The organism is Salinimicrobium sp. TH3 (assembly GCF_026676115.1).
In the GTDB taxonomy this organism is placed as follows: domain Bacteria; phylum Bacteroidota; class Bacteroidia; order Flavobacteriales; family Flavobacteriaceae; genus Salinimicrobium.
Map to the genome: position 1 here is coordinate 402,486 of NZ_JAPONB010000002.1, position 115,343 is coordinate 517,828.

Here is a 115,343-nt window from a genome sequence, read left to right on the forward strand (position 1 = left end):
CAATAACAATTCCCGAAACAATGAGAATAATTATCCCCGGGATATTTAAACGCCTTAAAACAATAGGCGAGATAAGAATGATAAGCAGAATAAGAGAGAATACCAGGACCGGATTCGATAATGGCAATTCAAACTCATGCTTCAACAACTCGAGAAACTCATTCATATATTTATTATTAAAGGCTTAAAAATAGCAGATATCCTTACTATAAAAATGTAAATGTTTGTAAAAATGCTATTTTTAAGTGATTTTTGGATAAAATGAATATCATTTTCTTTTTCATGGCTCCGCTTTTGTGTCTGTTTCCGGAGATTGAAAATTCATGAACCTGCTCTTAAAACCTTATTATGGAAGAATTCAACATTTTCAATTTGCTAATAATCCTGATTGGAGCATGGGTGGGTGGCGCTGCTGCAAAAAGAATGGGTTATCCTGCCATTTTAGGAGAATTGGTAATTGGTATTATCCTTGGCCCGGCCGTTCTGGGAATGCTGGAAACTTCAGAAATGATAAGTGTTCTTGCAGAAGTTGGGATCATCCTCCTCATGGTATATATTGGGATGGAAATAAACTTTAGGGATCTTGGTAAGGCTTCCTGGCCGGGTTTGCTGGCTGCTATTGGTGGCTTTATTGTGCCTTTTGCCTTGGGTTATTACACGATCATTTACTTCGGTGGAACACAGATGGCCGCTATCTTTGTCGCTATTGCGGTTGGGGTGACTTCTTTAGCCACCAAGAGCAGGATCCTCGTAGACCTTAAGCTGCTCAACACGAGAATTGCTTATGTACTTATGGCGGGAGCGCTTATAAGTGATACCCTGGCGCTTATAATTTTCGCAGGGATGATGAGTTTTGTTGATGCGGGGAATATAGATACCCTTGGGATCGTATGGGTGGCAGGAAAAGCCGTTCTCTTCTTCATCTTAACGGCACTCGCAGGTATATATCTGCTTCCCTTACTGGGAAAGGTATTGAGCAGTGCGAAAATTAAAGATCGTACCCTGCATTTTACTCTTATTCTTATTATTGTTTTCGGCTTCGCCGAACTCGCCGAACTGGCGGGACTCCATAGTATCCTGGGAGCTTTTATGGCAGGTCTTTTCATAAGGGATGGAGTTTTCAACAGGCAGATTTCCAAAGAGATCAACGATATTTTTCATGATGTTTCCATAGGATTTCTCGCTCCTATTTTCTTCGTGTCTGCAGGATTCAACGTGACCCTGGATATCTTCCAGACAGATCTTTGGATGCTTATTGCCGTCACCCTGGTTGCCATGATAGGTAAGATTGGTGGGACCGCTTTATTTTATCTTCCCAGTGGCTTTGGCTGGCGTGAAGGGATAACTGTGGGAACCGGAATGAATGGGAGAGGTGCCGTAGAGATCATTATTGCCGGAATAGGATTGGAAATGGGAATCATTTCCGCCGAAATTTTTTCTATCCTGGTCTTTATGGCCATTTTTACTACCCTTACAGTACCATTGTTCCTTACCTGGACCACAAGATGGCTCAAAAACAGGGGAGAGCTCATTCACCAGGAATCAAGAAAAGGCTTTCTCATTTTAGGGGCAAATCCCTTGGGAATACACATAGCTAAACATTTGCAGGAGGAAAATGATGTAACCCTGGTCGACTCCAACCGGGAAATGGTAGAACTGGCCAAAGAAGAAGGTCTGGATGCTGTTTTTGGCAATATTTTAAAGGAAGAAACCATGGAGCAGGCAAAAGCTATAGATAAAGGTACTTTCATTGCAATCACAGCAAACAGCGAGATCAATCTACTGGCAGCTCAACTGGCAAATGATTCATTTTATATCCCAAAGAAGATCGTGCTTATGGATCCCAAAGAATCTGGTGCGGGAGTAGACTTGCTGGACAGGATCGATGCCTCTTCAATGTTTGCAACTAAAACACTGCTGGACCCCTGGACTTACAAGTTAACCACAGGCAATGCCCGGGAACAGGAAATTTTGATAGAGGAAGAAATGTCGACCCGGCAATGGGTAAAGGAGCAAAAGAAAAAGGAAAAAGATTTCCTTCCCATTTTAATTGTTAATCCTGAAGGGCATAAAAGGCCATTTCACTTTCACGATACTATTAGCCCCGGTGAAAAAATAATATATTTACAGTGAATTTATTCAGGAATCTTAAAAACACCTAAAAATTCATGAAAATATATACAATTGAGGCCGGTAATTTCAAACTGGATGGGGGCGCTATGTTTGGCGTGGTTCCAAAGTCTATCTGGAACAAAACAAACCCGGCCGATTCGAATAATATGATCGATATTGCAGCCACCTGCCTGCTTATCGAAGATGGAGACCGGCTAATACTCATAGATACAGGAATGGGAGATAAGCAAAGTGAAAAGTTCTTTGGCTATTATTATCTCTGGGGAGATGACAATCTGGACAAATCTTTAAAGAAACACGGCTTTTCAAGAGATGATATCACCGATGTGTTCATGACGCACCTGCATTTTGACCATTGCGGCGGAAGCGTACAGTGGAATAAAGATCGCACCGGTTATGAACCTGCATTTAAAAATGCAACCTTTTGGAGCAATGAAGAGCACTGGAACTGGGCCACAAATCCCAATGCCAGGGAAAAAGCGTCTTTCCTGAAGGAAAACATTCTTCCCATGCAGGAGAGCGGGCAGCTAAAGTTTATCAAAAGACATGGCGGAGCCTACCAGGATTCCTCCGAACTTGATTTTGGAATTCTTTTTGTAGATGGTCATACAGATAAGCAAATGATCCCTCACATAAAGTATAAAGGGAAAACCCTGGTTTTTATGGCCGATCTTTTGCCCACCGCGGGCCATATCCCGCTGCCTTTTGTAATGGGATATGACACCAGGCCTTTACTTACATTACCCGAAAAGCAGACGTTCCTGGAAAAAGCTGCAAAAGAAGATTTTTATCTTTTCCTGGAGCACGATGCACATAACAAGGTGATACAGGTAAAAGAAACCGAAAAAGGAGTGAGATTGAACGAAGTTTATAAATTTAATGAAATATTTAATTAAAGAATTATGAAGATCCCTATTTACAAGCCCATGCTGGTAGCCGGAATGGCTGCTGTATTGGCATCCTGCGGAAGTTCGGCTCCCGCGATTGTCTCTACCCCAATTAAAAATATTGATGAGGCACCCCTCAAAGTAAGTGAACTTACCGAAGTACAGCTAAAAGGCTGGGGAGGCGCCGACCTTGTTTCAGATACAATTCCTGGAATGAGCGTTCAAAAAGCTTACAACCAGATCATCAAAAATAATAAAGGAAAAAAAGTTATCGTAGCCGTTATTGACAGTGGTGTTGATATTGAGCACGAAGATCTTGATGGCGTGATCTGGACCAACAGGGATGAAAAGCCCAATAACAACCGTGATGATGACAACAACGGCTATGTTGATGACATGCACGGCTGGAATTTTTTAGGGGATGCAGTTGAAGAAAATCTTGAATATACCAGGATCTACAAAAAACTGAAACCAAAATACAGCAGCATACCTGCCGGTGCTGTAAAATCTGAAAACCTTGAGGAGTTTGAACTTTATCAACGTGCAAAGGCCGAGTACGAAAAAGAGTATAACGAGACTCTTGGTATGAAAAATCAATATGAAGGTATTGTACAGCAGTTAAATGTTGCTCATAATGCTGTTTCCACAGAACTTGGTAAGGAAGATTATACCTTGGACGAACTACAGGATATGCCTGCCAACACAGAGGAAATGCAGCAGTATAAAGGTTTCCTTAGCCAGGTGATGACCAATGTTGAAGGCACGATTCCAGAGGCTATGGTAAAATTGCAGGAAGCAATAGAATACTTCGACGGACGCCTTTCCTCACATTTCAACCTTGACCTTAATGGCAGGGCAGTAGTGGGCGATGATGTGGATGATATTACCGATACCGACTATGGAAATGCGAATGTTATGGGTCCAACTCCAGATAAGGAAGACATTAAACATGGTACCCACGTTGCAGGTATTATTGCGGCCGAAAGAGGAAACAATACTGGCATTGACGGAGTTGCAAACAATGTTGAGATCATGGTGCTTAGAGCAGTGCCCGATGGTGATGAGTACGACAAGGATATCGCACTTGCCATTCGTTATGCAGTAGATAATGGCGCCAGCATTATCAATACCAGTTTTGGTAAATATTTCTCCACTCACCCAGAATGGGTAAGAGATGCAATAAAATACGCAGATAAAAATGACGTTTTGATCGTAAACGCAGCGGGTAACGAAGGTCTTAATCTCGATAACACTGCTGTTTATCCAAATGATCAGGATCCTGTGAACACAGGTGAGATCTCAGATAACTTCCTAACGGTTGGAGCTCTTAATTATAAATATGGTTCCGGGTTGGTAGCAGGTTTCTCCAACTATGGAAAAACAAATGTTGATGTTTTTGCACCGGGAACAAAGATCTGGTCTACTACTCCCAACAACGAATATGAATACCTGCAAGGTACATCTATGGCAGCACCGGCTGTTTCAGGAGTTGCAGCTATGATACGTTCGTACTTCCCTAATCTTTCAGATGACCAGGTGAAACAGGTGATCATGAATAGTGGACTTACCAGCAGTGCAACTGTTATTATTGGAGGGGATCCTTCAAATACAAGAAAATTCAGTGAATTATCAACTTCAGGAAAAATGGTAAACCTATACAACGCTATGATCCTGGCCGATAAAATGTCTAAATAAAAAAATATGAAGAAAGGAATAATAGCACTGGCATTTTTTACATGCCTGGCAGTAACTGCCCAGAACAATACCTCGTATTGGCAACAGGAAGCCAATTACAAAATGAATGTTGACATGAATGTTGAAAATTTCCAGTATACGGGAGACCAGGAACTGGAATATACCAACAATTCCCCCGACACTTTAAAAAGGGTTTTTTATCATCTTTTTTATAACGCTTTCCAACCGGGAAGTGAAATGGATGTTAGATCCCGCACAATTGCCGATGCAGATCCAAGAGTAGGGGATAGAATTTCTAAACTTACCCCTGCACAACAGGGTTACCTGCGGGTAAACACCCTCACAAAAAATGGAAAACCTCTTGAATTTGAAGAAGTGGGAACTGTGCTTGAAGTTGAGCTGGATGAACCCATCCTGCCGGGAGAAACTGTTAATTTCTCGATGAAGTTTGCCGGCCAGGTGCCAGAACAAATACGTCGTGCAGGAAGGAACAGCAGTGAAGGGGTAGCCCTATCAATGACTCAATGGTTTCCAAAGATGGCCGAATATGATTTTGAAGGATGGCATGCCGATCCTTATATTGGCCGGGAATGGCACGGCGTATGGGGTGATTATGATGTAAAACTTACCATAGATAAGGATTACATTTTAGGAGCATCAGGGTTACTTCAAAATGCCAATGAAATTGGTTATGGTTATGAAGACGAAGGCGTTAAAGTAAACAGAAAGAAAGGGAAAAAGCTCACCTGGCATTTCATTGCTGAAGACGTGCACGACTTCGCCTGGGCTGCAGATCCCGAATACATTCACGACAAAAGAACTGCGCCTGACGGGACAGTGCTTCACTTTCTTTACAAGAACAACCCGGAAATAAAAGAAAACTGGAAAAACCTTCAGCCTAAGACCGAAGATTTACTCCTGTACTTCAATGAACATATTGGTCCTTATCCATGGCCACAATATTCTGTGATCCAGGGTGGTGATGGAGGTATGGAATACGCTATGCTCACCCTAATTACCGGCGAGAGAAACTTTGGAAGCCTTGTAGGAGTAACTGCACATGAATTGGCTCACGCCTGGTTCCAGCACTTAATGGCTACAAATGAGAGCAAGCACGAGTGGATGGATGAAGGTTTTACCAGCTACATTTCAGATCTTGCCATGAATGAAGTAATGGATCTGGGTCAGGAAAACCCATTTACAGGTTCTTACAGAAGCTATGACAGGCTCGCAAAGTCTGGTGTTGAACAGCCTCAGTCCACCCATGCCGACAGGTATACATATAATGCAGCCTATGGTGCTTCTGCTTATTCTAAAGGCTCTGTATTCCTTTCTCAGCTGGGATACATCATTGGGGAAGAAAACCTTCAGGAAACGCTTAAGAGATACTATGACACTTGGAAGTTCAGGCATCCTACACCAAATGATTTCATTAGAGTAGCCGAAAAAGTATCGGGAGCAGAACTTGACTGGTATTTGACCGATTGGACTCAGACCACCAATACGATAGATTACGGAATCCAAACTGTGGAAGATACAGAAGATGGCACCCGGGTAATCCTTAAAAGATATGGAGTTATGCCAATGCCGTTAGAACTGAAGGTTACTTATGAGGATGGAACTTCAGAAGAAGTTTACATTCCTTTGCAGATGATGCGTTGGGAAAAACCTGGTTTCGAAGAGGACCAAATTAAAGAAGATTGGGCATGGGCTTATCCTACCTATTCTTTTACTCTTAATAAACTAAAATCCCAGGTTTCTTCTATTGAGATAGACCCAAGTAAAATGATGGCCGATATAAACATGGATAACAATGTTTATCCCCAAGAACCACAGGAATAGGTTCTAAAAACGACATTTTTGAGCCCCTTCTTTTGGAGGGGCTTTTTTATTTGCTTTAGATTTAATCCACTTGCAGTAAATAATTACCAATCCTTATTTATAAATGATAATTTTACCGCATGGATGAAAGCTTCGGAAAGAAAGAAAAGCTCAAGAGTAAGATCGTTATCGACAGCTTATTTGCTGAAGGTAATTCTGTTAAGAAATATCCTTTACGGCTCGTTTACCTTCCCCTGGAAAATTCTTCAGAAAATGTGAATAAAGTAGCGGTTTCAGTTCCTAAGAGAAGCTTTAAGCGTGCTGTGGACAGGATCAAATTAAAACGGCTCATGCGGGAGGCGTATAGAAAAAATAAGTATCTTGTTACCAGTAATTTATACAAAAATTATGCGTTGATGTTCATTTATACCGGAAGGGATATCTGGAATTATGCAGAACTTTTGCGCAGCAGCGAAGAACTTCTTAAAAGATTTGTGGAGCAAGAAAAAATGAAGGACCATGAAAAAGACATTCTCTAAAATAGCAATTTTTGCAGCCATTCCCGTGCTGTTCTTTACTACGGTTAGTTACAAAGCAGATTTCTTTGAGATTGCCAAGCAGCTGGAGATATTCACAACACTTTTTAAGGAACTCAACATGAATTATGTTGATGAAACCAATCCTGCCGGGCTCATGGACACAGCTATTAATGCCATGCTCGAAGATCTAGATCCATATACTCATTACTGGAATGAACAGGAGGTGCAGGCGGCAAGGATAGATAATGCAGGAGAGTACACAGGCATAGGTGCAACCGTTGGAATAATGGCCGATAAAATTGTCATTTTAGAGCCCTACAAAGATTATCCTGCAGACAAAGCCGGTTTAAAGGCCGGGGATGAAATAATAAAGATCGGTAACATTGCTGTGGCCGATTTTACCGAAGGTGCCGGAGAATTGCTGAAAGGTGCTCCAAATACCAATGTTGAACTTGTTTTTAAAAGACGTGGTGAGATAAAGACCACAACCCTTACCCGTGGTGCCGTGGAGATCAAAGCAGTGCCTTATTTCAAACTGCTCGAAGACAAAACAGGATATATTGTGCTCTCCCAGTTTAACCGAAATGCATCGGCCGAAACTGTAAAAGCCTTAAAAGAACTGAAAGAACAAGGAGCTGAAAAGATCATTCTCGACCTCCGCGGAAATCCCGGCGGATTACTTTCTGAAGCTATAAATGTCACAAATATTTTTGTGCCTGAAGGAGAATTGATCACCAGCACAAAATCTGCAGTGGAAAAGTATAATCAGAAGTTTTTAACAACAAGAAAGCCCATAGACACTGAGATTCCATTAACGGTGTTAATAAATGGCCGAAGTGCATCGGCAAGTGAAATTGTTGCAGGATCCCTTCAGGATCTCGACAGGGCAGTTGTTATTGGGGCCCGTAGCTTTGGAAAAGGTCTTGTACAAAGGCCTAAGGACCTCACTTATGGTACCCAGTTGAAAGTTACCATTTCCAGGTATTACACTCCCAGTGGACGCTGCATACAGGCATTGGATTACCGTCACCGGGACGAAGAAGGTAACGCTGTGCGGTTTAGCTCAAAGGACTATAATGAATTTAAAACCCGTAACGGCCGAAAAGTCTATGATGGCGGCGGGATCGAGCCAGATGTTAAGCTGGAAACTTCAGAATTTAGTGATATTACAAATGCATTACTTCAGGAAAATGCCATTTTTGACTATGCTACCAATTATTACTACACTCATACCTTAAATTCCCCCGAAGAATTCAGCTTTACCGAAGAAAATTATTCAGATTTTAGGAAATACCTGGAAACAACAGATTTTGAATTTAAAACAGCCACCGAAGCAGAACTGGAGGATGTAATTGCAGCGGCCGAAAAAGAAGGTTATCAACAGGATCTCTCCAAAGATTTTAACGAGATACAACAGGTAATTTCAAGCTCAAAAGACAAAGCTCTTACCACTAAAAAAGCCGAAATTAAGAGCCTTCTTTCTGAAGAAATCATTAAAAGATATTTCTACAAAGAAGGACTTTACGATTATTACGTAAAGAATAATCCTGAAATAATTGAGGCTAAGCAAATTCTGGAAGATCGGTCGCGATACCGGAACATCCTGAAAGGTTAATCTTTCACCATACCAATATGAGGAATGCCATCTTCAAGGTATCCTTCTCCAACTTGTTTGAAGCCATGGCTTTCGTAAAATTTGATGAGATAAGTCTGTGCAGATAATTTGATCTTTTTTGTCCCAAATTTATCTTCTACAGCTCTAATAGAAGCCTTTAAAATTTCGTGACCGTAGCTTTTCTTTCTGTGCCCCTCCTTAACCACAACCCGGCCAATAGCTGCTTGGCTAAAATAGATTCCGGGTGGAAAAATGCGGGTATAAGCCACTAGTTCCTCATCTTCAAAACCCAGAATGTGCAGGGCTTTTTCGTCCTTTCCATCAATGTCCTGGTAAACACAATCCTGTTCTACCACAAAGACTTCAGCGCGAAGCTGCAAAACTTTGTATAATTCATGAAGACTTAATTCTTCAAAAGTGAGGATTTTTATCTCCATTATTTACAGGAGATCTTTTCTACACGGCGATTGTGACGGCCACCGGCAAATTGGGTGTCAAGAAAAACCTCTACCATTTCTACAGCTTGTTCCTTAGAAGTGAAGCGTGCTGGAATACTAAGCACATTAGCATCGTTGTGCTCTCTTGCCAGGGAAGCAATCTCTTTGGTCCAGCAAAGTGCAGAACGTATAGCCTGATGTTTATTTGCAGTCATGTTAGCACCATTACCGCTACCGCAAATAATTATTCCAAGATCGGCTTTTTTGTCTTCCACATCCTTTGCAACGGGATGAACAAAATCTGGATAATCCACACTTTCTTCACTGTCGGTTCCATGATTGACAACTTCAATATTCCGGGATTTAAGATAATCGACAACCGCAAATTTATATGAGGTTCCTGCGTGATCATTTCCAATAGATATTTTCATGAGATAGGGTTTAATGGGCTACAAAGGTAGAAATTTAGGTTATCAACTTCTATTTTGGCGTTTGTTAATTAAATGTTACAATACCTTTAAAATAAAGGCTTTATAAAAGTTCATAATTTGTTAATAATTGAAAGTGAAAAAAGTAAAAGGAAATTTGGTAATGTGCCGAGAAAACCCAATATGAAAGAATAGACGACAATAAGAAATTTTGAACACACAAATTACCTGTAAGTTTTCAGCACTAATTTTTCAGTTCTACACATTAAAAAATCATTAAGTTATTAAAACCCGCTATTCACATTTCATTATGAACAGTTGTTAAGAAAAACCAAACTTACAATAGAAATCAGGAGCTTAGGATCATCTGCTGCTGTTCATAAGTTGTTACCTAATACTTCTAACCAGTTTTCCAAAAAAGTTTCAGAAAAGTTATTGTACATATCAACAGACTATAATACACCAACATTTTAATTTTTTAAAAAAGAAAGAAAAAGGAATATATAATATAACTGTTGACAACTAAACGATCTTTAAGGGAGCTGAGTTGTCATTAAAACTGTCGAGGATTTCCTGTGCCTTACTTAGATCCAGGTGGTGGACCTTTAGATGGATTCCGCCAAGAGCATTAGAATAAAAAGGAAAGACCCCTACCATAGTTTCATTCTGGAAAAAACATTGAATTCCCTCCCGTTGCAGGATGAGCTTTAAGACCTGGTATTCATGAGGATAAGTAAAAACAGCAAGGGTTATAAATTTTTCCATAGCAAAAGAATTGCTACTAAATATACGACATTCTAATCTTGAAAAGAAGATGTATCGGCCGGGAGTAAGGTAGAATGGGAATGGTTAAGAGAGTAATTGATAGAGGCTACAAAACTTAGAACCCCAATGACAAAAATTAGTATATAAAAGATTATTATAATATATGGTTTTCTCATTTCAAGAAGGTTATATAAAAACGTACGGAGACAGTCAAATTTAATACTTTTTTAAGAATTCGGCTCTTTTATGTTAATTTTTCATATTAAATAAAGATCATCTTTTATTTAAGAGGAGGTAAAAACCGGAAATTCCTGTAATTTCAGGTAGATGTGAATTATAAGACTTAATTTTATAGCTTAAATTTAGAAATGAGTAAAAAGAATAAACAGAACAAATCAACTAATCCCGAAAGTTTTTCACAGAATATCCTTGGTATTATGCGCAAGGAATCGGGAAAGGATTTTAATTATAAACAAATTGCTGCAAAAATGGGAGTGGATGATCCCGGTAGTAGAAATAAGATCATTCGAACTTTATCCCAACTTGCTGCCAAAAAGAAGATTGAAGAGGTTGAGAGAGGCAGGTTTCGACTCAATGCCGGAGCAGATTATTACCAGGGAATTTTAGATATGACCGCTAAGGGTAGTGGTTATGTGGTAGTAGAAGAACTAAATGAAGATGTTTTTATTCCTTCCAATAATATCAACAAGGCCTTTGACGGGGATGAAGTTGAAGTATATGTTTACAAACGTCGTCGCAACAAAAAATCTGAAGGTGAGATAACCAAAATCCTTAACCGAAAGAAAACTCAGTTTGTTGGTGTTTTGCAGCTTAAGGACAACTTTGGTTTTGTTGCCATCCAGGATGGAAAAATGTACACCGATATTTTTGTACAGAAGAATAAGATCGGGGAAGCTAAAGATGGCGATAAGGTCATAGTTGAAATGGAAGAATGGCCCGAAAAGGCAGACTCACCTTTTGGCCGCATTATTCAGGTTCTTGGGAAACCCGGAGAACATGATACCGAGATCCATTCAATTTTAGCCCAATATGGGTTACCGCATGAATTTCCACAGGAAGTAGAGGATTTTGCCCAGGGAATTGATACCAGCATTCAGGAGGAAGAAATCAAGAACAGGAGGGATATGCGTGATATATTGACTTTCACGATTGATCCTAAGGATGCCAAGGATTTTGATGATGCTTTAAGTTTTAGGGAACTGGAAAATGGGAATTTTGAAATTGGAATTCATATTGCAGATGTCTCACATTATGTGAAGCCGGGAACAATTCTCGACGAGGAAGCTTTCAACCGCGCAACTTCGGTTTATCTCGTCGATCGGGTTGTACCAATGTTGCCTGAAATTCTCTCTAACAACGCGTGCTCCCTGCGTCCCAACGAAGAAAAATACACTTTTTCTGCAGTTTTTGAAATGACTTCACAGGGAATTGTTAAAGATCAATGGTTTGGGAGAACGGTCACCTATTCCGATGCACGTTTTGCTTATGAAGAAGCACAATACATCATTGAAACTACAGGTGGTGATATTCCTGAAGATATTTCAATTACGGGCGAAAGTTACAGAACAGATGATGCAATTGTCACAGCCATTCTCAAGATGAACCAGATCGCTGAAGTAATGCGGAAAAAGAGAATGAAGGAAGGAGCAATTTCCTTTGACAAGGTAGAGGTGAAGTTTGAGCTTGATGAGAAAAATGAACCAATTGGTGTTTTCTTTAAAACCTCGAAGGAAGCCAACAAACTTATTGAAGAATTCATGTTACTGGCTAATAAAAAAGTAGCCGAATTCATTGGAAAACAAAAACCTAAAAAAACATTTGTTTACCGTTGCCACGATGAGCCCGATACCGAGAAGCTGAATGCTCTACAGTCCCTGGTTAGCAAATTTGGACATAAGTTGAACCTTAAAGATCAAAAGCAAATCTCTCAATCCCTCAATAATTTATTGAGCGATGTTCAGGGAAAAAAGGAACAGAATCTTATTGATACTCTTACCATAAGAACCATGAGTAAGGCCTATTACAGCACAGAAAATATTGGGCACTACGGGCTGGCCTTTAATTACTATTCACATTTTACCTCTCCAATTAGAAGGTATCCCGATGTTATGGTGCACAGGTTACTTCAACACTATCTCGATCAGGGGAAATCTGCACAGGAAGAAGAATATGAATCTAAATGTCAGCATAGCAGTAACATGGAAGGCCTGGCAACCAGTGCCGAGCGGGATTCCATCAAGTACATGCAAATTAAATTTATGCAGGAGCATAATGATGAACAATTCCTTGGCGTTATTTCAGGCGTTACCGAATGGGGGATCTATGTCGAGATCATTGAAAATAAGTGTGAAGGCATGGTGAGATTGCGTGATATAAGAGAAGATCATTTTGATTTTGACCCAGATCAATACGCGATCATTGGCCGTAAGACCAAAAAGGTCTACCAGTTAGGGGACGAAGTTTATGTCAAAGTTAAAAACGCAGATCTTGTAAAAAGACATTTGGACTTTAAATTAATTGGAAGCAAAGATGAAGTTGAAAATCAAAATTAGTACAGCTATTTTATCATGTTTATTGCTATTTTTTGCCATTTCTGCCACTGCGCAGGATGTAAAAGAAAATCTTGGAAGTTTTTCTGAAGTTAAAACTTTTAATGCTGTTGAAGTTGAAATAATTCCTTCTGAAGAAAACCGGATTGTTATCACTGGGCACAGTAAAAATGATGTCAAATATGAGATTGTTGAAGACCGCCTTGAAGTAAGGCTTTCTCTGGACAATATTTGGTCAAAGAACAATACCCGCATTACTCTTTATACCAGTGATCTTAGAACGATTGATGCTAATGAAGGTTCATTAGTTGAGATTTCAGATGAATTAAGAGGGGAAGAATTGACTTTTAGGGCTCAGGAAGGTGCAGTGATAGAAGGTAAGATAAAAGGCCGTAAAATCAATTCTAAATCAATTTCTGGCGGAAGGATTACCCTCAAAGGTGAAGCTGAAGAGCAAGAGGTAGAATCCAATACGGGTGGTCAATACCTGGGAAAAAATCTTCGTACGAAAAGAACCGATGTTACTGCCGGTACCGCAGGTAGGGCAGAGATCTATGCAAAGGATTATGTAAAGGCCACCGCCAAACTTGGTGGGATCGTAGAGATCTTTGGAAGACCGGGAGAAGTAGATAAAAAAACCACCCTGGGCGGAAAAATCATATAAGTAAAGTAAAATCCTATATTTGTGAAACTAAATGAGCTGAATGTTTCAGGATATACTGGCTGCAATACCTTTAGGATTTTTTCTGGCATTTTTACTGGGACCGGTATTCTTCGTGCTCCTGGAAACTGCTGCTATAAAAGGGTTTAGAGCTGCAATGTCATTCGATATCGGCGTCATTTTCGCCGACATTATTTTCCTGCTAATTGCTTATTTAAGTACCACAAAATTATTGAACCGGATCAAGGATGATCCGGCTCTTTTTGTTTTTGGAGGAGGCATTCTTATTACCTATGGAATCATACAGTTTGTTCAAAATCGAAAAGTTCTGGAACACGAAGAAGTACCAGAAATACAAAAATTGAATAAAAGGGATTATCTGGGCCTTGCTGCAAAAGGTTTTATACTTAACTTTATCAATATAGGTGTTTTAGGTTTTTGGTTAGGTCTCATTATAATTTTTGGACCAAAAATGGAAATGGAAACCAACCGTATGACTGTTTTTTTTGGTACCATCCTGGGAACGTATTTACTAGTCGATATTTTTAAGATCCTTGCCGCAAAAAAACTCAATCGAAAACTCACTCCCACCCGAATCTACAATGTCAAAAAGATCATTAGTATTATTCTGGTAATATTTGGAGTCTTTTTAGTCGCCCAGGGCCTTGTTCCCCAGGAATTGAACCAGATCCAGGACCAGATCGATAATATTTCTCCCGAAACATCCGCATATCTTAAATAAAACCATCTGAAAAAGAAGTGTCAAAAAACCCTTTTTTGACAGGTAATTAAAAGTAAGGTATCAATTTCCTTATAAGATTAGCCTTTTTTAGACTTCAAGTTGCTTCCTGAATCTGTATTGCTGGAAAGTATATTTGACCACATTTATAAGAGATTCTATGGGGAAGGTTCTAAAACCTTTTGAAAATAGTTCAACCTCTGCATTTTGGCGGGCTACGCAATCTTCAAACTTATTTTCATTATGAAAAACAAAAAAGCCCCTTAAAAAAGGAGCTTTTTTGGAGGCATCGAGCGGATTCGAACCGCTGTACGAGCTTTTGCAGAGCTCTGCCTAGCCACTCGGCCACGATGCCGTTTCATTAACGGAAGGCAAATGTAATAAAATTTCTTTTTTTGAAGCCTATGCTTTTTACCTGCTTTGACAAAAAAAGCAAAATTACCTGCTTTTGCTTCTTTTTACAGTTACCATAGCCACATTTCCGCCTATTGGCGGATTAATTTTGGATACATATACTGTTACTTTTTGAACAATGAGCAGTTCCTCAAGAACGCGGTTTAGGATTCTTTCGGCAACAGTTTCCAGTAATTTGGACCGAATAGCCATTTCTTCTTTGACGATTTTATTCAAATGCACGTAATCAATAGTATCCTTCAATGCATCGGTCTTTGCAGAAAGTGAAAGATCTCCTTTTACTTTTAGGTCTACCTTATAATCACTGCCAATCTGGCCTTCTTCCTCAAGACATCCGTGATAGGCAAAAACTTTAATATTCCTGAGTTTAATACTTCCCAAAATCTTATTTTTTGCGAAGATATAAACAATTCAGAAGACAATCATGGAGCGGCGGAATTGATGTTTATTTTCTTTAATTTTGCTCCCTCAAAAAGAATTCAGAAACTATGGCCGAAGAAAAAAGATCCCTCAATTTTATTGAGCAAATAATCGAAGAAGACCTAAAAAACGATTATAAAAAAGAGGACCTGCAATTTAGGTTTCCACCTGAACCAAACGGATATCTTCATATTGGCCACGCTTCTTCTATTTGTTTGAATTTTGGTCTGGGGGAGAAATATAATGCCCCGGTGAACCTTAGGTTTGATGATACCAATCCCATTAAAGAAGAACAGGAGTATGTTGATGCTATTAAGCGCGATGTGGAATGGCTTGGTTTTAAGTGGGCTAAGGAATGTTATGCTTCAGATTATTTTCAGCAGTTGTATGACTGGGCGGTGATGATGATAAAATCTGGAGATGCTTATGTTGACAGTCAGGCTTCCGAAGTTATTGCTGAACAAAAGGGAACTCCCACCCAGGCAGGGAAGAACAGTCCATACCGCGATCGGTCGGTGGAGGAGAACCTTGAGCTTTTCAGAAAGATGAAAGACGGGGAGACAAAGGAAGGGGAGCATGTGTTAAGGGCAAAAATTGATATGGCCGCCAAGAATATGTTGATGCGTGACCCTGTAATGTACCGTACGCTGCATCGTAAACACCACCGTACCGGCAATGACTGGATGATCTATCCACTATACGACTGGGCCCATGGACAAAGTGATTATATAGAATCTGTTTCTCATTCTTTTTGTACGCTCGAATTCCTGCCTCACAGAGAACTTTATAACTGGTTCCTGGAAAAGGTGAGTTCTGCCGAAGATTTCCGACCAAAACAACGGGAATTTGCACGACGTAATCTTAGCCACACTGTAGTAAGTAAAAGAAAACTATTGCATCTTGTGGAAAAAGGAATCGTAAAATCCTGGGATGATCCAAGAATGCCTACCATTTCGGGCCTTAGGAGAAGAGGTTTTACTCCTGATTCTATTCGAAAGTTTGCTGATACAATTGGAATCGCTAAAAGAGAAAATATCATTGATGTTTCCCTGTTGGAATTTTGCATTAGGGAAGATCTAAATAAAACTGCTCCAAGGGTAATGGCTGTTCTTGATCCCGTAAAACTGGTGATCACAAACTATCCTGAAGACGGGGAGGAGTGGCTGGAAGCCGAAAATAATCCTGAAGATGAATCTGCAGGTTCAAGGAGAGTACCTTTTTCCCGCGAACTATATATTGAGCAGGAGGATTTTAAGGAAGAAGCCAACCGAAAGTTTTTTAGGCTTACCCTTGGAAAGGAAGTAAGACTAAAGAACGCTTATATTATTAAGGGCGAGAAAGTAGTAAAAAATGACGCAGGGGATATTGTGGAAATCCACTGTACCTATGATCCAAAAAGCCAGAGTGGTAGCGGTACCGAAGAATCTATGCGTAAGGTAAAGGGAACCCTGCACTGGGTTTCGGCCAAGCACGCAATAGAGGCGGAGGTAAGGCTTTACGACAGGTTGTTTAGTGTAGAGTCACCCGATGCCGACAAGGAGAAGGATTTTCTTGACTTTTTAAATCCTGAATCTCTCAAGGTAATCACTGCATATCTTGAACCAAGCCTTCAAAATGTAGAGCCTTTGGAAAAATTTCAATTTCAAAGATTAGGATATTTTAACGTTGATAAGGATAGTAAAAAAGATCATTTAGTCTTTAACCGCACGGTGACACTGCGGGATTCGTGGGGAGGCAAGAATTAATACCAGGCTGGGTGCAATCTCAATTAAGAATAATTTAGCATAGCATTTTAGATATTAACCGGTTATTAACAGCAACGCAGGACTCATTGAAGTATATTTGGATGTAATATTAATCTAAATAACCAACAATATCATGGCAAAATCAGGAAGTACATTTTTAGCATTGCTAACCGGGGCAGCAATTGGAGCCGGCCTTGGAATGTTATATGCCCCTGAAAGTGGAGAGAACACCAGGAAAAAACTGGGAGAAAATGCGAAAAGAACTCAGGACGACTTAAATAAACGATACCGGGAAACTTCATCAAATCTCAGTCAGAAGGCTAAGAAAGCTAAATCCGATTTTGAGCAGAGACTGGAAGAAACTTTGTCTTCAGCAAGTTTTAAAGCAGATGAGATTCTTAGCAGCCTTGAATTAAAACTTGAGGAGCTTAAAAAGCAGAATTCAAAATTTCAGAAGGATCGCAAAAGCGAATCAGGTGATAAGGCAAACGTTGATGAGAGCGTAGCATCCAAAGGAAATAAGAATACAGGTAGTGCTGCAGTATAAGCGTTTATGGCGTTCGAAAGAATATCTGACAACCTACAGCAGTTAAACGAGAACATTAAAGACTTTGCACAAAGCAGTGCAGAGTACTATAAACTTGATCTCTTTAGCAAAAGCATGAAAGGAACTACTGCTGCCATAAAAGGAGCGGCAATAGCTTTTTTCATGCTTTTCGCTTTGTTGTTTCTTTCCATAGCTATTGCAATAGCTCTTAGTAACTGGATCGATTCCCCAAGTTCAGGATTTTTCATAGTAGCTGGTCTTTACCTTTTATTAGGTCTTTTCTTTGTCTTCTTTGGTAGTAAAATACTTATGAAGGCAATCTTACCGGGAGCTTCAAAAAAGTTCTTTCAGGAGCCCGAAAAGAAGCCGAAAGTTGAACATCCCGAATTTACAGAACAGGTGGATTATGAGACAGACGAGATCATTATAAAGAATAACGATAATGAGAGAGTATAAGAATTTCAAAGAAATAGACCGGGATCTTAAACTTCTCAAACTTCAAAAGGAGATAGATAAGGAAAGAGTACTCTTAAGTTACAATCAAACAAAAGAAAGTCTTTCTCCCAAACGCATTATTAAAAGTGCTGCGGGGAGTATATTTAAAAATGCCCTGGTACTTAAAGGTGCGACCTCTGTACTTGGATTTATAGGAGAAAAGTTCGGTAAATAACTACTTAAGATAAGTATTACTGCGGGCTTTCATAATCTCCCTCTTCCTGTTCTCCGGGAAGTTGTGGTGGCAGTTGATCTCTTTTCTTGCGTTCCTCTTTTTCTTTTCGTTTTTTCTCTCTTGCCGCATTTTCCTTTTTCATAGCTTCTCCAATTTGATTGGAGGCAGTGAAGGATGCGATCATGTTATTAAGCATATCACTTCCTGTTTGAGGTGAATTAGGTAACAGGATCAGGTTACTTTGGGTTTCCTCACCTAGAGACTGGAGGGTATCATAATGCTGGGTAACTACAATTAGGGCAGAAGCTTCCTGGGAATTAATTCCCACATTGTTTAAAACATCAACACTTTCTTCAAGTCCACGGGCGATCTCACGGCGCTGATCGGCAATACCCTGACCTTGTAGACGTTTGCTTTCGGCTTCGGCACGGGCCTTAGCTACAATTTTGATCCTTTCGGCTTCAGCTTCATATTCTGCTGCTACTTTTTCCCTTTCCGAAGCGTTTATACGGTTCATTGCCGCCTTTACCTGTACATCGGGATCAATATCGGTTACCAGGGTTTTTATGATATCATAGCCATATTCTTCCATGGCTTCGTTTAACTCACGCTTTACTGCAATTGCAATATCATCTTTACGTTCAAATACATCATCCAGCTTCATTTTTGGAACTTCGGCACGTACCACATCAAATACATATGATGTTATCTGGTCGTGAGAATTCTCCAGTTTATAGAAGGCATCGTAGATCCTTGTGCTAATGACCTGGAACTGTACAGAGATCTTCAGCTTCACAAAAACATCATCTTTGGTCTTGGTTTCTACCAGTACATCAAGTTGTTGTACTTTCAGGTTGATCCTGCCGGAGATCTGGTCAAAGACCGGAACTTTAAAATGCAAACCGCTGTTACTTATTCGCTGGAATTTTCCGAAGCGCTCAAGTACCGCTGCCGTTTGTTGTTTTACCGTAAATATTCCTGAAAAAAGGACAATGAACGCAAAGACTACGAAGATTGCTGTTAAGATTGTGGAGATCATGGTTGTAAGTTAATTTTAAGGAAAGATATAAAATAATCAACTACATTAGCCCATCATTTTTAAAACCCAGTTATGGATCCTAAAAAAGTCCTTCTTTTTGCAGGAATTTTGATGTTTTCTTTTAGTTCCCAGGCACAACGTAGGTTATGGGATGGAGAGTATAATAGATTGGGGTTACAGGGAGGTGTAAATCACTTCGATATTATAACAAATGATCTCCAAGTGACTCCCAAGGTGAGCTGGACCGCTGGTTTTACCACGCGTGCTTCTTTCTACAATGATTTTCAATTGGTTTACGGTATCAACTTCTACGACTTAAAAGTAGATATTGACGGTCGTAAAAAACTGGAAGAAACATCTGCAAATTCCCTTATTGAGTATAGTATGATTGGCGTACAGGGAAATTTCTTTGCCAGTTATAAATTAATTGATCATTACCTGAGTGTAGAAGCCGGACCTGTGGTGCAGGTTAACGGGAAAATGGAGGCAAGGCAGGACAAGGAACTTTACTATGTTGGAAGTTATGACATCAACGCCATCGATCTTGAAAAAGTTTCTGCTTTTAATCTAAATCTTGCTGTAGGTATTAGTGGGGGAGGGGAAACACTCAAAATTTGGGCACAGTACCAGTATGGTATCAACAATTTTTTCAAGGGGCTCCATGATGAAGGCCTGCAGGAAAAGGATGCTTCTGTTCCATCCCTTAAAGGTAATATAAGTATGATCGCCGGTGGTGTCACTTTTTATTTGTAGAATAACAAACAATAAAAAAAGCCATTTTTGATACTTTTCAAAAATGGCTTTTTTTATTGAATTTTTTTCAGGCTATAGTTTTTCCTGAGCTCTTTTTAGCCTGTTAATAGTTTCATCCTTTCCAATTGCAGCAGCAATCTCGAAAACATCTGGACCCTGCATGGCACCTACCAGCGAAAGTCTGAAGGGTTGCATGACCTTTCCAAAACCAATTCCTTCGGAAGTTATCCATGATTTTACTTTTTCCTGAAGGTTTTGCGCAGTGAAATCTTCGGTCTCTTTCAGAAGTTGGATCACAGCATCCATTAGTTCTGAAGTATCCTCTTTCCAGGCCTTTTTTGCAGCTTTCTCATCGTAGTTTTCGGGTGCAGTGAAGAAGTAGCTCCCCATGTCCCAAAAGTCGCTTAAAAACGTCGCTCTTTCTTTTAAAAGAGCAACTACTTTAACGGCATATTCCTGGGAAGAAGAAATTCCTTTTTCCTCCAGGAGACGAACAAGATCTTTTGCCAGTTCTTCATCTTTGGCTTCCTGCATATAATGATGCTGGAACCATTTCGTTTTATCGGGATCAAACTTGGATCCACCTTTAGAAACATGCTCCAGGGTAAAAGCATGGGTAAGTTCTTCCAGGGTGTAGATTTCTTTTTCTGTGCCACCGCCGGCATTCCAGCCAAGGAGGGCAAGCATATTAACCACTGCTTCGGGGAAGTATCCTTCCTCGCGGTATCCCGATGAAGCATCTCCTGACTTAGGATCTTTCCATTCTAGAGGAAAAACAGGAAAGCCCATTTTGTCTCCGTCCCGTTTGCTCAATTTTCCTTTTCCCTGTGGTTTAAGGATAAGAGGCAGATGGGCGAATTTTGGAGCTGTCCAGTCAAAGGCTCTGTATAAAAGAACGTGCAGGGCGAGAGAGGGCAACCATTCTTCCCCTCGTATGACATGAGTGATCTTCATTAAATGATCATCCACAATATTTGCCAGGTGATAAGTTGGCATACCGTCGCTTTTAAAAAGCACTTTATCATCCAGGATCTTGGTTTCAATGGTCATTTCCCCCCTAATTTCATCTTTTAGAGACAAACTTTCATCTTCGGGGGTTTTAAAACGCACCACATAAGGTTCGCCAGCTTCTATTTTCTGCTTTACTTCAGCTTCCGGTAAGGAGAGAGAATTTTTTAGCTTTTGGCGGTTATGCCAGTTATAGATAAAGGTTTTTCCTTCGGCCTCGTGGTTTGCACGGTGTTGGTCAAGTTCTTGGGAGGTATCAAAGGCATAATAGGCATTTCCGGAGGCGAGCAACTTTTCGGCATATTCCCGGTAAAGACTTTTACGCTCGCTCTGGCGGTAAGGACCTGCATCTTTTTCTTTCCCCGGGCCTTCATCAAACGGAATATTACACCAGTTTAAGCATTCTATAATATACGCTTCGGCGCCTTTGACGTAGCGAGCCTGGTCTGTATCTTCAATACGCAGAATAAAATCTCCGCCGTGTTTTTTAGCAAACAGGTAATTAAAAAGAGCGGTTCTAACTCCTCCTATATGTAATGGCCCGGTGGGGCTTGGTGCAAAACGCACCCTTACTTTTTCTGTAGACATAAGCTGGTTATTTTGGGCAAAGATAAAGGATTCTTTAGGTTCTCGAAATGGTGCTGAAAATGTGATGGTTGAAATGGAATCTCAAATAAAATTGTAATTTTAGGAGATTAAAAAGGGGGAGGGAAAAATGGATAATTTTGAGATCTTACGAAAGAAGCTGGAGGCGTTTATAAGGAAGTTTTATCTCAACGAGCTTCTTAAAGGATTTATATTTTTTGTTGCCATTGGGCTGCTGTACTTTATACTTACCCTTTTTGTGGAGCATTTGCTTTGGTTGAATTCTACCGGCCGCAGCATTCTTTTTTGGGGTTTTGTAACCGTGGAGGTCTTTCTCTTCGGAAGGTTCATTGTCTATCCATTGCTTAAGTTGTTTCGCATCTCGCGTGGAATTGACTACACCGAAGCTTCCCGTATTATAGGTCGTCATTTTCCTGAAGTCAATGACAAACTCCTTAATGTACTCCAACTTAAGAAGAATGATCGAAAGACAGATTTGCTGCTCGCATCAATTGATCAAAAGGCTGAAGAATTACGACCTGTACCATTTTCTATGGCAGTAGATCTTCGGAAGAATCTTCCATATCTTAAATATGCTGCAATTCCTGTAATCATTATACTACTTATTGCCCTTACTGGAAGAACCGAAGTTTTTTCCGGAAGTTATGAGCGGGTAGTTAATTACAAAACCGCTTATGAACCGCCCGCGCCTTTTTCCTTTCAGCTTCGTAACGAGAATTTACAGATAAGAGAAAATGAGCCGCTCACAATTCAGGTTAACACTAGTGGAAGGATTGTGCCGGAGGATGCGTCGGTACATTATAACGACCAGAGTTATTTTATGAAACGGGTTTCCCCCGGAACCTTTGAATATACTTTTGAACCTACCCAAAAATCTTTTGATTTCAGTCTGTCTGCGAATAAAGTACGATCGCCTAATTATGAGGTGGAAGTTGTAGAGGTGCCAAAAATGCGGAATTTGAAAATGATTCTTGACTATCCTGTCCACACCGGGTTAGGGGAGGAGATAATCGAAGGTACCGGGAGTGCTACCGTGCCGGAGGGAACTCGAATTACTTGGGAACTGGAAACTTCTTCCACCAAATCGGTCGAAATGCAGCTGCCCGATACCCTTCAGAAATTTGAAAAACAAGGGGATCTTTTTAGGTTTCAGAAAAGGATTAATTCAAGCGTTGATTACGGGATAAGCACTTCAAATGACAAGGTAAAGAACTTTGAAAACCTTAATTATCAGATAAGGTCCGTTAAAGATGAACACCCCGAACTTGTCCTGGAACATCAAATCGATTCCCTTGATGCCGATGCGCAGTATTTCTTCGGAAAAGTATCTGATGACTACGGGATTTCGGCCGTTAACCTGGTGGTTCAGACGATGGAATCTCCTGAAAATGAAAAAGTAGTGCGTCTTCCCTTCGGAAAAGGCAATATTGGGGAGTTCGTTAGTAGTTTTCCTGACAACCTTAGTCTTGAAAAGGGCAAAAACTACCAGTTTTATTTCGAAGTCATTGATAATGACATGATTAACGGGTATAAAAGGGTGAAAAGCAAACTTTTCACATACCGGGAAAAGACAGTTTCAGAAGAAAAGCAACAAAGACTTCAGGAACAACAACAGGTTATAGAAGGAATGGATGGCTCCCTCGAAAAGATGAAACTTTCAGAAAAAGAATTGGAGGAATTGTCAAGACTCCAGAAGGAAAAAAAGGAACTGAGTTATAATGATCGGAAGAGGCTTGAAAATTTTCTTGAACGCCAAAAGCAGCAGAACAGGCTGATGGAAAATTTCACAGAAAAGCTCAAACGGAATCTTGAAGAGGAATCTTCCCCTCAAAATACAGACCTTAAAAAAGATCTTGAAGAACGACTTTCAAATCGTGAAAAGGAGCTCGAAGAAAATGAAAAGCTTCTTGAGGAACTCGAAAAATATTCTGAAAAGATCCAGGAAGAAGGACTACAGGAAAAATTGGAACAGCTTTCCAAAAACTCCCGAAACCAGGAAAGGAGTCTCGAACAACTTCTTGAACTAACCAAAAAATATTACGTGCAGGAGAAGACTGCCAGAGTAGCTGAAAATCTTGAGGAACTGGGAGAGAAGCAGCAAGATCTTGCAGAAAAGGAAAAAGAGAATACTAAGGCTGCCCAGGATTCTCTTTCCAAAGAAACTGAAGAAGCCTTTGAAGAACTTGAGGAGCTACAAAAGGAAAATCAGGGGCTTAAGAAGCCTCTGGAAATTCCGGATAGCAGGGAGGAACAGGAGGATGTAAAAGAACAGCAGGAAAAGGCCGGGGAGGAGCTTAGGAGGGAAAACAAAGAGGGGGCTAAAAAAGAACAGAAAAAAGCAGGTGAGAAACTACGGGAAATGGGTCAAAAGATGAAGCAACAAATGCAACAGGGAGGTATGCAACAAATGCAGGAAGATGTAACTATGCTAAGGCAAATCCTCGATAACCTGGTTACGTTCTCTTTTGGCCAGGAAGATTTAATGGAGGACTTTAAAAAGGCCGGGAGCGATAATGCTTCCTTGCCTGGAAAACTTAGACGGCAGGATCTTTTAAGGGAGCATTTTCGACACATTGATGACAGTCTTTACGCCCTTGCTTTGCGTAATGAAATGATTAGCGAACCTATTACCAAAAAGCTGATCGATGTTGATTACAGCCTTGATCAAACCCTGGAACGACTTTCCCAAACCGATATCAGGTTGGGAGTAAGTAGTCAGCAATATGTGGTTACAGGAGCTAACGATCTGGCCTATTTATTGAGTGATATTCTGGGCAACATGGAAGATATGCTTAATCCTTCGTCTTCCCAAGGGGAGGGGCAGGACCAGCAACTTCAGGATATCATTCAGAAACAGGGGGAATTGAATGAGGAGATGGAGGAACAAATGAAAAAAGGCCAACAAAAACAGCAGGGGGGAGAATCGGGGGAAGAAGAAAACGGTGAATTGTTCAGGATCTTCCAGGAGCAACAAATGTTAAGGCGGGCACTGGAGGAAAAGCTGAAGGAAGAAGGACAGAAAGGCGCGGGGAAAGATGTCGAAAAGGAAATGGAACAAATCGAGAAACAACTTTTGGAAAAAGGATTTGATCCCGGCGTACTTCAAAGAATGCAAAAATTGGAACACAGATTGCTGGAGTTGGAAGAGGCAAAATTAAAGCAGGGAAATAAACCTGAACGAGAATCAAGTACAGGCAAGGATGAGTTCTCTAATGAGACTGGTACGGCAAGAGAACGGGCTAAAGAATATTTCAACACTAATGAAATTTTAAATAGACAAAGCTTACCTTTGCGCCCCATTTATAAGCTTAAAGTTAAAGAGTATTTTGAACGAAGAGATAATTAATTTTTATTCTGAAAATGACTTTGAACTGGAGAAGGTTTCTTCTTTCAAAAGTTGGGTGAAAAATGTAATTTCATCGGAAGGTAAAAAGACCGGGGAAATTAGTTTCATCTTTTGCGATGATGAATACCTGCTGGAGATAAATCAAAAGTATCTCGATCATGACACCTATACAGATATTATAAGTTTTGATGCTTCTGTTGGAAACATCTTAAATGGAGATATATTCATAAGCACTGAAAGAGTCTCAGAAAATGCCGACTCTTATGAGGTAGAATTTCCGGAAGAGCTTAAGCGGGTGATCATCCACGGCGTCCTTCATTTGTGTGGATATAAAGATAAAACTCCCGAAGAAGAAAAAATAATGAGGGAGAAGGAAGAGGAAAAAATGAAAATGTTCCACGTGGAACAATAGAAAGAATTTTATGTTTCAAAACGAATATGATGTTATAGTTGTAGGAGCCGGGCACGCCGGAAGTGAGGCCGCAGCGGCAGCAGCCAATATGGGTTGCAGTACACTTTTGGTGACCATGAACCTGCAGAACATTGCTCAAATGAGCTGTAATCCTGCCATGGGTGGTATTGCAAAAGGGCAAATTGTACGGGAGATAGATGCTCTTGGAGGATACAGTGGGCTCGTGAGTGATACTAGTGCCATTCAATTTAAGATGCTCAACAAATCTAAAGGACCTGCAATGTGGAGCCCAAGAGTGCAGAGTGATCGAATGATGTTTGCAGAGCATTGGCGTCTACGTCTGGAAGCCACACCAAATCTTGATTTCTATCAGGAAATGGTTTCGGGTCTAATCATAGAAGGAGAGAAGGTAGTTGGAGTAAAAACTTCCCTGGGAATTGAGATCAAAGCCAAGAGCGTGATCCTTACCAACGGAACATTTTTAAATGGTTTGATCCATATTGGGGATAAACAATTTGGAGGCGGCAGGGCAGGAGAAAGAGCTGCAACCGGAATTACCGAGGAACTTGTGCAATTAGGTTTTGAAGCCGGAAGGATGAAAACCGGCACGCCTCCCAGGGTAGATGGAAGGTCGTTGGATTATTCCAAAATGATTGAACAACCCGGAGATGATGTGCCTTCCAAATTTTCATATCTGGACGAAACAAGACCTCTCACTAAACAGAGATCTTGTTATATGTCTTATACTTCACCCGAGGTACATGAATTATTGAAAGAAGGTTTTGACAGGTCCCCAATGTTTAACGGCAGAATTAAAAGTGTTGGGCCGCGTTACTGTCCTTCTATTGAAGATAAGATCAATCGTTTTGCAGATAAGGACAGGCACCAGCTTTTTATCGAACCCGAAGGGTGGAATACTGTGGAGATGTATATCAATGGATTTTCAACTTCGTTGCCCGAGGAAGTACAGTTTAAAGCCTTGAGTTCGGTAGCGGGATTTGAAAAAGTGAAATTCTTTAGACCCGGTTACGCGATTGAATATGATTATTTCCCACCAACACAATTAAAACATACGCTTGAAACCAAACTGGTAGAAGGACTTTATTTCGCCGGACAGATCAATGGAACCACAGGTTATGAAGAAGCAGGTTCGCAAGGCTTAATGGCAGGTATAAATGCGGCCTTAAAAGTGCAGGAGAAGGAAGAGTTTGTGCTGCAAAGAAGTGAGGCTTATATTGGAGTTCTAATTGATGATCTAATTACAAAGGGAACAGAAGAGCCTTACCGAATGTTTACTTCGAGGGCCGAATATAGAACTCTTTTGAGGCAGGATAATGCAGATTTCAGACTTACCGAAAAGTCTTTTAAAATTGGATTAGCTTCAGGAAAAAGAATGCAAAAGATGGAAGAGAAGAAATTCAAATCTTTCGCTTTTGTGGAATTTCTGAAAGATAGAAGTGTTGCCCCCGATGAGGCTAATGTTGTTTTGGAAGCAAATGATTCTGCTCCAATGAAACAAAGCAATAAAATATTTAAGGTGTTTTCCAGGCCTAATATTGACATGCAGGACATCAGGACTTTTAGTGGGGTGGAAGAATATATCCAGGAGAATCAACTGGGAGAGGAAGTACTTGAGCAAACCGAAATTCAGGTTAAATATTCGGGATATATTGAAAAGGAAAAGAACAACGCCGATAAGCTTCACAGGCTGGAAGGAATTAAAATTCCGGGGGATTTTGATTATTCCAGGATCAAATCCATGTCTTACGAAGCGCGTGAAAAACTCAAAAAAGTTCAGCCAACATCTATTTCGCAGGCCTCCCGAATTAGCGGGGTAAGTCCAAACGATATTTCTGTTTTATTGGTGTACATGGGAAGATAAAATGTAATCGTTCCACGTGGAACAACGGTAAAAAAATTATATGTTTCCATTAGAATTTTCTGAAAAACCTGTTCTTAAATGTAAAGATCATACAGTAAGTGGAGAGTATTTCGAATTGAGAAAAGCAAAGGATCTTGATCTCTTAGCAACTTTTCCGAGACCTGATCTTGAGCAGTTACCGTCTTACTATAAGAGCGAAAATTACATTTCCCATACCGACTCAAAAAGGGGTTTTTTTGATAAGGTTTATCAGCAGGTAAAAAACCTGATGCTTAAAAATAAGCTTAACTGGATTGAAAAGGAAAAAACACCGGGAGTAAAAATTTTGGATATCGGAGCGGGAACGGGAGATTTTTTGCGTGCGGCAAAAAACCGGAACTGGGAAGTTTTTGGGGTCGAACCAAATCCCGATGCCCGAAAACTTGCTTCAGAAAAAGGGGTGGAGTTGGAAAAAACAACATCTTCTTTTTTCGACCATAGTTTTGATGTGATCACCATGTGGCATGTTTTAGAACACGTGCCCGATCTTGAAGAGCAAATAAAAGAACTTGACCGGCTTTTAAAACCAAATGGTCTTCTTGTTATTGCGGTGCCGAATTTTAAAAGTGATGACGCAAAGAAGTATGAAGAAAATTGGGCAGCTTATGATGTGCCCAGGCATCTTTATCATTTCTCTCCTTCAGCTATTAAAGATATTTTTAATTCCACAGGTTTTTTACTTACCTCTCAAAAAGGGCTTTTTTTTGATTCCTTTTATGTGAGCCTTCTTTCTGAAAAATATTCTTCCGCTTCAGGAAATCTTCTTCGGGCAGGGTATAATGGCATAATTTCTAATTTCAAGGCAAGATCCTCCGGAAACTACTCTTCTCTCGCTTACTTTCTAAAGAAAAGCAGGTAAAACGAATTTTAAGCGTTTTAAGAGGTTTTTAGCTTCTTGATGATATCTAGGATATCTATTTTCATTTATGATGCTTATATGAGCCAAAAATTCAGTCGTCTTTCATAGAATATTTAAATAATGTTGTTTTTTTTCATATCAAAACCTTATAGCTGCATAATAAGGTCTTTTTTAGGAGGGAATGGAAATGCTTTCTTACTTTTGCTGCAAATCGAAAAAAATTAAAAATGAGAAAATTATTTATGGTCCTGTCTTTAGGGGCTATCCTTACTGCTTGTAACAATGATAAAACTGCCTATGTCGACACTACTGTTCTAATTCAGGAGTATTCTGAAATGAAAGAAGTCGAAGCAGATTTCAATGTAAGATCTGAAAATTTGAAAAGGGAACTCGATTCTGCTGCGCAGGGATTTCAGCAGGAAGTAATGGAATTTAGAGATAATGCCGCCACAATGTCTGAAGCTGAAAGACAGGCTGCCCAGGAAAATTTGATGCAGAAGCAACAAATGCTTCAGCAACAACAACAAATGAGAAGTGGTCAATTGAGACAGGAAGGTGACCAGGTGATAGATTCTATAATTACTAAAGTGAAAGATTTTGTGAAGGTCTACGGAGAGGAAAATGATTACACCTATATATTTGGATCTAATGAATCTGCAAACATTATGTATGCAAAGGAAGGACTGGATATAACTCAGGAGATACTTGCAGAGCTAAATGAAAGCAGGGGAGTTGCCAAAGAAGATGCTGTGGTAACAGAATAATTACTTACACTCTTAAAATTTAAAGGGTTCCACATGGAACCCTTTTTTTATGCGGTAACTAAAAAGACCCCAAAGATTATAACGATGAAATATCCCACAATCGTGAAGGCTCCCGCATAATCATTTGCCACCCGTTGTCCAAAAAGCAACATTAGCAGAGTAACCGCGGCTAGAACAAGTGACCAAAGAGCCAGGGCAGGATCATCATTTAAGTAAAGGGTGAAGATGGCTGCTAAAGCAATTAGCCCAGTAATTATTTCCAGTACAAGAATAGTTCCCAGGAGCAGGGATACCATTCCGCCCATAAAGGTGCCTTTAAAGTGCCCCGTGAGCCATTCGTAATTTCCTTTCCAGTTCATCATCTTATCAAGACCCGATTGGAGAAAGGTAATTATGGTAAAAACTAAAATGAGGTAAACAGGAATATTAGAAATAAAATTGTCCATGATGAACTAGTTTTTATGAATGAGTCTGGTTAGTTTAATTGAAAGGTCTGTGAGGATGATCTTGGCGTTTCCATTTCTTTCAATATGGTAAACCGCATCTTCCAGTTCTTTTGTGATGCCTGTAATATTATTACCAGTGATGAAAGGAGCAAATTTTTCCAATTTAAATCCTTTTGTCTGCGGTTGCATAAAGACAAGGTTCTTTGCTTTATAATTGTACATAAGAGCCTGCCGGAAAAAATCCATGCAATACAGCAGGAACTTCTTTTGCGGTTCCCTTCCTGTGCCCGCGATCATTTCACTCCATGCAATTAATTCGGCCAGAGCAGTCTTATCTCCTTTAGCTTTAAAAGCTGTTCTTACCCAGGAAATGAACCACTCCTCAAATTGTTCGTCACCAGAATTGTGTCTAAAGATGTGCAGGGCATTATTGAAATTGCCGTTGGCGCGGTGTGCAATAGTAAGCGCTTTGGGACGATCACAATTTTCTTTTTGTTCCAGGGCCTCGGCAATTACTGCCTCATTCAATGGGGGAAAGTGCAGGGTTTGGCACCTGGATCTTATAGTTTGAATGATGTTTTCCTCTTCTTCGGTAATTAAAAGGAAAAGGGTCTTTTGTGGGGGTTCTTCAATAAGCTTCAGCAATTTGTTGGCGCAGCTGTCGTTCATCTTTTCGGCCATCCAAATGATCATTACCTTATAGCCTCCTTCGTAAGATTTCAGGGAAAGGGCTTTGACAATATCCTGTGCCTCATCGACCCCTATTTTTCCCTGCTTATTTTCAATTCCCAGTTTTTGGTACCAGTCAAAAAGGCTTCCGTAGGGCTCCTGTTCCACAAACTGCCGCCATTCCTCGCTAAAATGAGAAGAAATGGCATTCTTCTTTACTTTGTCGTTGTTAGCAACAGGATATGCAAAATGCAGGTCTGGATGAGCGAGTTTGTTCATCTTCAGGTTACAGGCTTCCCTTCCTGTATTGTTCTCTGCACTTGTATTACCACAGAGTACATATTGCGCATAAGCAATTGCCATAGGAAGCGTTCCACTACCCGATGATCCTACAAATAATTGGGCATGAGGGATCCGGTTATTATCCACCGTGGTGGTGAGGTGATTCTTTATATGTGGAAGGCCTAATACTTCAGAAAATAGCATAAGCAAAGATAAAATTTCTTCACACTTTATTATCTTAGGGGAAAATTTAATTTAGGCTAAAAACAGCTATATGAAAACTATTAATGACTATAATTTTAAAGATAAAAAGGCCCTGATAAGGGTGGATTTTAATGTTCCGCTTAATGAACAACAAGAGGTTGGGGATACCAGCCGAATTGAAGGTGCTAAACCTACAGTGGATAAGATCCTTAAAGATGGGGGTAGCGCTATCCTTATGTCACACCTTGGTCGCCCAAAGGGAGTAGATAAAAAGAACTCGCTGCAGCACATTGTAGCTAAAGTTTCAGAAATTCTTGGGGTCGGGGTGAAATTTGTAGACGAATGTGTTGGGGAAAAGGCGCAACAAGCTGCCCGTGATCTAAAACCGGGAGAGGTACTTTTACTTGAGAACCTGCGTTTCCATGCAGAAGAAGAGAAAGGGGATGAAGAATTCGCTAAAAAACTGGCTTCATTGGGAGACATTTACGTGAATGATGCCTTTGGTACTGCGCACCGTGCCCATGCTTCCACGACCATTGTTGCACAATACTTTGATAAAAAATGTGTTGGCGCTTTACTTCATAAGGAAATAGACAGTTTGGAGAAAGTGCTTGGAAGTTCAGAAAAACCAGTAACTGCTGTTTTGGGTGGAGCCAAGGTTTCAACTAAGATCACCGTAATTGAAAATATTCTTGATAAGATCGATCACCTCATAATAGGTGGCGGAATGACTTACACTTTTACAAAAGCGAAAGGCGGGAAAATCGGCAATTCTTTAGTGGAAGACGACAAATTAGAACTGGCACTTGAAATTCTTAGAAAAGCTGAAGAAAAAGGAGTGAAGATCCATCTTCCGGTTGATGCCGTGATAGCCGATTCTTTTTCTGAAGAAGCCAGCACAAAAGTAATTCCTGTGAATGAGATCCCCGACGGATGGATGGGGCTAGATATTGGACCTGAGACCATCAAGAAATATGGTGACGTTCTTGAAAGTTCTAAAACTATCTTGTGGAACGGACCAATGGGAGTTTTTGAAATGCAACCTTTTGCAAAAGGAACTATTGCTGTGGGAGAACATATTGCTGCGGCCACTAAGAAAGGTGCTTTTTCTCTGGTAGGAGGAGGAGATTCTGTTGCTGCCGTAAAACAATTTGGACTTGAAGATAAAGTGAGCTATGTTTCCACAGGGGGAGGAGCAATGCTTGAAATGCTCGAAGGAAAAAGTTTACCGGGCATTGAAGCCTTAAAAAAATAAAGAGGTATGATAATTGAAGGAAAAAATGTACTGCTTTTTGAGAAATGATGTTATGATGAAACAAATTTTGCCTTTTTTGATGCTGCTCATGTCTGTAGCTGCATTTGCCCAGGACAAAAAAACTGAGGCAAAGAATGTAAAGGGACAGGAGACTGGAGAAACGGGCGATACCATAAAACTTCCAGAACAGGATTTTTTCCTTTTGCTTGATAGTGATGATGTAGATCTGGCCAATAATGTGCCGGTACATAAGATTCTCAAAGACTCCCTTGTTTTTGCCCTTTTGGACGATCCTGGTGCAGCAACGATAGATTCGCTGTGGCAGCAGGAACTTTTTGAATCCAGTCTTTATATGGATTTAAAGGACTCCCTGCTTAACCAGGAATATAATGAGGTAGTCTTTGATGATCTTCCCACAGATACTTTAAAACTAAGGCTTCAAAAACTAAATGCCAAAACTCCTTTTAATATAGAATACAATCCTCTTCTTGAGAATGTGATCAAATCCTATCTCAAGAGAAATAAGAAGGGGATGGAGCGCTTAATGGCCCTAAGCACCTACTATTTTCCTCTTTTTGAGCAAAAGCTTGACGTGTATAACATTCCGCTGGAGATAAAATATCTTGCCATAGTGGAATCGGCTCTTAATCCTCGTGCAAGGTCACGCGTTGGGGCTACCGGTTTATGGCAGTTTATGTTTGCAACGGGGAAAATGCATGGTTTGGATGTGAGTTCATATGTAGATGAGCGTATGGATCCTGTTATGGCTACCGAAGCCGCAGCTCAATACCTTTCTACCCTTTACAGGGTTTTTGAGGATTGGGATCTGGTTTTGGCTTCTTATAATTCCGGTCCGGGGAATGTTTCTAAAGCAATTAGGCGTAGCGGAGGTTCCACAAATTACTGGAACCTAAGGCCATATCTTCCACGTGAAACAGCAGGGTATGTGCCTGCTTTCCTGGCGACAATGTATATTTTTGAATACGCCGAAGAGCATGGTTTTCAACCCCCTCATCCTCGAACAACTTATTTCGAGACAGATACCATCCACCCAAAGAAGATGCTAACTTTTGAGCAAATTTCTCAAGTGACAGGAGTGGAAAAAGAAATGTTGCAGTTCCTTAATCCCAGCTATAAACTTGATGTTATTCCTTATGTAGAAGATGAGAGCTATAGCCTAAGGTTGCCGCGTAACAGGACCGGTCTTTTTGTAAATAATGAAGAAGCCATTTATGGATATACACAGGCTTTGGAAGAAAAGAAGGAGGAAACCTTACCTAAGCTGGTACAGCCCGAGTCAACTGTGAGATATCGCGTAAGACGTGGTGATTACCTGGGAAAAATAGCTGAAAGGTATGGAGTAGGGGTAAGCCAGATAAAGAGATGGAACAACATGAGGAGCAATAATCTCAGGGTAGGCCAAAGACTTATTATATATCCCCAGAAAAACTCTGCTACAGCCGAAAGTTCTTCCTCACCAAGGTTTTATACCGTTAAACATGGAGATTCTCTGTGGAGCATATCTAAAAAATTTCCGGGTGTAACTGTACAGGAGATCAAAAATTTAAATAAAATGAACAGTACCCGGCTCAAACCCGGGATGAAACTTAAACTTTCCGACGGGTAGTCTTCCCACTTCAAACTTTATCTATGAAAAAACTATTAGCTTTCTTTTCAGTTCTTTTAATTTTAACCGGGTGTGGTGATGGCAAGGATGATCCCGTTGTAGTATCCAATTCCTCAGGGAAGATCAATAGCGTAACGGTAGTGATGGAAAACGAGCTGTGGACCGGTGAAGTTGGGGAGGCTGTAAGACGTCATTTCGCTGCCCCGGTCGATGGGCTACCACAAGAGGAGCCGTTATTCTCTCTTAGCCAAATGCCGCCGGAAGCATTTTCCGGTTTTGCCAGGAAAAACAGGATCTTTCTTAGGGTACAAAAAGGAGAAGAGACTGGAGTTAAACTCGCCGACGATGCTTATGCCCGCCCTCAAAAAGGAGTTTTGATTACCGGGGAGACTAATGAGGAGATCATTTCTCTTATTGACGAAAATGCAGAAAAAATTATATCCACCTTCAAAAAAACGGAACTAACCGAGCAACAGCGTCGAATTAAGAAATCTCTTAAGAACGATGAAAAGCTGGAAGAACAACTTGGCGTATCTTTGAAATTCCCTACGGCTTACAGGTATGCGAAAGAAAGCGATGACTTCTTCTGGATACGCAAAGATATACCTACAGGGAGTATGGAAATACTTGTTTATGAAGTGCCAAGGAGCGTTATTGAAAAAGACACCAATATTGTTGGAAACATCATTGAAATGCGTGACTCTATTGGTAAGACCCATATTCCCGGAAGAATTGACGGGAGCTATATGGTAACTGAATCTGCTTATGCACCTTATCTTTTTGAATCTGAAATTGATGGTAATTTTGCCTGGGAGTCCAAAGGAATATGGGAAGTAAAAGGAGATTTTATGGGTGGTCCTTTTTTAAATTATGCGGTGCTCGATGAGGAGAACGATCGTTATGTAATACTGGAAGGATTTGCCTTTTCCCCCTCGGCAAGGAAAAGGGAGAATATGATGGAACTCGAGGCCATTCTCAAATCGGCAAAAATTAATTAGCTATAAAAAAACCCAACGAAAGTTGGGTTTTTGCTTAGTATAAAAAGATCTTTTACAATCTTTTTTTGTCTTCTTCGGTATTATTGGCAGGAGCATCATCTTTGGAAGCGTCTTTAAATTCTTTAATTCCGCTACCCAATCCTCTCATTAGCTCAGGGATTTTTCTTCCTCCGAACAACAACAACACAATGACCACGATTAATATAATTTGTGGTGCTCCAATCTGTAATGGTATAAAAACTGCACTCATAATGATCAATTTAATGTTGCAAAGTTAGTAATAAAACTTTAATCCGTTTGTTTATGAGAGGATAAAACCTCTCTAAAATATCTTTATTATATCTTTGCCTAAGGCCGTAAATATGACCAAGAACACCAAACATAAAAGAAATTTCAGGCAAAAGCTCCTGCATAAATACAGGCTGGTAATTCTTAATGAAGACACTTTTGAAGAAAAAGTGTCCTTTAAACTAACTCGTCTCAATGTTTTTGTGGTGGTAACACTCTCTGCAATTTTATTGATAGCCGGCACCACAGTACTCATAGCCTTTACAGGATTGAGAGAGTACATCCCCGGATATTCTTCTACCGAGCTGCAGCAAAGAGCTTTGCAGCTGGCTTATAAAACAGATTCCCTGCAAACTGTGGTGGAACTAAACAACCAGTATCTTGGTTCCATTAAACGGGTGCTGTCTGGTGATGTAAAACCGGCAGAATTTAACCGGGATTCCCTTATGGAATCTCATAGGTTAAGTGCAGATGAAATAGACCTGAAACCTTCCAAAGAAGATAGTTTACTTAGGGAAACCGTGGTACAGGAGGATAAATATAATTTTCTTGAAACCGCTACTTCCCGCGCCAATTACGCTCTTTTCCCCCCTCTAAAAGGTCCTTTTTCTGAAGGTTATAACATCAAAGACAAGCATTTTGGGGTTGATATTGTCGCTTCTCATAACGCCCCAATAAAATCTGTGTCCGATGGGACAGTGATATTCTCGGGATGGACGGCAGAAACCGGAAACGTTATTATCTTAGAACACAGTTACGGGCTTATCTCTATCTATAAACACAATTCATCTCTCACTAAAGAACAGGGGGACAGGGTGCAAAGAGGAGAAGTTATTGCAACGGCAGGGTCTACAGGAGAATACTCGACTGGGCCACACCTGCATTTTGAATTGTGGAGTGAAGGCCGGCCCGTAAACCCAACAGATTTTATAGATTTTGAATAGTAAGTATGTCAGTTAAATCATTTGCAGCTAAAATATTCGCATCCTACGTTAGACACCAGATTGATTCCTGGGCAAACGAGCCGGTTAAGACCCAAAAAAGGGTTTTTGAACAGCTCTTAAAAAAAGCAGCTAACACTGAGTTTGGAAGAGACCATGGATTTCAAAACATCTCCGGATACAGGGAATATGCAGCCCGGGTTCCGGTGAGGGACTATGAGGAACTTAAACCGTATGTTGAAAAAGTAGTAGCGGGTGAGAAAGATATCCTGTGGCCCGGGAAACCGCTTTATTTTGCCAAGACATCTGGAACCACCAGTGGTGCCAAATATATTCCGCTTACAAAGGAGTCTATGCCTACTCATATTGATGCTGCACGAAATGCCATTTTATGCTATATCAATGACACAGGAAAAGCAGATTTTGTAGATGGAAAAATGATCTTCCTGCAAGGTAGTCCCGAACTTGATGAGAAAAACGGGATTAAACTTGGTAGACTCTCGGGAATAGCTGCACATTACGTACCGGGCTACCTGCAACGCAACCGCATGCCATCGTGGGAGACCAATACCATTGAAGATTGGGAAACGAAGGTAGAAGCTGTAGTTGATGAGACCATTAAGGAAGATATGACCGTAATAAGCGGTATCCCTTCCTGGGTACAGATGTATTTTGAAAGACTGCAGGCAAGGGCCGGAAAGAAAGTTGGAGACATCTTTCCTAATTTTAATCTTTTCATTTACGGCGGAGTTAATTTTGAACCTTACCGTGCAAAATTTGAAAGCCTTATTGGCCGGAAAGTGGATAGTATCGAACTCTTTCCAGCTTCTGAAGGGTTTTTCGCCTTCCAGGACAGGCAGGATGAAAAGGGAATGCTTTTACAGCTAGACTCCGGAATTTTTTATGAGTTCATTAAAGCTGAGGAGTTTTATTCTGAAAACTCACGGCGATATACAATAGGAGAGGTAGAGCTTGATGTAAACTATGTAATGATCATTTCCACTACGGCAGGTCTATGGGCTTATAATCTTGGAGATACAGTACAGTTTACCTCGCTGGCTCCTTACAGGGTTATTGTTTCGGGAAGGATCAAGCATTTTATTTCGGCTTTTGGAGAGCATGTGATCGCCAAGGAAGTAGAGCAGGCGATGCAGGAAGCAACTTTGGGCACAGGGATACAAATCTCCGAATTCACAGTTGCGCCACAAATAACTCCGGAAGGCGATCAACTGCCTTACCACGAATGGTTCATCGAATTTGAGGAAGAACCCGAAGATTTAAATACTTTTGCTTCAGCTTTAGATAAATCCCTTCAGCAGCAAAACTCTTACTACCTGGACCTGATAGAAGGAAAGATCCTTCAGCCATTAAAAATAAGCAGGGTTCCTGCCAACGGTTTTCAGCAGTACATGAAGTCTATTGGAAAACTGGGTGGACAAAACAAATTACCAAGACTATCAAATGATCGTAAGATCGCCGATGCCTTGGAAAATATACAAAACAGAAAATAATTTATGGGTAATTTAAAATTACAGGGTCGCACAAGAGCACAGGAAAGTTCAAACGCCATTGAACGTATGTACATCACAATGCGACATCTTTTCAACCGTGGGTTCTATAAACCTATGGGGGTATCGGGGGAAACTCTTAGGGAAGCCTTATTAATCCTTCGTCCGGAGATCTATGGGTCTGTAGCCGAAGAAAAGGTAGAACTCAACGGGCTTCTCTACGTGATGGACAGGCTCCCTCTGGGACTGGAGGAGTGCCGTTTTATCAACCTTACCAGTGATGAAGGCTACGGTAATTCTCACTTTAAACCTATAGTTCCTCCCAAAAGGCGCAGGAACTGTTACAGGATCGATGAGGAGCAAATGAACATCGAGATCACCCGCGGGCGGTCAGAGATTTATGATATTCTTACTCACCTCACCTTCCTGTTCATCGAATCTCATAAAATAATGAGACGGGTTCTTATTGACGAGGAAGGAGAAGTATCCCGGGACTGGCAAAAGCTGGAGCTGGCGGTTTTGCAAAAGGAGCCACTTGACCAGGCACAACGGGAAGTAGCCCTTACCCATACGGCAAATATCTTAGGTCGCACTTTTAGAGAAGTGACTACGATCTATCCTCTTTTTAGTACCCCGTCAAGTCCCGAAAGGTTCCTCCACATCATCTATTACCTTGGAAAACTGGCTCTTGATGAAATGCTCAATAACAACAAACGTGTTGTGACCTTTAGCCCTGTACTAAGGGAGAGGCTTGGTCACCATATTCACGGGGAGATATGGGCAAATAAGGTGAAAGAAGTGCTACTACAAAAGAACCTTATGAACCGCCCTTTACACATTATAAGCGCAAACATGCACAGTGTGATGAATACTCTTTATGCTTCGGAAGCTTTAAAGCCAGAGCTAAAGAAGAAATCACTTTTTGGCATTTACGAAGATCTTAGCAATGGGGCCAATGGCCAGCTAAGAATGAAGGTTATGAAAAATGCTGTTTCTGAAGGGATGGTGTTTATTGAAGATACCAGTGGTGCTAACATTGATGTACAGGTTTTTGATACTGCAAAAATGTCCATGGTAAATCCAAAATTCAAACAGAGCAGCAAGAAGAAAGAAGAAGATAAGCCGGTGATCATGGTGATGGATTACGCTTTTGGAGAACAAGCCTACGAAACCATGGATGAAATGCTGAAACCTTACCAGTCTGAGCATGGAAATATCCATTTGAATGTGGCCTCAATTTCTATCATGGGAAAGGCGGGAATTCTCGCAGGCGGTAAAGGGGATATTATGATCCCTACAGCTCACCTGTTTGAAGGTACGGCAGATAACTATCCACTTCACAATGAACTTTCAAAAGAAGATCTTGACGGCCATGGAATACATGTTTGTGACGGCTCCATGATTACTGTGCTGGGAACTTCTCTTCAAAACAAAGATATTTTGAAGTTTTTTCACGAGTCCACCTGGAATGTTGTGGGACTGGAAATGGAAGGAGCACATTATCAAAAAGCCGTACAGGCTGCAGCCAGGTTAAGAAAAAATATTAGTGAAGATGTCAAGGTGAGATATGCTTATTATGCTTCAGATAATCCTCTGGAAACAGGAAGCACGCTTGCATCAGGTGGATTGGGAACTACAGGTGTAAAACCTACATATCTTATCACCGAAAAGATTCTGGAGCAAATCTTTGAAATTCCAAAGGAGTCGGAGAAAAATAAAAAATCAGGAAAAAAGGAAACCGTAGATGGAGAATAAAAAATATACGCTGGTTACCGGCGGCGCAGGCTTTATTGGATCAAATTATATCAATATTTTCATAGAAGATAAGGATACTCATATTGTAAACCTGGATTTGCTCACCTATGCCGGGGATCTTGCAAACCTTGAAGTTAATGGACATGAGAATTACACTTTTGTAAAAGGTGATATTCGAGATAAGGAGTTGGTGAAAGATCTCTTCGAAAAATACCATTTTTCGAGGGTAATAAATTTTGCAGCCGAATCTCACGTGGATAATTCTATTCTTAATCCTGCTGCTTTTGTGGAAACAAACATTAATGGTACTTTCAACCTGCTGCAAACTGCTTACACGCTGTGGATGAATGGACCTTTTGAGCTGAAGGAAGAGTTTAGCGACGCCAAATTTCTGCATGTTTCGACAGATGAGGTGTATGGTACTTTAGGCGCAGAAGGATTATTTACCGAAGAAACTCCATATGCGCCCAACAGTCCGTACTCGGCTTCAAAAGCGGCTTCAGATTTTCTCGTGCGCAGTTATTTCCACACTTATGGGCTTCCGGTTGTGACCACCAATTGTTCTAATAATTATGGTCCGCACCAGCATGATGAAAAACTTATTCCTACTATAATCCGTACTGCATTAAAAAAGGAACCAATCCCTATTTACGGCGACGGAAAAAATGTACGTGACTGGCTATACGTAACAGATCATTGTAAGGGAATAAAACTGGTTCTCGAAAAAGGTAAATTTGGCGAGACCTACAATATTGGAGGCCGAAATGAGCGGGAGAATATTTATATTGCTCAAAAGATCTCAGAAATTCTAGACAAATTAGTTCCACGTGAAGACGGTAAGAGCTATAAGGATCTTATTACTTTTGTGAAGGACCGTCCCGGTCACGACCAGAGATACGCTATTGATGCTACAAAACTGGAGTCACAGCTGGGTTGGAAAGCCGATGAGAATTTCGAGTCGGGTATAGAAAAGACGGTACAATGGTATCTTGAAAAATATAAGGCATGAAAGGCATCATCCTGGCAGGTGGATCGGGCACCAGGTTGCACCCATTAACCCTTGCGGTAAGCAAGCAGTTAATGCCGGTGTATGATAAGCCTATGATCTATTATCCTTTATCAACGTTAATGATGGCCGGGATAAGGGAGATCCTCATAATCTCTACCCCAAAAGATCTCCCTTTATTCAGGGAGTTACTCGGCGACGGGAGCCGGTATGGTTGTGAATTTCAATTCGCGGTACAGGATAAACCCCGCGGCCTGGCGGAAGCTTTTATCATTGGAGCAGATTTTATTGGGAATGACAAAGTAGCACTTATCTTGGGGGACAACATTTTTTATGGATCGGGACTGGACAAGCTCCTTCAAAATAATAGTGATCCCAACGGCGGAATGATCTTCGCATATCACGTTCATGACCCAAAACGCTATGGCGTGGTAGATTTTGACAAGACTGGGAAAGTGATCTCGATTGAAGAAAAACCTGTTACACCAAAGTCAAATTTTGCGGTTCCGGGAATATACTTTTACGACAATGAGGTCATTGATATTGCTCGTGATATAAAACCTTCGCACAGGCAGGAACTGGAGATCACAGATGTGAATAACGCTTACCTTCAAAAGGGAAAGTTACAGGTGAGTATCCTTGATAAAGGTACTGCCTGGCTGGATACCGGTACTTTTGATTCTCTTATGAAGGCTGCACAATTTGTGCAGGTGATAGAAGAACGGCAGGGTTTGAAAATAGGGGCAATAGAAGAAACAGCCTATAAAATGGATTATATAGATAAAACTCAGCTTCACAGGCTGGCCCTACCGCTGCTAAAAAGCGGGTATGGCGAATACCTTTTACAACTGGATTAGCATGTTAGAACTGGAAAAGACACCATTAAAAGATTGTTTTTTATTGAAGCCTTCGGTGTTTCGGGATCACCGTGGCACCTTTCTGGAAAGCTTCAGCCAAAGAAGATTTGAAGAGGTCACGGGCCTGCAAATGGATTTTGTGCAGGACAACCAATCATCTTCCAAAAAAGGGGTGTTGAGAGGGCTTCACTTTCAGAAAGGAAAATTTGCCCAATCAAAACTGGTAAGAACGGTGGTGGGAAGCGTTTTAGATGTTGTGGTAGACCTTCGTCCCGATTCTCCTACGTTCAGGAAATCATTTAAGGTTGTTTTAAGCGACGAAAACCATCATCAGCTCTTTGTGCCTGCCGGTTTTGCGCACGGCTTTCTTACGCTCTCAGAAATATCTGTTTTCGCATACAAATGTGACCAGTACTTCCATAAAGAAGCCGATGCCGGAGTTTATTTTAATGATCCGGTATTTAATATTGACTGGGAATACCCACAGGATGAATTCATCCTTTCTGAAAAAGATAAAAATCTTCCCACTTTTGAAGAGTTAGACTTATGAAAATATTGATCACCGGCGCAGGAGGACAGTTGGGAAAATGCTTTAAGCAGGCTTCTCTTAACTATCCCGGTCATGATTTTAATTTCACAACTTCAGATGACCTGGACCTTTCCCAGTTTGCTGTGGTGGGAGCCTTCATGCGGAGAGAAAAATTTGACATCTGCATCAACTGTGCTGCATATACTAACGTGGAAAAGGCAGAAAAGGAACAGGAAATGGCCTATCTCATCAATTCCGAAAGTGTGAGGAACCTGGCAAGGGATTGCGACGAAACCGGCTGTACGCTTATTCACATTTCTACAGATTACGTATTCAACGGAAAGAAAGATTCTCCTTATACCGAAGAAGATGCCACAGATCCATTGAATGTTTATGGAGCGTCAAAGTTGCTTGGGGAAGAATATATACAGGAAGCCACCAAAAAATATCTCATTTTTAGAACCTCATGGTTGTATTCTAATATTGGTAAAAATTTTTTTACAACCATAAAAGCCAAAGCTGAAGCGGGAGAAACTCTCAATATCACCACTTCCCAAAAAGGAACGCCCACTAATGCCCACGATCTGGCTGCTTTCGTTCTCGAAATTATTGCAGAGAATAAACTGGAATACGGTTTATACCATTACAGCAACCTGGGGGAAGCTACCTGGTATGATTTTGCCAAAGAGATCCTCACCTTAATGAATTCAGGTACAGAGCTTAATGAAAACAACGATTATCAAACCCTGGCGGTAAGACCGGCATATAGTGTGCTGAGTAAACAGAAAGTGCAGGATGTTTTTAAATTACCCATTCCACATTGGAAGGAGAGTTTAAAAGAGCTTTATCAAAAGTTATAATCCCTTTCAATAAACCATTTAAAATTCCTTACATCCTCCTCAACCATATCCTCGAAAACAGGATTGAGAAGACGGGCAGCACTTTCACCTGCGATTCCTCCGGGAGCGTGATAAGAAATAACCACATGCAACTCGGTTCCTTCACCGGCATCCCGAAACTCCACTTTTCCGGCATTTTCAATGGAGGAACCGGGCAAAGACTGCCAACCCAGTAATTCATTAGGCCGTTCCTTTACGATCTCGCTTTTCCAACGCAGCGTACCTACATGTCCCGGCAAATTCGCCTCCCAAACAGATATGCTGTCATTCAAACTTTCTACACTTTCCAAATGTTCCATAAATAGCGGAAGGTTCTCCAGATTTCGCCAGAAGGAATAAACTTCCTCCCGCGGTTTATCAACTATCATTTTAAGCTGAATATTAACGTTGCGACTGCGGTTATCGGGTTTGGTTTTACCAATGGCATTATAGAGAAGACAATTGCCCGATATCCCACGGTAAAGAAGATATCCTGCAAGAACTGCTTCAATGCTGCTTTTCTTTTCCTTTCCCAGTGCATCATAAAGAAAATATGCTCCTGCAAGTAAAGAGGCGCCTCTTTCGGCGGGACTTACATTGGTATAAAGGTGATGTAAAAGATTCCTCATAGGTATTTCATTTTCTGTTATTCAGCCTAAATTAATCATATTGCTACCAAAGCTTAGTTGCAGTTTGCTTAAATAGGGTTAAATTATTCTTAAATGCAGTAGAAACCCCTGGAACCATTATTTTAGGTAGTGCCTGTGAATGTTAATTTTGTTATTTTCGGAAGTAAAACCACCCAATGAAGAAACGTATACTCATCACCGGGGCGGCCGGTTTTCTAGGGTCCCACCTCTGTGATAAATTCATCAAGGAAGGATACCACGTGATTGGAATGGACAACCTTATCACGGGAGACAAAAGAAATATTGAACATCTTTTTAAGCTTGAGCATTTTGAATTCTACCATCATGATGTCACCACTTTTGTGCATGTGCCGGGAAAACTTGATTACATCCTGCATTTTGCCTCTCCTGCCAGTCCTATTGATTACCTAAAGATCCCTATTCAAACTTTAAAAGTAGGCTCATTGGGGACTCACAACCTTCTTGGTCTTGCAATGGAGAAGAAAGCGAGGATCCTTATAGCCTCAACTTCCGAGATTTATGGTGATCCACAGGTACATCCTCAAACCGAAGATTACTTTGGGAATGTCAACACCATTGGTCCCCGGGGAGTTTATGATGAAGCTAAGCGTTTTCAGGAATCAATTACTATGGCTTATCACCGTTTCCATGGTTTGGAAACCCGTATCGTTAGGATCTTCAATACCTACGGGCCGCGAATGAGATTGAACGATGGTCGTGTTATACCTGCCTTTATTGGTCAGGCTTTGAGGGGAGAGGATCTTACTGTCTTTGGTGACGGTTCTCAAACAAGATCTTTTTGCTATGTTGACGATGAAGTGGAAGGAATATATAGATTACTCTTAAGTGATTATTCATATCCTGTCAATATTGGGAATCCAAATGAGATCACTATTAAGGATTTTGCCGAAGAAATCATTAAATTGACAGGGACAGATCAAAAGATCATCTACAAACCTTTACCCGAAGATGATCCTATGCAGCGGCAGCCGGATATTACCCGTGCAAAGGAATTACTGGGCTGGGAACCTAAAGTCACCCGAAGTGAGGGTATGAAAAAGACCTATGATTACTTTAAAAATTTGGGGGAAGAAGAACTTTACCGCAGCGAGCATAAAGATTTTTCAAAGCACAACAGGAAATAATATTCTATCAAGACGGTATGCAGGTTTGAGCCTTTATAATTTTGGTCTTTCCAAAGGATTTTTTATAATACCTGAATGAAGCAAAAACCTTTGGTATCTGTCATTATGCCGGCATATAATGCTGCCGCTTTTATTGCTGAAAGTATAAGGTCTGTTCAGCAGCAATCTCATTTAGAATGGGAGCTGCTTGTGATTGATGATGCTTCCAATGATGGTACTTCTAAAGTGGTGGAAGCCTTAAAGGAAAAGGATGACCGCATCAAACTTCATATCCTGCCCACCAACCAGGGAGCAGGATTTGCAAGGAATATCGGAATTAAAGCTGCTACGGGGGATTTTATATCATTTCTGGATGCCGATGATCTCTGGAAATCTTTTAAGCTGGAAAAACAGCTAAAAGTAATGCAGGAGGAGAACATGCAGGTATGCTTCAGCAGTTATGAGCTTATGAACGAAGACGGGCAAAGCCTGAAAAAGCAGATAAAAGCCCTGAAAACACTTTCTTTTGATAAGCTTAAAAAAGCCAATTACATTGGTAATCTTACCGGGATTTATAGTGCACGGGCACTGGGAAAGATCTATTGTCCGCTTATAAGGAAGAGGCAGGACTGGGGGCTTTGGCTCTTAGCTGTTCAAAAAGCCGGTGGTGCAAAAGGAATACAGGAGCCGCTGGCGATCTACAGGGAACGCAAGGGATCTATTTCTCAAAACAAAATGGAAATGCTGCAGTATAACTACAGGGTTTATAGAAAGGTGCTAAAATATTCTGCTCCAAAAAGTCTTTTTTGGATGGTACTATTCCTGTGGGAGCAACTTTTTGTGAAACAGAAGCAGAAAGTCGCCCTATAAAAGGGATTCAAATTGTTTAAGCTTTCCTCTTTTGCTGCGGTTAAGCATGGTTTTATGTTCAAAACTTAGATTAAGACCTGTTTCAAGATAAACCTCCATAGCTTCTTCGATCTTTTTCTTTTGCTCCTGTCTTAGCTCTACTTCAGACACATAAATAACGGTAAATGATCCTGGTTCTGTTTGTTGAACAATGAACTCCTTTATCTGCCCGTCGTTTTCTATGATACTTTTAGTTACATAATAGAATGTAAGGCCGGGAACCACTTTTCCGCTGGGAAGCACGGCCACATCATTTGTTCTTCCTAAAAGTCTCTTCAAAACAGGCTTTTTGAAGCTACTGTTTGCAGCAAGAGATCCGGTGTCGCCGATATCGTACCTAATAAATGGATGAGCTTTGTTATAAAGAGATGTGATCACTATTCTTCCTTCTTCTCCTGCAGGAACCGCTTTTCCCTTTTTATCCAGTACTTCCACAAACATGGTTTCGCTGTTGAGGATCCATTCATCCCCTGGATTTTGAAATGCCAGGAGTCCAAGTTCGCTTGCACCATATTCATTGACAACAGGAACCCCAAAAGTCTCTTCCAAAAGCACTTTGTCTTCATCAAAGAACATCTCACTGGTTACGATACAAAGTCGCAGGTTGGGAGAAACATCTTTAAGAACACGGTTCTTTTTTTTCAGAAATTTAGCGAACAGTACAATGGAACTTGTGTAGCCGTTGATATAATCAAAACTTTTCTTTTCAAATTCATGAAGGAATTCTTCCATTTTTTCGTCGCTGAGATCAAAGATGGGAAACCTGTATCTAAAGCCAACGCGATCTTTAATACGTTCCTTATAGTATCCAAATCGATCTAGAGGAATTCCATAGAAGCGGGCCTGGATAGATTTATCAAGGTCAATTCCATACCACTGGTAGCGATCATTGAATTCGGCCCAGGATAAGGCATGGCAAAACCGGTCTTTGGCGAATATAAAAGGATGTCCGCTGGAGCCCGAAGTTTTACCTATATAACAGTTCTTGGAGTTGTAATCTTTGCTAAAGCGATCTTCCAGTGGCCGTTGCAGGTCCTTCTTCTGCATTACCGGCACCTCCTCCCAGCTGCTAAATTCACGACTTTTAAAGAAATCCCTGTAGAAGGAATTGTTTTCTAAATGGTATTGAACAATCTCCTGCCTTTTGTTTTCCACATAAGCCGCGTACTCCCCTTCAGGAATATTCTTGATCATTTCAAGAGCGTTTTTCGCCTTTTTAATGGGGAAACGATTAAGTTGTAATGAGAGGCTAAACCAGTTCAAGAGTTAAATTAAAATTGTTTTTTACGCCAATTAGTTGGTGCTTCAATTTACAAACAATTATTTTTGAGGCAAGAAAGAAAACACACACCTTATGAATATTCTTATCCTTGGCTCTGGCGGCCGCGAGCACACATTTGCACACATGATATCAAAAAGTTCTCACTGCGACAATCTTTTTGTGGCTCCCGGGAATGCCGGTACAGCAAAAATAGCAACAAATGTCTCCATAAGCGTTACCGATTTTGAAGCTGTAAAGGAGCTGGTGATAAAAGAAAAAATAGAGATGATGGTGGTTGGTCCCGAGGATCCACTCGTAAACGGGATCGTAGATTTCTTTAATCAGGATGAGCAGTTAAAGCAGGTAGCGGTGATTGGGCCGTCGAAACGCGGTGCCCTGCTGGAAGGAAGTAAAGAGAGAGCCAAGGAGTTTATGGCACTGTACAATATTCCTACTGCGGCATATGAAAGCTTTACTAAAGAAAGCCTGGCTGCCGGAAAGGAATTTCTTACCACTCTAAAACCGCCATACGTATTAAAAGCCGATGGTCTTGCTGCCGGAAAAGGTGTTTTGATCTTAAACTCCCTGGAAGAAGCACAGAAGGAGCTGGAAAACATGTTGAGCAACAATAAATTTGGTAGCGCCGGAAATACTGTCGTAATAGAAGAATTTCTCGACGGAATTGAATTGAGTGTTTTTGTACTTACCGATGGTGAAAATTACAAGATCCTCCCCACAGCAAAAGACTATAAAAGGATTGGAGAAGGAGATACAGGTTTGAATACAGGCGGAATGGGTGCAATTTCACCTGTACCGTTTGCCGATGAGGTTTTCATGGAAAAGGTGGAAGAAAGAATCGTTAAGCCAACCATTAATGGCCTTAAAACCGAAGATATCGACTATAAAGGCTTTGTTTTTATTGGACTTATCAAGGTGGGAGAGGAGCCATACGTAATCGAATACAATGTGAGGATGGGAGATCCTGAAACTGAAGTTGTGTTGCCGCGAATAGAATCTGATCTTGTTGAGGTGTTCCAAAAGGTTGCCGCAGGAAACCTAAGTGAGGTAGAACTAAAGGTGAAAAAAGAGGCGGCTGCTACTTTGATGCTGGTTTCGGGCGGTTATCCTGAAGCCTATGAAAAAGGAAAGGAAATTACAGGACTTAATGAGGTCGAGGATTCAATAGTGTTCCATGCTGGAACTGCTGAAAAAGATGGGAAAGTGGTGACCAGCGGAGGTCGCGTCCTTGCTATTACCTCCTTTGGAAAAGATTTCCCTGAGGCCATAAAAAAATCTTATCAAAATGCCGGAAAACTTCATTTTGATAAGATGTATTTTAGGAAGGATATAGGTTTTGATCTCTAATCCAGGAAGGAATGTGCGCTGGTTTCGCGCTTTTCCTCGTTGCGGTCATTGAATTTTTTTAACTGTAACATCCAGTAAATAAAAGCTGCCGCCGCAATGAGCATAAAGATCCAGTTTACAGCATTGGCCAACCACCAGCTGTCCAATTCCATATCGGCAAGGCTGTTAAATGGTGCAAACAGGTAATCTTCAAAAATGGTCTGTATCCCTTCAAAAAAATCCTTCATAGTAGTTATATTTAACTTCACAAAAATATAAAAAACCCTAATGCTAACAAGCTTTTTTAGCAATTCCCGGCCCATTAACTTTATTATAGTGGCCGTTTATATCCTCATTTTTTACCTTTTTGCAAATCTTAGCATCCTGTTTACGGCACCTTTATGGGTGATTATTCAGGAGCTGGGAATGCTCCTGGTGCTGGTCTTAAGCGTTTTTATGCTTAATTTCATTTCGGGAAGAAATGAGTTAACAGGGCGCAACGCCTATAAGAGCATTTTGTTCGCTGGTTTTCTTTGCATGTTCCCGGCTGCCCTGCAAAATAATGATGTTATCCTGGCCAATTTGTTCCTGTTGCTTTCCCTACGGCGCATACTATCCTTAAGGTCTCAACGGGAGACGATAAAAAAGATCTTCGACGCTACCTTTTGGGTCGGCGTGGCTTCACTCTTTTATTTTTGGAGTATCCTTTTTCTGTTTGTAGTTTTCTTTGGAGTGCTGGTGTATGTGGGACATAGATTTAAGAACTGGCTTGTACCATTCATAGCGCTGCTTGCCCTGCTTTCAATTGTTACCAGCGCCTCTCTCCTTATTACCAATAGCTTTTATACCCTCACAGACTGGATGCAGGAGGGGTACTTTGATTTTAGGAATTACCAGAACCCCGATCTTCTCATTCCAGCCGCATTTTTATTCGCTCTCACAGTATGGGCTTCTTTCTTCTATATGTTGATCATTCAAAAGGCCAGTGCCAATGCGAAGTCTTCGTTGTTCCTTATTCTACTTTGCGCGGGAGTAGCCTTAACGGTCGCAGTTTTAGGACCAACCAAAAATGGCAGCGAATTAATGTTTTTCTTTGCCCCGCTGGCCATTGTGGTGACCAATTACTTTCAAAATATGGATGATAAGTGGTTCAAGGAAATCCTCCTCATTACGATCGTCCTCCTTCCGGTACTGCTTCTGCTGCTGTTCTAAAGCTTCAGAAGTTAAAGAATCATCCCTAAAAAAAGCTAAAAATCCGGTACCTTTGCCAAAGTTGTAAATCGACGGGTTTTCTTCAGAAGAACCTGTTAAAATTCAGAAGTATGTTTTCAGATAAAGCCAATAAGATCTTTCAGGAAGTAATAGAAAAATATCACGAGATCAATACTGTGGGCCAGGAGTTTCACAATCCTTATAATGAAAAAGAACAGTTATTGGAGCACCTGTTGTTCCGTAAATGCTGGATAGATACCGTACAGTGGCATTATGAGGACATTATTCGTGATCCTAACATTGATCCCGGTGCAGCTCTTAAGCTAAAAAGACAGATTGATGCGTCCAACCAGGATCGTACAGATATGGTGGAGTATATTGACAGCTATTTCCTTGACAAATACAAGAATGTAGAGCCAAAAGAGGATGCTACCATCAATTCCGAAAGTCCAGCCTGGGCTATTGACAGGTTGTCTATTTTGGCCCTTAAGATTTATCACATGAATGAAGAGGCAAACCGTGTGGATGCCGGGCAGGAGCATATGATCAAGTGCCAGGCGAAGCTGGATGTGCTTTTGGAGCAGCGTGTTGATCTTTCCACCGCGATTAACCAGCTACTGGAGGATATCGCAAATGGTGATAAATATATGAAGGTGTACAGGCAAATGAAGATGTACAATGATGATGAGCTGAATCCTGTATTAAGAGGGGCTAAAAAATAACATTTTTGAATGGAGAGACCGCGCCACATTCTAATCATACGCCTCTCGGCCATGGGAGATGTGGCGATGATGGTCCCTGTTTTGAAAGCTTTTACTGAAAAGTATCCCGGGGTTAAACTCACTTTGCTCACCCGCAGATTTTTCGCGCCGCTTTTTAAAGATATCCCCAATGTCTGGGTTTTCGAAGCTGAAGTTAAAGGCAAACACAAAGGCATCTTCGGACTTAAAAGACTTTCTTTTGAACTTCTCGATCTTAAAATTGACGCCGTAGCCGATCTTCATAATGTGCTCCGCTCAAATATTCTGAAGATTTTCTTTAAGCTGAAGGGCTTGCCGGTGCGACAGATAAATAAAGGACGCAAGGAGAAAAAGGCGCTCACCCAGAAGAATAACAAGATCTTTAAGCAATTAAAGTCCACTCATCAGCGCTATGCCGGCGTATTTGAGAAGTTAGGTTATCCGATAAACTTGGATTCAGTTGAAGTACTTCCTAAGCAGGATCTTACTGCCAAGGTAAAGGAGCTCGTGGGGGAACATTCGGGGAAGTGGCTTGGAATAGCCCCTTTTGCTCAACATTCTGCCAAAGCATATCCCGAAGATCTCGTGAAGGAGGTTTTGCAGGAGCTTCAAAAAGAGCAAAATCTCAAGATATTTTTATTCGGTGGCGGTGCAGTGGAAACCGGAAAACTGGCAGCCTGGGAAAAGGAATTTCCTAACACTGTCTCTGTAGCGGGAAAATTATCCTTTGAGGAAGAACTTACCTTGATCTCCAACCTTGAGCTTATGCTTTCAATGGACAGTGGTAACGGGCATGTTGCAGCCAGTTTTGGAGTTCCGGTGATAACGCTTTGGGGCCTCACGCACCCCTACACCGGATTCGCACCTTTTCGCCAACCAGAATCAAATTTCCTGCTGCCCGATCTTCAGAGATATCCGGCTATTCCCACTTCTATTTATGGAAAAGACATTCCAAAGGGTTATGAGGATGTGATGAGGAGCATTCCACCGCAGAGGGTGGTTCAAAGAATAAAAGGAGTTCTGGAGCAGAATTGAGATGTTTAAATTCAAGCACCAAGCACCAAATTCCAATAATTTAAAATTTAAAGAGGCTTCAAAAATGTCCCTTTTGAAGGTTTTATCATCCTTTTCTGACGCTTAAGTCGTTTTTACTCCAAAGTTTTCTTCAATGGAACAGGAAGCTGAAATTTGCAGTTATTAATATTAAAAGAACTTTGGCTGGTCTTGATGTGTTGAATTCCTTGGGCAGAACAGCAAAAAAGGGCTTTAAAAATGTCATTTTTGAAGCCCTTTTTCTATATGTGAGAAGTCTCACGTCTAAAATCTAATATCTCAAATCTATTTACACATCGTCATAATCCACCTTGAGACTATCTGAAGTTGGATGTGCCTGGCATGTAAGAATAAGTCCTTCTTCGATCTCGCTGTCTACAAGAATGGAGTTTTTCTCCATTTCGGCGGTTCCTTCGGTGATGCGTGCGACACAGCTACTGCAAATTCCGCCCTGGCAGGAGTAGGGAACATCGATGTCATTGTCAAGAGCCATTTGTAAAACGGTCTTATTTTTTGGCATACTTAAAGTCACCACTTCATCATCAACTTTAATTGTCAGCTGGGTTTCTCCCTCAAGATTTGATGTTACTTCGCCTTCTACTTCGGTATTAAAAAGTTCGAAAAGAACCTGCTCTTTTTTGATGTTGTTCTTCAGGAGAACTTCAGAAACATTATTGATCATATCTTCTGGTCCACAGAGGTAGAATCGGGTAAAAGTAGTATCCTTGAACCTGTTTTTCAGCACATAATTAACTGTGCTTTCCTCGATCCTTCCGTAGTGGCAGTTTTCCTCATTGCATCGGCTGTAAACAAATTCAATAAATAACCTGTCGGGATGCTCTGCCTGTAGTTTAAGAAGTTCCTTGAAAAATATAGTTTCATCTGGAGTGCGGTTCCCATAGACAAGAACGAAGCGACTATGCTTTTCTTCCTTAAGAACGGTCTTGAGTATAGAAAGCACGGGAGTGATCCCGCTACCGGCAGCAAAGGCAGCATAAGTGTGTGGATGACCATCCTGCACCGGTTCAAAGATAAATTTTCCTTCGGGAGGATGTACCTCGAGTACATCGCCCGCTTTTAATTTATTGTTGGCCACAACCGAGAAAGTTCCGCCCTTGACCTCCTTGACAGTCACCTTAAAAGTTTCATCTGCCGGAGGGGTACAAAGGGAGTAGGCTCGGCGCACTTCCTTACCTTCTATTGTTGTTCTTAATGTAACGTATTGTCCTGCTTTAAAGGAGAATTCACTCTTTAAATTCTGAGGTATTTCAAATTCGAGACTTACTGCCTCTTCTGTTTCCCTAATAACATTTTTAATCTTTAGCGGAAAGAATTTGCTCATTTTTTGGGTATTTACCCGCAAAAATACAAAGTAACAATGGCAATTTTTATAACAATTATTTAAAATAATACCTATGACTCAAAGGTATATTTTTTATATTTGAAAATACTTTGTTGTAAATGTCTAATTCTAACCTGTTTAAAGGGAGTTTATCTACAATAGTTCTCAAGCTGTTGAAGGAGGAAGGGCGCATGTACGGCTATGAAATCACTCAGAAAGTTAAAGACGCCACAAAAGGAAAATTTAAAATTACAGAAGGTGCATTATACCCAACGCTCCACAAGCTGGAAGCCGACGGGATCCTGGAAGTAGAGGTGGAAAGGGTGGATAATCGTTTAAGAAAATACTACAGACTTACCGAAAAAGGAACTACAGAAACAGCTAAGAAAATCTCTGAACTTGAAGAATATATAAAGACGCTTCAGGAAGTCATTTTCTTAAAACCAAAAATGGGCTAAGATGAAAAATTTGACTCCTGAACAGATAAAATTTATCGATACCTATTTGAAAAAATCCGGAGTGGAATTTCTTGACGTTCGAGTAGAAATGGTTGATCATGTAGCCAGTGCACTTGAAGAAAAACTTGAGGAGTACAGTGCCTGTAACTTCTATGAAGCCTTTAAATCATACATGATCAAAAATAAGAAGAGTCTTCTAAAAAGTGCCAACAGCGTGAAATGGTCTGTAGATCGTAAGGTACTTTTAAGTATAAGAAAGGAACTTTTTAAAATTCCTGTGCTCCTTGTCGGTGGTGGAATTATGACCACTCTGGTTAATGTAGACATTGCTCACCTTGAAAAAAATCTTTGGTTCCAGATAAGTTGTGCAGCAGGAATCTTTACTGCTTATTTAATACCGGTAGTTCTGTACATCAAACAAAAAATATCCTTTCTTAACAGGTTATCTATGTATGCGTATTTGATCAATTACCTGTTCTTTCTATTATTAAGTAATGTAGAAATACCTGCTGATTGGTTAGAGGTTATCTATGGTCTTTTAGTGTGGGCAAATCTGGGAATTTTATTAACTGCTTTTAAAATGTCTGCTTATTACAAAAAACAGTTCGCTCGATTATGAAAAAAGTTTCTAATAGTGAGATAGAAAGATTATACAGGTTTACCCGGGAGCATTTTGTGGTGTACTACGATGTTCAAACAGAACTGGTAGACCATCTTGCCAATGGGATCGAATGTCAGTGGCAGGATGATCCCGGAATTTCCTTTGAGCAGGCTCTGCAAAAGGAGTTCAAAAAGTTTGGAGTTTATGGATTTAGCGATGTTGTGGAGAAACGGGAGCGGGCAATGGGAAAGAAATATCACAAGCTTATTTTGAAGGAGATCATAACCATTCTTAAACGGCCTAAAGTATCTGTTAGCATGCTATTAATCTTTTGGCTATCCAATTTTTTTCTCAACCTGGAAAACGGTCAAAATGCCTACCTAACTTTCCTTTTTATTGTTTTATTTATCCTCCTGATTTTTGTCGGCCGAAGATCTGTAAGGAGGAGAAAAGCCAAAGAAGGAAAAAAGGTTTTTCTTTTTGAAACTATGATCGAGAATGCCGGAGGATATTTTTCCCTGGTGTGGGTTCCATTTCAGTTACTAAATTTTATGGATGCTGCGGAAGCCGGTTATATAAACTGGTTGATGTCCTTCCTCATTGCTTTTTATGCGCTCACCAGCTATGTCTGCTTCTTTCGCCTTCCAAAAAATAAAGAGGAGATCCTGAAAAAAGTTTATCCCAAAATGAAATATTCCTAAGGGATTTGTAACAAAAACAATATTTTTCCACTAATACTGCTAAAGTCATTACCGCATGTTTAAACATTTCATTTCTCTACAGTGGAAAGCCTTTTTCCGGTCGGCCTCTTTTGGCAAGAGCCTTGGGTTGAAGATTTTTATGGCTTTTATTGCCATTTATTTTGCTTTGGTCTTCTTAATTCTTGGAATTGGTCTTTACCCCTTACTAAAAGAAGCATTCCCGGAAGAAGATCCGTTACAGATCGTCAATAGGTTTTTGCTGGTATATCTTGTTCTGGAATTGGTGATGCGATCTGCGTTACAATCCCTTCCGGTCATGACAGTCAAGCCACTATTGGCTCTACCTGTTTCTAAAGGAAAAGTGGTGAATTACGTGCTGTTGAGGTCGCTACTTTCATTTTTCAATTTTTTACCACTATTGCTCTTTGTGCCTTTTGCCGTATTCACCTGGCATGAAACCGGGCTTCCGGCCCTTTCCATGTTTGCATGGACCGTTGCGGTTATTGGGTTGATATTGAGTGTCAACTACATCAACTTTTTATTGAAAAAGAAGTTTGCAGATGATATAAAGACCATATTGCCTTATACGTTAATTGCGCTTATTTTTTATGGGCTGGAAAGATTTGAAATATTTAGTATTACAGAATTTTTTGGCGCCGGATTAAATTACGTACTCGAAATGCCATTTTTGGCACTTCTGCCTTTACTTCTTGCTTTCGCTCTCTTCAAGTGGAATCAAGCCATGTTAAAGAGCAGGTTCTATTTAGACGAATCTCTCAAAGGAAAAGTTACCGAAGCTAAATCCCAGGATTTTGAATGGCTGCGAAGATTTGGAGGGATAGCACCATTTCTTCAGCTCGATCTTAAATTAATATGGCGTAACAAGCGTCCCAAGACCCTTATTTTTATTTCCCTGTTAATTATGGGCTATGGCCTCATTTTTTATCCCAATGACTCCTATCAGAACATGCCTGCAATTTTCGTCTTTGTCGGGATCTTTATGACGGGCATCTTTATGATCAATTTTGGGCAATTCATTCCTGCCTGGGATTCTTCCTACTACTCGATGATGATGGCGCAGAATATTCCGTTGAAGCAGTACCTTAATTCCAAAGCAGCTTTGGTAACATTTAGCATAGTTATTATCACTATCCTTACTACGCCTTATGTATATTTTGGTTACGATATTCTGCTCATCAATATTGTGTGTGCCTTATACAACATAGGGATCAATGTGCCGGTACTTTTATTTTCAGGTTCATTTAACAGAAAACGAATAGAATTGGAAAAGAGTCCTGTCATGAATTACCAGGGCACGGGAGCAGCACAATGGCTGGTGGGGCTTCCCCTTTTGATTCTTCCAATTTTGATCTTCTGGCTGCTCAACAAGTTTTTTTCCTTTGAAGTTGCGGTGACCACCCTTGCTGCTTTAGGTTTCCTGGGAATAATTTTTAGAAACCTGATTTTTGACGCAATAGTCCAGTCCTATAAAAAGAATAAATACGCCATGATCAATGGCTTTAAACAAACAGGAGAATAAGATGATAACAGTTACTAACCTTTCGAAAGTTTATAATGGTACTTCGGTACTAAATATTGAACATCTTGAAATCCCCCGCGGGCAGAGTTTTGGTCTTGTGGGAAATAACGGTGCAGGAAAAACGACATTTTTCAGTCTTCTGCTGGACCTCATTCAGCCTACTACCGGCAATGTTTTCAATAATGAAATTACGGTAAGCCAAAGCGAAAATTGGAAACCTTTTACTTCTTCCTTTATTGATGAAAGTTTCCTGATTGGATACCTAACCCCCGAAGAATATTTCAATTTTGTAGGGGAACTTCGGAACCGAAACAAGGCCGATGTTTCTACTTTCCTTCAGAATTTTGATGAGTTTTTTAACGGCGAGATCCTTGGGAGAAAAAAGTATTTGCGGGACCTTTCAAAAGGAAACCAGAAGAAGGTAGGGATTGTAGCTGCTTTAATAGGTGATCCTGAAGTGGTGATCCTTGATGAGCCGTTTGCTAACCTTGATCCCAGCACACAAATAAGGCTTAAAGCTTTAATTAAGGAGCTTACGTCAAATTCAGACATGACTGTTTTGATCTCCAGTCATGATCTTATACATGTGACTGAAGTTTGCGAAAGAATTGTGGTGCTTGATAAAGGACATGTTGTGAATGATATTAAAACTTCTGAAGCTACACTTAAAGAACTGGAGCAGTATTTTGCCGGAGCAGCGGTAAAAGTTAAGGAGGAGCAGGAAAAGGATTCTATAGAAACTCAGGCCTAATCCAGTAATTTTGAACAATACCGAATTTAAGATCTATGGTTGGGCGCGTATACTTTTATTTATTTTGCCTTACCTGTTTATAAGAGGAATGTTGGAGCTCACCGGCTATGTCATTGCCGGAATTTCTTTTGAAGATCAAAATTTTGTAAGATCACCGGGGCAACAACTAACCGTTTTATTCTTTGGTTTATTAGGCACTTTCCTCGTGCTCTGGATCTTTATGAAATATGTTGACCGGGAAAAATTTATCGACCTGGGTTTTCAATTAAAAAACAGGTCTGTGGATTTCATAGTGGGAACTGCTGTGGGGTTGATCACTATGGTCTTTGGATATATTTTGTTGATAGGAATAGATGAGATCAATTACTCCGAATTCAATTTTAATCCTGAGGATTTACTTATTTCTGTTTTGTTGTTTCTCATTGTTGCATTGGTGGAAGAGGCTTTGTTCAGGGGATACGTCCTAAAGAATTTAATGCTTTCCTGTAATAAATATTTCGCATTGATTATTTCATCTGCTCTATTCTCATTGATGCACGGATTTAATCCAAACATGAGCCTGTTTAGTTTTTTTGGTCTTTTTTGTGCAGGTATTATCCTGGGGATCACCTACGTCTACACAAAAAATTTGTGGTACCCCATAGGGCTACATTTTGGCTGGAACTTTTTCCAGACGCACCTGGGTTTTAATGTGAGCGGGCAGGATTTTTATTCTTTGATAGAATTTAATTATACTACCGGGAATTTGTTCAATGGTGGGGAATTTGGGTTTGAAGGTTCCGTATTTTCAGTAATAGCACAACTATTTATTTTCTTAGGTGCTCTATACTACTACAAAAGACCTGTAAAAAACATTTTGACAGGCTGATTCTAAGGGTAAAACAATAATCATTTAAAACGTTCAGAAGATACTTTTCATTCGGCCTCACCCGGGAGAAAGGAAACTTTACCGAAGATTAAGATCTTTCTTTAGTGAAGAACGAAACGAAAAAGAATTACATGATAGTTAGAATTTGGCACGGGTATACAACTAAAGAGAACGCAGATGCTTATGCGCAATTAGTTACGTCAAAGATCTTTAGGGAGATTGAAATAAAAAGTGGTGATGGCTTCCACGGTGCCCAACTATTAAAAAGAGAAATGGCCGAAGAAGTGGAATTCACTACCATCATCTGGTTTAGGAACCTGGAGGCGATTAAAGAATTAACAGGGGAAGATTATGAGACCGCATACATCCCTAAGGAAACCCGTAACTTTTTGTCCCAGTTTGATTCAAAGGTCACACATTCCCATCTTCTCTATTCCTCGGTAGAATAGCTAAATCTACAATACCTTTTCACGCATAGTTCCCCCGAAAAAATTCGCTATTTTTACCCACTCACAATAATATTTACGGCACATTTAAGTTATTGCTAATAAGAAGGATCTGTTGATTTGAAACTATCTATAAAGGTTATTGCTATTTTGTTCCTGTTGATCTCTATCACAGGTTGCTCGAGGAAAAAGAACACCTTTCTCAACCGCAACTGGCATGCCGTTACAGCGGAATATAACACACTCTACAACGGGAATTTAGCTCTTGATCTGGGGATTAAAGCTCTTAATGAAAGCTACCTTGACAATTATTGGGGAATACTTCCGGTGGAACGTATGGCGATCAAAGAGGAGGTATTGGCTCCCGGTGAGAACATCAACCCCAATTTTCTTGTAGCCGAAGAAAAAGCGGTAAAGGCAATTCAGCGGCACTCCATGTTGATTGAAGGATCCGAAACGAATCCGCAGATTGATGAGGCCTATTTATTGTTGGGAAAGGCGAGATATTATGATCAGCGCTTTGTGCCGGCTCTGGAAGCTTTTAATTACATACTTCACAAATATCCTCTTAGCAATACAATTAATGAGGCCAGGATTTGGCGGGAAAAGACAAATATGCGTCTAGAATTTGACCAACTGGCTATCAAAAATTTGAAAAAGATCCTGGAAAGTGAGCGACTGGACGAGGATGACAGGGCAGAGGCTTCGGCAATACTGGCTCAGGCTTACCTGAATATTAATGCTCCCGATACTGCTGTGGCACACATCAAACGTGCGGCCGAATTAACAGGTGAAAAAAATAAAGAAGGGCGTTACTGGTATATCACCGGCCAACTTTATGATGTTTTGGGAAAACGAGATAGTGCTTCTTATGCTTTTGACCGGGTGATCGATCTTAATAGAAAGATCCCACGCATTTACCTGGTTAATGCAATGATTAGGCAAATAGAATATTTGAATGTCACTGCAAAAGAAAAAGCTCTTGTTCTCGAACAACTAAATGCTCTTGCAGAAGACAGGGAAAACAGGCCATACCTTGATAAAATATACTTTCAGCTTGCCGAATTTCATTATCAGCAGGATTCCTCAGAACTCGCTATAGATTACTACAATCGTTCACTTCGAACACCTTCTAATAATACTTACCTGCAGTCCCTGGATTATCAAACTCTGGGAAATATTAATTTTGATGCTGCCCGTTACGAAGTAGCCGGGGCATACTTTGACAGCACTCTTTCGAAATTGTCTGAAAATTCACGGGAATACCGGCTCATAAAGAGAAAGCGGGATAACCTGGATGATGTGATCTACTACGAAAAAATGGCCCAAAAAGCCGATAGTATTCTCTATCTCGCATCTTTGTCTGAAGAGGGGCAACTGGAATTCTTTAATGAATACACTACCAAACTAAGGGAGCAGGCTAAAAGCGAAGCCGAACGTCCTGCACAGCAGCAGGAAGCGCAGAATTTCTTTGAGAATAAACGTCCTGCTATGCCCGGGATACCAAATCCCGGTTCCTCATTCTATTTTTATAATCCCACGGCTGTGGCCTATGGAAAGCAGGAGTTTTTCAGGTTGTGGGGTGACAGGGAACTTGCCGATAACTGGCGTACACGCCGCATTAGTGGCGGCGGCGAAGACCTGGTTACCGAAGGAGTGAATGAACTTATTGATAACGATCCAAAATTTGATCCTCAGTCATATATAAAAACTATTCCTACTGATGTAGCTGTGCTGGACAGTATAAAAGGGGATCTTAATTTTGCGAGTTATCAACTTGGATTGATCTACAGGGAAAAGTTTAACGAAAACGAACTGGCGGCTGAAAGGTTGGAGTTTGTAATAGGTAATAAGCCTGAAGAGAGATTATTGCTGCCTGCGAAATACAATCTTTATAAAATTTATTCAGATCTCGGAATGACTGCCCGGGCACAATCTCTCAAAAATGACATTTTAGTCACCTATCCCGATTCCCGATATGCTGCTATTCTTTCAAACCCCGAGAGCTTATTAAGGGATGAGAACAATCCAACGGCTATCTATGAACAGTTGTATAGCAGTTATGAAAATCAGGAATATGAAAATGTTATTGCAGAGGTAGATCAATTAACCGGTCAATTTGCAGGAGATGAGATAGTTCCAAAACTGGAACTTTTAAAAGCCATGGCAGAAGGAAGGTTGTACGGGTTTGAGGCCTATAAAGCGAGCCTTAATTATGTTGCGCTTAATTACCCGCAGTCTATTGAAGGTAAAAAAGCCCAGGAAATTATTAATCAGGCCTTGCCTGCTATAGCGGGATCACAATTTGTTCCGGATACTTCCGGCACTTCCTTTAAGTTGATCTTTCCTTTTGGAAAAGAAGAACAGGAGGGAGCCATTGAGTTACAGGAGACACTTTTGAGTGCCATGCAGGAGTTTGGTTATTCCGGTAAAGTTTCGCGGGATGTTTACAATAAGGAACAGGATTTTGTTGTAGTTCATGGTTTTAATTCCGCTGCAGAGGCAAATACTTTTGCCCAAAGATTGAAGGGGGACGATAAATACCCGATTGATAAAAAATCTTTTTATATTTCCACCCCAAACTACAGGATCGTGCAGATCCATAAAAACATTGAAACCTACTTAGATTCATTAAACACCCCCACACAGTAATGTTTAAACAGGATAAGGCAAAATCGATAACAGAGAACAGCAAAGAGCAAAATAAAATATCCCCCGGCACAAAGATCAAGGGAAACATTGAAGCCAAAGGCGGCTTTAGGATAGACGGTTGTGTAGAAGGAACCGTAAAAACCCCCGGGAAAGTAGTAATAGGAAAAGATGGTTGTGTGAATGGAGAGCTGGAATGCGAAAATGCCGACATTGAAGGAAAATTTTCTGGTAATCTCAAGATCCAGGGGACACTGAGTCTTCGAAGCACAGCAGTAATTGAAGGGGAAGCCATAGTTTCTAAACTGGCGGTAGAGCCTGGAGCAACTTTTAACGCCACCTGCACAATGCGGGACGGGGTGAAAGCAATTCGCAATGAAAGAGGAGAAAAACAACGACAAGAAAAGTCAGCTTAAGAATTGGGCTGTATTTACCGGGATTGCTTTTCAAATGGGCGCCACGATCTTCATTTGCGCCTGGATTGGAAAAAAACTGGATGAAAGATATCCAATGGAAAAGAACTGGTTTACAATTGGTTTTGTTCTTTTTGGTTTAGTCGCTTCAGTCTACGTTGTTCTAAAACAACTCAAACGCTACAATAATTGAATCCTGAAATTTTCAAAGACCTGTTGAGGTTTACTTTTTTGCTTTTTCTAGTGGCCGGGATAAGTTATGGATTCCATTATGGATTTTTAACTTATTTTCAGAATGACCGCCCCATGGACCTGGTGAACTTTGCCTATAAATTCAATGTGGGCATTACGCTGCTGTTCACCTCCACGATTATTTTGGCCAGTGAACATCTTAAAGAACAGTTAGGTTTTATCTTTTTAATTAGCGGGATGGTAAAGCTGGGTATCTTCTTTTACCTCATAAAAACATCAGAGTTTGATTTGGACAAATCTGTCTTTTTGCATTTTTTTGTTCCTTACGCACTGTGCATCGTGGTGGAAATTGTCTTCATCGCAAAAATTCTTAACCGCACTAACTTCTCGAATGACAAGTAATTAGGCTTCTTTCGGTAGAAAAAAACTAATAGTGTACATAGGCTGCTTTTTTTTATATAATTATGTACATTTGCAGCCGAATTAAAGGACTGTAATTTACCTGAAAATGCAAAAGGAAAACGTTGCGAAGTTTTTATTAGCCTGTCTTTTAATGTTTGTGAGTTTCAACTCACAGGCATTTAGTGTTAAAGAACCTCAGGAAGGGGAGGACGCAAAAGTTAACACCGAAGAAGAAATCGAGGCATACATTGATCATCACCTTGCCGACTCTTATTACGTGAATTTCTTTTCGGATGCGGAGACCGGGGCTCACTATGGCTTTCCACTTCCGGTAATCCTTTGGGATGACGGATTGAAAGTTTTTTCCTCTGGTAAATTTCATCATGGTGAAGATATCGTTGAGGTTGACGGGCAGCATTACCGTTTGTATCACTCTCATATTTATAAAACTAATGCCGAGGGAACCATTACCTATGATGAAGATGGTTTTCCGGCAAATGAAAGGCCATGGGATTTTTCAATCACTAAGAATGTGCTTACAATGATGCTTGTGAGTCTTTTAATGCTCATTCTTTTCACAAGTCTTGCAAATACATATAAAAAGAGAGCAATACCAAAGAAATTTGGACGTGTTCTTGAACCGCTTGTTCTTTACGTACGTGATGAAATAGCTAAGCCAAACATCGGGAAGAACTATCGAAAATATACTGGATTCCTGTTAACAGTTTTCTTTTTTATCTGGATCCTTAACCTTTTAGGTATGACACCACTTGGTGTGAACGTGACAGGAAATATTGCGGTAACCTTCGCACTGGCCCTGGTAACATTCATTATTGTTCAGTTCTCGGGGAATAAAGATTACTGGAAGCACATTTTTTGGATGCCTGGTGTTCCTGTTCCTATGAAGATCATTCTTGCCCCGATCGAAGTTTTGGGAATGTTCACCAAGCCATTCGCACTTATGATTCGACTTTTTGCCAACATGACGGCTGGTCACGTGATCGTGATGACATTGCTTGGATTGATCGTAATATTCCAAAACTGGATCGCAGGACCTGCGTTCTTTGGATTTACAATTTTTATTTCAATTATCGAATTACTGGTAGCTTTTCTACAGGCATATATCTTCACCCTGCTTAGTGCCCTTTACATAGGGATGGCGGTTGAAGAGCATGATCATGATCATCCTGCCGATAACGAAGACATTCCCGTATTATAGTATAAACGTTTTTAAGAGTAAGTTTAATTTTTAATAAATAAGTATGGAAGCCTTAAATTTAGATTTGATTGGAGCTGGTTTAATTATTATTGGAGCCGGTTTTGGTCTTGGTAAGATTGGTAGCGCTGCAATGGAAGGAATTGCACGTCAGCCAGAAGCTGCCGGTAAAATCCAAACTGCAATGATTATCATCGCTGCACTTTTGGAAGGTGTTGCTTTTGCTGCTCTTTTCGCAGTATAATCAATCAGAAAAAACTTCAGGCTTTGCAGCGGTTGGCTGCAAGGCTTGATTTATTAAAAATTAAACAATAGAAGAAATAAATAGAATATGGAAAAGTTAGTCAACGATTTTTCTTTTGGATTGTTTTTCTGGCAGATCATTATCCTGGTCGTGCTTATCGCGTTACTTCGCAAATTTGCATGGAAACCCATTTTAGATGCCTTGAATTCAAGGGAGCAGGGAATCCAGGATGCACTTGATTCGGCTGAAAAAGCTCGTAAAGAGATGCAAAACCTGCAGGCAGATAATGAGAAATTGTTACAGGAAGCTCGTTTGGAGCGTGACAACATGATCAAGGAAGCCAGACAGATCAAGGATAAAATGATTTCTGAAGCAAAAGAAGATGCACAGAAAGAAGGAGAGAAAATGATCCAGCAGGCAAAAGCTACTATCCAAACTGAAAAGAATGCCGCTCTTGCCGATATTAAAAATCAGGTAGCAACTTTGTCTGTTCAAATAGCCGAAAAAGTGGTAAGAGAAGAGCTTTCAACCAAAGCAAAGCAGGAAAGACTGGTTGAAGATATGCTTGATGATGTTACCTTAAATTAAGAAGATGCAGGGAAGCAGAGCCGCCGCAAGATATGCCAAAGCACTTTTGAGCCTGGCAAAAGATAAGAACGTCGCTAATGAGGTTAATGATGACATGACCACCATTAGTGAAACCATTGCGAATAGCAGTGATCTCAGGAATTTTCTCAAGAATCCTGTGATTAAAAATAACATGAAGAAAAGTGCCCTTTTAGAGATCTTTAGATCTGTAAATGGAGTTACTTCAGGATTGTTCACAATTTTGATCGAGAATAACCGTCTTGATATTCTTCCACTGGTAGCAAAGAATTACAACCGTCTTTTTAATGAGATGAACGGGGTTCAGGTAGCCAGGGTAACAACGGCTATTCCTCTTACTCCTGCGTTGGAAGCTAAGATTCAGCAAAAAGTTAAGGAGTTGACAGGGAATGAGGCTAAAATCGAAAATATTATCGATGAGAGTATCATTGGCGGATTCATTTTAAGAGTTGGGGACATACAGTATAACGGAAGTGTTAGCGCCCAGCTCACCAATTTGAAAAGAGAATTACTGAACAATACATACGTTACAAAAATTTAATGAAAACCGTTGCGCCATGGCGCAGCATTTTATTCTAAATAATTATGGCAGAAATTAATCCGGCTGAAGTATCAGCGATTTTAAAGAAACAGCTTTCCGGGTTTGAGGCTAAGGCTTCACTTGACGAAGTAGGTACTGTACTCAATATTGGGGATGGTATCGCTAACGTTTACGGACTGGCGAATGCGCAATACGGCGAGTTGGTGGAGTTTGAAGGTGGACTTGAAGGAATCGTACTTAACCTTGAAGAAGATAATGTTGGGGTTGTACTTTTAGGCCCTTACAAGCAGGTAAAAGAAGGAGCTACTGTTAAAAGGACCCAGAGAATTGCTTCTATCAATGTAGGTGAAGGAATCGTAGGACGTGTTGTTGATACTCTTGGAGCGCCAATTGATGGAAAAGGTCCAATTGAAGGAGAAACTTTCCAGATGCCACTTGAGCGTAAAGCACCGGGTGTAATTTACCGCCAACCGGTAACCGAGCCTCTTCAAACGGGGATTAAGTCTATCGATGCCATGGTTCCAATTGGACGTGGACAGAGAGAGCTTGTTATTGGTGACCGTCAAACCGGTAAGACTGCCGTGGTTATTGATACCATCCTTAACCAGAAAGAATTTTATGATGCAGGGGAACCTGTTTATTGTATATATGTAGCTATCGGGCAAAAAGCCTCTACAGTTGCTGGTATTGCTAAGACTCTTGAGGACAAGGGAGCTCTTGCCTATACTACTATTGTTGCTGCAAACGCATCTGACCCTGCTCCAATGCAGGTTTATGCGCCATTTGCAGGCGCTGCGATAGGTGAGTACTTTAGAGATACCGGTCGTCCTGCATTGATCGTTTATGATGATCTTTCAAAACAGGCTGTTGCTTACCGTGAGGTATCTTTGCTTCTAAGACGTCCACCGGGACGTGAAGCATATCCTGGAGACGTTTTCTTCCTTCACTCAAGACTTCTTGAGCGTGCTGCAAAGATCATTAATGATGATGACATTGCTGCAAGTATGAACGATCTTCCAGACGTTCTTAAAGATAAAGTTAAAGGGGGAGGATCGCTTACAGCACTTCCGCTTATTGAGACTCAGGCGGGTGACGTTTCGGCTTATATCCCTACCAACGTGATCTCGATCACCGATGGACAGATTTTCCTTACTTCAGATTTATTTAACTCGGGTGTGCGTCCTGCAATTAACGTAGGTATCTCGGTATCCCGTGTTGGTGGTGCAGCTCAGATTAAATCCATGAAGAAAGTAGCGGGTACCCTTAAACTTGACCAGGCGCAGTATCGCGAACTTGAAGCTTTTGCGAAGTTTGGATCAGATCTTGACCCTGCAACTCTTAATATCATTGAAAAAGGTAAGCGTAACGTGGAGATCCTTAAGCAGGCAGAGAACAATCCTTACCCTGTGGAGAACCAAATCGCCATCATCTATGCAGGTGCAAAGAACCTTTTGAGAAACGTTCCTGTAGACAGGATTAGAGAGTTCGAAAAGGAATACCTGGAATATCTTGATGCCAAGCACAGAGATGTACTTGATCAATTAAAAGCCGGTAAGCTTACAGATGAGATTACAGATACGCTTACACAGGTAGTAAAAGAGCTTTCAGCTAAATATAAAAAGTAGTATTGAGTATGGAGAAGTGAGTATTGAGAAGCTCACTTCCTGTTTTCAAATTTGAATTAAAGTATTGAGATATTTGATCTCACATCTAATATCTCAATACTCAATACTTAACAATAATGGCCAATTTAAAAGAATTACGAAGCAGGATCACCTCGGTTTCTTCAACCATGCAGATCACCAGTGCCATGAAAATGGTATCGGCTGCAAAGTTGAGCAAAGCCCAGGATGCCATTACTGCAATGAGACCTTATTCTGAAAAGCTTTCTGAATTGCTACAGTCGCTTAGCGCCACTCTTGATAGTGACCAAAGCAGCAAGTATTCTGAACAGCGGGAGGTGAATAATGTCCTTATAGTATCAATTTCTTCCAATCGTGGATTGGCAGGTGCGTTTAACTCAAACATTGTTAAGGCATCAAAGTATGTTGTGAATCGTGATTACGAAAACAAAAATGTTGAATTCTTTACCATTGGTAAGAAAGCGAATGACATTCTAAAAAAGACTCACAAGATCTTTCGCAATGAGACTGAAATCTATGATGATCTTAGTTTTGAAAATGCAGAGGCTGTTGCGCAGGACCTTATGAAGTTGTTTGTTGAGGGTAAATACGATAAAATAGTTCTCATTTACAATCAGTTTGTAAATGCGGCTACTCAGAAAGTTCAGGTAGAACAGTTCCTGCCTATCGTGCCGGTTGAAAAAGATGAGAATGTTACTTTAGATTATATTTTCGAACCTTCAAAAGAAGAGATCGTACTGGAACTAATTCCCAAGTCCCTAAAAATGCAGGTTTATAAGGCGCTAAGAGATTCTTTCGCTTCTGAACACGGTGCGCGTATGACTGCCATGCATAAAGCTACAGATAATGCTACCGAACTTAGGGATTCCCTAAAACTATCATACAATAAAGCGCGACAGGCTTCTATTACCAATGAGATCCTTGAGATCGTAGGTGGAGCTGAAGCTTTAAATAAATAGAAATAATATACAGCTGAATTTCAGCTTTATACAACTCCATGTCGACAGGCATGGAGTTTTTTATTTTTAATTGGTACTAAAATTGAAGTACTATTGCCTAAACAGTAAACAATTAACACCATGAAACCTTTTTATCTCTCCTTTTCGGCCCTTTTAGTCATCTTCAGCTTTAGCAATTGTGCCAACGGGAAACACCTTCAGGAAGAACCACCCAAGGCTGTTCAGCAGGCTTATTACACTACCTGGACAGGAGGTGTGAAAGGAGCAGGATCTGGGTTTAATTTGTTTATTCCAGTAGCTGCAGATGCAGAGATACAAATGGATACGGTTTTCTTCCGCGGAAGGAAAGGAGTGCTTCAAAAAGAGCAAAATACACCCAATCTTTATGTCGCCCGGTTTAAAGATCCGGGGGAAAAAAAGGATCTGGTGATGCACAGGGATCCAAAAATGGAATATGGAAATGAAGTTCCTCTAAGGATTGAAAAAATTCCCTTTGAACTTGCCGAAGGGGAAGCTGTAGTGAGATATACCAGGAATGGTAAAGAGAAATTCTTCAGGATAAAAGATATTGAGAAAAAGGATTCGGAAGAAGTGCGGCTAAAAAACCCTAAAAACATTCGGCATTAATAGTACATTTGTGAGGAATTCACAAGCAGGAACTATTGGCGCTCTTTCAGAAGCTATTTAAACAAACCTTTATTTACGGTATTGCCACAGTGGTGCCCAGGATGTTGTCCTTCCTGCTTACACCGTTGTATACGGAATATCTTCCGAAAGAGGAATATGGAGAAGTTTCTATTGTCTTCGCCTGGATCGTATTTTTTAACGTAGTTCTGGCCTATGGGATGGAAACCTCTTTTTTTCGTTTTTTTCATAAAGAAGAACATCGGGAAAAAGTTACTGCGACTTCCAGTATTTCGATTCTGGTATCTACAGCAGTCTTTCTTGTTCTGGCCTTCCTGTTCAGAGATTCCATAGCAGCCGGGACTGATATTGGCGCTTATTACCTCAATTATGTTATTTTTATCCTGGCTTTAGATGCTCTGGTGGTAATACCTTTTGGATGGCTCCGTGCAAAGGAAAAACCGGGAGTTTATTCAGCGATCAAGATAGGAAATGTGGCGGTTAATCTGGGGCTAAATGTTTTCTTCATCATGTGGCTTCCGGAATTGGCATCCAAAAATACCTTTTTTGAGAGCCTTTATATTCCCGATTTCGAAATCGCATACATCTTCATTGCCAATCTCATTGCAAGCGCACTTACGTTAGTGGTAATGCTGCCTTTTTATCTGAAGTTGAAATACACTTTCGATTCAGGTTTGTGGAAACAAATGATGAAATATGGTACCCCTATTCTTCTGGCGGGTATTGCTTTTGCGATTAACGAAGTCGTGGACAAGATTCTTCTCGGTAGTATATTGCCTGAAGGGATCGCGAAGGCTGAAGTCGGTGCATATGCGGCCTGTTATAAATTGGCTCTTTTTATGACCCTTTTTGCCACTGCTTTTAGAATGGGGATTGAGCCATTTTTTTTTAGCCACGCAAAGGAGAAAAATGCGGCCGTGACTTACGCAACAATTACTAAATATTTCGTCATTTTTGGAGCAGTTATATTTCTGCTCGTTATTATTTTTTCAGATTTACTAAAGGTGCTCATAATTCGGGATGAGTCCTATTGGGAAGCCATGGTAGTAGTTCCAATGATCCTGCTGGCCAACTTTTTCCTGGGAATCTACCACAACCTTTCTGTATGGTACAAGGTGAGCGACCGCACCCGTTTTGCGGCTTATATTTCCGGCTTTGGAGCTGCACTCACTCTTATCCTTAACTTTTGGCTTATTCCGTACTACAGCTATGTGGGATCGGCTATTGCGACCCTGGCGGCTTACGGCAGTATGATGTTGCTTTCCTATTACTTCGGAAGGAAATATTATCCCATTCCCTATGACCTCAAGCGTATAGGAGGCTACCTCCTGGTTTCGATCAGCTTTTCTGTGGTCTATTTCTATGTTTTTAGAAATAATTATTACATCGGGAGTATATTAATTCTTATCTTTTTTGCCCTTATTTATTACGCCGAAAAAGATCAGTTAAAACAGCTTTTGAAGAAGGCATAATCCTGCTTCTTCTGAAGAAAATTAAATAGAATGAACGTAAAAATAATCAACAAATCAAAGCACGAATTACCCGCTTATGAGACCGGTTCCTCTGCAGGGATGGATCTGCGGGCAAATATTTCTGAATCTGTTTCGTTAAAACCACTGGAGAGAGTTATCATTAAGACGGGTTTATTCATTGAATTGCCTGTTGGATACGAGGCACAGGTAAGACCCCGAAGCGGTTTGGCTGCCAAAAAAGGTATTACCGTACTCAATTCTCCCGGCACTATAGATGCCGATTATCGTGGTGAAATCGGGGTGATCCTCGTGAATCTTTCCAACGAAGAATTCACTATTCAGGATGGGGAACGTATTGCGCAAATGGTAATTTCCCGACATGAACATATCACCTGGAAAGAAGTGGAGAATCTCGAAGAGACCTCCCGCGGCACAGGTGGCTTTGGAAGCACCGGAGTATAAGTTGGCAGTATTCAGTGCTCAGTCGGCGGGTTAAACCCCCCAATAATTAAAAACGAAAACAAACGAATAACAGAGTCGGGATTTTTAATCTCATGTCTCAGATCTCAAATCTAATATCTAAAAAATGAAAATCATAGTTCCCATGGCGGGTCGCGGGTCGCGACTACGTCCTCATACTTTAACTGTTCCAAAACCTTTAATTCCTATTGCCGGTAAACCAATTGTACACCGTCTTGTAGAAGATATTGCCAAAGTACTCGATGAAAAAATAGACGAGATAGCTTTCATAATTGGCGAAGATTTTGGCGATAAGGTTGAAAAGGATCTTAAAGAAATTGCCCAAACCCTGGGAGCCAAAGGAACAATCTATTATCAGGATAAGCCTCTTGGAACAGGACATGCGATCATGTGCGCCAAAGACTCTTTGGAAGGTCCGGCTGTGATCGCTTACGCCGATACACTTTTTAAGGCCGATTTTACGTTAGATAAAGAAGCCGATGCGGTAATATGGGTGAAACAGGTAGAAAATCCATCAGCCTATGGCGTAGTGAAGTTAAACGAGAAGCGTGAGATCACCGATCTTGTTGAAAAACCTACAGATTATGTTTCAGACCTGGCAGTTATTGGAATCTACTACTTCAAAGATGTTGCGGTATTAAAAAATGAGCTGCAGGGAGTGTTGGACAATAACATAATTCGTGGCGGTGAATACCAGATCAATGACGGGATCGAATCCATGAAGCAAAAAGGTGCGAGGTTCGTTCCCGGGAAAGTAGATGAATGGATGGACTGCGGGAATAAGCAGGTAACGGTAGAAACCAACACTCGAATGCTGAAATTTCTTCAGGATGACGGAGAAGAACTTGTGGCTTCCAACGTGGAAATGGAAAATTCTGAAATTATTGAACCTTGTTTCATCGGGGAGAACGTGGTACTCAAAAATGCCAAAATTGGACCTAATGTTTCTATTGGGAACGGAACAAAAATTACTAATTCAACAATAAAGAACAGCCTGATCCAGACTTTTGCAGAAGTCCAAAATGCCGATTTGAACAACGCTATGATTGGGAACTTTGCTAAATTCAATGGTAAGTTTACCGAAATTAGTATTGGCGATTACTCTGTACTGGAATAGATATCGTGGCAGTAAAAATGCATGAAAAAATATCTTTACATAATCCCATTTTTGACCCTGCTGCCGGTGGGAAATGTTTCCTATGCCCAGGAGAAACAGAAGCCGGTGGTGGAAATGGCCCAGGATGACCTGGGAAATGTAACAGATGCTTTTCAGGAACATTTTTTTGAAGCTCTTAAGCAAAAGGCGATTGAGAATCATGAGAAGGCTATAGATGCATTAGTGCAAGCCCTTGCATTAAAACCCGATGAGCCTGTAGTTTATCTTGAGCTGGGCAAAAATTATAATGCTCTTGGTCAATATTCCCAGGCTGCGGTATATCTGGAAAAAGGCCGGAAAGCAGTTCCCAAAAATGAGGGAATTCTGGAAGAACTTTATACCACGTATTTTCAAAGTAAGGAATATGATAGGGCTCTACCTGTGGTAAAGGATTTGGCAAGGCTGAACCCTGCTTTTTCCGAAGATCTGGTAAATCTGTATATCCAGAATGAGCAGTACGAGGCAGCACTTGGTTTGCTGGACTCGCTGGATAATACTAAAGGCTCCAGTACCTACAGGGAAAGTCTGCGGCGACAGGTTTATGCCCGCACCAATAATGTGGAGGCACAAATTAATGATCTGCAGGAGAATATTGAAGACAATCCGCAGGATGAGAAAGACTATCTCAACCTGATCTTTGTCTACAGTGAAAATGGGCAGGTGGAGAAGGCTTTTGAGACGGCAAAAGAGCTGTTGGCTATGAATCCCGATTCTGAGCTTGTCCATCTGGCCCTGTACAAGTTCTACATTGCCGGTGATGAAGCTGAAAAGGCAGTAAAATCTATGAATGTCCTGCTCAACAGTGATCAAATTGACGAGGTTACAAAATATCAGGCGCTCAATGATTTTTTAATATATGTCACCGAAAATCCTTCTTTGGAAGAAGATTTGATACAGCTGGTACAGGTATTCTCAGAAAAAGAAAACAATCTCAAGGTTTATAAGCAGTTGGGAACTTTCTTTATCGAAAAGGGAAATAAGGCAGAAGCCTTAAATTATTACAGGACTGCTCTTGAGCATGAAAAAGATGATTTCGGATTATACCGTGATGTAATAAAACTGGTAGCTGAAGCCGCAAATTTTGAAGAGGTAAAACTACTAAGCCAAAAAGGATTAGAGATCTTCCCGACTCAAGCCTGGCTGTTCCTTATGGAAGGCACAGCACACAACGTGCTTAAAGACTTTAAAAAAGCTGAAGAAGCGTTGCTCACCGGCCTGGATTATCTCATTGAGGATCCCGAAAACGAAAAGGAATTTTACAGGCAATTAGCTGTGACATATAATGGGCTCAATCAAGCCCAGAAAGCTGAAGAGGCTTTAAAAAAAGCTGAAAAAATAAATTAAAACTGAATGACCTACAAACGGATTATCCCCCTGCTTCTTTTAACTCTAATTCTTTTCTCCTCCTGTGGTGGGGCAAGAAAAGCTAAAATGGGCACTGTAGCTCCCGAAGATGCTGCTGTTGCGGCCGTAGTCAACCAACACTATGATAATGAGGTTGATTTTGAAACCTTACAGGGAAAGCTTGGCTTAAACTATCAGACTAAGGAAAGAAGCCAGAGCGTGACAGTGAACTTCAGGATGAAAAAGGATGATACTATCTGGATGAGTGGCCAGTTGCTGGGGATACCCCTGGCGAAGGTGATGATCACTCCCAACTCGGTTCAGTTCTATGAGAAAATCACAAAAACTTACTTCAATGGAGATTTCAGTTTATTGAGCGATTTGTTGGGGACTCCGCTGGATTACCAAAAGGTTCAGAATCTTTTGCTGGGGCAAACCATTTATGACCTTAGAGATGAAAGATATAAGTTGACAGAATCTGCCCGGGGTTATCAACTACAGCCTGTTCAGGAGAATTTTCTTAAGCGTATGTTCCTGCTCGACGCGGGAAATTTCAAAGCCGTCGCACAGCAACTGGGGCAGGAGCGTGAAAACAGGAGTGTAACAGTCACTTATCCCGAATATCAAAAGGTTCAGGGACAAATTTTCCCATCGCAAATTCAGATTATTGCCACTCAAGCTGCCGATAATACAAGAATTGACATGAGCTTTAGAAACATTGAATTCAATGTTCCGGTTTCATTTCCTTTTTCAATACCTTCGGGCTACGAAGAAATTAGCATAGAATGAAGATAAAGGTTCTACTACGACTTGCCTTTTTTGCAGGATTTTTATTGTTGAGTCTCCATGGCTTTGCTCAGGAAAATAAGCGGGAGGAGCTGGAACAGCGTAGGCTGGAGTTACAGCAAGAGATCAAGAGGATTAATTCTTTGCGTACTTCAAATCTACAAAAGCAAAAGTCCATACTTACCGAGGTAGAAGACCTCGACCAGCAAATTCGTACGACAGAAAATCTTATTCGGGTAACAAATCAACAGGCGAATTTACTCACCCGTGAGATCAATACTAATCAAAATAAGATTGGTGAGCTTCGCAAGGAGCTGGAGCAGCTCAAGGAAGACTACAGCAAAATGATCCGCCGGTCTTATAAAAGTAAATCTCAGCAAAGCAGGATCATGTTCCTTCTTTCATCGGAAAACTTTTTGCAAGCCTATAAAAGACTTCAGTATATGAAGCAGTATGCAAATTACAGGCATCAACAAGGGGAGGAGATAAAGATCCGAACAGGAGAGCTTCAGGAGCTTAATCAAAGTCTGGCAGAACAGAAGAAGGCAAAGGATAAACTTATTGCTGAAAACCGTCAAACCCGGGCGCAACTTGATAAGAGCAGAAAACAGCAGCAGGGACTAATTGCCGAAGTACGTAAAAAGGAGGGGCAGTTTGCATCACAGTTGCGTAAAAAGCAGCAGGAAATTAATGCTATTGACCGCGAGATTGAAAGAATAATTGAGGAAGCCATTGCGGCAAACAATAAAGCCGAGGGTTCTACATCAAGAAGTGTTTTTAAACTAACGCCTGAGGCAAAAGCCCTTGCCGCCGATTTTGAAAAGAATAAAGGACAATTGCCGTGGCCGGTAAGGACCGGAACCGTTGTTTTACGATTTGGAACCCAGCCTCACCCCATTGTGAAAACGGCTACTATGAACAGCAATGGAGTAAGGATCGCTACAGATCCTAATACAAAGGCCAGGGCCGTATTTGGAGGTACTGTGAGTGAGATTATTGCGGTAAAGGGATCCAGTCTTATGGTCATGGTTAGACATGGTGACTACATAACAATCTATAACCACCTGGAATCTGTTGATGTTCGAAAAGGACAGCAGGTTTCCCTGGGCCAGGATCTTGGAGATATTGCGATAAACAAGACCGATGGGAGAACAACCCTGTACTTCGTGATGTACAAAAATAATCAAAAGTTAAATCCCGAGGAATGGATCTATCAGATGTAATTTTTGAAAGAGTCAAGAATCAAGACATGAGAGCCAAGACTCATAGGAATGAAGGAAGACTTTACAACACGTTTAGAACCTAAAAAAATCCGGTAGGTTCTGTATTTTAGCTCCGGAGAAGCGACATATTTCTGGAAACGGAATCAAAGGAAACCAGGAGCTCCAGAGGAGCGGTATATTTTTTTTTGAGGTTTAGGAATATAGTCCTACCTAATGTAATTTAATAATCACCTACGAATTTACAAACAAGGCCTTAAGCTCTGTAGCGTCAGCCGGCTTCATTTTTCCTGCCAAAACAAGACTAAGTTGTTTGCGGCGCAAAGCTGCGTCGTAACGTTGTTTTTCCAGTTCAGTTTCGGGTTCCAGAGGAGGGATACTTACAGGAGTTCCGGTCTCATCAACAGCAACGAAAGTATAAATGGCTTCGTTGGCTTTGCTACGTCGCCCACTCTCACGATCCTCTACCCACACATCAATATAGATTTCCATTGAAGACTTAAAAGCCCTTGAAACTTTTGCTTCCACGGTCACCACACTTCCCAGAGGTACTGCTTTATTAAAAGCTACATGATTGACCGAGGCGGTAACTACTATTCTGCGGCTGTGCCTACGAGCGGCAATACTGGCTGCGCGATCCATACGCGCGAGTAGTTCCCCTCCAAAAAGGTTGTTTAAAGGGTTTGTTTCGCTTGGGAGAACAAGATCTGTAAGGGTAGTTTTTGATTCTTCGGGAGTTCTGGCTTGCATTTCTGAATTTTCGGCAAAGGTAAGCTGCTTAGGATTAAAAAAGACTTAAGACCTTATTAAAAAGTAAGTGGGGCACTATTTAACGGGTAATAATGACTTTAAAGGCTCAGTCATTTAACCTAGAGTACAAAAAAAGCAAAGGAATAAAGCATTAATTACAGCCGAAATGAGGTAGCCTGAATTTCTTTTACTGCTAATTAAAAAATAAGGTAGGTAAATTAATTTACAGTTTTTCCACAAGTAGCCAGGCTCCTGGATTGGTCTTTTTCACCCTGTAAAGCTCATTTATAGCATCCCTGCGGCTTTCGTGACTGCTGGATAAAACCTGGTGAAGACCGAATCTGTTTTCACCAATCTGTCTGGCCTTAAAGCCCTGTTCCTTTAATTCCTCAACTGCTTTTGCAGCATTCTCGGCTTCTCTAAAGGCACCTGCAACAATATGGAAATCCCCTGTTTGTTTTGAAACCTTTAAAGTAACGGCAGGAAGTGGATTGTCAATTACAAAAGTAGCTTGCTGGATTTGACTTTCCAGTTTGGAAACAGCTTTTTGTTGTTCGGCAATATTGTGTTCGCTTACCTGATCGGTATAAACATTAAATCCGGCAGCACCGCTAAGGCCAATAGCAAGAAGGCTTACAGCTGCGTACTTTAACCAGCGTCCAGATCTTCTTTCGGGAGTAAAGGCAACGGGAGCTTTTTCTTCCAGTTCTTCAGCCTGTTGTTTGTAAACTTCTCTGGAAACACTGGACCTTTTAAAGGAACCCAGTCCGAATGCTTCTTTCAGGAAATTCGTTTGTGTAGCAGGTTCAAATTGTAATTTCTCACCTTCATTCAAGGTAAAAGAACCTACATTTTCAAAATTCACCGTTCTGTTCTTTTCCAGTACAAGTTCGAGCTCGTGAACAAAATAATTGATCTGTTCAATAGCAGCATCATAGGAAACATTTTCAGCCTCCATGATGTAATTCGCCAAAAGACCGTCGTTCTTAACCAACTGACGGTTAAAAGAAACCGTTTTTTTTGGAGGATAAAACTCCTGAGTAGATTGACGTATGCCTGCCGAGTGTTGTTGAGTGATAAAAGCTCCAAATCCCGGAAGGATCACGCATTCGTATCGGTATAATAGATCGTGGATGTAATTTGCTACTGCCATTGAAACAAATGTAGAAATTTTTATTTTCTCAAAAAACAGGCTTCACATATTTTATTAACAAATTTTTGCTCTATTTTTCAGGCTTTAATTTTGACATGGAAGTTTCTGATTTACAGTTTGTTTTAGCCCTTCAGCATGTTCCAAATCTTGGGGATGCATCGGCTAAAAAACTTATCCGTCACACGGGTTCTGCCGAAGCGGTTTTTAAGGAAAAAAAATCTGCTTTACTTAAAATAGATGGTATAGGCAGTACGAAGCTCAACGATCTTTTTTCATCCAAAAATCTTGAAGCTGCCGAAAAGGAGTTGGAGTATATCTTTAAAAATGACATTAGAACATTGTATTTTCAGGATAAAGACTATCCCGAGAAATTAAAACATTGTTTGGATGGTCCCATCCTGCTTTTCCAACGGGGAAACATAGATCTTATCAACAAAAAAATCTTAAGCATTGTTGGCACACGCAGGGCAACCACACACGGAGTGGCTTTTGTTGAGAAATTCATAGAAGAGCTTGCACCGCTGGACCCTGTAATAGTATCGGGTTTTGCCTATGGAATTGATATAGCTGCACAAAAGGCAGCCATGAAATACAATTTGCAAACTATTGGTTGCCTTGCGCATGGTCTAAACCAGATCTATCCCGGGGTGCATCAAAAATATATTGCAGGAGTAGAAGAAAACGGCGGATTCTTAACCGATTTTTGGAGTACAGATATTTTTGACCGTAATAATTTTTTAAAACGGAACCGTATAATAGCCGGGCTTAGTGAGGCTACCGTCGTTATAGAAAGTGCTGAAAAAGGAGGTTCCCTTGTAACTGCCGATATTGCAAATTCCTATAACCGGGAAGTTTTTGCAGTGCCCGGTCGACCTACAGACCTGCAGAGCAAAGGCTGTAATATGCTTATTAAATCCCAGCAGGCTCATGTGTTAACCTCTGCGGCAGATGTTGTGTATATCCTTAACTGGTTACCAGATTCTAAGACCAAACCTGTCCAAAAGCAGCTTTTTGTAGAGCTCGAGGAAGATGAACAGGCTCTTTACGGCTATTTGAAAGACAAAGGTAAAGAGCAACTCGATCTAATTGCCCTCAACTGTAGTATTCCCACATTCAAGGCCGCAAGCCTTTTGCTCAACATGGAACTTAAAGGAGTAGTGCGACCTCTGCCTGGAAAATTATTTGAAGCAGTCTAATATCCTAACTTCTTTCTAACTCTGTTTAGTACCTCATGGGCTACTTTTCGGGCTTTTTCGGCTCCTACCTCAAGTGCCTCTTCTATTTTTTCAGGGTTTTCCATATAGTAATTGTACTGGGAGCGTTCTTTCTCGAATCTTGTGATCAATAGCTCGTAAAGCGCCTGTTTGGCATGACCATAACCAAAACCTCCAGCCTCATATTTCTGTCGCATTTCTGCTGTCTGCTCTTTGGTGGCTACAAGTTTATAGATGTTGAATACATTATCGGTATCAGGATCTTTGGGATCTTCCAGTGGTGTGCTATCCGTTTGAATAGCCATGATCTGCTTTCTAAGCTGCTTGTCGGGCAGGAAGAGGTTGATGATATTGCCTTTGGACTTACTCATCTTTTCGCCGTCTGTTCCCGGTACATACATGGTTTCTTCAGAAACGCGGGCATCGGGCATTACAAATGTTTCTCCCATTTTTGCATGGAAGCGGGAGGCCACATCCCTTGTCATTTCCAGGTGTTGTAATTGATCTTTCCCTACCGGCACAATTTCGGCATCATACAAAAGAATATCTGCAGCCATTAGAATGGGATAATCGAAAAGCCCTGCGTTCACGTCCTCAAGTCTGTCGGCTTTATCTTTAAAAGAATGGGCCAGTGTCAACCTTTGATATGGGAAAAAACAATTGAGGTACCAGGTAAGCTCTGTCACCTGTGGGATATCGCTTTGTCTGTAGAACACCGTTTTGTCAACATCAAGACCAAAAGCCAGCCAGGTTGCTGCCGTAGAGAGAGTATTATCCCTTAAAATTTTGGGATCCTTTATTTGGGTAAGCGTATGGAGATTTGCTATAAATAAAAATGAATCATTCTTTGGTTTGTTTGCCATTTCCACGGCGGGGATAATCGCTCCTAAAATGTTTCCAAGGTGAGGAGTACCGGTACTTTGTACTCCCGTAAGAATTCTTGACATTGGCTTTTTATATTTTTCTACAAAGGTATCCTTTTTAAGGAATACCTTCAATTCAATTCCTTACTTTTGGCCGCATGTACATACTTAGGTCTTTCCTGGTTGTCTTATGGAGAATATGGTTCTACATCTTGATGGCCATTCCCATAATCGTATTTTTTCCGGTTTTACTTTTGTTTACTTCCCGCACGAAGTTCTACCCGCAATTTTTTATGATCGCCCGCTGGTGGGCTTTGTTTATTCTCTACGGAATGGGATTTTATCCAAAGATCAAACGGGAGCAGAAACTGGTAAAAGGGGAAAGTTACATGCTTGTAGCAAATCATACGTCGATGACCGATATTATGCTCATGCTTGCAGTTGTGAAGAGCCCTTTTGTTTTTGTCGGAAAAAAAGAGCTGGTCAAAATTCCCCTTTTTGGATACTTCTATAAACGCACCTGCATCTTGGTTGACCGTGGAAATCAAAGAAGCCGGAAAGAAGTTTTTGATAGTGCTCAACGCAGGCTAAACAATGGTACCAGCATTTGTATTTTTCCCGAAGGTGGTGTGCCCTCAGATACTTCGCTCCTTCTCGATACCTTTAAAGACGGGGCTTTTAGACTGGCAATAGCGCATCAAATCCCTATTGTGCCACTCGTATTCTTTGACAACAAAAAACGGTTTCCTTATATTTTCACAAAAGGTAGTCCTGGAAGAATGAGGGTGAAAATTAAAGAATTTATACCTACACAAGGCCTGGGGCAAGAGAATAAAAAGGAAATCAGAGAAAAGACCTGGAATATTATCCAACAGGAATTAATGAATGATCAACGGGCTTAAAATTTGAAACTAAACCCGGTATAGACTCCAAAAAAGTAGGGTTGCACGTCTCCCGTGGGTCTATCAAATGTATTTATTTGATACTTTAGAATAGGCTCCAGGTTGAGCTTAAATTTTTCTGAAAGATTATAATCCACTCCAAGCCCAAGGTTTGCACTAAAGCTTACATCATTAAGATTTTCGGCCTTTCCTGCTGCAGAAATGTTGCCAGTGTTAAGGGTAACTTCATTTTCATCCAGGAAAAGTGTACTTCCCCCTCCAATAAGATTTAGTTCGAGCTTCTTCTCTACAAGGTTAATTTCAAATTCTACGGGAACTTCAATATATCCCATCTTCTGGTTTAAGTTCCCCTGAGTAATTATTCCTGAAGGCGTACGATTCGTGCTACTTCGGGTCCTGCCATTCACACCGCCTGTGACCATTTTCACATCTGTGTCGTTAATTTTTACCAAAGAAGCATTCCTCACAGAATAAATTCCTGTAGCCGTCCTGTAACCCAGACCGCTGGAACTGTAACTAAGGTCCACCCGGCTTATCCCAGATCTTATTTTTACTCTTTCGCTAATGTTCATGGCCAGTCTCACCCCATAGGAATATGTGACTTCTGCCTCACGGCTGTCATTGTAACCCACGTCAAGAGGGTTTGCTTTGCCCATTTTCCCATAATAGATAGGAGTTGCATGAGTGGAGACCTCAAAATTATTTTTGCGCTCACTGCTGGCAATCTCTATTTCTTCGGAAGGTTTAAGAGCATCAAAGATTGAAGGCTTCAGCTCTTCAGGAATGGAATTCTTTTTTTCTTGCTGAAGCGGAACCTCTGCTACCGGGACAGGTGTGTCAAAAATAGCATTTTTCAAAGCTATTTTTGAAGCAGCTTCCTCAGTGTTTCTTAATTCTTTTCCGGAAGTATTTAGAGCAATTACAGGAGTAGAATTTAGATTTGATTCTTCCTTAGAATAATCATTTTTAACAATGGCCCTCGTTGCTCCCGAAGGAGCTATAATTTCCTGAGAACCAGCCGGGGAAATGGACGGCGAGGCAGGAGGGAGTGTTATTTCTTCTATTTCTTCGTTCGCTACCGCTGCAGGAGGAGGCACAGGAAGTATCCAGTCTCCAAGCATTAGGAGAAACGCCAGTAATGCAGCAACACCGGCATACCTGTACCAAAGAGGAACAACTGCCCGCCGCTTTTGCTTTTCCTGAAGTTTGGCTTCTAAAGATTTCCAAACAGCATCGCGAGGTGCCGCTTCAAAATCCCGAAACTTCTCCTGATAGAGCCGGTCTATGAATTTTTTTTCTTTCATTATACAGAGCGGGCGGCGGTTTTATAAAGGCTGGTTTCTATTTTTTCTTTCAGGATCACTCTGGCCCTTGCCAGGTTGGATTTTGAGGTTCCGGTTGAAATATTCAGCATTTCTGCAATTTCTTTATGAGAAAACCCATCGAGTACGTACAGGTTAAAAACCTGCCTGTACCTGTCGGGCAACTGTTGAATGATCTCGAGTAAATAATCGACAGAAACTTCATCTTCTTCTACTTCAACTTCGGGCTCTTTATGGTAATCATCTTTAATGATTTCAAAAACTGTTTGTTTACGGTATTTTTGAAGGGCAGTGTTGATTACGATCCTTTTCATCCAGCCTTCAAAGGAACCTTTGTTTTTATATTGGGGCATATTCTTAAAGATCATCAAAAATGCGTCCTGGAGGTTGTCTTCTGCCTGTTGATAACTGGAAGAATACTTAAGGCAAACAGGGAACAATTTATGCGCAAACATCTTATAAAGCTGCTCCTGCGCCTTTATGTCCTGCTTTTTGCATTTTTGTATGAGTTGTTTGATGCTCAATATCCCAATCTTTAAGTGCTGTTGAAAAATGGCAGCAAAGTGGCCGCTCTTTTATAGTTCTCCTTTGGTCGCAGAGGGCCATGAGGAAACCTAAATATAGGAATTTCAGCTGGTTCTGCAACACAAATAAAAACCGGCAGGCGGCTAAATGAACTTCTTAAATGTTGTGGGGGGTGAGATTTTTTAAAAAAGGAAGATCGGGAATCGTGAGAGGTTCCCGGTCTTCCGGAGGAATTAGCCTTTAAAATTTCCCTCTTTGTTATGCCTTTTTCACAATACGGGTCGCAGTCATTAGTCTCTGGTCGATCTTTCATAACGGCAATGGCAAATTGGGGTCTCTATTATAGAGATGCAGAAAAGTGGAAATGGTTGCGCCCGAAAAAGAAAAAATCCCGAAAATTTCGGGATTTTAAGTGTTTTTTATGCTTTTGCAACTTTCATGGCCGCCACAATTTTTGTTTCGAGCTCCTCCATAAGATCTGGATTGTCCTTCAACAAAATTTTCACAGCATCACGGCCCTGGCCAAGTTTGGTGTCTTCATAGCTAAACCATGAACCACTCTTTTTAATGATCTCATAATCCACACCTATGTCGATGATCTCTCCAATCTTAGAGACCCCTTCCCCATACATGATGTCAAATTCGGCAGTTTTGAAGGGGGGAGCAACCTTGTTCTTTACAACTTTCACCCTTGTCTTGTTCCCCTGGACTTCGCTATTGCTATCCTTGATTTGGGTTGATCTTCTAATGTCCAGACGAATTGAAGCATAGAATTTCAAGGCGTTTCCTCCTGTAGTAGTTTCAGGATTTCCGAACATTACCCCAATCTTCTCTCTCAACTGGTTGATGAAAATAACGGTACAGTGGGTTTTGCTTATGGAAGCGGTTAACTTTCTAAGTGCCTGAGACATAAGGCGGGCGTGTAATCCCATTTTTGAATCTCCCATCTCACCTTCAATTTCCGACTTTGGCGTTAAGGCAGCAACAGAATCAATTACGATAATGTCAATAGCTCCCGAACGTATCAGGTTATCGGCAATTTCAAGTGCCTGCTCGCCGTTGTCGGGCTGCGAAATGATCAGGTTTTCAAGATCGATCCCGAGTTTTTCAGCATAAAAACGATCAAAGGCATGTTCTGCATCAATAAATGCAGCAATTCCTCCTGCCTTTTGTGCCTCGGCTATGGCGTGTAAGGTAAGGGTTGTTTTACCTGAAGATTCAGGTCCATATATTTCGATAACTCTTCCGCGAGGATATCCTCCAACTCCAAGTGCAAGATCAAGACCTAAAGATCCACTCGGGATCACGTCAACATCAAGGACACTCTGGTCACTCATCTTCATTACTGTCCCTTTTCCATAGGTTTTATCCATCTTGTCAAGGGTGAGCTTTAGGGCTTTTAACTTTGCTTCTTTTTCTTTCTCGTTACTCATCTAATTCTGCTTCTTTTATATGATATTGCTGCTAAAATACTATAAGTTTTTAATAGTGCATAAAATTAATACGCAACCTTTTCTGCTTTTGTGCATCTATTAGGTAAACCAACTATTAACTGTATATGAAATTTTTAAAACGGAATATTATTCTATGTATTTCCGGCAGTTCTGCAGTAGTTAATCTTAGCTGCACCTGCCGCATGGACGGTGGCTAACGTTATTCTTATTTTTAGTTGAATAATTAAAAGTATTAATAACGAATTAGCCGTTCGAAAAAAAATGCCCCGATATGACATCCGGGCATTTTTTCATTTAAAGCCTTATCTTTGCGCAAAATTCTTTAACCTTAAATCATTGGTATAGCATGCAACTGTACAATAAATTAAGCGCTAAAGAAAGGGAGGCTCTACTTGAGGAGGCCGGGGAAGACCGGCTTACGCTCTCTTTCTATCAGTATGCAAAAATTGGAAATCCAGACCTTTTCCGAAATCATCTTTTTATCGCCTGGGACCAAATGGAAGTCCTGGGAAGGATCTACGTGGCTCACGAAGGTATCAACGCTCAACTTTCTGTTCCTGCCAAAAACTTCGGAAAATTTAAAGAATTTCTTGACGGGATCTATTTCCTGGAGAATGTTCGCCTTAACATTGCCATAGAACACGATATCAAATCTTTTCTTAAGCTGAAGGTGAAAGTACGCGATAAGATCCTCGCAGATGGTCTCAATGATGAGACATTTGATGTGACCAACAAAGGAGTGCACGTTGACGCAAAATCATTTAATGAACTTTTGGACGATCCAAACACCATCCTGGTGGATATGCGTAACCATTACGAGAGTGAAATTGGCCACTTTAAAGGCGCAATGACACCCGATGTTGATACTTTTAGAGACAGTCTTGACCTTATTGAAGAAGATATTAAAGATCACAAGGAAGATAAGAACCTTGTAATGTACTGTACCGGCGGAATTCGCTGTGAAAAAGCCAGTGCCTATTACAAGCACAAAGGTTTTCAAAAGGTTTATCAACTTGAGGGAGGGATCATTGAATATGCCCGACAGGTACAAAACCAGAACCTGGAGAATAAATTCCTCGGGAAAAATTTTGTTTTTGATCATCGGCGTGGGGAACGCATAAGTGAAGATGTAATTTCTAATTGTCATCAATGTGGAAAACCCTGTGATGTACATGTGAATTGTGCCAACGAGGCATGTCACCTGTTGTTTATCCAGTGTGAAGAATGTTCGGAGCAAATGAACACCTGCTGTTCGACCGAATGTAAGGACATTGCAGCACTGCCTTATGAAGAGCAAAAAGCCTTGAGAAAAGGCAAGGGAAACAGCAATAAGATCTTTAAAAAAGGGCGTTCTGAGGTTCTTAAATTTAAGAACTGACAATTAGTTACTCAAGAACACGTTCCATAAATAATGGTATATTTACCTCAATAGTTTTTAATAACGTCACAATTCGGGAACGGGATATTCTGTGCCCAGAATTTCAATATATATAATATGGGATGTAGTAGTTGTGCTACCGGCAAAGACGGTCAGCCAAAAGGATGTAAGAATAATGGGACCTGCGGGACCGATGGTTGTAATAAGCTTTCGGTATTCGACTGGTTATCAAATATGGAGCTTCCGCAAGGTATGGAAGCCTTTAATATAGTGGAAGTACGTTTTAAGAACGGCCGGAAACACTTTTTTAAGAATACAGAAAATTTAAGTTTAAGTATAGGTGACGTGGTAGCTACAGAGGCTTCCCCGGGACACGATGTGGGCGTAATATCTTTGGTGGGAGAATTAGTGCGCGTGCAAATGAAGAAGAAAAAGGTGCGACAGGACAGCCCCGAAGTGCTAAAAATATATCGAAAAGCCACCCAGCGTGATATAGATATTTGGCAGGAAGCGCGTGAGCGGGAGGAGAAAATGAAAGTCCGCGCCCGTGAGATCGCTATTCGCCTTAATCTTCAAATGAAGATAAGCGATATTGAATTCCAGGGAGATGCTTCAAAAGCCACTTTTTACTATACTGCTGAAGAAAGAGTTGATTTTAGGCAACTTATCAAAGAATTTGCAAGAGAATTCAACACGCGAATTGAAATGCGGCAGATCGGCTTCAGGCAGGAAGCTTCCCGTCTTGGGGGGATTGGTTCCTGTGGAAGGGAATTGTGTTGCTCTACCTGGCTTACCGATTTCCGAAGCGTAAATACTTCCGCAGCAAGATATCAGCAACTTTCGCTTAACCCTCAGAAACTGGCAGGACAATGCGGCAAGCTGAAGTGTTGCCTCAACTATGAACTGGATACTTACCTGGATGCCCTAAAGGATTTTCCTAAGACAGAAGTAAAGCTGTACACAAAGAAGGGTACTGCAGTGTGTCAAAAAATAGATATTTTCAAAGGATTTTTGTGGTATGCCTATGAGGGCGACTGGAGTAACTGGCATACGCTTACTGTAGAACAGGCGAATACAATTATTAAGGCTAATCAAAAGAAGGAGCCCGTAAATAGCCTGGAAGAATTTGCGGTAGAGGTACAGCAGGAAGAAAAACCAGACTATCACAATGTGGTAGGGCAGGATAGTCTTACCCGTTTTGATTCTAAAGGAACAGGGAAGAAAAAGAGAAAGAACAAACGCAAAAAGAGAAAACCTCAAAAGGATGGATAGAGTATCTGTTTTCATACTCTTTGTGGGAGTTTTGCTTTTTGCATCCTGTGACAAAACCCGGGTTTATGATGAATACGAGTCTATCAACAGTGAATGGCATCGGGATTCGATTGTGAAATTTAATTTTGAAGCGCCAGATACCCTCAATAATTATAACCTGTTTATCAATCTCAGGAATAATTCAGACTACGACTTCAGCAACATTTATTTAATTACAGAACTTAACTTTCCTAATGGTAAAGTTATGAGCGATACCCTTCAATATGAGATGGCTGCGCCTACGGGAGAATGGCTTGGCACGGGCTTTGGTGATGTAAAAGAAAGTAAGCTTTGGTATAAAGAAAATTTGAAGTTTACAGAGCCTGGAGAGTATAGTGTAAACATACAGCAGGCCATGCGTAAGCGGGACAGTGTACAGGGGATTGAAAATCTTGAAGGTATTACTGAAGTGGGTTTTAGAATAGAAGACATTAAACAACAACAATAATAATAGATGGCAAAAACATCTGAAAAAGCAAAAAAAGAGACTGATAAAAAAAGAAATTACAGTCGCTATAAATCCTGGTTTTGGACAATTTTTGCAATAGGAATTTCGGCAATTGTACTCCTTTTCTTGCTGGGAAGCTGGGGGGTGTTCGGTACTATGCCCACTTTTGAAGAACTTGAAAATCCTGAAACGAATCTGGCAACAGAAATTTTCTCTTCAGATGGAGAGACCCTTGGAAAGTATTACAATGAAAACCGTACTCCGGTTAAATACGACGATCTGCCTCAACATTTAGTAGAAGCCCTTGTGGCAACCGAAGATGAGCGTTTTTACGAACACTCGGGAATAGACGCACGGGGAACTTTGCGTGCTGCTGTTTTTCTGGGAGAAAGAGGTGGTGCAAGTACTATTTCTCAACAGCTCGCTAAACAATTGTTTACCCAGGATGTATCTCAAAGCTTCGTGGGACGGGTTTTGCAAAAATTCAAAGAATGGATTATTGCGACCAGGCTGGAACGACAGTATACTAAAGAAGAGATCATCACTATGTATCTCAATAAGTATGACTTTATTTATCAGGCGGTAGGAGTAAGATCGGCTGCGAAAATTTATTTCGATAAAGAACCAAAAGATCTAAGACCTGAAGAGTCTGCTGTTCTGGTGGGAATGTTGGTTAATTCGGCATATTATAATCCAGTACGGCGCCCCGAATTAGTTGAGCAGAGAAGAAATACTGTTCTGGGGCAAATGGAAAAGAACGACTACATCACCGAAGAGGAAAAAGATTCGCTTCAGCAAATTCCAATGAAGATCAAATTTACACCACAAGGGCATGATGAAGGTATTGCAACATACTTTAGGGTTTACCTGCAGGGCTTCATGAAAGACTGGATCGAAAAGAACCCAAAGCCCGATGGAAGTGAATATAATATTTACCGCGACGGATTAAAGATCTACACCAGTATCGACAGCCGCATGCAGGAGTATGCCGAAGAGGCAGTGCAAATGCATATTGCAAATCTTCAGAAGGAATTTGATAAGCAGAACAAGAACAATAAAACAGCTCCTTTTAGGGATATTTCAGAAGAGGAGATCGATAAACTTATCACAGATGCAATGCGTCGCAGTGAACGATGGAGAATTTTAAAGGATAAAGGTTTATCGAATGATGAGATCAGGAAGTCTTTTGATACCCCAACCAAAATGGAGATCTTCTCCTGGAAAGGGAATATAGATACTACGATGACTCCCCGTGATTCCATCTATTATTACAAATCTTTCTTCCAGGCCGGGATGATGTCTATGACTCCGCAAACCGGAGAAGTTAAAGCCTGGGTGGGAGGAACTAACTTTAAGCACTTTAAATACGACCATGTAAAACAGGGAAAAAGACAGGTAGGATCAACATTTAAGCCTTTTGTTTATGCCACCGCAATTGACCAGTTGCACCTGTCACCTTGCGATACATTACCAAAAAGCCTTCATACCATAGAAGCAGGTAAGCACGGGAATCAAAATGACTGGACGCCAAAAAACAGCGGGGGCAAAGATGATGATTACGTAGGAATGGTTAGTCTTAAGAGAGGTTTGGCAGAATCTATCAACACTGTAACTGCCAGGCTCATTGATCGTACTGGCCCCAAGCCTGTAATTGATCTTGTAGGAAAACTAGGTATTGACACTAAAAATATTCCTGAAGTTCCTTCAATTGCACTTGGTACGGCAGACCTGAGCGTATTCGAGATGGTTTCGGCCTACAGCACTTTTGTCAATGAAGGAGTTTATGTGAAGCCGGTAATTGTGACAAGGATCGAAGACAAGAATGGAACTATTCTCTACCAGCACGTGCCCGAAACCCGGGATGTTTTAAGTAAAGAAGCTGCTTACGTTACCCTCAACCTTCTTGAAGGGGTTACGCAGTACGGTTCGGGAACAAGATTGAGAGGCGACTGGGCTGTGAATGACCCATACTACAAAAATGTGGTTACGGGATATCCTTATAATTTCCATAGGGAAGAAATTCCTATTGCAGGGAAAACAGGAACAACCCAAAATCAAAGTGATGGGTGGTTCATTGGAATGGTGCCAAATCTCTCTACCGGAGTATGGGTAGGAGCCGAAGACAGGGCTGTGCACTTTGGTTCCATCAGGTACGGACAAGGAGCAGCAATGGCTCTGCCAATCTGGGGAATCTATATGAAGAAGGTTTATAACGATAAAGACTTAAATATCGCTAAAGGAGCTTTTCCGCGGCCCGAAGTGGTGACAATCCAGACCGATTGTCAGGAGTTTGGACGTGGGGATGAGGATGATGTAGATCGCCTGCCAGACGAACTCGATTTCTGAAAATAAAATAAAATTCTTCCGAATTATTTAGTAAAGGGTCCTTTGTATTGCAAAGGACCCTTAATTTTTTATATATTTCGGAATAAAACTACCAACAATGATCAATAAAACTGTAAAGGATGTTTCTGAAGCCCTTAACGGCGTTCATGATGGAATGACCTTCATGCTTGGAGGTTTTGGCCTTAGCGGGATACCCGAAAATGCCATTTCTGAACTGGTTCGTCTCAACCTGAAAAATCTTACCTGTATATCCAATAACGCCGGAGTGGACGATTTTGGACTCGGGCTGTTACTCCAAAAGAAGCAGATCGATAAAATGGTGTCTTCCTATGTAGGTGAGAATGCCGAATTTGAGCGCCAAATGCTTAGCGGGGAACTGGAGGTAGAACTTACTCCCCAGGGCACTCTCGCAGCCAAATGCCAGGCAGCACAACAGGGCTTTCCTGCGATCTACACCCCGGCAGGTTACGGTACTGAAGTAGCTGTTGGAAAAGAAACTCGAGAATTCGACGGAAAGATGTACGTTCTCGAGGAAGCCTATAAAGCAGATTTTGCTTTTGTAAAAGCGTGGAAAGGAGACAAGGCCGGAAATCTCATTTTTAAGGGGACCGCAAGAAACTTTAATCCGGTGATGTGCGGTGCGGCGACAATTACAGTAGCCGAAGTGGAGGAACTGGTAGAACCGGGTGAACTGGATCCAAATCAAATCCACATTCCGGGAATTTTCGTTCAGAGAATTTTCCAGGGGAAGGATTATGAGAAACGAATCGAACAAAGAACTGTTAGAAAGAAGGAAAGCGTTTAAGCCTCTTCAGGAGTTTTGGAGAAAAATTTCATCTTCAAATTTTCAAATTCACCAATCATCAAATTAAAAAAATGTTAGATAAAAACGGAATCGCAAAACGCATTGCACAAGAGGTAAAGGACGGTTACTACGTCAACCTGGGAATAGGTATTCCAACTTTGGTTGCCAATTTCGTGCGGGATGATATAGAGGTAGAATTCCAGAGTGAAAACGGAATTCTTGGAATGGGGCCTTTCCCATTCGAGGGAGAAGAGGATCCCGATCTTATTAACGCAGGGAAACAAACCATCACGGCTTTACCCGGAGCCAGCTTTTTTGATTCGGCTATGAGCTTTGGAATGATTAGAGGTCAGCATGTAGATCTTACCATCCTGGGCGCTATGGAAGTGGCCGAAAATGGAGACATTGCCAACTGGAAAATTCCCGGGAAAATGGTGAAAGGTATGGGCGGTGCGATGGATCTTGTTGCCAGCGCCGAAAATATTATTGTGGCAATGATGCACACCAATCGTGAAGGAGAGTCCAAACTTCTTAAAAAATGTACTCTTCCGCTTACAGGAGTAGGTTGTGTGACCAAGATAGTAACCAATCTTGCTGTGCTCGAAGTAACAGATAAAGGTTTTAAGCTTCTGGAAAGAGCCCCGGGAGTAAGTGTAGAGCAAATTAAAGAAGCTACCGAAGGAACTTTAATTGTGGAAGGTGAAATCCCGGAAATGAATTTATAATAAAAGACCTGCAGGGTTTTTAAAACCTTGTAGGTCTTCTTTGTAAAAAAAATGTGCTTCAGACCTACAAGGTCAAAAGGAGACCTTGCAGGTCAATTTCAATTCGTAATATTTCAGGATTAATCCAATATAGAGGTCGAATGTTTTTCAAGATTCACAAGAAAATCTATGGCTTCATGCAGGGGTAACAACTTTCCGCGGGAATTTACCTGCGAAAAATACTTGTGCCAGCCTGCCTCTTCAATTCCGTGTTCGAATTTTTCTACTGCTTCCTCATTTGGTAATTTCCATAAAGCCATGTAGCGGTAATCGCTTCGGTATGGCGTGTGCTCATCATTCATGGCCCAACCAAGATTCTCTACTCCGCCGCGGCTCATATCATTTATAGCATCACTTACTTTGTTCATATATGCACGACGATCTTCTTTAGAAAGATCCATCCATTCCTTAGTTACATTCCATTGTTCCACATATAAATACATAATTGGCTGTTTTAATTATACAAAATTCAAGAACCTCAAAAATGTCATTTTTGAACTCTCTCTCTTAAATATACTAAAAGTTTGTAACGCAGCCGGATAAATAACAGTTCCTTAAGGAATCTCAATATGCATGATCTCACTCTCCTCAAGCAGCGGTTCCTGTCTTAATCTAAGGACCACCTGGGCAATGGCTACCACATCCCTTTCGCAGTAAGACACTATTCTATCCACGTCTTCTTCCTCATAATAAACTTTACACACCTGGCTGCCGTCAATGTCTTCCTTGGGAGAAGGAATCCCCAGAACATTGCACAACAGCTTGAGAGAGGTAAAATGTTTGTAATCCCCGAATTTCCACAACTCCAGAGTGTCAAGATGAGGTACTTCCCAAGGCCTTTTTCCAAAGAGATTTAATTTGTTAGGCAACTCGATGTTATGTATGAGCATTCTCCTGGCGATATAAGGAAAATCAAACTCCTTCCCGTTATGTGCGCACAGCAGGTGCTGAGGCTTTCCAAAGTGGCTTTCCAGAAGATCCTTAAAAGATGATAGTAGCTCCTTTTCTTCCCCGCAAAACGTGGTGGTTCTAAACGTCCTCTTCTCTCCCTGAAGAGCAAAATACCCTACAGAAATACATACGATCTTCCCAAATTCTGCCCATATTCCGGCGCGATCGTAGAATTCTTCGGGAGTGAATTCTTCTTTACGCTGATATTTTGATTTGGATTCCCATAGCTTCTGTTTTTCTTCAGAAAGCTGGGCAAATGTGGCATTTTCAGGAACTGTTTCAATATCGAGGAACAGTAGATTGCGGAGTGAGATTTTCTTGATCATTTGCTTGAAGAGTATTTAACACCTCCTCAAGATAAAAATAAAAATCGTTCGGGTGTTCTTTGTCTTCGGGAACTTCGCCGCCTTCATGCCCCAGGCGTACAATGATGAGATCCTTCTTCGGAAGTACAATCACATATTGTCCCAGAATTCCGCGGAGGTAAAACACTTCCTGTCCCATAAATTCCTCCAGCCAGATTCCCAATCCATAATGCGGATAATCCTCCAGCTGTGGCCTAATTGATGCTGCCACATAAGCCGAATCCAGAAGTTGTTCTCCTTCCCATTTGCCGAAGTCATTGTAAAGCTTTCCAAAGCGAGCGAAGTCCCGAGCATTGGATGATATGCAACAAAAAGCCTTTTCCATGCCGCTTTCCTCACTGTCCAGCTGCCAAAGAGCGTAATTTTCCATGCCCATAGGTTTCCAGTAGCTATTGCTCAAATATTCTGATACATTATTACCTGTGGCTTTTTCCAGGACCATTGCCAGCAACTGTGTGTTTCCACTCAAATATTTAAATTTTTCCCCCGGCTCTTCTACTAATTTTAAATCCAGGATCATTTCCCTAATATCGTCATCAAGATAGGCCTGGATGGTCATCGAGAAAGGATTATAATAGCTTTCATCCCAGTTTAGACCCGAGGACATGGAGACGAGGTGGTGCAGCGTAAGTCTTTCATCAAACTGCGGAAAAAAATCTGCCACAGGCTGATCCAGGCTTTTCACATGCCCTTCAAAAATGGCTTTTCCCAGTAGGGCTGCTACCAGGCTTTTTGCCATTGAAAAGGAATTGGTATGTGAATATGGACCATATTCTTTAGAATAACTTTCATGCAGGATGCTGTCATTTTTTATTATGAGGAAAGCTACTGTTCCTGCTTCCTCATTCTTTTTCTGTAATCCTTCTGAAAGTGAGAATGTGTTGTAGTTCTTATGCCGTGGCCAGGGCTGTGGATTTCCTGCTTCGATCTTTCGGTTGTCGAAGAACTTGTAGTCGTCTATATGAGCGCTAAGATGGCCTTGAAGATAGCTGGATTGGATTCCTTTAAAAATATAATCGAATTCAAACAAAAAAGCAGCTCCTACAAAAAGTACCGAAAACAAAAGGATGGAAAAAATGCCCTTTTTTAAACCTCTCATATGAACAGACTTTGTTGTTTTGCGGGTTGCTCATGTTCCAGCAGCCACCTTTTTCGCCATAAACCTCCTGCGTAACCGGTAAGGGAACCATCACTTCCAATTACTCTGTGACAGGGAATAAATATCCACAGTGGATTCTTTCCGTTGGCAGCAGCCACTGCACGTATTGCAAGGGGGTCTCCCAGCTCCTTTGCCAGGTCCATATAGGAAGTTGTTCGACCGTAAGGAATTGTGAGCAGTGCCTGCCAAACTTTTTTCTGAAAATCTGTACCCTGCGGATTCAGCTTTAGGCTGAATTCCTTCAGCTTTCCCGAAAAATACTGCTGTAATTGATCTATTGCCTCCTGAAGTTCGGGCGCCTGCAATTCAAGGTGTTCAGAAGCTTCTTCAGTTAAAGTAAGTTTAGAAATCCCTTTAGAATCACCTTCCAAAATGGCATTTCCAAGGGGGGTTTTAAGAAGGGCTTTGTTCATCTTTACTTTCTGTATCTTTAGGCTGGTCCTGTTTGAGGAGACCCAGCCTTTTCGCCCTTTTTTCCCAGTTTTGACGTGCCAGCACCTGCATGTCTTCAACGCTGTCGCTTTCATCCATGATCTCCAGCCCCATAAGGGTTTCGATGATGTCTTCCATGGTAACAAGACCTATTGTGTTACCATAGTGATCAACTACCATGGCCAGGTGCGTTCTTTCTCGAATAAAACGTTCAAAAAGTTGCGGAATCGGAGTTTCTTCAGCAGTCATTGGGATTTCCCTCTTAAGAATCTTGAGGGGTTCGGGGCCTTTTTGATCTAGCATTTCTTCAAGGATATCATCCTTTAGAACGAATCCTGTAATGTTATTATGCTTCTTGTGGTAAACCGGGATCCGGGAAAATTTAAGATTACGGTGCTCGCGATGAAATTGTTCTATGCTGGTGTCTTCGTCCTCGGTCACCGCCACAGAAAATGGAGTCATTACATCTTTGGCCTTGACCTTTTTGAAGAGCAGCATATTTCTTATCACTGTCGTTTCCTGTTCTTCAAAAACTCCCTCTTCTTCAGCAACATCAGTTATTGCCATGAATTCTTCCCGGCTCATGGAACTCACATGGGCCGATTTCCCGATTAGCTTTGTTGTAAGCATCATTAGCCATAACATCCCTGTATACTTCAGCGGAAAAACAAATGCTTTTAATGAAGTAGCCGTAAAGCCCCCGAGAGATTTCCAGTAAGTGGCTCCTATTGTCTTCGGAATTATTTCAGAAATAATTAAAATTGCCATGGTCATAATTGCCGAAACAATTCCAACGGCATTCCCACCGTCACCGTAAACTTTTTCGGCCTGTACTCCTACTAAAATGGCACCTACGGTATGGGCAATAGTGTTGATCGTAAGGATCGCGATCAAAGGCTTGTCCACATCCTGCTTAAATTTAGTAAGGGTGTGGGCGTAAGTTTTACCTTCTCTAAGCTTGATCTTTAGGTAGGAGGGGGTAAAACTAAGAAATGCAGCCTCCATGATGGAGCACATAAAAGAAAAGAAAATGGCCAGTACGGCGTATAAAATGAGTAATTCCATTCAAAATTTTTAAGTTAATAATAGAAACTAGAACATGATTGCTACCAGGTCATCTTTGGTGATCTTGCTAAAATATTCATCGAAATTAAACTGAGATAATTTGTTTCTAATTTCATCTTCTTGGTGTTTGGTATCCTTGAGCGCCTGCTCGATAGGGCCAATATCCCTAATGTGAAAAAAATCCCCTGTGATCCTCACCTCCTGGATGATACCGTGAATGACGTTCATATTCATTTCCAAAGTTCCGCCGGGAGTGCGGGCGCCCTGGGTAAAATTATACTCTGGTGAATAGCCAAAATTCCATTCCCAGGTACTGTACTTTTCATCCCTTATTTTCTGAATTGCAGCAAGATCCTCGTCTGTAAATTCATACGGGCGTGCATCCTCAAATTTATTAATAACATAATCCATGATCTTATTGGTGAATTCATCAAGGGTTATTTTTTCGGGGAGATGGTCGCTTATATTCGTCACCCGGTTAGGCACAGATTTTACACCGCGATCCTTGTACTTTAAAGGATTTATCTTGAGCGCGCCGCTAACATCTTTCATTTCTGAAGAAAATAAAAGCGTACCGTGATGAAGCACCTTGTTCTTAAATACGTGCTCTGCATTTCCCGAAAATTTCTTTCCCTCGATGGTAAGATCATTGCGGCCTTCAAATTTTGCATCCACCCCGAGTTCCTTCAGCACTTCAATAATAGGTTTGGTATAGCGTTGAAAGTCGATCATTTCATAGTTTTCTCCTGTGCGGGTAAAAGAAAAGTTGAGATTTCCCAGGTCGTGGTAAACAGCACCACCGCCAGATAATCGCCTTACAACCTTAATTCCTCTTTCCTTCACGTATTCGTAGTTGATCTCGGCCTGCGTATTTTGATGTTTGCCTACAATGATCGCGTTATCATTACGCCACAGCATGAAACAATCTTCTTTCATGTGCTTAAAGATATATTCATCTGTAGCAATATTGAAGTAAGGGTCTGTCGAATGATGTTTAATGCAAAGCATGTTATGGTTCTATTTCTCTCAAAAATAATAAAGCTAGAACGGAAACTTCACAAAAGAGAATTAATTCTGCATTTTTCGAATAGTAAACTTTAAAAAAAATTAAAAAATGCTCCTGTTTAAAAGGAGGTAGAATAATAAATAAGAAAATAACAGAGGCGCGATTTCCTGCGCCTCCAGATTTTTACTTTGAAAATTGTGCCACGATAAATAAAGATGTTATTCTTTGCGGGTCTTTTTCTCAACCTCTTCTTTCCAGTCTTTTCCAACTGCAGAGAGATATTCTGAGTAGTTCCAGGTGTCCAGGCTGGAGTGAAGATTAATATCTTTTTGGGCGACGTAGGTTTCATCTTCTGGCATTGCCGTGACATTGAGTCCGCAGCTGCGCAACATTGAGATGATTCCCTGATGATTCGGAGCCCACCAATTGGTAGGGTCGCCTGCCAGTTTATGTTCAATAAAAGCCATTTTTGGCCAGGCATCTTCTTTCATAATCTCCCGTTTGTGGAACTCCACATCTTCCGGAATGGGCATTTCCTCCTGGCCGGGTAAGGAAAGTGTTTGAAAGACCATCATTTTCTTCACTTTTTTAGACAATATGTCCATAGCCAGCATTGGATAACGAAGGTGGTAAAAAACTCCCATGAACCACACAAGGTCAAACTGTTCTTCGGTGTGGGCGAGATCGTAGACCTGCATCTGTTCAAATCTAATTTTGTCGTCAAGACCAAATTCTTTTGCCACCCATTTTGCTTGCTTCAGGTAATGTTCATCAAGGTCGATTGCCAGCACCTCGGCACCGCGTTTTGCAAGTTCCAGGGAGTAATAACCGGCGTTGCAGCCTATGTCCAGCACTTTCCATCCCTCAAGATTTTCGGGAATAGAGTTTTTGATCTTTTCCCATTTAAATTTTGGAAAATCCCCCAAAAAATGATCGGGTGCGGTTTGAGTACCGTCGGGAAGTTGAATATTGTGGAACCAGGGTGCCAGTTCTTTTACTTCTTGTTGAGTGGACATATATTAAACTTTTTCTGAAGGCTTAAGCACCTCCTTTACGTAATTAACTAGTTCTTTCGCTCTTGCTTGTGCTGTGTGGGATTTAAGGACTTTTTGCCGTGCCTTTTCCCCTATCTGCTTTCGCTCTTCTTCAGATATACTTCGGAAGTATTTCTCTACTTCCTTGCTGCTTCGGGCGATCAAAATTTCTTTTTCCTCTTTAAAAATGCTGTGGATCCCATCCCAGTAATCTGAAATTATCGGGACTCCGCAGGCAGCGGCTTCAAAAAGCCTTACACTTGGGGAATAACCGGCTTTGATCATATCATCCCGGGTAACGTTCAGAGTGAACTCCTGGGAATTATAAAAATCCCGATGCTTTGCCGGCGGAAGATGATCTATACGTTCTACGTTTTTTGACCACGGGAAGTCTTCTGGATATTGGGGTCCTGCAACTACAAACTTTTCTGAAGGGAATTGTGCGGCAGGTTTATTAAGCAATTCCTGTACTGTCGGCTGCCTGTCATCACTATAAGTACCAAGGTATCCCATTTTCCATTTTTCAGGACGGTCTTCAGGATAATATAGATCGGGGTCTACTGAGCAATAGAGGGCCCTTGCCATAGGTGAACCATAATGTTCTTCCAGGTGCCTAAGGATAGGACCTCCCGAAAATGATAAATACAGGTCGTATTTTGAAATGATGTCCCTGTCCAGGTACTCGTAATCTTTTCTTTCCAGTTTTGCCAGGGTAACCGGAGTATCAATATCGTAAAAAGCGGTCACGCCCGTAGCTGTTTCAATTGCCCAGTTTCCTACTTCCACTCCCTGCTGCACGTAAGAACCAACAATGACCACATCGGCCTTTTCGATTTCTTCTTTGTAACTGGTTTTTAGTTCTTCATTGGTCTTGTAGAGCCCAATCTGGCAAAAATCGGGATTTGGCATATCGCGATGAGGGGCGTACCAGGGCACATCTTTTTCCAGGAACAGGATATCATGACCCATCGCATTAAGTTCCTTAAGAAGTGCCCGGTACGTTGTGGCATGACCGTTACCCCAGGATGAAGTGACCGAAAGTCCTATGATTACAAATTTCATGGGCTACTGTTTTTGTTCTACAGGTTGTATCTTTTCAGAAATTACCGACTCCAGCAATTCTGCGCGATGATTATAGGTATGTTTGGCCAGTACTTTCTCATAGGCTGCCTTTCCAATTTCTCTGGCTTTTTCCGAAGAAAGCCCCGACAGTATCATCTCCACTTCTTCGCCACTATTGGCTACCAGGATCTCTTTTCCCGGAACAAAAAAGGTATCGATGCCTTTCCAGTAATCTGTAATTATACAGGCACCGGCTCCGGCAGCTTCAAAAACACGGGTTGCAGGCGAGAAGCCATACTTGGCCATGCTGTCGCGACTAATATTAAGTACTGCTTTTGGAGTACAATTAAAAGCATTGTGATCTTTGGTATATACGTGGCCAACGTAATCGATGTTTTTTGGCATCTTTTTATCGCCCCAGCCGCTACCTCCCAGCAGAAACTTATCATCTGAAAGTCGCTTTGCAGGCCTTATAAAAAATTCTTCTACACGTTTTTCCCGGTCGGGAAGACGGTTGCCTAAAAAGGCTAAAGTGCCTTCGAATTTTGGATTAGGATCTACAGGGAAATGTGTATCTGTATCCAGCGCATTATAAATTGGCACACATCTTTTTGCGCCGTTACGTTCATAGGCGTCAATAACCGGTTGGCCTCCACCATAGGTGAGCACAAGATCATATTTAGGGATTAGGGAATTAAAAGGATCCAAAGGATCAGATTCTATTCTATCAAGCGTCGCAGGAGCATCGACATCCCAAAATATGATGAGATTATCCTCTTTTTTGAGCTGTACTACAGCGTCTTCAAGGAAATCATCAAAGGCGCCAACCCCGCTAGCTTTTATGATGACATCTGCTTCCGAAGCTTCCTGCAATAGCCCCTGCAAAGTCACCTTATCTTTAGGATAAACTTTTACGGTACACCATTCGGGATCTTCAATGTCCCGATGCTTCTGTCGTCCATAAATATCCGGTTCATAAAAGGTTACTTCATGTCCCATTTTATGGAGGGCCTTTACAATTCCGCGGTAATAGGTGGCCGCGCCGTTCCAGTAAGCCGATACTATACTTGAGCCAAAAAAGGCAATTTTCAGATTTCTTTTCATGCTTGCTGTATTTTGTTTTGGATTGGAAAGATTTTGTCTTTGGACAGGCCTAGTTCTTTAAATATATCTTCCAGAGCATTCACCCTGTGGGCACAGGTGTGTTTTGCCAGAATCGTCTTGCGACCATTTTCTGAGAGACTTTGCGCAAGCTGGGCACTCTTAAGAACCTCTGCAAGTTTATAGCCCATATCATTTCCATCTTTGGCGATGAGGTAATCTTTTCCTGGAGTGAAAAGGTTCTCGGCATCATTCCAGGGAGAACAAATTAATGGGATGCCGCAGGACAAGGCTTCGAAAGGCCGGATAGTAGGGATTCCCGGCAACATTTCAACGTAAGGTCGCCGTGGCACATGCACGGTTACTTTATATTTCGCAAAAACTTCGGGCACCTTGTAGTTAGGTAACCAGCCTCCATATTCGATCCCTGCATCGGCAAGGGCTTTTTTTGCTTTTTCGGGATAGCGTACGCCGTAGACTTTTGCTTTAATTCCTAATTCCTTCACAGGACGTATAAGAAACTCCATGAGCTCTTCGGTTCTTTCGCCGTCGCCCCAGTTACCTATCCATACCAGGTCACCTTCTTTTTCTTCATCTCTGTTTGGACTGAAGAAGTCGGCATCGGCAGCTTCATGCCAGGTCCAGACCTTTTCTACCCATTTTTTATCCTGATAGATCTTTCTTATCACCTCACCAAAAACGAGCGCGCCATCAAAGTGAGAGAAATCAAATTTTTTCATCTCTTTTTCAGCTGAAACAGCACGGTGATGGGTATCGTGAAATAGCAATTTGAAGCCAAATTTATCTTTTTGTTCTCCTATTTCAGAAATAAGGTTGGGCTCATTCCATTCGTGAAGGATCACAAGGTCGGCATCTCCCAGTATATTTTTATAGTTTAGCTTTTTTTCTGGGTTGTAGAACTGCGGATTCAATGATGGATAATACTGCCGGAATTCATCCAGCCGCTCGGCACCGTGATCTTTTAGCAGGTTCTGTAAACTCCAGCCCCCTTCGGGTTCATAGACATCCACTTCGTGTCCCCGTTTTTGAAGTTCTTTTACAATTCCCCTTAAAAAATGCGCATTCCCGTGATTCCAGTCGGAATATAAAGAATGGTAAAACATCACTATTTTCATATACTGATCAATTTTTGTTCTTTTTCCAGGATTTCCCGATAAAGATCATGATATGCCGCACCCATTTTCTCTGCGGAATATTCCTTTGCCCGGATTCTGGCTTTTGCTGAAAGTTCTTCCAGAAATTCTGGACTTTCAAGAAGGTGGATGATAGTTTTCTCTGCTTCGGCTTCATCGTCGGGATCGAAAAACAGCGCCGCGCCGTCCCATAATTCCTTTAAGGTTTCGAGCTGGCTAAGAACCAAAGCACATCCATTGCCCGCAGCCTCAAGAATTGCGAGACCAAAAGGTTCGTAGCGGGTGGGGCTAACAAAAATGCTGGCCCGCTGCATCCATTCCTCAACTTCTTCGGGAGATAGTTTCCCAAGAAATTTGACATTTTTGATACTACATTCTTTTCCCGTATTGGGATTAACAGCTTCTCCGGCGACATATACAGGCCACGGCAGGCGTTCTGCAATATTTGAAAGCAGGGGTAGATTCTTGGCTTCATCCCACATTCTGCCCATAGAAAGAATGAATTTTTCTTTTGGTTCTTTTATTTCCAAAGGGAAAACACGGCCGTTGTGGATTAGCTTGGTTTCCGAAGAAAATTGGTGCATATCCTGCGCACTCTGTAAGATAGCTTTCGTAGGTGCCACTACAATGTTAGATTCTTCAAGGGATTCTTTCACGATCTGGGAATAACGATCCCAATCCTGTGGTGCATTTTTTCCTTTTACAGCCTGCCACCAGGTTCTCACACAGGAATGGAAAACAGTGATTACAGGTGCAGTCCACTCTTCCTCTACGTGAGCGTAGTTGTTAAGGTGCACCAAATCTGGTTGTACAGTTTGATAAATGCTATTGATCCATTTCCTTGACTGCTCTACATCCTCCCATGGGTCTTCCATCCATTCGAGCTTGTAATCACTTTTATAGAAGGTTACATTGGGAATTGTCTCGGCTTCTGTCTGCTGTGCCGGGGAAGGCCATCCTCCTTGGGCTATAAGGTGTACCTGGACATCATATTGCATTAGGGCCCTGCAGAGTTCCAGTGAATAAACCCATACTCCTCCTACCGTATCGGTAGTCATCAACACCTTCATCTTTTTATTTTCCATATATACGGTCTATTACTAAGGCTGTTTTTATAAATTCGGTTGCCGATTTTTCATCGAACCGGTTATTTTCCAATAAATTTTCTACCCAAACAATTCCGGCGCGGCCACTCCATTCATCGGGAGGATTTACCAGGGTTTCAGTTTGTGTACCATGATATTTTTCGGCTTTAAAATCGTAAAATGAACCATTGACATTCTTAAAGGATGCTCCTCCCTTAGTTCCGTAAAACGTGGCTTCAATAATGGCGTCTTTTCCTGCAGAAACATGCCAGGAACATTCAAGGTTGATTACCTGGTCTTTTTCTGAAGTGAGGTTCACACTTGCGAAATCTTCCACGTGCTCCTCAAATGAAGTTAGCTTGTTGCCTTTGTGAAAAAGATGGCTTCGTACGGCTTTAATTTCCGGAAAATCCAGGCTCCAAAGTGCCAGATCTACCAGATGGATTCCCAGATCCATTACACAACCACCTCCAGATTTTTTGATGTCGTAGAACCATTCCTTATCGGGCCCATAGGCATTGTGAAAAGTGAGATCTACAGCAAAGATTTCCCCGATTTCGCCTTTCTGGATGGTATCATAAACCGCTTTAAAAGCTTTTGTATAGCGATAGGAAAGATCTACGGCCAATAATTTGTCTGCATTCCGGGAGGCTTCCACCACCTGCTTAACTTCTTCGGCAGTTCTCCCTAGAGGTTTCTGGCAAAAGACGGCTTTTCCGCTTTTCAATGCGTCCATGCTTTGTTTGGCATGCATGGCGCTGGGAGTGGCAATTACAATTCCATCAAGATCTTCTTCAGCAAAAAGCGCTTCGGGAGAGGACTTTAAAATGGCATTTTTGGCACTCTTTTTAGCAGCGTCTAAATTTTCGGAATTTGGTTCGGTAATCGCAGCTGCTCTTGCTTTGGTGTTTTTTAGAATAGCCTCCATGCGGTTGCGGCCAATCCAGCCTACGCCGAGAAAGCCAAGGGATAATTCTTTATTGGTTGGTTGAGTTGGTATCATTCTTAGTTAACGATTAATGCTTTAACAAAGCCTTCAGGCCTGTCGGTTAGATGTTTATATGCCTTGTCCATTTTTTCCAGGGAAAAGCTGTGTGTAAAGAGGGGGAAAGGATCCATTTTTCCTTCTTCCACAGCTTTTACAGCATCTTTAATTCCTGAAATGTACTGCTGGGGATCCCTCTCATGGGCACTTATCATGTCAATTCCCCTCCAGTTGAGCATTTGCACGTTAAGACTGCGCATGCCGTCCTGGTGGAAGCCGGCAACAATTAGTTTTCCTCTTGTACCCGTGAGTTCAATAGAAAGGTTAAGCGGCCATTCTTTTCCTGTGCATTCTATGACGCGTTCGCAAAAATTCCCCCCTGTGAGTTCCTTTATTTTTTCAATGATCTTGTAATGGTCATCCATTTTAACAAGATGATCTGCTCCTGCCTTTTTTGCAGTGTCTAAAGAAAATTCTCTTCTGGAAACAGCGATAACTTCGGCACCGGCAGATTTCGCCAGCTGAACCAGGAGGGTTCCTAAAAAACCGCTGCCAACTATGGCTACTTTTTGCCCTTTTTGGATGTCACTGCGGTTAAAGATGTTCATCGCACAGCCCAATGGTTCCCCGGGAAACGGCTTTCCCTGGAGAAAATCGGGTAATTTCACCACACTATCTTCTTTTGCAATATCATGGGTTGCATAGGCTTTATAGGTAAGGGCAGTAACTCTGTCACCTTCTTTCAATTCTGTAATACCTTCTCCCACTGCGTCGATAATACCCCAGCCTTCATGACCCGGTTCTCCCGGAGTGACCGGATAATCAAACCAGTCGCGACCTTCCCATACTGGAATGTTAGATGCGCAAACTCCCGAGCCTTCCAGCTTGATTCGCACCTCTCCTTTAGAGGGTTTCGGTAATTCTATTTCTTCAAGACTTACTTTTTGCGGAGCTTGTAAAACTGCTGCTTTTGCCATAGTAGTTTTTGATATATCAGGTGCTTTTTCCTGTACTGCTTCGGAAGTTCTCATATTGCGACCTTTTTTTGAGGATTCAGGTTTTCGGGTAGTTGGATATTTCGGTTTTCACATAACCACTTCACCAGTTTTTCCACACCTTCCTGTACCGTATATTTAGGCTCCCAACCTGTAGCTTCTTTGAATTTGTTTGTATTTGAAACGTAATAGAATTGGTCCCCTGTGCGCCAGTCTTCAAAACTCACATCCATCTCTTTCCCGGCTTTTTCTCTAATCGTATTTAGGATCTCCAGGAGACTCACTGTATTTTCCGGGCCTCCACCAATGTTGAAAGCTTCTCCTGCCAGTTTATCAATATTCTTAGAGGCCAGCATAAATGCATCTATAAGATCTTCTACAAATAGAATATCCCTAACCTGCTTTCCGTTCCCGTAAATGGTTATGGGTTGATTCTCCAGGGCGCTGATGAGGAAATGTGCCACCCAACCCTGATCTTCGGTGCCAAACTGGTGTGGACCATAAATGCAGCTCATTCTAAAAACCGCCGTTTTAAGGCCATAGGTTCTTGAGTAGTCCAGAATGTATTGATCTGCAGCCCCTTTTGAACAACCGTAAGGGCTGTGGAAATCAAGCGGAATTTTTTCATTTATCCCATGCTTCTTCATACTGGCGTCTTCAGGATAAAATCGGGTTTCATTTTCAATCATTTTCACATCCTGTAGATTTCCATATACCTTGTTCGTGGAAGTGAAGATCAAAGATGGCTGATGTTTACTTTTTCTTATCGCTTCGAGTAAATGAAAAGTACCTTTAAGGTTCACATTAAAATCGTGAATAGGGTTTGTCACCGATGAGGTTACGGCAACCTGTGCACAGAGGTGAAAAACTTCGGAAGCATTATTTACACACTCCTGCAAAATCCTCTCTTCATTAATGTCGGAGATCTGGATGATCAATTTATCTTCATATTTCTTCTGAAGCCATTGTAAATTTTCTTCTACTCCATCTCTAAAAAGACTGTCGTAGATCATTACTCTTTTCCCTTCAGAAAGAAAGCGGGAAGCAAGATTAGTTCCAATGAAGCCGGCACCTCCGGTTATTAAAATGTATTTCTCCTTTTCAGAAATCTTATACTGCTTCTTAATATAATTTTGTTCTTTAATATCTTCTACTCCGTGGTTCAAAAGAAGCTTGTAGAGTAGCTTTTCGGTTCCATCGGTCTTTTTCAATCCAAAATGGTATTCCCGCTCATCAAGATGGAATCCGCCTACTGTGGAGTTTTTTGGATCCAGATCTTTCAGGGAATACCAATATATCCTGTCGGCATTGGCATTAAGGACATTTTTAAATTCCTGATACTGTTTAACCTCATCGTCTTGCCAGGTAGAGAAACCAACTTCCGAAATCCATATTTCCTGTTTATAACCAAATTTGTCAAGGATTTCCCTCACACTTTGAATATTGATCTCCCACCCCTTCCATTGCTGGTCGAAAACGTGTGGGAAACCATGAATTCCCACAGCATCTATATAATCAAGAACTTTTTGCTCGGCCATCATTTGCAGCCAATTGGGATCTATGGGACTCATCCCGCCAAGAAGCGTCTTTTTTCCCCTTTTTTGAGCCCAATGAGCAGCCATGCCTATCATCGTGGAAAACTTGTTCCAGGAATAGTCAAGGGTAAAATCGTACTCCACTTTGTTATTTGGCTCATTCCATAATTCCACCCATTCGAAATAGTCACCATACCGGGTGATCATTTCGTCTATAAAATCGGCATATGATTTTAGATCTTTAGGTGGAGCTGAGGTTTTAGGCATTTCTCCTATAGATGGAGGAGTATACAGGAAACAGGGTAAGATCTCGACATGCGGAGCAAGTTCTGCAAAAAGCCAGTCATACCATTCTGGGGTACCTTCAACGTACCAGTCGGCCCAGGAAATCCCTGTGCGCAAATGTTTTATACCTAGTTTTTTAAAATCTTCAATTGCAGCTTTTACCTGCTCGTGTTCCCCCGGTCTAAACCATTCAAGAATGCCGAGTTGAGGAGTATTGGGATTTATATTTTTCGTTCCTTTCATAGCTGTTCTTTTATACGGTTAGACCTCTGGAAGATAATTCGTCGCTTGCCTGACTCACATTGTCGGTAGCTATTTGAGTTTTCAGCCATTCGGCCAGTTCGAATAAACCGTCTTCAAATTTTACTTCAGGTTTAAAACCTAAATTATTTTCTGTTTTAGTGGTGTCGGCAAAACAATGTCTTATGTCCCCAACCCTGTATTTTCCGGTTACTTCGGCTTTAAGATCTTCTTTACCCATTACTTCTGCCAGTTTATCGGCAATTTCAAGAATGGTGTATTTGTTGCCGCTGCCCACGTTAAATACTTCACCATCGGCTTCGGGCTTTTCCATGGCCAGTCGAATGGCTCGGGCTACATCTTTTACATGGATGAAATCTCGTTTCTGTTTTCCATCTTCAAAAATCAACGGGGGATTATTATTCAGCAGGCGTGAGGCAAAGATTGCCAGAACCCCGGTATAGGGATTGGAAAGTGCCTGCCGGGTGCCATAAACATTGAAGAACCTCAAGGCCGTGGCCGGGAAATTATATGCTTTTCCTGTAATTAAACTCAACCTTTCCTGGTCATATTTGGAAAGGGCGTAAACTGAAGAAAGATTGGGAATTTTTGTTTCTGGAGTGGGAACCGGCTCCAGCTCTTTTCCATTGCTGTCATACATCTCCCATTTCCCCTTTTTAAGATCGGACAGTTTTCTTTCGCAGTCCATGCGTTTTTCGCCTTCCTCATTTAGGTACAGGCCTTCACCATAAATACTCATGCTGGAAGCGGTGACCAGTTTTTCTACCGGTTTATCCATGAGCGCTTCCATTAACACTGCAGTTCCTACGTTGTTGACATCTGTATAATCTTTTATTTGATACATACTTTGTCCTACGCCCACCATTGCCGCCAGGTGAATTACAGCATCTATGCCTTCGAGGGCCTTTTCTACGGCCGCTTTATCACGAACGTCTCCAATTTGCAGCTCCGCATCGGGATTAAGATATTCGGGACGGGAAGCATTCTTCCCGTGAACCTGTTCAGAAAGGTTATCCAGTGCCCGCACCTTGTATCCTTTGTTTAAAAGTTCATCTGCGAGATGCGACCCAATAAATCCTGCTCCTCCTGTTATAAGTATTTTCTTCTGCATCTAATTAGTTTTGGTTGGTTAAAAGTTTTGTAAAGTTGGTCTGGTTATGATCTTATTGATGCTGGTTCCTTTTTTCTTGTTGAGTGCATACCATACGTCTTCTGCAATCTCTTCGGGATTTATCGCCCCCATGGCCATTTGGTCCACCGAATTATTTCCAGAGATCTGGTGCTTGTAAAAAGCCGTGTCTACAATCCCGGGACTTACAATCGTAACATTTATGTGGGGAAGGGCCTCCAGTCTCAATGTTTCGGCAATTACCTCCAGGGCAGATTTTGAAGCCGCGTAGATTCCTCCGTATGGGTGAGGTTGATTGGCTGAGACCGATGAAATAAAAACAACATTTCCTTTTTGTTGAGAGATCATGTGGGGAGTAAAAGCCCTTATACATCTCAAAGGGCCCAGTAGATTTGTTTCCAGTACCATTTTCCATTTCTCAGGATCTCCTTCTGTAAGTTTTTCCTGAATTCCCCGGCCGGCATTGAGGATAAGATAATCGGGGTGACCAAAATTTTCTGTGGTCCAGGAGTAGAGGTCATCGATATCTTCTGCCTTACTCACATCACATTTTCGATACTTTATATTTTCATGCTGTTCCCCGGATTTATTAAGATCGGCTACAACAACTGTTACGCCTTCACTACTGAGTTTTTTGGCTATTGCCATTCCAATACCGCTACTACCACCGGTCACAAGGGCAATTTTTACAGAAGTATTTTTAGTCATTCGGTTTAGATCTTTTTAAATAACCTTCGAATTTTTTCCGCCAGGATAATTAATAAAGGATGAGCGAACGCCCCGGAAAAAATGGCTGGATTATCTCATCGCTCATTTTCAAAGGTACAAGAGAGGCCTGTGAAATTGTACTAAAGCAAACTTAAAACAATCTTAAACCCCGCTATTTTACTGGTAGTTTGGGGCTGGATCAGCAGCCGGTTATTCAAAAAAGAATCGTGTAAGTATTCTTGTTAAGTCAGTTGGGAAAGGGGTTGAAGAAGCTGCAAAAAAATAACAGGAGCGGTTATGCTCCTGTTATTTATATTTGTTTTTGGGAAAAGTTTAGGACCGGGAATATTTCTGAAGTGTCTTTTGCCACTTTATAGCCCTGTCCAATCTTTCGGCTTTTTGGGTAACCGGATCTTCTTCCTCTGCGTAAAAGACCAGCTTTTTTTCTGAATTATTTTTGGTCTTTACAAGAAGCATGATTTCTCTCATTTCATCCAGTGAAGATGTACTTTTTCCATCTTCGTTGTTTTTGTGTAAATCAATTTTAGAAATATCATCAAGATCTATAACCTGCAGCTTGGCTTCCTCACCAGATTTTAACAGGAGGAATTTCTTTGCTGTTTTGTCCAGTGCCAGTGATAACCCATGTACATTTTCAGTTTCGTCAAGGTTGTAACCTTTCTCACCTGCCAAAAATGACAGTTTCTTTGCACGTTTTTTTTCTTTCTTAGACTGGTTGTAAACCAGAAAACCAACGGGAGCTATAAACAAGAGTAGTAGTCCCAGACCCATAAGGGTGGATGCTGTATCCATTTTGTAAATTTTTAAATGTGAACTTTTTTGAAATATGTTTTTGGTGTACTGCAAAAGAATGCAGAACATGTTCACAAGAAAAAATGCTTCGGAAAAAGTTGAATTTCAAGATCTTTTCGAAGATCTCTTTTATAGCTGAAGTAAGATCCTTCCGAATAGCCAGTAATCTCCGTATTGAAGGAATTGGGAACTACTGAAGAATTGCCAAAATGGAAATTTTTTAGTAGCTCCGGGATGTCCTGATAAGGGTTTTCGCGATAAGCGACAGAAAGAGGATTGGCAGCTGCGAATTTTTCAGAAGAAAAAGGTTGCTCTTTCCGGATCTCTGGAACACCGGAAGCATAAGTAGAACCCCCGCCAATGCTTAAAAGGGCCAGCAAAATGGCGAGGTGATTCAACAATATTTTTATCTGCTGCTGCACAAGCTAAAATTAATCAAAAAGCACACCGTTTAGAGCAATTTAACAGCGTCTTTTGCAAAATAACTGGCGATCATTTGTGCACCGGCCCGCTTGATTGCAGTAAGCTGTTCCAGCATCACCGCATCATGATCCAGCCAGCCTTTTTCGGCTGCAGCTTTAAGCATGGAATATTCGCCGCTTACCTGGTAAACCGCCACCGGTAGGTTTACGGCATTTTTGATCTCCCGAACAATGTCCAGGTAACAAAGTCCCGGTTTTACCATCACGATATCGGCGCCTTCTGCGATGTCCTGCAGGGTTTCTTTGATCGCTTCTTCGCGGTTTGCAGGATCCATTTGATAGGTTTTTTTGTCACCAAATCCGGGTGCCGAATCCAGTGCATCTCTAAAAGGGCCGTAAAATGCCGAAGCATATTTCGCACTGTAACTCATAATTCCTGAATTTGGAAAATTCTCCTGTTCCAGGAGCTGCCTAATTGCCTGGATCCTACCATCCATCATATCACTGGGAGCAACAAAATCGGCCCCTGCCTGCACGTGGGAAAGAGCCATTTGGGCCAGTACTTCCCTTGTGGCATCATTGACTATGTAACCGTCTTCCACAATACCGTCGTGGCCGTAGGAAGAGTATGGATCAAGAGCGACATCGGTCATTACAAGCATTTCGGGCACAGCGCCTTTGATCGTCTTTACCGCCCGCTGCATAAGGCCTTCGGGATTAAGAGCTTCAGTTCCCTTGTTGTCTTTTAAGTTGTCGGGTACTTTTACAAATACCAGAACAGATCTTAACCCCAGGTCCCAAAGTTCTTTAACCTCTTTTTTCAAAAGATCCAGACTATACCTGTAGTAACCAGGCATGGAAGCGATCTCTTCCTTCACGTTTTGCCCTTCCACCACAAACAGTGGTACGATAAAATCGTTGGGAGAAACAAGGGTTTCCCTTACCAGGCTTCGTATAACTTCGTTTGTTCTAAGTCGTCGGTTTCTTATTAGCATGATTTAAAATTCAAGGTTCAAGATTCGGTTCAAGGTTAAAAGTTTAATATTAAAGGGAGTTTACTGTTAAAGATTGAACTTTAAAACTGAGCACTAGATCCATTCCCGCGGATTCTCCAACACCTTCACCAATTTCTCCTCTTCACTTCCCGGTTCGGGATGATGGTCATAAACCCACTGCACTTGTGGAGGCAGACTCATGAGGATACTTTCAATTCTACCATTGGTCTTCAATCCGAACAAAGTGCCCTTGTCGTGCACCAAATTAAATTCCACATAGCGACCCCGCCTTATCTCCTGCCAGTCACGTTGAGCAGAGGAAAAAGCAAGATCCTTTCTCCTTTCCACAATGGGAAGATAAGCATCAAGAAAACTGTCTCCTATATCGGTAACAAAATTGTACCAGGCCTCTTCCGGTTTTTCATTCGAGGGTTTTAAATAATCAAAAAATAAACCTCCTATTCCACGGGCCTCGTCTCGATGGGAATTCCAGAAATACTGGTCACATTTTATTTTGAAATCGGGATAAAAAGAGGGGTCATGTCGGTCACAGGCAGCTTTACAAACTTTATGAAAATGCTCTGCATCCTCCTTAAAAAGGTAATATGGAGTAAGATCCTGTCCGCCGCCAAACCAGCTGTCTACTGTGTTTCCACTCTTGTCGTACATTTCGAAATACCTCCAGTTGGCATGAACAGTAGGCACCAGTGGGTTTGAAGGATGTAAAACCAGGCTGAGGCCGCACGCAAAGAAATCAACATCTCCCACACCAAAATGCTGCTGCATTGCCGGTGCAAGAGGTCCATATACTTTGGAAATATTTACCCCACCTTTTTCAAACACGGCGCCGTCTTCTATTACCCGCGTACGACCGCCGCCGCCTTCCTCTCTTTGCCAAAGATCTTCCTTGAAAATAGCACTTCCATCAATGGCTTCAAGATTTGCAGTGATCCTGTCCTGAAGATTTTGAATGTATGCGTAGAACTTTTCTTTCATTTCGAAGTTTTAAGTTTTTCTAGAAAAACTAAATTATTTTTCTCTTTTTCAATTTCTTCTACACTCTCAATTTTTATTGCTTCTCCCGTTTTTTTCTGAAGAATGTATATGACCTCTTCCTTTTCTTTTTCGACCAAATCCATAAATAGTTCCCTTCCAATCCTGTTATTATGAAGGTCCATTTTTTTTGCGAGGCTCTCATTTGGCGACAGCCGCTCATGAAGATCGGTTATCTTTTTGCTCCAGCTCAATGTGTTTTCGGGGGAACCGGCCGCCGGCAAGCAGGATTTACAGATCAAATAGTTCCAAAGGGCATGACGAAAGGCGTTTGTCCTGTTGTCCTTATGATGTAAATCGCCATACAGGCGGTCGCTTATGGCTACAGCTTCCCTGGTAGCTTTATAAATAGGGAGGAGGTATAAAGGATGTCTTAAAAAGACAGCACAAAGAATAACGAGTTCCCTAAAGTTAAGGGTCGCGATTCTTTTACCTACTACCATTTTTAACGAGCCTTATATTCTTTTGCGGCTTCCACGAAAGCAATAGCATTTTCTACAGGAATGTCGGGTAGTATCCCATGGCCAAGGTTGACTATGTACCTGTCCTTTCCAAATTCATCGATCATTTGTTTCACCATTTTCTTAATTTCTGAAGGAGGTGAATATAACCTGCTTGGATCAAAATTCCCTTGAAGCGTAATTTTTCCTCCTGTTAATTTTCTTGCCATGTGGGGAGAACAGGTCCAATCAACCCCAAGGGCAGAAGCTCCCGAAACTGCCATTTTATCGAGGGCAAACCAACATCCTTTTCCAAAAGCAATTACAGGAATTTCAGGTTTTAGAGCATCAATGATCTGCTGAATGTATTTCCAGGAGAATTCCTGGTAATCCTCAGGAGAAAGCATCCCTCCCCATGAATCAAATACCTGAACCGCATCAACTCCTGCTTCAACTTTGGCTTTTAAATAAGCAATGGTAGTATCGGTGATCTTTTGTAGCAGGGTATGTGCCGCCTGTGGATTTGTAAAGCAAAATTTCTTCGCAATATCAAAGTTTTTGGAACCCTGCCCCTGTACTGCATAACACAAAATCGTCCATGGAGAACCGGCAAAACCTATCAAAGGCACCTCATCATTGAGTTCCTTTTTAGTCATTTTCACGGCTTCCATCACATATCCTAAAGTTTCGTGCACATTGGGTACTATAACTTTATCTACGTCGGCAGAAGACCTTACAGGATGTGGAAGCCAGGGGCCAAGGCCCGGTTTCATCTCCACTTCAATATTCATCGCTTGAGGAACCACTAAAATATCGCTGAAAAGTATAGCTGCATCTGTTCCTACCTGGTGAATAGGCATCACAGTGATTTCTGTAGCTAACTCCGGAGTGCGACAACGCGTAAAGAAGTCGTACTTCTCTTTGAGCTTCATAAAATCGGGCAGGTATCTTCCTGCCTGTCTCATCATCCATACCGGTGGGCGTTCCACCGTTTCCCCTTTTAAAGCTCTAAGAAAAAGATCGTTTTTTATCATGGTCATTGTTTTATTCTAATGTTAGTTCTTCAGAAAGAGAGATACTTCGATTCTCATGTGCTTTCTGAAAATTTTCTTTACCTCCAAAAAGTGCAGAAATTTCTTCATTTTTTACAATTTTCGGATCATCGCTTACAGTTTCCCGAAACGAAGAAAAGGTATAGGTTTTGAAGGCTTTCCCAAAATGGATTTCAGGGTTTAAATTTACGTAGATTATCAGTTGTTTCAGGTGCTTTTCATTATCTACTTTAATTCTTTTGAAATGCTTCTCAAATAAACTGCCTGTCCTATTCTCTGCCTTGTTAAAGGCCTTGGCATAAGAATTAAAGAAATTTGAAAAGCTTTGAGTTACTTGCTTCGTATCTGTCTCCACTCTAACCACCATGTGAAAATGATTCTGAAGTAGACAGTAGGCGAACGTTGAAACTTCTGGGCTTAAATATTTGTGGTACAGCTGAAGGAAGTAGCGCTTATTTTCATCATTAGAAAAAATGTTTGATCTATTTATACCCCTGTTGTAGATGTGGTAAAAATGATCTTTTTCTAATGTTTCTAATTTCATTTTTTTATATCTCCCAGACCTGCAAGGTCTTTTTTTCGACCTTGTAGGTCTTAGTTTATTAGTTTAAAAGAGACCTACAAGGTTTTGGAAACCTTGCAGGTCTACCACCTATTCGCTACGTAAATTTTTTCACCACCTGTACAATCACATTTTCAATTGACGGAGTCGTGGCAATAACTATTTCATTTGTAAATTTTCTGGCTTCGGCTGCAGTTGTCGTTCCAATGCAAAAAGCCAAGCTGTCTTTAAGGTCGTTCTGGGAACAATAGCTTCGCACTGCACTGGGACTAAAAAACAACACTCCATCAAAGGTACGATCTATTTTTTTGGACACTTCATGAGTGTCATATACTTCTACTTCAGAAAAGTTTACCCCGGCAGATTTTAGTCGCTCCGGTAAATCTGCATTTCTTTTTTTTCCGCAGAAGAACAAAAACTCTTCTTTCTTTTGATTGTTGATTATTTCTGAAGCCAAATTTCCCCCGTAATTTGCCATTTTTGACACCCTGAAGCCATTTTGTTTCAAAAAAACGGCAGTTTTCTCCCCAACACAAAAAATATTTTTTCCCTGCAGCTGGTTTCTAAGCGGATGTTTCAGAATTGCCCTAACAGAATTTTTGCTGGTGAAGATCAGGTTGTCCGGAATATTTTTTATTTCAAAGTTAATTGGGGCAATAGAAATAAAATCCATTTCTACCAGGCCAATTCCACGGTTTAAAAGAAGTTCCCGCTGGCCGGTAGTAAGTTTTTTAGTTGAAAGTACAGAGGCGATCCTGCTCCGGGTTGAGAGCTGTTTTGGAAAACCGTCGCCATCTTCTGTTTTTGACAAATCCCGGGAGCGTTTGTTCTTGAATATTAGCCTTTGGTGTTGTTAACCGCCTCTTTTATCTCTCGCATAAGTTCTCTTCCCCCGGCTTTTAGCACTTCCTCGGCACAGGCGCGTCCGAAACCTTTATGGTCTGATACAGGAATTTCCTTTTCTACACCAATTCTCTGCTGCCCGTCAAGACTAAAAAGTGCGGCCCTAAAGTGGATTTTATCTCCTTCAATGGTCGCCAGAGCACCAATTGGAGCTGTACAGCCTCCTTCCAGCACGCGTAGGAATTCCCTTTCAATATGAACACAGGTTTGACTTTTCTCATCATTTAAAGCTGAGAGAGTCTTTCTGCAAAATTCATCCTCTTCTTTGGCAACTACCAGCATGGCTCCTTGTGCCGGTGCCGGGATCATCCATTTTAGATCAATAAAAGAATCGGGTTTGAGGTTGATGCGTTCTAGGCCTGCCGCCGCAAAGATTGCCCCATTCCAGTCGCTGTCTTCCAGCTTCTGCAGGCGTGTATTTACATTTCCTCGAAGATCTACGATCTCATGGTTTGGGTACTTATGCAACCACTGGGCCTGGCGTCTAAGACTACCCGTGGCAACTATTCCTTCCTCATTGAGGAAATTGGTGCCTTTATGAATTAAAATGTCCTGGGTATTTGCCCTTTTTAAGACCGCAGCTTCCACAATTCCTTTAGGCAGAGCTGTGGGTACATCTTTCATGGAGTGCACTGCGATGTCAATTTCATCTGTGATCATGGCCACATCCAGCGTCTTGGTAAAGATCCCTGTGATCCCAAATTCATAAAGAGGTTTGTCAAGCACCAGGTCACCCTGTGATTTTACAGGTATTAATTTCGTCTTGTGACCCAGTTTTTCAAGTGCATTTTTTACTGCATTTGCCTGCCATAGTGCTAATTCACTGTCCCGGGTGCCTATGCGAATCACCCTGCTCATTTCTTAAACGTTTCTTCAAGTTGAAATACCTTCTGGATCAACTCCAGGCTTTCATCTGTAGAATTTGAATCGCCTTTGAGATGGTTGGCAAACTGGTTCATGATCTTCTGGATAATGCGATCTCCAAGAACTTCGGCCTGCCTGTCGTTAAAGTTTTCAATTTTTCGGCGTTGAAAATCCACTTCAGCATCTTTCATTGTCTTCAGTTTCTTTTTCAAAGCTTTTATAGTAGGTGCGAATTTTCGGGTTTCAAGCCAGGAATTGAAATCGGCTTCCATTTCGGCAATGATCTTATGTGCATCTGGAATTGCAGATTTTCTGCGTTCCAAAGTCTCATCGGTCATTTGGGAAAGGTGATCCAGGTGAATTACCGACACTCCCGGAAGTTCTGCCACTTCATCTGATACATTCTTTGGAATAGAAAGATCCAGGATCAACAGGTCTTTTTTATTATAGATCAGCTCTTTCGTTATTGTTGGATTTTGAGCTCCTGTCGCAACGATAAGGATATCAGCCTGTCTTATTTCTGCCTGAAGGTCGGCATAGTCCCGAACGGTGAGGTCGAATTTACCGGCAATTTTTTCTGCTTTATCTTTCGTCCTGTTGATTAGGGTAATTTGATGTTTTTTTGTGTGCTTTACCAGGTTCTCACAGGTATTGCGACCTATTTTTCCTGTTCCGAACAGCAGGATATTCTGGTCCGCAGGGTTTTCAAAATTCTTTAGAATGTATTGAACCGAAGCGAAACTCACAGAAGTAGCTCCCGAGGAAATCCCGGTTTCATTTTTAATGCGCTTACTTGCCTGGATCACGGCATTTACCAGTCTTTCTAAAAATGGATTTGAGACTCCTATATCCTTTGACTGAATAAATGCAGTCTTAATTTGGCTAATGATCTCGAAATCTCCCAGAATTTGGCTGTCAAGACCGGTACCAACTCTAAACATGTGAGAAATTGCCTCCTTGTTCTTATATACATAAGCCACCTTTTCAAACTCCTCAACGGTACCATGAGTGTGCTCACACAGCAATTTGATCAATTGGAAAGGGTGCTGGGCAAAACCGTAAATTTCGGTTCTGTTGCAGGTAGAGGTAACAATAATGCCGTCGATACCTTCGATCTTTGCCTGCTCAAGCAAATTTTTCTTTCTCGTATCGTCCAGGCTAAAATGTCCTCTTACTTCTGCATCGGCCTTTTTATAACTAAGGCCTATTGTATAAAAATGTTTTCCTCTAGAAATATTATAATCTTCCATGTACCTGAATAGGATTCTAACGAGCAAATGTAAGATAAGGTTAAAGTAAAAAACAACGCTAAAAGTACATTTTTTATCGCTGCACGTGATTTTAGTCTAAAAACTGATTAAAATCATATTTTTGAGCTATTTTTACCTATGAACAATGGAAGTACGGCAACTTTGTTTAGAACGTTTCTAAATAAAAGCCGCTTATAAATTCATTTTGCCATGCAGGAAAATGTCGCTCAAAGTACCTTTGAAAAAACACGGTTGGAAGAGGGGTTTTATTTGCTCCGGTTTCAAAATACAACCAGGGAGCGGGTGAAGATCCATCGAAATATCAACAGCAACTTCATCCAGTTTCATTTTTCCGGAAAAGGAGAAGGCAGGTTTTTCTTCAATAATGGCAGTTATAAAATTCCGCTGCTGGAAGAAAATGCACTTTTGCTTTACAACCCCAAACGTGACCTGCCCATTGACCTGGAGCTGCAGCCAGGCAGCTGGGTGATCTCCATCGTGATCTCGATTAAAAAATTTCATGCCCTTTTTTCTGAAGAGGCAGGTTATGTAAGTTTTCTTAGTCTTGAGAACCGTGATAAGCAATATTATAAGGACAGTCCATTAACCCCCGGAATGGTGATCGTCCTAAACCAGGTGGTGAATTATAATGTGGTTCCAAGTATTAAAAACCTTTACTTTAAAGCTAAGGCATATGAATTGCTAAGCCTCTATTTTAACCGTTCTGGAGAGCCCGATGTTGAGCAGTGCCCTTTTTTAAGTGACGAAGAGAATGTGCTAAAAATAAGAAAGGCCAAGGAAATTGTGATTGCCAATATGGCCGAACCTCCTTCACTGCAGGAATTGTCCAGGGAAATTGGCCTTAGCCTTAAAAAACTTAAGGAAGGGTTCAAACAGATTTATGGAGATTCAGTCTTCAGCTTTTTGTTTGATTATAAAATGGAATACGCCCGAAAGCTATTGGATTCCGGAGAATATAATGTGAATGAAGTTGGACTTAAAGTTGGTTACAGCACTTCCAGTCATTTTATTGCAGCCTTTAAAAAGAAATTTGGGACAACTCCAAAGAAGTACCTAATGTCACTTTCTTCGGAAGCCTGATCTATAAATTTCTTCAATGCAGCCATTTTTCTAAAGATTTCCTGAAGCTTTTTTGTCCGAATTTAATAATTGTATTTTTACAGCAAATTCAAAAGATGAGTAAAGGAGTATTACTGGTCAACCTTGGTTCGCCCGACAGCACAGACCCAAAAGACGTAAAAAAGTACCTCGATGAATTCCTCATGGATGAAAGGGTTATTGACGTGCCTTATTGGGCTCGTACTCTCTTAGTGCGGGGGATTATTCTCAATACCCGGCCAAAAAAATCGGCAGAGGCTTATGAGAAGATCTGGTGGGAAGAAGGTTCTCCTTTAATTGTTCTTTCTGAAAGGCTTCAGGAAAAGGTGGATTCTATAACTTCAGTTCCTATTGCACTGGCCATGCGTTACGGCAAGCCCTCGATTAAAAGCGGACTTCAGGAACTGCATGACAAAGGAGTGGATGAGGTATTGATCTTTCCCCTGTATCCCCAGTTTGCCATGGCAACTACCGAAACTATTCTAGTGCTGGCAGAAGAACTTCGGAAAAAGCATTTTCCGCAGATGCAGTTTACTTCGGTTCCCGCCTTTTATAATCATGCAGATTATATTCGGGTGCTGGGCACGAGTATTTCAGAATCCTTAAAAGGAGTGGATTTTGATCACCTTTTGTTTTCCTATCACGGGGTTCCAAAAAGGCATATCAGGAAAAGTGATATTACCCAATCTCATTGTAAAATAGATGGCAGTTGTTGCCAAACTCCTTCTCCTGCACACCAGTTCTGTTACCGTCACCAATGTTATGAAACCACCAAACTGGTAGCTGAATACCTGGGGCTTGAAAAAGGGAAATTTTCGGTGTCCTTCCAGTCCAGATTGGGATTTGATCCATGGTTGCAGCCTTATACAGATCGTACTATTGAAAGAAAAGGTCTGGAAGGAGTTAAGAACCTTGCTATTGTGACTCCGGCGTTTGTTTCAGACTGTTTAGAGACGCTCGAGGAGATTGCAATGGAAGGAAAGGAGATTTTTGAAGAAGCAGGCGGTGAAAAATTCACAGTTGTGCCCTGTCTTAACGATCGGGAAGATTGGGTGAAGGTACTGGCGCGTTGGGTTGATGAATGGGCGCACCAAAATGTAGCTGTATAATACCTTTTTTGACACCTTAGCAAGAATTCGTTTTAAAAACCAGACCTGCCTTGGAATATTACAACTACATCAAAGCCCTGCACCTTATTTTTGTGATCACCTGGTTTGCGGGACTTTTTTATATCCCCCGGCTTTTCATCTACCACATTGAAGCTTCAGAGAAACCTGAACCTGAAAAGAGCATTTTAAGCGAACAATTAAAGATCATG

General features: G+C 41.2%; 116 protein-coding genes and 1 tRNA gene (2 of these 117 cut by a window edge). 70 read left to right on the forward strand and 47 right to left on the reverse strand.

Annotation, left to right across the window (positions count from 1 at the left end; all coding sequences use genetic code 11):
- Positions 1–166, reverse strand: the beginning of a protein-coding gene (locus OU683_RS05055) for a cation:proton antiporter (protein ID WP_268135885.1). 1,862 nt of this gene lie to the left of the window's left edge; 166 of the gene's 2,028 nt are visible here — the first part of the coding sequence; its start codon is at positions 164–166; the stop codon falls past the left edge of the window.
- 182 nt (positions 167–348) lie between these two features.
- Here OU683_RS05055 and OU683_RS05060 point away from each other — a divergent pair, with 182 nt between their 5' ends.
- The 6 genes from OU683_RS05060 to OU683_RS05085 all read left to right on the forward strand — a co-directional run bounded on the left by OU683_RS05060 (position 349) and on the right by OU683_RS05085 (position 8,690).
- Positions 349–2,133 (forward strand): cation:proton antiporter, encoded by a 1,785-nt coding sequence (locus tag OU683_RS05060; protein WP_268135887.1) that lies wholly within the window; start codon positions 349–351, stop codon positions 2,131–2,133.
- A gap of 35 nt (positions 2,134–2,168) precedes the next feature.
- Positions 2,169–3,029 (forward strand): MBL fold metallo-hydrolase, encoded by an 861-nt coding sequence (locus OU683_RS05065; RefSeq protein WP_268135889.1) that lies wholly within the window; start codon positions 2,169–2,171, stop codon positions 3,027–3,029.
- 6 nt (positions 3,030–3,035) lie between these two features.
- Positions 3,036–4,715, forward strand: coding sequence for a S8 family peptidase (locus OU683_RS05070; RefSeq protein ID WP_268135891.1), 1,680 nt, complete (start codon positions 3,036–3,038; stop codon positions 4,713–4,715).
- A 6-nt stretch (positions 4,716–4,721) separates the two neighbouring features.
- Positions 4,722–6,557, forward strand: a complete 1,836-nt coding sequence (locus tag OU683_RS05075) for a M1 family metallopeptidase (RefSeq protein ID WP_268135893.1) — start codon at positions 4,722–4,724, stop codon at positions 6,555–6,557.
- A gap of 119 nt (positions 6,558–6,676) precedes the next feature.
- Positions 6,677–7,075 (forward strand): ribonuclease P protein component, encoded by a 399-nt coding sequence (locus tag OU683_RS05080; protein WP_268135895.1) that lies wholly within the window; start codon positions 6,677–6,679, stop codon positions 7,073–7,075.
- Positions 7,056–8,690: a S41 family peptidase gene (locus OU683_RS05085; RefSeq protein WP_268135897.1), complete on the forward strand. Its 1,635-nt coding sequence runs from the start codon at positions 7,056–7,058 to the stop codon at positions 8,688–8,690. The genes OU683_RS05080 and OU683_RS05085 overlap by 20 nt, the downstream gene beginning before the upstream one ends.
- Here the strand turns inward: OU683_RS05085 and OU683_RS05090 are convergent.
- The 3 genes from OU683_RS05090 to OU683_RS05100 form a co-directional block, all read right to left on the reverse strand.
- On the reverse strand, positions 8,687–9,127 hold the full coding sequence (locus OU683_RS05090; RefSeq protein WP_268135899.1) for a GNAT family N-acetyltransferase: 441 nt from the start codon (positions 9,125–9,127) through the stop codon (positions 8,687–8,689). The two genes, OU683_RS05085 and OU683_RS05090, sit on opposite strands and share 4 nt — an antisense overlap.
- A complete protein-coding gene (rpiB, locus tag OU683_RS05095) occupies positions 9,127–9,558 on the reverse strand; it encodes a ribose 5-phosphate isomerase B (protein WP_268135901.1) in 432 nt (143 codons plus the stop codon). Before rpiB ends, OU683_RS05090 begins: the two co-directional genes overlap by 1 nt.
- Positions 9,559–10,077: 519 nt before the next feature.
- The gene (locus OU683_RS05100) at positions 10,078–10,320 is read right to left on the reverse strand and encodes a putative signal transducing protein (protein WP_268135903.1); all 243 of its coding nucleotides are present in this window, start codon (positions 10,318–10,320) and stop codon (positions 10,078–10,080) included.
- A gap of 368 nt (positions 10,321–10,688) precedes the next feature.
- Between OU683_RS05100 and rnr the strand changes: the two genes are divergently transcribed.
- The 3 genes from rnr to OU683_RS05115 are packed head-to-tail and all read left to right on the forward strand — an operon-like array spanning position 10,689 to position 14,293.
- Entirely contained in the window at positions 10,689–12,893 is a 2,205-nt protein-coding gene (gene rnr, locus OU683_RS05105) for a ribonuclease R (protein ID WP_268135905.1), read from the forward strand.
- Positions 12,871–13,554, forward strand: a complete 684-nt coding sequence (locus OU683_RS05110) for a head GIN domain-containing protein (RefSeq protein ID WP_268135907.1) — start codon at positions 12,871–12,873, stop codon at positions 13,552–13,554. Before rnr ends, OU683_RS05110 begins: the two co-directional genes overlap by 23 nt.
- A gap of 40 nt (positions 13,555–13,594) precedes the next feature.
- Positions 13,595–14,293 carry a LysE family translocator gene (locus OU683_RS05115; protein WP_268135909.1) on the forward strand — a complete coding sequence of 233 codons (699 nt, stop codon included), beginning with the start codon at positions 13,595–13,597 and terminating at the stop codon, positions 14,291–14,293.
- Between the two features lie 278 nt (positions 14,294–14,571).
- On the opposite strand, the gene OU683_RS05120 is transcribed toward OU683_RS05115, so the two are convergent.
- Positions 14,572–14,645 (reverse strand) — tRNA-Cys (locus OU683_RS05120).
- Positions 14,646–14,728: 83 nt separating this feature from the next.
- Positions 14,729–15,085: a dihydroneopterin aldolase gene (folB, locus tag OU683_RS05125; RefSeq protein ID WP_228913854.1), complete on the reverse strand. Its 357-nt coding sequence runs from the start codon at positions 15,083–15,085 to the stop codon at positions 14,729–14,731.
- A gap of 107 nt (positions 15,086–15,192) precedes the next feature.
- On the opposite strand from folB, the gene OU683_RS05130 reads away from it, so the two are divergent.
- From OU683_RS05130 to OU683_RS05145, 4 genes are all read left to right on the forward strand, one after another.
- On the forward strand, positions 15,193–16,869 hold the full coding sequence (locus OU683_RS05130; protein ID WP_268135912.1) for a glutamine--tRNA ligase/YqeY domain fusion protein: 1,677 nt from the start codon (positions 15,193–15,195) through the stop codon (positions 16,867–16,869).
- A gap of 133 nt (positions 16,870–17,002) precedes the next feature.
- A complete protein-coding gene (locus OU683_RS05135; protein ID WP_268135914.1) occupies positions 17,003–17,416 on the forward strand; it encodes a YtxH domain-containing protein in 414 nt (137 codons plus the stop codon).
- A 6-nt stretch (positions 17,417–17,422) separates the two neighbouring features.
- Positions 17,423–17,872, forward strand: a complete 450-nt coding sequence (locus OU683_RS05140; protein ID WP_268135916.1) for a phage holin family protein — start codon at positions 17,423–17,425, stop codon at positions 17,870–17,872.
- Positions 17,859–18,086 carry a DUF6327 family protein gene (locus tag OU683_RS05145; protein WP_228913858.1) on the forward strand — a complete coding sequence of 76 codons (228 nt, stop codon included), beginning with the start codon at positions 17,859–17,861 and terminating at the stop codon, positions 18,084–18,086. The genes OU683_RS05140 and OU683_RS05145 overlap by 14 nt, the downstream gene beginning before the upstream one ends.
- A 16-nt stretch (positions 18,087–18,102) precedes the next feature.
- On the opposite strand, the gene OU683_RS05150 is transcribed toward OU683_RS05145, so the two are convergent.
- Entirely contained in the window at positions 18,103–19,125 is a 1,023-nt protein-coding gene (locus tag OU683_RS05150) for an SPFH domain-containing protein (RefSeq protein ID WP_268135919.1), read from the reverse strand.
- 72 nt (positions 19,126–19,197) lie between these two features.
- Between OU683_RS05150 and OU683_RS05155 the strand changes: the two genes are divergently transcribed.
- Entirely contained in the window at positions 19,198–19,878 is a 681-nt protein-coding gene (locus OU683_RS05155) for an outer membrane beta-barrel protein (RefSeq protein ID WP_268135921.1), read from the forward strand.
- Positions 19,879–19,950: 72 nt separating this feature from the next.
- Here the strand turns inward: OU683_RS05155 and gltX are convergent, their stop codons facing one another.
- Positions 19,951–21,474 (reverse strand): glutamate--tRNA ligase, encoded by a 1,524-nt coding sequence (gene gltX, locus OU683_RS05160; RefSeq protein ID WP_268135923.1) that lies wholly within the window; start codon positions 21,472–21,474, stop codon positions 19,951–19,953.
- Between the two features lie 127 nt (positions 21,475–21,601).
- Between gltX and OU683_RS05165 the strand changes: the two genes are divergently transcribed.
- From OU683_RS05165 to OU683_RS05185, 5 genes are all read left to right on the forward strand, one after another.
- Positions 21,602–24,838, forward strand: a complete 3,237-nt coding sequence (locus OU683_RS05165; protein WP_268135925.1) for a DUF4175 family protein — start codon at positions 21,602–21,604, stop codon at positions 24,836–24,838.
- Complete coding sequence (gene ybeY, locus OU683_RS05170; RefSeq protein ID WP_268135927.1) at positions 24,819–25,250, forward strand: rRNA maturation RNase YbeY; 432 nt, start codon at positions 24,819–24,821, stop codon at positions 25,248–25,250. The genes OU683_RS05165 and ybeY overlap by 20 nt, the downstream gene beginning before the upstream one ends.
- A gap of 10 nt (positions 25,251–25,260) precedes the next feature.
- A complete protein-coding gene (gene mnmG, locus OU683_RS05175) occupies positions 25,261–27,132 on the forward strand; it encodes a tRNA uridine-5-carboxymethylaminomethyl(34) synthesis enzyme MnmG (RefSeq protein ID WP_268135929.1) in 1,872 nt (623 codons plus the stop codon).
- A gap of 40 nt (positions 27,133–27,172) precedes the next feature.
- Complete coding sequence (locus tag OU683_RS05180) at positions 27,173–28,030, forward strand: class I SAM-dependent methyltransferase (protein WP_268135931.1); 858 nt, start codon at positions 27,173–27,175, stop codon at positions 28,028–28,030.
- 227 nt (positions 28,031–28,257) lie between these two features.
- Positions 28,258–28,794, forward strand: a complete 537-nt coding sequence (locus tag OU683_RS05185) for an OmpH/Skp family outer membrane protein (protein WP_268135933.1) — start codon at positions 28,258–28,260, stop codon at positions 28,792–28,794.
- Between the two features lie 47 nt (positions 28,795–28,841).
- Here OU683_RS05185 and OU683_RS05190 read toward each other — a convergent pair whose 3' ends face one another.
- Together OU683_RS05190 and OU683_RS05195 are read right to left on the reverse strand one after the other, a co-directional pair.
- Positions 28,842–29,240, reverse strand: coding sequence for a DoxX family protein (locus OU683_RS05190; RefSeq protein WP_268135935.1), 399 nt, complete (start codon positions 29,238–29,240; stop codon positions 28,842–28,844).
- Positions 29,241–29,246: 6 nt separating this feature from the next.
- Positions 29,247–30,395 (reverse strand): DNA polymerase III subunit, encoded by a 1,149-nt coding sequence (locus tag OU683_RS05195; RefSeq protein ID WP_268135936.1) that lies wholly within the window; start codon positions 30,393–30,395, stop codon positions 29,247–29,249.
- Between the two features lie 70 nt (positions 30,396–30,465).
- Here OU683_RS05195 and OU683_RS05200 point away from each other — a divergent pair, with 70 nt between their 5' ends.
- The 3 genes from OU683_RS05200 to OU683_RS05210 are packed head-to-tail and all read left to right on the forward strand — an operon-like array spanning position 30,466 to position 34,275.
- Positions 30,466–31,650 (forward strand): phosphoglycerate kinase, encoded by a 1,185-nt coding sequence (locus OU683_RS05200; RefSeq protein ID WP_268135939.1) that lies wholly within the window; start codon positions 30,466–30,468, stop codon positions 31,648–31,650.
- 52 nt (positions 31,651–31,702) lie between these two features.
- Positions 31,703–33,277: a lytic transglycosylase domain-containing protein gene (locus tag OU683_RS05205; RefSeq protein ID WP_268135940.1), complete on the forward strand. Its 1,575-nt coding sequence runs from the start codon at positions 31,703–31,705 to the stop codon at positions 33,275–33,277.
- A 23-nt stretch (positions 33,278–33,300) separates the two neighbouring features.
- Positions 33,301–34,275 (forward strand): DUF4837 family protein, encoded by a 975-nt coding sequence (locus tag OU683_RS05210; protein ID WP_268135941.1) that lies wholly within the window; start codon positions 33,301–33,303, stop codon positions 34,273–34,275.
- Between the two features lie 52 nt (positions 34,276–34,327).
- On the opposite strand, the gene tatA is transcribed toward OU683_RS05210, so the two are convergent.
- Positions 34,328–34,525, reverse strand: coding sequence for a twin-arginine translocase TatA/TatE family subunit (gene tatA, locus OU683_RS05215; protein WP_228913872.1), 198 nt, complete (start codon positions 34,523–34,525; stop codon positions 34,328–34,330).
- Between the two features lie 112 nt (positions 34,526–34,637).
- On the opposite strand from tatA, the gene OU683_RS05220 reads away from it, so the two are divergent.
- From OU683_RS05220 to rfbD, 7 genes are read left to right on the forward strand one after another with little or no spacing between them, the layout of a single operon-like run.
- Entirely contained in the window at positions 34,638–35,507 is an 870-nt protein-coding gene (locus OU683_RS05220) for a M23 family metallopeptidase (protein WP_268135942.1), read from the forward strand.
- A gap of 5 nt (positions 35,508–35,512) precedes the next feature.
- Positions 35,513–37,015, forward strand: coding sequence for a GH3 auxin-responsive promoter family protein (locus OU683_RS05225; RefSeq protein ID WP_268135943.1), 1,503 nt, complete (start codon positions 35,513–35,515; stop codon positions 37,013–37,015).
- 3 nt (positions 37,016–37,018) lie between these two features.
- On the forward strand, positions 37,019–38,767 hold the full coding sequence (locus tag OU683_RS05230; RefSeq protein WP_268135944.1) for a DUF6909 family protein: 1,749 nt from the start codon (positions 37,019–37,021) through the stop codon (positions 38,765–38,767).
- The gene (gene rfbB, locus OU683_RS05235; protein ID WP_268135945.1) at positions 38,757–39,776 is read left to right on the forward strand and encodes a dTDP-glucose 4,6-dehydratase; all 1,020 of its coding nucleotides are present in this window, start codon (positions 38,757–38,759) and stop codon (positions 39,774–39,776) included. Before OU683_RS05230 ends, rfbB begins: the two co-directional genes overlap by 11 nt.
- Positions 39,773–40,630: a glucose-1-phosphate thymidylyltransferase RfbA gene (gene rfbA, locus OU683_RS05240; RefSeq protein ID WP_268135946.1), complete on the forward strand. Its 858-nt coding sequence runs from the start codon at positions 39,773–39,775 to the stop codon at positions 40,628–40,630. The genes rfbB and rfbA overlap by 4 nt, the downstream gene beginning before the upstream one ends.
- Positions 40,602–41,180 (forward strand): dTDP-4-dehydrorhamnose 3,5-epimerase, encoded by a 579-nt coding sequence (gene rfbC, locus OU683_RS05245; protein ID WP_268135948.1) that lies wholly within the window; start codon positions 40,602–40,604, stop codon positions 41,178–41,180. Before rfbA ends, rfbC begins: the two co-directional genes overlap by 29 nt.
- Complete coding sequence (gene rfbD, locus OU683_RS05250) at positions 41,177–42,019, forward strand: dTDP-4-dehydrorhamnose reductase (RefSeq protein ID WP_268135950.1); 843 nt, start codon at positions 41,177–41,179, stop codon at positions 42,017–42,019. Before rfbC ends, rfbD begins: the two co-directional genes overlap by 4 nt.
- Here the strand turns inward: rfbD and OU683_RS05255 are convergent.
- Positions 42,007–42,666 carry an SRPBCC family protein gene (locus OU683_RS05255; protein ID WP_268135952.1) on the reverse strand — a complete coding sequence of 220 codons (660 nt, stop codon included), beginning with the start codon at positions 42,664–42,666 and terminating at the stop codon, positions 42,007–42,009. The two genes, rfbD and OU683_RS05255, sit on opposite strands and share 13 nt — an antisense overlap.
- 176 nt (positions 42,667–42,842) lie before the next feature.
- On the opposite strand from OU683_RS05255, the gene OU683_RS05260 reads away from it, so the two are divergent.
- Positions 42,843–43,832, forward strand: coding sequence for a UDP-glucuronic acid decarboxylase family protein (locus OU683_RS05260; RefSeq protein ID WP_268135954.1), 990 nt, complete (start codon positions 42,843–42,845; stop codon positions 43,830–43,832).
- A 75-nt stretch (positions 43,833–43,907) separates the two neighbouring features.
- Positions 43,908–44,681: a glycosyltransferase family 2 protein gene (locus OU683_RS05265; RefSeq protein ID WP_268135956.1), complete on the forward strand. Its 774-nt coding sequence runs from the start codon at positions 43,908–43,910 to the stop codon at positions 44,679–44,681.
- On the opposite strand, the gene OU683_RS05270 is transcribed toward OU683_RS05265, so the two are convergent.
- Complete coding sequence (locus tag OU683_RS05270; RefSeq protein ID WP_326493545.1) at positions 44,676–45,914, reverse strand: phenylacetate--CoA ligase family protein; 1,239 nt, start codon at positions 45,912–45,914, stop codon at positions 44,676–44,678. The two genes, OU683_RS05265 and OU683_RS05270, sit on opposite strands and share 6 nt — an antisense overlap.
- A 160-nt stretch (positions 45,915–46,074) precedes the next feature.
- On the opposite strand from OU683_RS05270, the gene purD reads away from it, so the two are divergent.
- Complete coding sequence (gene purD, locus OU683_RS05275) at positions 46,075–47,346, forward strand: phosphoribosylamine--glycine ligase (protein WP_268135960.1); 1,272 nt, start codon at positions 46,075–46,077, stop codon at positions 47,344–47,346.
- Here purD and OU683_RS05280 read toward each other — a convergent pair.
- Positions 47,343–47,573 (reverse strand): DUF6341 family protein, encoded by a 231-nt coding sequence (locus OU683_RS05280; RefSeq protein WP_268135962.1) that lies wholly within the window; start codon positions 47,571–47,573, stop codon positions 47,343–47,345. The two genes, purD and OU683_RS05280, sit on opposite strands and share 4 nt — an antisense overlap.
- A 40-nt stretch (positions 47,574–47,613) precedes the next feature.
- On the opposite strand from OU683_RS05280, the gene OU683_RS05285 reads away from it, so the two are divergent.
- From OU683_RS05285 to OU683_RS05295, 3 genes are all read left to right on the forward strand, one after another.
- Positions 47,614–48,537 carry a DUF6427 family protein gene (locus OU683_RS05285; RefSeq protein ID WP_268135964.1) on the forward strand — a complete coding sequence of 308 codons (924 nt, stop codon included), beginning with the start codon at positions 47,614–47,616 and terminating at the stop codon, positions 48,535–48,537.
- A 110-nt stretch (positions 48,538–48,647) separates the two neighbouring features.
- The gene (locus tag OU683_RS05290; RefSeq protein WP_268135966.1) at positions 48,648–49,259 is read left to right on the forward strand and encodes a DUF4254 domain-containing protein; all 612 of its coding nucleotides are present in this window, start codon (positions 48,648–48,650) and stop codon (positions 49,257–49,259) included.
- A 9-nt stretch (positions 49,260–49,268) separates the two neighbouring features.
- The gene (locus OU683_RS05295) at positions 49,269–50,312 is read left to right on the forward strand and encodes a glycosyltransferase family 9 protein (protein ID WP_268135967.1); all 1,044 of its coding nucleotides are present in this window, start codon (positions 49,269–49,271) and stop codon (positions 50,310–50,312) included.
- 307 nt (positions 50,313–50,619) lie between these two features.
- Here the strand turns inward: OU683_RS05295 and OU683_RS05300 are convergent, their stop codons facing one another.
- Positions 50,620–51,672: a ferredoxin--NADP reductase gene (locus OU683_RS05300; protein WP_268135969.1), complete on the reverse strand. Its 1,053-nt coding sequence runs from the start codon at positions 51,670–51,672 to the stop codon at positions 50,620–50,622.
- 119 nt (positions 51,673–51,791) lie between these two features.
- Between OU683_RS05300 and OU683_RS05305 the strand changes: the two genes are divergently transcribed.
- The 24 genes from OU683_RS05305 (at position 51,792) to OU683_RS05420 (ending at position 73,008) form a co-directional block, all read left to right on the forward strand.
- Positions 51,792–52,130, forward strand: coding sequence for a PadR family transcriptional regulator (locus tag OU683_RS05305; RefSeq protein WP_268135971.1), 339 nt, complete (start codon positions 51,792–51,794; stop codon positions 52,128–52,130).
- 1 nt (position 52,131) lies between these two features.
- Complete coding sequence (locus tag OU683_RS05310) at positions 52,132–52,749, forward strand: hypothetical protein (protein ID WP_268135973.1); 618 nt, start codon at positions 52,132–52,134, stop codon at positions 52,747–52,749.
- The gene (locus OU683_RS05315) at positions 52,746–53,432 is read left to right on the forward strand and encodes a hypothetical protein (protein WP_268135975.1); all 687 of its coding nucleotides are present in this window, start codon (positions 52,746–52,748) and stop codon (positions 53,430–53,432) included. The genes OU683_RS05310 and OU683_RS05315 overlap by 4 nt, the downstream gene beginning before the upstream one ends.
- Positions 53,433–53,487: 55 nt before the next feature.
- On the forward strand, positions 53,488–54,972 hold the full coding sequence (locus OU683_RS05320; protein ID WP_268135977.1) for a DUF5687 family protein: 1,485 nt from the start codon (positions 53,488–53,490) through the stop codon (positions 54,970–54,972).
- Between the two features lies 1 nt (position 54,973).
- Positions 54,974–55,723: an ABC transporter ATP-binding protein gene (locus tag OU683_RS05325; protein ID WP_268136145.1), complete on the forward strand. Its 750-nt coding sequence runs from the start codon at positions 54,974–54,976 to the stop codon at positions 55,721–55,723.
- 10 nt (positions 55,724–55,733) lie between these two features.
- Positions 55,734–56,591, forward strand: coding sequence for a CPBP family intramembrane glutamic endopeptidase (locus tag OU683_RS05330; protein WP_268135979.1), 858 nt, complete (start codon positions 55,734–55,736; stop codon positions 56,589–56,591).
- 131 nt (positions 56,592–56,722) lie between these two features.
- Entirely contained in the window at positions 56,723–57,040 is a 318-nt protein-coding gene (locus OU683_RS05335; protein WP_268135981.1) for a hypothetical protein, read from the forward strand.
- A 117-nt stretch (positions 57,041–57,157) separates the two neighbouring features.
- Positions 57,158–59,689, forward strand: coding sequence for a type IX secretion system periplasmic lipoprotein PorW/SprE (porW, locus tag OU683_RS05340; RefSeq protein ID WP_268135983.1), 2,532 nt, complete (start codon positions 57,158–57,160; stop codon positions 59,687–59,689).
- A complete protein-coding gene (locus OU683_RS05345; RefSeq protein ID WP_268135985.1) occupies positions 59,689–60,102 on the forward strand; it encodes a bactofilin family protein in 414 nt (137 codons plus the stop codon). The genes porW and OU683_RS05345 overlap by 1 nt, the downstream gene beginning before the upstream one ends.
- Positions 60,062–60,292: an AtpZ/AtpI family protein gene (locus OU683_RS05350; RefSeq protein ID WP_268135987.1), complete on the forward strand. Its 231-nt coding sequence runs from the start codon at positions 60,062–60,064 to the stop codon at positions 60,290–60,292. The genes OU683_RS05345 and OU683_RS05350 overlap by 41 nt, the downstream gene beginning before the upstream one ends.
- Positions 60,289–60,693: a DUF6168 family protein gene (locus OU683_RS05355; protein WP_268135989.1), complete on the forward strand. Its 405-nt coding sequence runs from the start codon at positions 60,289–60,291 to the stop codon at positions 60,691–60,693. Before OU683_RS05350 ends, OU683_RS05355 begins: the two co-directional genes overlap by 4 nt.
- Before the next feature lie 106 nt (positions 60,694–60,799).
- On the forward strand, positions 60,800–61,912 hold the full coding sequence (atpB, locus tag OU683_RS05360; protein WP_268135991.1) for a F0F1 ATP synthase subunit A: 1,113 nt from the start codon (positions 60,800–60,802) through the stop codon (positions 61,910–61,912).
- Between the two features lie 43 nt (positions 61,913–61,955).
- Positions 61,956–62,153 carry an ATP synthase F0 subunit C gene (gene atpE, locus OU683_RS05365; RefSeq protein ID WP_029036344.1) on the forward strand — a complete coding sequence of 66 codons (198 nt, stop codon included), beginning with the start codon at positions 61,956–61,958 and terminating at the stop codon, positions 62,151–62,153.
- An 87-nt stretch (positions 62,154–62,240) separates the two neighbouring features.
- Positions 62,241–62,741 carry a F0F1 ATP synthase subunit B gene (locus OU683_RS05370; RefSeq protein ID WP_228913901.1) on the forward strand — a complete coding sequence of 167 codons (501 nt, stop codon included), beginning with the start codon at positions 62,241–62,243 and terminating at the stop codon, positions 62,739–62,741.
- Positions 62,742–62,745: 4 nt separating this feature from the next.
- Complete coding sequence (atpH, locus tag OU683_RS05375; RefSeq protein ID WP_268135994.1) at positions 62,746–63,300, forward strand: ATP synthase F1 subunit delta; 555 nt, start codon at positions 62,746–62,748, stop codon at positions 63,298–63,300.
- 44 nt (positions 63,301–63,344) lie between these two features.
- Positions 63,345–64,925: a F0F1 ATP synthase subunit alpha gene (gene atpA, locus OU683_RS05380; protein WP_228913903.1), complete on the forward strand. Its 1,581-nt coding sequence runs from the start codon at positions 63,345–63,347 to the stop codon at positions 64,923–64,925.
- Between the two features lie 116 nt (positions 64,926–65,041).
- Positions 65,042–65,902, forward strand: a complete 861-nt coding sequence (gene atpG / locus OU683_RS05385; RefSeq protein ID WP_268135997.1) for an ATP synthase F1 subunit gamma — start codon at positions 65,042–65,044, stop codon at positions 65,900–65,902.
- 120 nt (positions 65,903–66,022) lie between these two features.
- Positions 66,023–66,529 (forward strand): hypothetical protein, encoded by a 507-nt coding sequence (locus tag OU683_RS05390; RefSeq protein ID WP_268135999.1) that lies wholly within the window; start codon positions 66,023–66,025, stop codon positions 66,527–66,529.
- Between the two features lie 35 nt (positions 66,530–66,564).
- Positions 66,565–68,019: an oligosaccharide flippase family protein gene (locus OU683_RS05395; RefSeq protein ID WP_268136001.1), complete on the forward strand. Its 1,455-nt coding sequence runs from the start codon at positions 66,565–66,567 to the stop codon at positions 68,017–68,019.
- 30 nt (positions 68,020–68,049) lie between these two features.
- On the forward strand, positions 68,050–68,481 hold the full coding sequence (gene dut / locus OU683_RS05400) for a dUTP diphosphatase (RefSeq protein ID WP_268136003.1): 432 nt from the start codon (positions 68,050–68,052) through the stop codon (positions 68,479–68,481).
- A gap of 124 nt (positions 68,482–68,605) precedes the next feature.
- Positions 68,606–69,616: a sugar phosphate nucleotidyltransferase gene (locus tag OU683_RS05405; RefSeq protein WP_268136005.1), complete on the forward strand. Its 1,011-nt coding sequence runs from the start codon at positions 68,606–68,608 to the stop codon at positions 69,614–69,616.
- Positions 69,617–69,637: 21 nt separating this feature from the next.
- Positions 69,638–70,999 (forward strand): tetratricopeptide repeat protein, encoded by a 1,362-nt coding sequence (locus tag OU683_RS05410; protein ID WP_268136007.1) that lies wholly within the window; start codon positions 69,638–69,640, stop codon positions 70,997–70,999.
- A gap of 6 nt (positions 71,000–71,005) precedes the next feature.
- Positions 71,006–71,788: a lipoprotein insertase outer membrane protein LolB1 gene (gene lolB1, locus OU683_RS05415; protein ID WP_268136009.1), complete on the forward strand. Its 783-nt coding sequence runs from the start codon at positions 71,006–71,008 to the stop codon at positions 71,786–71,788.
- The gene (locus tag OU683_RS05420) at positions 71,785–73,008 is read left to right on the forward strand and encodes a murein hydrolase activator EnvC family protein (protein ID WP_268136011.1); all 1,224 of its coding nucleotides are present in this window, start codon (positions 71,785–71,787) and stop codon (positions 73,006–73,008) included. Before lolB1 ends, OU683_RS05420 begins: the two co-directional genes overlap by 4 nt.
- Before the next feature lie 231 nt (positions 73,009–73,239).
- On the opposite strand, the gene OU683_RS05425 is transcribed toward OU683_RS05420, so the two are convergent.
- Both OU683_RS05425 and OU683_RS05430 read right to left on the reverse strand, forming a co-directional pair.
- A complete protein-coding gene (locus OU683_RS05425; protein ID WP_228913912.1) occupies positions 73,240–73,755 on the reverse strand; it encodes an acyl-CoA thioesterase in 516 nt (171 codons plus the stop codon).
- A gap of 223 nt (positions 73,756–73,978) precedes the next feature.
- The gene (locus tag OU683_RS05430; protein ID WP_268136014.1) at positions 73,979–74,908 is read right to left on the reverse strand and encodes an HU domain-containing protein; all 930 of its coding nucleotides are present in this window, start codon (positions 74,906–74,908) and stop codon (positions 73,979–73,981) included.
- A 95-nt stretch (positions 74,909–75,003) separates the two neighbouring features.
- On the opposite strand from OU683_RS05430, the gene dprA reads away from it, so the two are divergent.
- Positions 75,004–76,104: a DNA-processing protein DprA gene (gene dprA, locus OU683_RS05435; RefSeq protein WP_268136016.1), complete on the forward strand. Its 1,101-nt coding sequence runs from the start codon at positions 75,004–75,006 to the stop codon at positions 76,102–76,104.
- Here the strand turns inward: dprA and trpS are convergent.
- Entirely contained in the window at positions 76,101–77,069 is a 969-nt protein-coding gene (gene trpS, locus OU683_RS05440) for a tryptophan--tRNA ligase (protein WP_268136018.1), read from the reverse strand. The two genes, dprA and trpS, sit on opposite strands and share 4 nt — an antisense overlap.
- A gap of 74 nt (positions 77,070–77,143) precedes the next feature.
- On the opposite strand from trpS, the gene OU683_RS05445 reads away from it, so the two are divergent.
- Positions 77,144–77,887 carry a lysophospholipid acyltransferase family protein gene (locus tag OU683_RS05445; RefSeq protein ID WP_268136020.1) on the forward strand — a complete coding sequence of 248 codons (744 nt, stop codon included), beginning with the start codon at positions 77,144–77,146 and terminating at the stop codon, positions 77,885–77,887.
- On the opposite strand, the gene OU683_RS05450 is transcribed toward OU683_RS05445, so the two are convergent.
- The 3 genes from OU683_RS05450 to recA all read right to left on the reverse strand — a co-directional run bounded on the left by OU683_RS05450 (position 77,884) and on the right by recA (position 81,167).
- Positions 77,884–79,191: a putative outer membrane beta-barrel protein gene (locus OU683_RS05450; protein ID WP_268136022.1), complete on the reverse strand. Its 1,308-nt coding sequence runs from the start codon at positions 79,189–79,191 to the stop codon at positions 77,884–77,886. The genes OU683_RS05445 and OU683_RS05450 overlap by 4 nt on opposite strands.
- On the reverse strand, positions 79,191–79,733 hold the full coding sequence (locus tag OU683_RS05455; protein ID WP_268136024.1) for an RNA polymerase sigma factor: 543 nt from the start codon (positions 79,731–79,733) through the stop codon (positions 79,191–79,193). The genes OU683_RS05450 and OU683_RS05455 overlap by 1 nt, the downstream gene beginning before the upstream one ends.
- A 420-nt stretch (positions 79,734–80,153) precedes the next feature.
- On the reverse strand, positions 80,154–81,167 hold the full coding sequence (gene recA / locus OU683_RS05460; protein ID WP_029034338.1) for a recombinase RecA: 1,014 nt from the start codon (positions 81,165–81,167) through the stop codon (positions 80,154–80,156).
- A 367-nt stretch (positions 81,168–81,534) separates the two neighbouring features.
- On the opposite strand from recA, the gene trhO reads away from it, so the two are divergent.
- The 6 genes from trhO (at position 81,535) to OU683_RS05490 (ending at position 88,201) form a co-directional block, all read left to right on the forward strand.
- Positions 81,535–82,566 carry an oxygen-dependent tRNA uridine(34) hydroxylase TrhO gene (gene trhO, locus OU683_RS05465; RefSeq protein WP_268136027.1) on the forward strand — a complete coding sequence of 344 codons (1,032 nt, stop codon included), beginning with the start codon at positions 81,535–81,537 and terminating at the stop codon, positions 82,564–82,566.
- Between the two features lie 117 nt (positions 82,567–82,683).
- Positions 82,684–83,838 carry a PSP1 domain-containing protein gene (locus OU683_RS05470; protein ID WP_268136029.1) on the forward strand — a complete coding sequence of 385 codons (1,155 nt, stop codon included), beginning with the start codon at positions 82,684–82,686 and terminating at the stop codon, positions 83,836–83,838.
- Positions 83,831–84,325, forward strand: coding sequence for a gliding motility lipoprotein GldH (locus OU683_RS05475; RefSeq protein WP_268136031.1), 495 nt, complete (start codon positions 83,831–83,833; stop codon positions 84,323–84,325). Before OU683_RS05470 ends, OU683_RS05475 begins: the two co-directional genes overlap by 8 nt.
- Before the next feature lie 6 nt (positions 84,326–84,331).
- Positions 84,332–86,671, forward strand: a complete 2,340-nt coding sequence (locus OU683_RS05480; protein ID WP_268136033.1) for a penicillin-binding protein 1A — start codon at positions 84,332–84,334, stop codon at positions 86,669–86,671.
- Positions 86,672–86,768: 97 nt separating this feature from the next.
- Complete coding sequence (locus tag OU683_RS05485) at positions 86,769–87,476, forward strand: CoA transferase subunit A (protein WP_268136035.1); 708 nt, start codon at positions 86,769–86,771, stop codon at positions 87,474–87,476.
- A 71-nt stretch (positions 87,477–87,547) separates the two neighbouring features.
- Positions 87,548–88,201, forward strand: coding sequence for a CoA transferase subunit B (locus OU683_RS05490; protein WP_268136037.1), 654 nt, complete (start codon positions 87,548–87,550; stop codon positions 88,199–88,201).
- 119 nt (positions 88,202–88,320) lie between these two features.
- Here the strand turns inward: OU683_RS05490 and OU683_RS05495 are convergent, their stop codons facing one another.
- The 26 genes from OU683_RS05495 to hemA all read right to left on the reverse strand — a co-directional run bounded on the left by OU683_RS05495 (position 88,321) and on the right by hemA (position 112,906).
- Positions 88,321–88,683: a DUF6616 family protein gene (locus tag OU683_RS05495; RefSeq protein ID WP_268136039.1), complete on the reverse strand. Its 363-nt coding sequence runs from the start codon at positions 88,681–88,683 to the stop codon at positions 88,321–88,323.
- 111 nt (positions 88,684–88,794) lie between these two features.
- Entirely contained in the window at positions 88,795–89,517 is a 723-nt protein-coding gene (locus OU683_RS05500) for a 3'-5' exonuclease (RefSeq protein WP_268136041.1), read from the reverse strand.
- Positions 89,471–90,655, reverse strand: coding sequence for a serine hydrolase domain-containing protein (locus OU683_RS05505; RefSeq protein WP_268136043.1), 1,185 nt, complete (start codon positions 90,653–90,655; stop codon positions 89,471–89,473). The genes OU683_RS05500 and OU683_RS05505 overlap by 47 nt, the downstream gene beginning before the upstream one ends.
- Positions 90,652–91,128 (reverse strand): methylated-DNA--[protein]-cysteine S-methyltransferase, encoded by a 477-nt coding sequence (locus OU683_RS05510; protein WP_268136045.1) that lies wholly within the window; start codon positions 91,126–91,128, stop codon positions 90,652–90,654. Before OU683_RS05510 ends, OU683_RS05505 begins: the two co-directional genes overlap by 4 nt.
- Positions 91,109–92,212: a CNNM domain-containing protein gene (locus tag OU683_RS05515; RefSeq protein ID WP_268136047.1), complete on the reverse strand. Its 1,104-nt coding sequence runs from the start codon at positions 92,210–92,212 to the stop codon at positions 91,109–91,111. Before OU683_RS05515 ends, OU683_RS05510 begins: the two co-directional genes overlap by 20 nt.
- Before the next feature lie 27 nt (positions 92,213–92,239).
- Positions 92,240–93,220 (reverse strand): lipoate--protein ligase, encoded by a 981-nt coding sequence (gene lplA / locus OU683_RS05520; RefSeq protein ID WP_268136049.1) that lies wholly within the window; start codon positions 93,218–93,220, stop codon positions 92,240–92,242.
- 216 nt (positions 93,221–93,436) lie between these two features.
- On the reverse strand, positions 93,437–94,234 hold the full coding sequence (locus OU683_RS05525; protein WP_268136051.1) for a TIGR04290 family methyltransferase: 798 nt from the start codon (positions 94,232–94,234) through the stop codon (positions 93,437–93,439).
- 3 nt (positions 94,235–94,237) lie between these two features.
- Positions 94,238–95,314 (reverse strand): CgeB family protein, encoded by a 1,077-nt coding sequence (locus tag OU683_RS05530; protein ID WP_268136053.1) that lies wholly within the window; start codon positions 95,312–95,314, stop codon positions 94,238–94,240.
- Positions 95,315–95,317: 3 nt separating this feature from the next.
- Positions 95,318–96,418, reverse strand: coding sequence for a CgeB family protein (locus OU683_RS05535; RefSeq protein WP_268136055.1), 1,101 nt, complete (start codon positions 96,416–96,418; stop codon positions 95,318–95,320).
- Complete coding sequence (locus OU683_RS05540) at positions 96,415–97,551, reverse strand: CgeB family protein (RefSeq protein ID WP_268136057.1); 1,137 nt, start codon at positions 97,549–97,551, stop codon at positions 96,415–96,417. The genes OU683_RS05535 and OU683_RS05540 overlap by 4 nt, the downstream gene beginning before the upstream one ends.
- Positions 97,548–98,654 (reverse strand): glycosyltransferase family 4 protein, encoded by a 1,107-nt coding sequence (locus tag OU683_RS05545; protein WP_268136059.1) that lies wholly within the window; start codon positions 98,652–98,654, stop codon positions 97,548–97,550. The genes OU683_RS05540 and OU683_RS05545 overlap by 4 nt, the downstream gene beginning before the upstream one ends.
- Positions 98,644–99,657 carry a Gfo/Idh/MocA family protein gene (locus OU683_RS05550; RefSeq protein WP_268136061.1) on the reverse strand — a complete coding sequence of 338 codons (1,014 nt, stop codon included), beginning with the start codon at positions 99,655–99,657 and terminating at the stop codon, positions 98,644–98,646. The genes OU683_RS05545 and OU683_RS05550 overlap by 11 nt, the downstream gene beginning before the upstream one ends.
- 2 nt (positions 99,658–99,659) lie before the next feature.
- Positions 99,660–100,670 carry an MDR/zinc-dependent alcohol dehydrogenase-like family protein gene (locus OU683_RS05555; RefSeq protein WP_268136063.1) on the reverse strand — a complete coding sequence of 337 codons (1,011 nt, stop codon included), beginning with the start codon at positions 100,668–100,670 and terminating at the stop codon, positions 99,660–99,662.
- The gene (locus OU683_RS05560) at positions 100,667–102,697 is read right to left on the reverse strand and encodes a GDP-mannose 4,6-dehydratase (RefSeq protein ID WP_268136065.1); all 2,031 of its coding nucleotides are present in this window, start codon (positions 102,695–102,697) and stop codon (positions 100,667–100,669) included. The genes OU683_RS05555 and OU683_RS05560 overlap by 4 nt, the downstream gene beginning before the upstream one ends.
- 10 nt (positions 102,698–102,707) lie before the next feature.
- On the reverse strand, positions 102,708–103,826 hold the full coding sequence (locus tag OU683_RS05565; RefSeq protein ID WP_268136067.1) for an SDR family NAD(P)-dependent oxidoreductase: 1,119 nt from the start codon (positions 103,824–103,826) through the stop codon (positions 102,708–102,710).
- Positions 103,827–103,844: 18 nt separating this feature from the next.
- Positions 103,845–104,552 carry an SDR family oxidoreductase gene (locus OU683_RS05570; RefSeq protein ID WP_268136069.1) on the reverse strand — a complete coding sequence of 236 codons (708 nt, stop codon included), beginning with the start codon at positions 104,550–104,552 and terminating at the stop codon, positions 103,845–103,847.
- A gap of 333 nt (positions 104,553–104,885) precedes the next feature.
- Positions 104,886–105,365, reverse strand: a complete 480-nt coding sequence (locus tag OU683_RS05575; protein ID WP_268136071.1) for a hypothetical protein — start codon at positions 105,363–105,365, stop codon at positions 104,886–104,888.
- A 71-nt stretch (positions 105,366–105,436) separates the two neighbouring features.
- The gene (locus tag OU683_RS05580) at positions 105,437–105,787 is read right to left on the reverse strand and encodes a hypothetical protein (protein WP_268136073.1); all 351 of its coding nucleotides are present in this window, start codon (positions 105,785–105,787) and stop codon (positions 105,437–105,439) included.
- Between the two features lie 29 nt (positions 105,788–105,816).
- Positions 105,817–106,782, reverse strand: coding sequence for a porphobilinogen synthase (gene hemB / locus OU683_RS05585; protein ID WP_268136075.1), 966 nt, complete (start codon positions 106,780–106,782; stop codon positions 105,817–105,819).
- Between the two features lie 93 nt (positions 106,783–106,875).
- Positions 106,876–107,778: an oxygen-dependent coproporphyrinogen oxidase gene (hemF, locus tag OU683_RS05590; RefSeq protein WP_268136077.1), complete on the reverse strand. Its 903-nt coding sequence runs from the start codon at positions 107,776–107,778 to the stop codon at positions 106,876–106,878.
- Positions 107,775–108,278 carry a DUF6973 domain-containing protein gene (locus tag OU683_RS05595; protein ID WP_268136079.1) on the reverse strand — a complete coding sequence of 168 codons (504 nt, stop codon included), beginning with the start codon at positions 108,276–108,278 and terminating at the stop codon, positions 107,775–107,777. Before OU683_RS05595 ends, hemF begins: the two co-directional genes overlap by 4 nt.
- A gap of 2 nt (positions 108,279–108,280) precedes the next feature.
- A complete protein-coding gene (hemE, locus tag OU683_RS05600) occupies positions 108,281–109,309 on the reverse strand; it encodes a uroporphyrinogen decarboxylase (RefSeq protein ID WP_268136081.1) in 1,029 nt (342 codons plus the stop codon).
- 10 nt (positions 109,310–109,319) lie between these two features.
- Positions 109,320–109,871 (reverse strand): transposase, encoded by a 552-nt coding sequence (locus OU683_RS05605; protein ID WP_268136083.1) that lies wholly within the window; start codon positions 109,869–109,871, stop codon positions 109,320–109,322.
- Positions 109,872–109,986: 115 nt separating this feature from the next.
- A complete protein-coding gene (locus OU683_RS05610) occupies positions 109,987–110,700 on the reverse strand; it encodes a uroporphyrinogen-III synthase (RefSeq protein ID WP_268136085.1) in 714 nt (237 codons plus the stop codon).
- Between the two features lie 26 nt (positions 110,701–110,726).
- On the reverse strand, positions 110,727–111,650 hold the full coding sequence (gene hemC, locus OU683_RS05615; RefSeq protein WP_268136087.1) for a hydroxymethylbilane synthase: 924 nt from the start codon (positions 111,648–111,650) through the stop codon (positions 110,727–110,729).
- Positions 111,647–112,906 carry a glutamyl-tRNA reductase gene (gene hemA / locus OU683_RS05620; protein ID WP_268136089.1) on the reverse strand — a complete coding sequence of 420 codons (1,260 nt, stop codon included), beginning with the start codon at positions 112,904–112,906 and terminating at the stop codon, positions 111,647–111,649. The genes hemC and hemA overlap by 4 nt, the downstream gene beginning before the upstream one ends.
- Positions 112,907–113,116: 210 nt before the next feature.
- Between hemA and OU683_RS05625 the strand changes: the two genes are divergently transcribed.
- The 3 genes from OU683_RS05625 to OU683_RS05635 form a co-directional block, all read left to right on the forward strand.
- A complete protein-coding gene (locus OU683_RS05625) occupies positions 113,117–114,007 on the forward strand; it encodes an AraC family transcriptional regulator (RefSeq protein WP_268136091.1) in 891 nt (296 codons plus the stop codon).
- A 95-nt stretch (positions 114,008–114,102) separates the two neighbouring features.
- A complete protein-coding gene (hemH, locus tag OU683_RS05630; RefSeq protein ID WP_268136093.1) occupies positions 114,103–115,134 on the forward strand; it encodes a ferrochelatase in 1,032 nt (343 codons plus the stop codon).
- A 50-nt stretch (positions 115,135–115,184) separates the two neighbouring features.
- Positions 115,185–115,343 carry the beginning of a CopD family protein gene (locus tag OU683_RS05635; RefSeq protein ID WP_268136095.1) on the forward strand. Its footprint extends 390 nt past the window's final position, so the window shows 159 of its 549 coding nt (coding positions 1–159); its start codon is at positions 115,185–115,187; its stop codon lies beyond the right edge, outside the window.

Excerpts from the sequence above, each read along its gene's own strand:
- dprA (WP_268136016.1), top strand. The coding sequence starts at position 75,004 with ATGGAAGTTTCTGATTTACAGTTTGTTTTAGCCCTTCAGCATGTTCCA.
- OU683_RS05255 (WP_268135952.1), bottom strand. The coding sequence starts at position 42,666 with ATGAGGAATCTTTTACATCACCTTTATACCAATGTAAGTCCCGCCGAA.
- OU683_RS05475 (WP_268136031.1), top strand. The coding sequence starts at position 83,831 with ATGGATAGAGTATCTGTTTTCATACTCTTTGTGGGAGTTTTGCTTTTT.
- OU683_RS05370 (WP_228913901.1), top strand. The coding sequence starts at position 62,241 with ATGGAAAAGTTAGTCAACGATTTTTCTTTTGGATTGTTTTTCTGGCAG.
- OU683_RS05265 (WP_268135956.1), top strand. The coding sequence starts at position 43,908 with ATGAAGCAAAAACCTTTGGTATCTGTCATTATGCCGGCATATAATGCT.
- OU683_RS05550 (WP_268136061.1), bottom strand. The coding sequence starts at position 99,657 with ATGATACCAACTCAACCAACCAATAAAGAATTATCCCTTGGCTTTCTC.
- OU683_RS05150 (WP_268135919.1), bottom strand. The coding sequence starts at position 19,125 with ATGATCTCCACAATCTTAACAGCAATCTTCGTAGTCTTTGCGTTCATT.
- OU683_RS05165 (WP_268135925.1), top strand. The coding sequence starts at position 21,602 with ATGGATAATTTTGAGATCTTACGAAAGAAGCTGGAGGCGTTTATAAGG.
- gltX (WP_268135923.1), bottom strand. The coding sequence starts at position 21,474 with ATGTCTACAGAAAAAGTAAGGGTGCGTTTTGCACCAAGCCCCACCGGG.
- OU683_RS05555 (WP_268136063.1), bottom strand. The coding sequence starts at position 100,670 with ATGAGAACTTCCGAAGCAGTACAGGAAAAAGCACCTGATATATCAAAA.
- OU683_RS05065 (WP_268135889.1), top strand. The coding sequence starts at position 2,169 with ATGAAAATATATACAATTGAGGCCGGTAATTTCAAACTGGATGGGGGC.
- OU683_RS05345 (WP_268135985.1), top strand. The coding sequence starts at position 59,689 with ATGTTTAAACAGGATAAGGCAAAATCGATAACAGAGAACAGCAAAGAG.
- OU683_RS05280 (WP_268135962.1), bottom strand. The coding sequence starts at position 47,573 with ATGAAGGATTTTTTTGAAGGGATACAGACCATTTTTGAAGATTACCTG.
- OU683_RS05210 (WP_268135941.1), top strand. The coding sequence starts at position 33,301 with ATGAAAAAACTATTAGCTTTCTTTTCAGTTCTTTTAATTTTAACCGGG.
- OU683_RS05510 (WP_268136045.1), bottom strand. The coding sequence starts at position 91,128 with ATGAACAAAGCCCTTCTTAAAACCCCCCTTGGAAATGCCATTTTGGAA.
- hemC (WP_268136087.1), bottom strand. The coding sequence starts at position 111,650 with ATGAGCAGGGTGATTCGCATAGGCACCCGGGACAGTGAATTAGCACTA.
- OU683_RS05605 (WP_268136083.1), bottom strand. The coding sequence starts at position 109,871 with ATGAAATTAGAAACATTAGAAAAAGATCATTTTTACCACATCTACAAC.
- OU683_RS05565 (WP_268136067.1), bottom strand. The coding sequence starts at position 103,826 with ATGCAGAAGAAAATACTTATAACAGGAGGAGCAGGATTTATTGGGTCG.
- OU683_RS05060 (WP_268135887.1), top strand. The coding sequence starts at position 349 with ATGGAAGAATTCAACATTTTCAATTTGCTAATAATCCTGATTGGAGCA.
- OU683_RS05595 (WP_268136079.1), bottom strand. The coding sequence starts at position 108,278 with ATGGTAGTAGGTAAAAGAATCGCGACCCTTAACTTTAGGGAACTCGTT.
- OU683_RS05535 (WP_268136055.1), bottom strand. The coding sequence starts at position 96,418 with ATGAAAAGAAATCTGAAAATTGCCTTTTTTGGCTCAAGTATAGTATCG.
- OU683_RS05180 (WP_268135931.1), top strand. The coding sequence starts at position 27,173 with ATGTTTCCATTAGAATTTTCTGAAAAACCTGTTCTTAAATGTAAAGAT.
- OU683_RS05070 (WP_268135891.1), top strand. The coding sequence starts at position 3,036 with ATGAAGATCCCTATTTACAAGCCCATGCTGGTAGCCGGAATGGCTGCT.
- atpG (WP_268135997.1), top strand. The coding sequence starts at position 65,042 with ATGGCCAATTTAAAAGAATTACGAAGCAGGATCACCTCGGTTTCTTCA.
- OU683_RS05260 (WP_268135954.1), top strand. The coding sequence starts at position 42,843 with ATGAAGAAACGTATACTCATCACCGGGGCGGCCGGTTTTCTAGGGTCC.
- OU683_RS05295 (WP_268135967.1), top strand. The coding sequence starts at position 49,269 with ATGGAGAGACCGCGCCACATTCTAATCATACGCCTCTCGGCCATGGGA.
- atpE (WP_029036344.1), top strand. The coding sequence starts at position 61,956 with ATGGAAGCCTTAAATTTAGATTTGATTGGAGCTGGTTTAATTATTATT.
- OU683_RS05085 (WP_268135897.1), top strand. The coding sequence starts at position 7,056 with ATGAAAAAGACATTCTCTAAAATAGCAATTTTTGCAGCCATTCCCGTG.
- OU683_RS05080 (WP_268135895.1), top strand. The coding sequence starts at position 6,677 with ATGGATGAAAGCTTCGGAAAGAAAGAAAAGCTCAAGAGTAAGATCGTT.
- OU683_RS05530 (WP_268136053.1), bottom strand. The coding sequence starts at position 95,314 with ATGAAATTTGTAATCATAGGACTTTCGGTCACTTCATCCTGGGGTAAC.
- OU683_RS05490 (WP_268136037.1), top strand. The coding sequence starts at position 87,548 with ATGTTAGATAAAAACGGAATCGCAAAACGCATTGCACAAGAGGTAAAG.
- rfbD (WP_268135950.1), top strand. The coding sequence starts at position 41,177 with ATGAAAATATTGATCACCGGCGCAGGAGGACAGTTGGGAAAATGCTTT.
- OU683_RS05575 (WP_268136071.1), bottom strand. The coding sequence starts at position 105,365 with ATGGATACAGCATCCACCCTTATGGGTCTGGGACTACTACTCTTGTTT.
- OU683_RS05320 (WP_268135977.1), top strand. The coding sequence starts at position 53,488 with ATGTTTAAACATTTCATTTCTCTACAGTGGAAAGCCTTTTTCCGGTCG.
- OU683_RS05185 (WP_268135933.1), top strand. The coding sequence starts at position 28,258 with ATGAGAAAATTATTTATGGTCCTGTCTTTAGGGGCTATCCTTACTGCT.
- OU683_RS05310 (WP_268135973.1), top strand. The coding sequence starts at position 52,132 with ATGAAAAATTTGACTCCTGAACAGATAAAATTTATCGATACCTATTTG.
- OU683_RS05225 (WP_268135943.1), top strand. The coding sequence starts at position 35,513 with ATGTCAGTTAAATCATTTGCAGCTAAAATATTCGCATCCTACGTTAGA.
- OU683_RS05190 (WP_268135935.1), bottom strand. The coding sequence starts at position 29,240 with ATGGACAATTTTATTTCTAATATTCCTGTTTACCTCATTTTAGTTTTT.
- OU683_RS05315 (WP_268135975.1), top strand. The coding sequence starts at position 52,746 with ATGAAAAAAGTTTCTAATAGTGAGATAGAAAGATTATACAGGTTTACC.
- tatA (WP_228913872.1), bottom strand. The coding sequence starts at position 34,525 with ATGAGTGCAGTTTTTATACCATTACAGATTGGAGCACCACAAATTATA.
- OU683_RS05350 (WP_268135987.1), top strand. The coding sequence starts at position 60,062 with ATGAAAGAGGAGAAAAACAACGACAAGAAAAGTCAGCTTAAGAATTGG.
- OU683_RS05500 (WP_268136041.1), bottom strand. The coding sequence starts at position 89,517 with ATGATCAAGAAAATCTCACTCCGCAATCTACTGTTCCTCGATATTGAA.
- OU683_RS05390 (WP_268135999.1), top strand. The coding sequence starts at position 66,023 with ATGAAACCTTTTTATCTCTCCTTTTCGGCCCTTTTAGTCATCTTCAGC.
- OU683_RS05505 (WP_268136043.1), bottom strand. The coding sequence starts at position 90,655 with ATGAGAGGTTTAAAAAAGGGCATTTTTTCCATCCTTTTGTTTTCGGTA.
- OU683_RS05525 (WP_268136051.1), bottom strand. The coding sequence starts at position 94,234 with ATGTCCACTCAACAAGAAGTAAAAGAACTGGCACCCTGGTTCCACAAT.
- OU683_RS05110 (WP_268135907.1), top strand. The coding sequence starts at position 12,871 with ATGAAGTTGAAAATCAAAATTAGTACAGCTATTTTATCATGTTTATTG.
- OU683_RS05625 (WP_268136091.1), top strand. The coding sequence starts at position 113,117 with ATGCAGGAAAATGTCGCTCAAAGTACCTTTGAAAAAACACGGTTGGAA.
- rnr (WP_268135905.1), top strand. The coding sequence starts at position 10,689 with ATGAGTAAAAAGAATAAACAGAACAAATCAACTAATCCCGAAAGTTTT.
- OU683_RS05285 (WP_268135964.1), top strand. The coding sequence starts at position 47,614 with ATGCTAACAAGCTTTTTTAGCAATTCCCGGCCCATTAACTTTATTATA.
- OU683_RS05220 (WP_268135942.1), top strand. The coding sequence starts at position 34,638 with ATGACCAAGAACACCAAACATAAAAGAAATTTCAGGCAAAAGCTCCTG.
- atpA (WP_228913903.1), top strand. The coding sequence starts at position 63,345 with ATGGCAGAAATTAATCCGGCTGAAGTATCAGCGATTTTAAAGAAACAG.
- OU683_RS05570 (WP_268136069.1), bottom strand. The coding sequence starts at position 104,552 with ATGACTAAAAATACTTCTGTAAAAATTGCCCTTGTGACCGGTGGTAGT.
- OU683_RS05540 (WP_268136057.1), bottom strand. The coding sequence starts at position 97,551 with ATGAAAATAGTGATGTTTTACCATTCTTTATATTCCGACTGGAATCAC.
- OU683_RS05130 (WP_268135912.1), top strand. The coding sequence starts at position 15,193 with ATGGCCGAAGAAAAAAGATCCCTCAATTTTATTGAGCAAATAATCGAA.
- OU683_RS05420 (WP_268136011.1), top strand. The coding sequence starts at position 71,785 with ATGAAGATAAAGGTTCTACTACGACTTGCCTTTTTTGCAGGATTTTTA.
- OU683_RS05485 (WP_268136035.1), top strand. The coding sequence starts at position 86,769 with ATGATCAATAAAACTGTAAAGGATGTTTCTGAAGCCCTTAACGGCGTT.
- OU683_RS05430 (WP_268136014.1), bottom strand. The coding sequence starts at position 74,908 with ATGGCAGTAGCAAATTACATCCACGATCTATTATACCGATACGAATGC.
- atpH (WP_268135994.1), top strand. The coding sequence starts at position 62,746 with ATGCAGGGAAGCAGAGCCGCCGCAAGATATGCCAAAGCACTTTTGAGC.
- OU683_RS05305 (WP_268135971.1), top strand. The coding sequence starts at position 51,792 with ATGTCTAATTCTAACCTGTTTAAAGGGAGTTTATCTACAATAGTTCTC.
- OU683_RS05480 (WP_268136033.1), top strand. The coding sequence starts at position 84,332 with ATGGCAAAAACATCTGAAAAAGCAAAAAAAGAGACTGATAAAAAAAGA.
- hemA (WP_268136089.1), bottom strand. The coding sequence starts at position 112,906 with ATGGAAGATTATAATATTTCTAGAGGAAAACATTTTTATACAATAGGC.
- OU683_RS05445 (WP_268136020.1), top strand. The coding sequence starts at position 77,144 with ATGTACATACTTAGGTCTTTCCTGGTTGTCTTATGGAGAATATGGTTC.
- OU683_RS05195 (WP_268135936.1), bottom strand. The coding sequence starts at position 30,395 with ATGCTATTTTCTGAAGTATTAGGCCTTCCACATATAAAGAATCACCTC.
- OU683_RS05410 (WP_268136007.1), top strand. The coding sequence starts at position 69,638 with ATGAAAAAATATCTTTACATAATCCCATTTTTGACCCTGCTGCCGGTG.
- OU683_RS05140 (WP_268135916.1), top strand. The coding sequence starts at position 17,423 with ATGGCGTTCGAAAGAATATCTGACAACCTACAGCAGTTAAACGAGAAC.
- OU683_RS05200 (WP_268135939.1), top strand. The coding sequence starts at position 30,466 with ATGAAAACTATTAATGACTATAATTTTAAAGATAAAAAGGCCCTGATA.
- OU683_RS05205 (WP_268135940.1), top strand. The coding sequence starts at position 31,703 with ATGATGAAACAAATTTTGCCTTTTTTGATGCTGCTCATGTCTGTAGCT.
- rfbB (WP_268135945.1), top strand. The coding sequence starts at position 38,757 with ATGGAGAATAAAAAATATACGCTGGTTACCGGCGGCGCAGGCTTTATT.
- OU683_RS05145 (WP_228913858.1), top strand. The coding sequence starts at position 17,859 with ATGAGAGAGTATAAGAATTTCAAAGAAATAGACCGGGATCTTAAACTT.
- OU683_RS05155 (WP_268135921.1), top strand. The coding sequence starts at position 19,198 with ATGGATCCTAAAAAAGTCCTTCTTTTTGCAGGAATTTTGATGTTTTCT.
- trhO (WP_268136027.1), top strand. The coding sequence starts at position 81,535 with ATGCAACTGTACAATAAATTAAGCGCTAAAGAAAGGGAGGCTCTACTT.
- OU683_RS05325 (WP_268136145.1), top strand. The coding sequence starts at position 54,974 with ATGATAACAGTTACTAACCTTTCGAAAGTTTATAATGGTACTTCGGTA.
- OU683_RS05115 (WP_268135909.1), top strand. The coding sequence starts at position 13,595 with ATGTTTCAGGATATACTGGCTGCAATACCTTTAGGATTTTTTCTGGCA.
- OU683_RS05425 (WP_228913912.1), bottom strand. The coding sequence starts at position 73,755 with ATGCAAGCCAGAACTCCCGAAGAATCAAAAACTACCCTTACAGATCTT.
- OU683_RS05075 (WP_268135893.1), top strand. The coding sequence starts at position 4,722 with ATGAAGAAAGGAATAATAGCACTGGCATTTTTTACATGCCTGGCAGTA.
- hemF (WP_268136077.1), bottom strand. The coding sequence starts at position 107,778 with ATGAAAGAAAAGTTCTACGCATACATTCAAAATCTTCAGGACAGGATC.
- lplA (WP_268136049.1), bottom strand. The coding sequence starts at position 93,220 with ATGCTTTGCATTAAACATCATTCGACAGACCCTTACTTCAATATTGCT.
- OU683_RS05100 (WP_268135903.1), bottom strand. The coding sequence starts at position 10,320 with ATGGAAAAATTTATAACCCTTGCTGTTTTTACTTATCCTCATGAATAC.
- OU683_RS05495 (WP_268136039.1), bottom strand. The coding sequence starts at position 88,683 with ATGTATTTATATGTGGAACAATGGAATGTAACTAAGGAATGGATGGAT.
- OU683_RS05135 (WP_268135914.1), top strand. The coding sequence starts at position 17,003 with ATGGCAAAATCAGGAAGTACATTTTTAGCATTGCTAACCGGGGCAGCA.
- recA (WP_029034338.1), bottom strand. The coding sequence starts at position 81,167 with ATGAGTAACGAGAAAGAAAAAGAAGCAAAGTTAAAAGCCCTAAAGCTC.
- OU683_RS05300 (WP_268135969.1), bottom strand. The coding sequence starts at position 51,672 with ATGAGCAAATTCTTTCCGCTAAAGATTAAAAATGTTATTAGGGAAACA.
- OU683_RS05405 (WP_268136005.1), top strand. The coding sequence starts at position 68,606 with ATGAAAATCATAGTTCCCATGGCGGGTCGCGGGTCGCGACTACGTCCT.
- mnmG (WP_268135929.1), top strand. The coding sequence starts at position 25,261 with ATGTTTCAAAACGAATATGATGTTATAGTTGTAGGAGCCGGGCACGCC.
- hemE (WP_268136081.1), bottom strand. The coding sequence starts at position 109,309 with ATGATAAAAAACGATCTTTTTCTTAGAGCTTTAAAAGGGGAAACGGTG.
- trpS (WP_268136018.1), bottom strand. The coding sequence starts at position 77,069 with ATGTCAAGAATTCTTACGGGAGTACAAAGTACCGGTACTCCTCACCTT.
- OU683_RS05545 (WP_268136059.1), bottom strand. The coding sequence starts at position 98,654 with ATGGAAAATAAAAAGATGAAGGTGTTGATGACTACCGATACGGTAGGA.
- OU683_RS05290 (WP_268135966.1), top strand. The coding sequence starts at position 48,648 with ATGTTTTCAGATAAAGCCAATAAGATCTTTCAGGAAGTAATAGAAAAA.
- rpiB (WP_268135901.1), bottom strand. The coding sequence starts at position 9,558 with ATGAAAATATCTATTGGAAATGATCACGCAGGAACCTCATATAAATTT.
- atpB (WP_268135991.1), top strand. The coding sequence starts at position 60,800 with ATGCAAAAGGAAAACGTTGCGAAGTTTTTATTAGCCTGTCTTTTAATG.
- OU683_RS05230 (WP_268135944.1), top strand. The coding sequence starts at position 37,019 with ATGGGTAATTTAAAATTACAGGGTCGCACAAGAGCACAGGAAAGTTCA.
- OU683_RS05090 (WP_268135899.1), bottom strand. The coding sequence starts at position 9,127 with ATGGAGATAAAAATCCTCACTTTTGAAGAATTAAGTCTTCATGAATTA.
- OU683_RS05560 (WP_268136065.1), bottom strand. The coding sequence starts at position 102,697 with ATGAAAGGAACGAAAAATATAAATCCCAATACTCCTCAACTCGGCATT.
- hemH (WP_268136093.1), top strand. The coding sequence starts at position 114,103 with ATGAGTAAAGGAGTATTACTGGTCAACCTTGGTTCGCCCGACAGCACA.
- OU683_RS05335 (WP_268135981.1), top strand. The coding sequence starts at position 56,723 with ATGATAGTTAGAATTTGGCACGGGTATACAACTAAAGAGAACGCAGAT.
- rfbC (WP_268135948.1), top strand. The coding sequence starts at position 40,602 with ATGGCGAATACCTTTTACAACTGGATTAGCATGTTAGAACTGGAAAAG.
- OU683_RS05450 (WP_268136022.1), bottom strand. The coding sequence starts at position 79,191 with ATGAAAGAAAAAAAATTCATAGACCGGCTCTATCAGGAGAAGTTTCGG.
- lolB1 (WP_268136009.1), top strand. The coding sequence starts at position 71,006 with ATGACCTACAAACGGATTATCCCCCTGCTTCTTTTAACTCTAATTCTT.
- rfbA (WP_268135946.1), top strand. The coding sequence starts at position 39,773 with ATGAAAGGCATCATCCTGGCAGGTGGATCGGGCACCAGGTTGCACCCA.
- hemB (WP_268136075.1), bottom strand. The coding sequence starts at position 106,782 with ATGCTAATAAGAAACCGACGACTTAGAACAAACGAAGTTATACGAAGC.
- OU683_RS05515 (WP_268136047.1), bottom strand. The coding sequence starts at position 92,212 with ATGGAATTACTCATTTTATACGCCGTACTGGCCATTTTCTTTTCTTTT.
- OU683_RS05470 (WP_268136029.1), top strand. The coding sequence starts at position 82,684 with ATGGGATGTAGTAGTTGTGCTACCGGCAAAGACGGTCAGCCAAAAGGA.
- OU683_RS05270 (WP_326493545.1), bottom strand. The coding sequence starts at position 45,914 with ATGATCAAGAATATTCCTGAAGGGGAGTACGCGGCTTATGTGGAAAAC.
- dut (WP_268136003.1), top strand. The coding sequence starts at position 68,050 with ATGAACGTAAAAATAATCAACAAATCAAAGCACGAATTACCCGCTTAT.
- purD (WP_268135960.1), top strand. The coding sequence starts at position 46,075 with ATGAATATTCTTATCCTTGGCTCTGGCGGCCGCGAGCACACATTTGCA.